This is a genomic window from Streptomyces sp. XD-27 (assembly GCF_030553055.1).
Classification (GTDB): Bacteria; Actinomycetota; Actinomycetes; order Streptomycetales; family Streptomycetaceae; genus Streptomyces.
The window spans coordinates 6,276,263-6,389,521 of record NZ_CP130713.1 but is presented as its reverse complement, the minus strand read 5'-3'; the positions used below and the strand labels follow the sequence as shown (position 1 = coordinate 6,389,521).

The following is a 113,259-nucleotide window of genomic DNA, read 5'->3' as shown; positions in this document are numbered from 1 at the left end:
GGCCGCTCGGCCGAGCTGACCACCGTCGCCCGCTTCGGCCCGTCCGGCAGATAGCCGAGCTGGTTGACCCGCACCGGGGTGGCCGCCGCCGGGTGGCCTCCACTGTGCGCGGCCGCCGCGGCGGGTGAGCCTGCCGCCGGCGTGGGAGTGGCCGCCAGCCCCGTGCAGAGGAGGACCGAGGACAGAAGCGCCGTCAGCGCTCTCTTCCGGGAGGGCGCTCTCTTCCAGGAGCGCCGGGGTGCCGTGAACGCGGGCATGGGAAACCTTTCGCCGCGAGGAAACGGGGTGCCGGCATACGGAATCTGAGAGCGCTCTCACCACCGAGAGAGTGACATGGGCCCATGAGGCGGTCAATGGTGCGGTGACAGAGGGGACTTGTGTGCGACCGCACGACTGAGCATCGAGCTCACGCCCACCACCGAGCACGGCACCAGCGCGGGCACCGGATTCCTGCCCGGCGGACTCCGTCGTATCCGCTCGCCGACGCGAGCTACTCGGGCGCGGCGGACAGCCGACTGGTCTCGGTGGCGTGGGAGCGGCCGCGGCGGGCGTCACGGGTACGGCTCGACATGACGAGCCGCCACCCGGGCGAGCCGAAGGGCGCCCTGCGCGTCAGCACGCTCGCCGTGCCACCGGGTGTCTCCGCTACGGCTGCGGCCCGCCCGGGAGCAAGGTGCCCGGTTCCGGGCGGGCCACCTCGACCGCCTCGGTCTTCACGCTGCGCCGCTGCCGCTTGGCCACCCAGTTGGCGAACCACGACAGCAGCATGCACATCCCGATGTAGATCGGCGAGATGACCAGGACGACCGGGATGAAGGGCAGGTCGTAGTCGAGGTTGCTGGCGATCAGCTTCCCGGCGTGCAGGAACTCCTCGTAGGTGATGAGGAAGCCGAGCGAGGTGTCCTTGAGCGTCACCACCAGCTGGCTGATGACCGCCGGCAGCATCGCCCGTACGCCCTGCGGCACCAGGATGTACGTCATCACCTGCGTCTTGCGCATGCCGAGCGAGTACGCGGCCTCCCGCTGCCCGCGCTCGACGGAGTTGACGCCCGCGCGGAACACCTCGGCGAGGACCGAGCCGTTGTAGAGGGTCAGTCCGGCGACCAGGGCGGGCAGCGGCTTCACCTCCAGCGCGACGAAGACGAAGAAGATCATCACCAGGACAGGCATCGCCCGGAAGAACTCCACCACCAGCGTCGAGACCCAGCGCACCACGCGGAAGTCGGACAGCCGTCCGGTGGCCAGCACGGCGCCCAGCGCGAGCGCCAGACCGGCGGCGATCGCAAAGGCCTTGAGCGTGTTGCCCAGCCCCTCCAGCAGCAGCTCCTGGATGCCCTCGTACTGGAAGGGCCGCCACTTGACGGCCTCGAACTGGTCGGTGTCGACCAGCCGGTAGACGATCCAGGCGACGAGCCCGATGATCGCCGCCGTCGATGCGAGGCCGTAGGCGAGGTGGCGGCGCCGGGTCCGGGGGCCGGGGATGTCGTACAGCGCGGTGGTGGTCATCGGGCGACTCCCCAGTACTTCTCCAGGAGGTTGAAGATCAGGCTGATGGTGAGGGTGACGATCAGATAGCCGGCGGCGATCCAGACGAAGGACCAGATGATGCTGTAGCCGAGCTCGTTGAGCGGCCGGTAGACGCCCAGCAGCTCGGTGACGCTGAAGGACCCGGCGATGGCGGAGTTCTTGGCCAGCGCGATCAGCGTCGAGCCGATGGGCGGGATGACGGAGCGGAACGCCTGCGGGAGGACGACCGTGCCGAGCGTCTGCTCGAAGGTCATCCCGAGGCTGCGGGCCGCCTCGCCCTGCCCGACCGGCACCGTGTTGATGCCGGAGCGCACCGCCTCGCAGATGAACGCGGAGGTGTAGCAGCCCAGCGCCAGCACGGCGAAGGTGGTGAAGGGCAGCTGGACGCCGAAGCGCGGCATGCCCAGCAGGACGGCGAAGAACAGCAGGGTGAGTGGGGTGTTGCGCAGTACGTTCACCCAGGTGGCGCCGATCACCCGCAGCGAGCCGACCGGCGCGACGCGGAAGGCGGCCATGAGGATGCCGAGGCCGAGCGCGAGCAGGGACGCGTAGCCTGTCAGCTCCACGGTGCCCAGCAGGCCGTCGCCGTAGAGCGACCAGTTCTCGGTGAGTACGTCCATGGCGGCGGTCTTCCTCCTCAGTCGGCCGGGTAGCGGTCGATGGGCGGCGGTTTCGGGGCGGGCACCCCGGACAGGCCGAGGGTGGCCTCGTACGCCCGCTTCCAGTCGCCGTTCTTCTCGTGGGCCGCGATGGCGTCGTCGAGGGCGAAGCGCAGCGCGTTGTCCCCCTTGGGGACGCCGATGCCGTACGGCTCCTCGGAGAACGGCCTGCCGACGATCTTGAGGTCTTCGGGGACCTTGGCCGCGTAGCCGAGGAGGATGGTGTCGTCCGTGGTGACGGCGGCCACCTGGAGGGTGAGGAGGTTGTCGACGCAGACCGAGTAGGTGTCGTACGCGACGGGGTCGGCGTCGGGGTAGTCGTTCTGGATGCGCTGCAGCGGCGTGGAGCCGGCGGCGGAGCAGACCTTCTTGCCGGCCAGATCGTCCGGTCCGTGGATGTTCTTCTCGTCCTTGCGCACCAGCAGGGACTGGCCCGCCAGATAGTAGGGCCCGGCGAAGCCGACCTGTCGTTTGCGCAGGTCGTTGATGGTGTAGGTGCCCACGTAGTAGTCGATCTGGCCGTTCTGCAGCGCGGTCTCGCGGTTGGCGGAGGCGATGGTGCGGAACCGGATGGTCTTCGGGTCGAAGCCGAGGGAGGCGGACATCATCCTGGCGATCTCGATGTCGAAGCCGGAGTAGCGGCCCGTGGCGGGGTCCTTCTCGCCCAGGTACGGCTGGTCCTCCTTGGCCCCGACGACCAGGTGGCCGCGGCTCTTGGCCTTGCGCCAGGTGCCGGATTCCGGCAGCCGGAAACCGGTGTCCACCTTGTAGACGGGCAGCTTGTCGATCTCCGGGCCCTTGACCGGCGGGCTGCCCTCTTTGCCGCAGGCGGCGGCGAGGAGGGCGAGGAGCAGGGCGGCGACCGTACGGCGGGTGCGTGCCGGGCGGCACGGCCTCAGCGGCCTGAGAGGTCTCATCGCTGTCACCGCCCGGTCAGTGCTTGAGGATCTTGGAGAGGAAGTCCTTGGCGCGTTCGCTGCGGGGCGCGGTGAAGAACTCCTCCGGGGTGCGGTCCTCCACGACGGCGCCGTCGGCCATGAACACGACCCGGTTCGCGGCGGACCGGGCGAAGCCCATCTCGTGGGTGACGACGACCATCGTCATCCCCTCCCGGGCCAGCTGCCGCATGACCTCCAGGACCTCGTTGATCATCTCCGGGTCGAGCGCGGACGTCGGCTCGTCGAAGAGCATCACCTTGGGCTTCATGGCCAGCGCGCGGGCGATCGCGACCCGCTGCTGCTGGCCGCCGGAGAGCTGGGCCGGGTACTTGGGCGCCTGGTCGGCGAGCCCGACGCGGTCCAGCAGCTCGCGGGAGTGCGCCTCGGCCTCCTCCCGCTTGCGCTTGCGGACCTTCATCTGGGCGAGGACCACGTTCTCCAGCACGGTCTTGTGCGCGAAGAGGTTGAAGGACTGGAAGACCATGCCGACGTCGGCACGGAGCCGCGCGAGCTCCTTGCCCTCCTCGGGCAGCGGCTTGCCGTCGACGGCGATGCTGCCGGACTGGATGGTCTCCAGCCGGTTGATCGCCCGGCACAGGGTCGACTTCCCCGAGCCCGAGGGGCCGATCACCACCACGACCTCGCCGCGGTCGACGGCGAGGTCGATGTCCCGCAGGACGTGCAGCCTGCCGAAGTACTTGTTGACGCCTCGCAGTTCGATCAACGGATCGACGGCCATACGCAGCCCTACCCACTCGTCGCTGTCTCGCGGCTCTCGCGGTCCCTCGCGGCTCTCTCGCGGTCAGCGCAAACTATCCGCAGCGAAGCGGGACTTTCCGGGCGACACGCATCCGGGCGCGGAGAACCACCACGACGGGCGGTCCGGCCCGGGGCGGCCGCGCGTCAGCCCTCGGCGACCTCCGCGTAGAGCTGGGACAGCTCGGGAACGCCGACGGCCGCCCACTGGAGGCCGGCCTCCACCACGTCGACCTCGCGCCCGGAGCCGAGCCGGACCACCGGCCGCTCGTCGGGCCACAGCTGCCAGCGGGCGCCGGGCACGGTGCGGACCACGACCGTGCCCAGGTACAGGCCCGCGTCGTTGCCCAGCCAGGTCAGCTCGTCGGGGTCGTCGGGGTGGTCGCGCCAGCGCGGCTGGAGCTGGTCCAGGGCTTCCAAGGAGGCCGGTGTGTCGTCGAGTTCCACACCGGCGGACGCGGCGCGGGCGCGCAGCAGTTCGCACTCCGACAGCAGCTGGGCCACGCCCTCCGGGTCGCTCTCCTGGGCCACCGCCAGCGCCGTGCCCCGCGCCGCACTGTGCCTCTTGCGCCAGTTGCCCAGGAAAGAGATGTTCATACGGTTCAGGGTCGCACCGCGGCGGCGTACATACCACAGGGCGCGCGGATTCCGGTCGCCGGGCCTGACGCCCGGTCCCCGGTCAGCTGAACTGCTCCGTCTCCAGAGCGAGGTCGACCACGACCGGGGCATGGTCCGAGGCGCCCTTGCCCTTGCGCTCCTCGCGGTCCACGTACGCGTCGGTGACGGCCTTGGCGAACGGGGCGTTGCCGTAGACCAGGTCGATGCGCATGCCCCGGTTCTTGGGGAAGCACAGCTGGCGGTAGTCCCAGTAGGTGAAGGGGTGGTCGTACTTCAGCGGGCGCGGCACCACGTCGGAGAGCCCGGCCTCGCGCAGCCCGGCCAGAGCCTCGCGCTCCAGGTCGGTCACGTGCGTGGAGCCCTCGAAGAAGGCACGGTCCCACACGTCCTCGTCCGCGGGCGCCACGTTGTAGTCGCCGAGGACGGCGAACGGGCGCTCTCCGGCCGCGTCCTCGGCGACCGCCGACCTCAGCGCCTGGAACCAGTCCAGCTTGTACGCGTAGTGCGGGTGGCCGATCTCGCGGCCGTTGGGCACGTACACCGACCAGACGCGGGCCGGGCCGCAGGTGGCGCTGATGGCGCGCGGCTCCTGCACGCCCTCGTAGGCGGGGCCGCCGGGCAGGCCGGTCACCACGTCCTCCAGGCCGACCTTGGAGATCACCGCGACCCCGTTCCACCGGCCGTCGGCGTTGACCGCCGCCTCGTACCCCAGGGCGCGCAGCGGCTCGTAGGGGAAGGCGTCGTCGCCGCACTTGGTCTCCTGTATGCACAGGACGTCCGTGCCGGTGGTCTCCAGCCAGGCCAGCAGCCGGGGCAGCCGGGCGGTGATCGAGTTGACGTTCCACGTGGCGATGCGCATGCCGTCAAACCTACAGGCCGGGTCTGACAGTCACAGAGTGACGCTGTCGCCGGGGGCCAGGCGGGTGTGCTCGGCGCCGGCGATGCCGGGGCCCTCGGGGCCCAGCATCCGGCCGTAGACCTGGTGCGCGATGTCCGTGAGCAGCGCGTCGTGGATGTCGTAGGCGCGGCGCGGGCGGACCTCGCGGATGTAGTCGACGACCTCCGACAGCTTGCTCCACGGGGCCTGTACGGGCAGCAGCAGGGTCTCCACCGGCCGGTCGGGCACGGTGAGGGCGTCGCCGGGGTGGAAGACCGAGCCGTCCACCACGTAGCCGACGTTGGTGATCCGCGGGATGTCGGGGTGGATGACCGCGTGCAGCTCGCCGTGGACCTCGATGTCGAAGCCCGCGGCGGTGAAGGCGTCGCCGTGGCCGACGGTGTGCACCCGGCCGGGGAAGGCGGCGGAGATCCGCTCGGCGACGCCGGCCAGGGTCCAGATCTCGGCCGCCGGGTTGGCCTCCATGGCCGCGCGCAGCCGTCCCTCGTCGAAGTGGTCGAGGTGCTCGTGGGTGACCAGGATCGCGTCGGCGCCGACGGCGGCGTCGGCCTCGGTGAACGCGCCCGGGTCGATGACGAGCACCTGCCCGTCCCGTTCGAGCCGGACGCAGGCGTGGCCCTTCTTGGTGAGCTTCATGATCCCATCCTGCCCTGCCGCGGCCCGGTACAGGGGCGCTCAGCCGGGTGGCGGTGGCACCCCGGCTCACTCCTCCGGGCAGGTCTCCTCCCGGATGATCCGCTGGGCCACGGCGAAGGCGGAGTTCGCGGCCGGCACCCCGCAGTAGACGCCCGTGTGCAGCAGCACCTCCTTGATCTCGGCGGGGGTGAGTCCGTTGCGCAGCGCGGCGCGGGTGTGGAAGGCCAGTTCGTCGAAGTGGCCGCGGGCGGCGAGGGCGGTGAGCGTGATGACGCTGCGGGTCCGCCGGTCGAGGCCGGGCCGGGACCACACCTCGCCCCAGGCGTAGCGGGTGACGAAGTCCTGGAAGTCCTCGGTGAAGTCGTCGGTGTTCGCGGCGGCCCGGTCCACGTGGGCGTCGCCGAGCACCTCGCGGCGGACCTTGATGCCGTGGTCGTACGCGTCGGCGCGGGCGTCGGCGACCGGGTCCGGCCGGGTGGCGGCGGGCTCGGCGGCCGGAGCAGCCGGAGCGGTGGGGGCGGCGGGCGGCGCGGGCGCGAGCTGCGGCTTGACGGGGGGCGCGGGGATGGCCGTCATCCCCGTCGTGTGGTCCGGGTTCTGCCAGGAGCCGGAGAAGTGCCGGACGAGCAGGTCGGTGACGGCGGCAGGCTGCTCGATCGGGGCGAGGTGGGAGGCGCCGGGGACCAGGGCGAGGCGGGCGTCCGGTATCCCGGCCACCAGGGTCCGGGCGTCGGCGGCGGGGGTGACCTGGTCGTCGGCGCCGACGAGGACCAGCGTCGGGACGCCGACGCTGCCGAGTCCGGCGCGGATGTCGAAGGCGGCCAGGGCCTCGCAGGCGGCGATGTAGCAGCCGGGGTCGGTGGTGCGCACCATCTGGACGGACCAGTCGACGATGGCGGGCTGGGCGGCGGAGAAGGCGGGGGTGAACCAGCGCTCGGGGGTGGTGCGGGCGATCGGGTCCAGTCCGTTGGTGCGGACGACGACACCGCGCTGCCGCCAGGCGTCGGCGGTCCCGTGGCGCGCGGAGGCGGAGACCAGGGCGAGGGAGCCGAGCCGGTGCGGGTGGCGCAGCGCGAGGTCGGCGCCGATGGCGGCGCCGAGCGAGCAGCCCGCGTAGCCGAAGCGGTCCACGCCGAGCTCGTCGAGGGTGGCCAGCAGCCGGTCGGCGAGCTCGGAGACGGCGGTGGCGGGGTGGGCGGGCGAGCCGCCGTGGCCGGGCAGGTCGAAGCGGATGACGCGCCAGTGCCGGGACAGCTCGGGGATCTGCCGGTCCCACATGTGCCAGGTGGTGCCCAGGGACGGGCCGAGGATGAGGGCGGGCCCGTCCTCGGGGCCGTCAGTCCGGTACTGCAGGGTCTTCGTCTCGCTCACGCCGTTCACGCCATCCGCAGGGTCTTCGTCATGCTCACGCCGCTCACGCTATCCGCTGCCGCCCGGCACCCCGATCAGGGGGTGATGGTGGAGACGATGTACACCATGCGGTGGCGGGCGTCGACCCATTGGACGGCGACGTCCACCGTGGGCTCCGGGTCCTTCTGGTCGACGGTGAGGCCGGACCAGCCCTCGCCGCGGTCCAGGCGCCACCCCGCGGCCTTCTCCTCGGCCTCGTTGACGGGGACCTTGCCGTCGACCAGCGCCCGCGAGTCGGTGTGCAGGGTGTCCTTCAGGTACCGGTCGACGCCCTCGGGGGAGGTGAGGAACTGGACGTACATGGTGCTGGTCTTCCAGCTGTTGGTCTCGTAGTACGCCACTTCCCGCGACCACGGCGGGATCCACACGTCGTAGATGCGCCGCTGAACCTTGCTCGGCCAGTCCTCGGTCAGGCCGGTGGCGGAGGCGTTCTCCTGCTTCTCCTCGCCGCTGTCCCGGCTCTGGAGCGCGGAGATGACGAGGTAGCCCGCCGGGATGGTGATCAGCAGGAAGACGACGATCGCGGTGAGCCAGGGGTGCCGACGGCCGGGGCGGTCCCCTGGCGCCGCGCCGGCGCGGCCGGGCTGCTGGGCCTGGCCGGGCTCCTCCGGCCGCTCGGGGTCGGAGGACCGCTCGTGGTCGTTGGCGCCACTCATCCGCGGCCCGCCTGTGCGTAGCGCTCGTACCGCTCGACGCGGCGCCGGGTGGCGCGCCGGAAGCGGCGGGCGACGAGCCGGGCGAGGTCGGCGGCGCCGACCATGCCGGCCTCCGGGCCGAGCTGGGCCTTGACGATGCGGGCCTCGGGCCGGTAGCCGCGGCCGGTGAGGGTGCGCCGGAAGGCGTTGCGGGCGGGGCCGATCAGCAGGTCGTCGGCGGCGCTGACGCCGCCGCCGATGACGAAGCAGGACGGGTCGAGGGCGGCGGCGAGGTTGGCGATGCCGACGCCGAGCCACTCGCCGATGTCCTGGAGGAGCTCGACGCACATGGCGTCGCCCTCGCGGGCCAGCTCGGTGATGAGCGGGCCGGTGATGTCCGGGATGTGGCCGCCGACGCGGTCGATGATGCCGTACGCGACGGGCGACTCGGCGGCGGCCAGCTCGCGGGCCTCGCGGACCAGGGCGTTGCCGGAGCTGTACTGCTCCCAGCAGCCGCGGTTGCCGCACGGGCAGCGGTGGCCGCCGGGGACGACCTGCATGTGGCCGAACTCGCCGGCGACGCCGTACTTGCCGCGCTTGACCTGGCCGTCCTCCAGGATGGCGCCGCCGATGCCGGTGCCGAGGGTGATCATGACGAGGTGGTCCTCGCCGCGTCCGGCGCCGAACCGCCACTCCGCCCAGGCGGCGGTGTTGGCGTCGTTGTCGACCATGACCGGGACGGCGAGGCGCTGGGCGATCCGGTCCCGCAGCGGTTCGTTGCGCCAGGACAGGTGCGGCGCGAACAGGATGCGGTTGCGGTCGGCGTCGACCCAGCCGGCCGCGCCGATGCCGACGGCATGCACGTCGTGCCGGTCGGACAGGTCCAGCACCAGGTCGACGATGACGTCCTCGACGACCTTGGGGCTCTTGGACTTGTCGGGGGTCTCGGTGCGGACCTTCTCCAGGATGTTGCCGTCGGCGTCGACGACGCCGGCGGCGACCTTGGTGCCGCCGATGTCGATGCCGACGGTCGGCACCCGGGGGGCGGTCAGGTGGGAGCGCCGCTCGCGGGTGCCGACGGTGCGCAGCACGGTGGCCCGGGCCGAGCCCCGGTGCACGCGTTCGCGATACATGCTCATCGGCTGCACCCCTTCGCGGGGGCGGTGTCTGGGTCGCGTTCGCTGCGGGTGCGTGCTCGCAAGAGTCGTCGTCCCTGCGGAGGTCTCGGGAGGCCGGAGCCTCTGGTCACGGTTGGCTGCGGGCGCGGCCCGCCGTGGCCGATTGTGCCTCACCGGCGGTACGCGGCGCATAACGGCCCCGGCGGGGGCGCGGTCCCCCGGCGGGGCTCGGACCCCGGCAGTGCCTCAGCCCCTGCCGGGGTGCGTCATTCCCAGACGGGGTGCGTCACTTCCTCACGGGGGGCGTCACTCCCTGACGGGGGGCGTCACTCCTTGACGGGGACGTCGGCCTTGGCGGCCGGGCTGCCCGACAGGTCGGGGGCGGGCGTGCGGGCCAGCTCGTGGCTGAGCTGCTCCAGCTCGCTGCCGCCCGCCATCTGGCGGGTCAGTTCCTCCAGGGCGATCTCCGACTTCGCGTGGCTGCCGGCCATGGTGCCGCGCTTGAGCAGGACGAAGCGGTCGCCGACCAGGTAGGCGTGGTGCGGGTTGTGGGTGATCAGGACGACGCCCAGGCCCGCGTCGCGGGCGGCGGCGACGTACTTGAGCACCACACCGGACTGCTTGACGCCCAGCGCGGCGGTCGGCTCGTCCAGGACCAGCACCTTGGCGCCGAAGTAGACGGCGCGGGCGATGGCCACGCACTGCCGCTCGCCGCCGGACAGGGTGCCGATCGGCTGGTCGACGTCGCGCAGGTCGATGCCCATGCGCAGCAGCTCGCTGCGCGTGGTCTCGCGCATCCGCGCCACGTCGAGCCGCTTGAAGGGCCCGCGGCCCTTGGTGGGCTCGGAGCCGAGGAAGAAGTTGCGCCACACCGGCATCAGCGGGACGACGGCGAGGTCCTGGTAGACGGTGGCGATCCCGCGGTCCAGGGCCTCGCGGGGCGAGCCGAGCCGGGCCTCCTCGCCCTCGACGGTGAAGGTGCCCGCGTCGTGCCGGTGCAGCCCGGCGATGATCTTGATGAGGGTGGACTTGCCGGCGCCGTTGTCGCCGAGCACGCAGGTGATCTCCCCGGCGTGCACCTCGAGGGAGACGTCCTGGAGCGCCTTGACGTTGCCGTAGGTCTTGCTGACCTCGGCCAGCTCGACCAGCGGGGTCCGTTCGGCGGTCACCTGCTCTGTGGTCTCGTGCTCCGCGGTCTCGTGCTCTGTGCTCACGTGCTCTGTGCTCACTTGCCGGCCTCCGACCGCTTGCGGACCCATGCGTTCAGCAGCACCGCGAACAGCAGCATCGCCCCGAGGAACAGCTTGAACCAGTCCGCGCTCCACTGGGCGTACACGATGCCCTTGTTCGTCATGCCGAAGATGAACGCCCCGACGGCGGCGCCGACGGCCGAGCCGTACCCGCCGGTCATCAGACAGCCGCCGATGACGGCCGCGATGATGTACAGGAACTCGTTGCCGACGCCCTCGCTGGACTGCACCACGTCGTACGACATCAGCAGGTGCATCCCGGAGATCCACGCGCCGAACGCCACCGCCATGTACAGGCCGATCTTGGTGCGGTTGACCGGGACACCGACCGCGCGGGCCGCGTCCGCGCCGCCGCCCGCCGCGAAGATCCAGTTGCCCATCCGGGTGCGCAGCAGGACCCAGGTGGCCACCGCGACCAGGCCGAACCACCACAGGATGGTGACGTTGAGGTCGACGTCGCCGATCGTCAGGTGCGAGGCGAAGACCTTGCGGGCGGAGGGGAAGCCCTCCATGTCGCCGATGGTCTTGGTGGAGACGGTGCCGCTGATCAGCTTGGTGAAGCCGAGGTTGGCACCGGTCAGCATCAGGAAGGTGCCCAGCGTGATGATGAAGCTGGGCAGCTTGGTGCGGGTGAGCAGGAAGCCGTTGAAGAAGCCGATGGCGAGGGTGGCCACGAGGGACACCCCGACACCGACCCAGACGTTGGCCGTCATCTGGTACGAGAACATCGACGCGATCAGCGCGGACGAGGCGACCATGACGCCCGCCGACAGGTCGAACTCGCCGCCGATCATCAGCAACGCCACCGGCACCGCCATGATGCCGATGGTCGAGGACGCGTACAGCACCGTGCTGAAGCTGGACCACTGCAGGAACGTCTCGGCAACGATGGAGAAGAAGACGAAGACGGCGCCGGCGCCGACGACGGCGCCCAGCTCCGGACGGCCGAGCAGCCGGCGGACCGCCGACCGGGGCGCCAGCCGCTCATCCTCGGTCTTCTCCGGGGCCGCGGACGGGGCGGTCGCGGCGCTCATCGGGTGCCCCGCTTGGTGTAGGCGGCGAGGTCGGCGGCGTCGTCCTTGGTGATGATCTGCGGTCCGGTGAGCACCGGGCGGCCGCCGCCGAGGACGTCGGCGTTGTAGCGGTACAGCCACAGCAGGTCGACGGCCTCGTAGCCCTGGAGGTACGGCTGCTGGTCGACGGCGAAGCCGAGCGAGCCGTCCTGGAGGGAGGAGGCGACCTTGGCGTTGAGGTCGAAGGTGTCGATCTCCGCGTCGCTGCCCGCCTGGTCGGCGGCCTTGGCGGCGGTGTCGGCGAAGGGCGCGCCGAGGGTGACGACGGCGTCGATGTCCTTGTCGGCCTGGAGCTTGGCCTCGATGGAGGACTGGACGTCGGGCATGTTGGTGCCTTCGACGTAGAGCTTCTCCAGCTTGCCGGTGAAGGTCTTCTCGGTGCCGTCGCAGCGCTGCTCGTGGCCGACGTTGCCCTGCTCGTGCAGGACGCACAGGGCCTTCTTCTTGCCCCGCTTGTTGAGCTCCTCGCCGACCGCCTCGCCCGCGATGGACTCGTCCTGGCCGATGTGGGCGAGGGCGCCGAACTCCTTGGACTGGTCGGACCCGGAGTTGACCGTGATCACGGGGATGCCCGCCTTGCGGGCCTTCTTGAGCACGTCCTTCATGGCCTCGGGCTTGGCGAGCGAGACGATCAGCCCGTCGACGTGCTGGTCAATGTAGGACTGCACGAGCTGGGCCTGCTGCTGGCCCTCCTCGTGGTGGCCGTAGACGAACTTGATGTTGTCCTTGCGGGCCGCTTCCTCGGCGCCGTTCTGGACGATGTCCCAGAAGGTGTCGCCGTCACCGGAGTGCGTGACCATGGCGACGGTCCAGCGGGGGGTGGAGACCGCCGCCTTGCCGTTGGCCTCGGCCGCCCGCTCCTCCGCGCGCTTGCCGCCGGTGCTGCTGCACCCCGCCAGGGCGGTCGCGCCGAGCACCGCTGCCATCACGGCGGTTATCGCTCGTACACCTGTCCGAAGCTTTGCCACGAAGTCTCGCCCTTCTCAGTGATCACCAGGGTGCGGTCGGTGCCGACGAGCGGCACACGGCGCCCAAGTATCCGTCACCGCGTCCGGCGACGCCCAGCGGGTCCCCTGGCAGGTACCGGACAGGCGGGATCCGGGCGGCCTCAGGGCCGTACGAGCGGCTTCAGGAGCGTACGGGCGGCTTCGCGAGCGTACGGGCGGCCTCAGGGTCGTACGAGCAGCTGGAACTCGAAGGCGTAGCGCGAGGCGCGGTAGATGTGCGAGCCGAACTCGACGGCCCGCCCGGTGTCGTCGAAGGTCGTCCGCTCCATGGTCAGCAGCGGCGCGCCCGCCGGCTCGCCGAGCCGCTCGCCCTCCTCGGCGGTCGCGGCGCGCGCCCCGACGGTCTGCCGGGCGCTGTGCAGGGTGATCCCGGCCGCGCGCATCAGCCGGTACAGGCCGGTCTCCTCCAGGGCCGGGCCGTCCAGCTTGAGCAACCCGGCCGGCAGGTGGTTCCGCAGATGGGCCACGGGCTCCCCGTGGGCGAGCCGCAGCCGCTCGATGAGGACGACCTCGGCCCCCTCGGCGACGCCGAGCGCGGCGGCGACCTCGGCGGAGGCGGGCTCGGTGGTGTTGGTCAGGACGCGGGTGGCAGGGCGCTGACCTGCGGATTCGAGGTCGTCGTAGAGGCTGCTGAGCTCCAGCGGGCGCTTGACCTGGCTGTGCACCACCTGCGTACCGACGCCTCGGCGGCGCACCAGCAGGCCCTTGTCGACGAGCGTCTGGATCGCCTGGCGGACGGTGGGGCGGGACAGCCCGAGCCGTCCGGCCAGCTCGATCTCGTTCCCGAGCAGGCTGCCGGGGGCCAGCCGCCCCTGCTCGATCGCCGCCTCGAGCTGCTGGGAGAGCTGGAAGTAGAGCGGAACGGGGCTGCTGCGGTCCACGCTGAACTGGACCGGTTCCGGTGCCGCCGGTGAGTCGGTTCCCTGCGTTGCTGCCACGGAGGTGAGCGTAACCGGCCGCGTACATGACGCAAAGCCGTGACGTCAGGTTGTCCTGACAACATACGCGGGTTCAGCGCCACGGGCGGGCCCGCGGGGGCGGATCACCTACGGGTCACCGACGGGGCACTGACGGGTCACTTCATCCACTCGTCCTGGTATTTGGCATACGTGCCGTCATGGGTGGCGAGGTGCACCCACTGGTCGACGTAAGCCCTGAACTCCTCGTCGCCGCGCGGCAGGGCGTAGGCCTTCTCCGAGAAGGTGAACGGCCGGTCCGGGTGGACCGCGCACAGCTCCGGGTGGATCTTGGACTGGTAGCGGGTCTCGCCGGCGTCCGTCATCATCACGTCGGCGCGGCCCGCGATGATCTCCTCGAAGATCGTGGTGTTGTCGGGGTGGACGGTCAGGGTGGCCCGCTTGATGTGGGCACGGGCGAACTGCTCGTTGGTGCCGCCGGGATTGACGACCACCCGCACGCCCGGCCGGTCGATCTGCTCCAGCGTGCGGTACTTCTCCTGGTCCTCGCACCGGACGATCGGCGTCTTGCCGTCGGTGAGGTAGGGCTCGCTGAAGTACGCCTTGCGGGCCCGCGGCAGGGTCACCGACACCCCACCCATGGCGATGTCGCACCGGCCCGCGGCGAGGTCGTCCACCAGCTTCGCCCAGGTGGTGGCCGTGAACGCGGGCCTGGCGTCCAGGCTCTTCGCCAGGTCGGCCGCCATGTCGATGTCGATGCCGCGGTACCTGCCGGTCGCGGGGTCGCGATGGGTGAAGGGCCGGTAGTCCCCGGTGGTGCACACCCGCAGCACACCGCGCGCGGGCACCGCGTCCAGCAGCGTGGCGTCCTTCTTGTGCGCCGCGGTACGGGGCGCTCCGGCGCCGGACGCCAGGGCCGAGCCGGCGGCGGTCGCGGCGAGCACGGCGGCGAGGGCGGACAGCGTGACGGCACGTTTCACGGCATCTCCTTGGCTGGCGGACGGAGCCCGGCGACACGGCCGCAGGACTGCGGCCGCTGCCGGGCGGAGGCAGCGGCCGCAGTGTAGGGGGGTGGCGGCCCGTCAGCAGCGGTCCGCTCCAGGGCAGTCCGCTTCATGGCAGTCCGTTCGGTGGCGATCCGTCAGCAGGAGCGGTCGACCAGGTCGAAGGTCCTGTAGTGGTCGGCGGTGTAGTAGTCCTCGTTCGTACGCTCACCGGTGACGATCCGGCGGGCGCCGCGGTTGTCGGAGCCGGGCGTGATCACGGTGTACTCGTGGTAGTAGCCGCTGCTCTGTGACGCGAGGACGCCCTCCCGGTTCTGGAAGACCGTCCCGTCCTGCGGGTACGGGAACGGACCGCCGGACGCGATCAGGTCGAGGGTGTCGTGGGCCTGGGACGGCAGGTCGGAGTAGCAGATGTCGCCGACGGCCTTGGCCTGGAACGGCGCGGCGACCGTGGCGGTCGTCTGCCACGCGGCCTGCTGCGGCCCGGGGGTTGCCGCGACGGCGGGTCCGGCGAGGAGCAGGGTCGAGGCGAGGGCACCGAGGGCGCCGATACGGGCGATCCGTGGGGGGATTCTCATGCCCACCAGCATGACGCGCGTAGACGGTGACATGTCAACGCCAAGGGGGCATTGTTTCCCGGGAGTTCACAAGATCCGACCGATCACGTCCACGAAGTGACGGAGTGTTTACCGCTCGTTGACCGCGCGGGCCTCGCGTGCGGCGTGGGTGGGGGCGTTCGTCGCCGCCCATGGCGGGCGGAGGTGTTCGTGCCCGCCGGCGCGCGCCTGCGGCGCGGTGCTCCGGTATCCCGAAACTCCATGGGTATTCCGGAGCCCGCGCCGCGGCCGAACTGACGGGCGCCACCGCGAAGGCAGGCCGCCGACCTGGCGTGGGAGCGGTCGGCGGCCCTTCCGTCAGCCGTTCTGGGGGGGGCGGGGCCTTGTCGGCCGTCAGCCGGTTCCGCGCGGTCCTCGGGAGAGGCCGGGCTTTACGGTCCGTCAGCCGCCGAGTTCCCGGTGGCGGGCGGCGAGATGTGCCGCGCCGTCGGGGGTCAGGGCGCCGTGCAGCCGCAGCCGGGAGATGCCGCCGTCCGGGAAGATGTCGATCCGCACGTGCGTGCCGACGGCGGGCGAGGCGAGGACGAAGCGGTGGTTGGTGTCCGGCTGGAGGCGGGTGCGGGGCAGGACCTCGGCCCACTCGCCGCCGTCGCCGTCGCGGACGGACAGCGCCGCCCAGCCCGCCGCGTTGCCCTTGAGGTAGGCGGTGTCGATCTCGACGGCGTGGATCTCGGATCGCGCGGCCAGCCGGTAGCGGATCCAGTCGTTGCCCTTGTCGCGGCGCCGCCGGGTCTCCCAGCCGTCGTCCATCTTCCGGGAGCGGCCCGGCTGGATGGTGTTGGTGGCCGGCGAGTAGAAGAGGTTGGAGGCGTCCTCGACCTGGCCGCCGTTCTCCAGGGCGGCCACGTCGAAGGTGCCGAGGGCGGCGAGCCACGCCGGGTCCGGTGCGACCTCCCCGTACACCCGCAGCCGGGCGACACCGCCGTCGGGGTGCTGGTTGAGCCGCAGGTGGGTGAAGCGCTGCTCGGCGTCGACGGCGAAGCCGTTGGCCGCGTGGCCGCCGACCGCCGTGCGCGGCACCAGCGTCGTCCACTTCACGTCCGGGGCCAGCAGTTCCTCCGGGGACGGCGAGCCGGGGACGGAGGCGGCCTCGACGCTGATCGCCTGCGGGTAGTTGCCGCGGAAGTGGGCGGTGTCCACCACGATGCCGCGGATGACGCCGGGCGCGCCGAGGCGGACCAGTGCCCAGTCGTGGTCCTCGTCGGTGGGGTGCGGGTGGTCGGCGTCGGCGCCGCGCCGCCGCCGGGTCTCCCAACCGTCCATGATCTTGCCCTTGTGCCCGAAGGACTCCGGGTCGAAGTGGGCGGGCTCGGGCAGCAGGAGGTTCTCCCGCTGGGCGAAGAACTCGTCGTTGGCGGCGATGACGCCCGCGCCGAGTCGGCGGTCGGCGAGGTCCACGAGGTGGGCGAAGGGGAAGTCGGCGGTGCGGTAGTCGGCGTACGGGTCGCCCCCGCCGTACGGGTTGGCGTCTCCGGTGAAGGAAGGTATCGCGGCGGTCATGCCTGGGGCTGCCTTTCGAGGAGTCGGCCGGTGGGTTCGGTGGTGACGCCGTGATCGGCGATCTTGCGGCCGCGCAGCCAGGTGGACCGTACGACTCCGTACAGGGTCTTCCCGGCGTACGCGGTGACGGGGTTGCGGTGCAGAAGCGTTTCGGCGTCCACGGTGAAGGTCTCGTCGGGCGCGAGGACGGCGAAGTCGGCGTCCCGGCCGGCCTCGATCGCGCCCTTGGCGCCCAGGCCGACGAGGTCGGCCGGGGCGGTCGCCATCCAGCGGACCACGTCCTCCAGGGAGCGGCCGCGCCGCCGGGCCTCGGTCCATACGGCGGGCAGGCCGAGCTGGAGGGAGGCGATGCCACCCCACGCCTGGCCGAAGTCGCCGACCTTGAGGTCCGCGGTGCACGGGGAGTGGTCGGAGACGACGCAGTCGATGGTGCCGTCGGCCAGGCCCGCCCACAGGGCGTCCTGGTTGGCGGCCTCCCGGATGGGCGGGCAGCACTTGAACTCGGTGGCGCCGTCGGGCACTTCCTCGGCGGTCAGGGTCAGGAAGTGCGGGCAGGTCTCGACGGTGACGCGGACGCCCTCGCGGCGGGCGTCGGCGATCAGCGGCAGGGCGTCGCCGGAGGACAGGTGCAACACGTGTACGCGCGCGTCCAGTTTGCGGGCCAGGTCGATCAGTCCGGCGATGGCCCGGTCCTCGGCGGCGCGCGGGCGGGAGGCGAGGAAGTCGGCGTAGCGCGGACCCTGGGGCTCCGGGGCGCCACCGATGAGCTGCGGGTCCTCGGCGTGCACGATGAGCAGCCCGCCGAAGCCGGCGATCTCGGCGAGGGCGGCCTCCAGCTCGGGCGGGCCCAGCGGCGGGAACTCGTCGACGCCGGAGTGGAGCAGGAAGCACTTGAAGCCGAAGACCCCGGCGTCGTGCAGCGGGCGCAGGTCGGGGACGTTGCCGGGGACGGCGCCGCCCCAGAAGCCGACGTCGATGTGGGCCTGGGCGCGGGCGACGGCCCGCTTGACCTCCAGCCCGTCGAGGGTGGTGGTCGGCGGGATGCTGTTGAGCGGCATGTCGATCAGCGTGGTGACGCCGCCCGCGGCGGCCGCGCGGGTGGCGGAGGCGAATCCCTCCCACTCGGTGCGCCCAGGGTCGTTGACGTGGACGTGGGTGTCGACGAGGCCGGGGAGGAGGACGTCGTCGCCGAGGTCCTCGGTCCGGGCCCCGGCGGGGATCTCGGCGTCGTACGGCAGGACAGCGGTGATCTTCCCGTCGGCGACGGCGACGGCAGCGGCGCGCGTGCCTTCCGGGGTCATGACGCGCGTCGAGCGCAGCACCAGCTCCACGTCGGACACCTATCCCTCCCAATAAAGTTACCGCCATGTTTCCGCATTGCGGAATTCAACGTTCTGTTGAGAGTTTTCCCTCCGGCTCGCCACGGAGTCAAGACCCGCCCACCCACCGATGGGGCGCGGCGCCGCCAATCCGGCCGCGACTCGGAGGATTCCACAAAATGGAAGAGCCTTTCCGCGAAGTAGAATGTGGTTCCGTCCACTGGTGCGGCCGACCACCCCGTGCCCGGCCGGGCGAGCTCCGCCGCAAACAGCCCGTGACCGGCGATAACCGCACGCCCAAGGCGCTGTGGAGATCGCCGGGGGCGGGTAGGCTGCCCGTTGCCGGTCGGCACCGCGGCGCCCGTCACCGCGCGACGATCGACCCCACCCGTCCCGAAAGGAACGCGACGTGCCGCCGTCCGCCGAGCCCAAGACCGCCAGCAACAGCTCTGGCGGCGTCCAGTCCCTTGAGCGCGCCTTCGACCTGCTGGAGCGGATGGCCGACGCCGGGGGCGAGGTCGGGCTGAGCGAGCTGTCCGGCAGCAGCGGACTGCCCCTGCCCACCATCCACCGGCTGATGCGGACGCTGGTGGCCTGCGGGTACGTACGCCAGCAGCCGAACCGGCGCTACGCGCTGGGCCCGCGGCTGATCCGGCTCGGCGAGAGCGCGTCCCGGCTGCTGGGCACCTGGGCCCGCCCCTACCTGGCGCAGTTGGTGGAGGAGACCGGCGAGACGGCGAACATGGCGCTGCTCGACGGCGACGAGGTGGTCTACGTGGCGCAGGTGCCCTCGCGCCACTCGATGCGGATGTTCACCGAGGTGGGGCGGCGGGTGCTGCCGCACTCGACGGGCGTGGGCAAGGCGCTGCTCGCGCACACCCCGCCCGAGGAGGTACGGGCCCTGCTCGCCCGCACCGGGATGCCCGCCGCGACACAGAAGACCATCACCTCGCCGGACGACTTCCTCGCCGCGCTGGAGCAGGTGCGCGAGGCGGGGTACGCGGTCGACGACAACGAGCAGGAGATGGGCGTGCGCTGTCTGGCGGTCTCCGTGCCCGACTCCCCCACGGCGGCGGCCATCTCGATCTCCGGCCCGGCCGGGCGGGTGACGGAGGAGGCCACGGAGGAGATCGTGCCGATCCTCAAGGCGGTCGCGGCCCAGCTGTCGGTGGCGCTCACCGACACGAACGGGAACGCGTAACGGGCACGCGCGGGAGCGCGTAACCGACGGCCGCGCGCCCGGGTCCGCGGCTGCGCACCGGGGCGGCCGTCGCGGCCCGGAGCGCGGGCCCGTGCCGTGCCGGGTGACCTGCCGCGACCCTGGTCAGCCCCGCTCCGTATCGGCACGCGTCAGCCCGTTCGGTACCGGCACGAGTCGACCCAGCTCCGTACCGACACGCGTCGGCCCACTCCGCACCGACACGCGTCGGCCCGCTCCGCACCGGCCGCCGCCGGTCCAGCCCCGTGCCCGGTCAGCCCCGTTCCGTACCGGCCCGGGAGCGCGGTACGTCGCCGAACAGGTCGACCGCCGTCCGCACCGCGCTCAGCGCGGGGGCCAGCGCGCTGACCGAGCCGAGCGCGCCCGCGACCAGCAGCAGCGAGCGGAAGAGCCGGGACAGCTCGGGCGGCGCGCCCGCGCGCGCCATGGCGTCCAGCGCCGCCAGCTCGTCCTCGGCTATGTCCCGGTCCGGCAAGTCCGCCCGGTACGCGGCGAGTTCGCGGCGCAGCCGGGTCACCGCCCGCAGCAGCTCCGCCGTTCTCGGGTCCTCACCGGTGCCGACCACCCGCATGTGCTCCACGACTGCGGCGCCCTTCATGGCCGGAGCGCCGGACAGCCGCCCACGCCCCGCACGATTGTCGGACAACACTCGCCTCTCCCCCTCGCGCGCCGTCGCGCGAGACACATCGCCCACACCGGCCGCGCCCGTCCGCGGATGACCGAACGCGCGTGGCCCGGATCAGTTAACGCCACTCTCCGCACAGCGCGCCACACGGAGGGCGAAATTCAGGTCCCCGATTTCTTCCGGCTTCCCTCGGAACGGGCTGGTTCGGGCGCGGCTCGGACGGATGCGGTATGCAGAGGCCATGACGCGTACGAAAGGTGACGCCGCCTCACACGAGGCGGCAGGCGCGGGCCCCGTGGCCGGGCTGCTGCTGGCGGCGGGCGGCGGGCGGCGGTTGGGCGGGCGGCCCAAGGCGCTGCTGCCGTACCGGGGTCGGCCGCTGGTGGAGCGGGCCGTCGCGGCGCTGCGTGCGGGCGGCTGCGGGCCGGTCCAGGTCGTGCTGGGCGCGGCCGCCGAGGAGGTGCGGCGGCGGGCCGAACTGTCCGGCTGCCTGCTGGCGGAGAACCCCGACTGGGCGTCGGGCATGGGTTCCTCGCTGCGCACCGGGCTGGCGGCGCTGGCCGGGACCGAGGCGTCGGCGGCGCTGGTGATGCTCGTGGACCAGCCGCGGATCGGCCCGGAGGTGGTGGCCCGGCTGGTGGCCGCCCACCGCTCGGGGGCGGCCCTGGTGGCGGCGACGTATGGCGGGGAGCGCGGCCATCCGGTGCTCTTCGCGCGCGAGCACTGGGCGGGGGTCGCGGCGGCGGCCGCCGGGGACCGCGGCGCCCGCGACTTCCTGCGCGCGCACGAGGCGGAACTCACCCGCGTCGAGTGCGGGGACATCGCCGCGCCCGACGACATCGACACACCCGAGGACCTCGCACTCCTGGATTGAATCCTCCCCTCTCTGACGGGAGGGGATTCCTGGCTCAGGCAGCCGCCTGGGGCAGCGCCCCAGGCGGTCTTACGCCCTCAGCACCAGCCGGGTTGAGACCAGCCCGGATGAGCATCACACGTGCGGAGTTCTTGTCCCTGGGGGACACGGTTCCGCATGCGGTGCAGGTGTAGGTGCGCTCTCCTAGCGGTAGTGCGTGCTTGGCTCTCGCTCCGCAGTGTCCGCAGTCCATCGTGGTGTGCGCGGGGTGTACCAGGCGCACGGTGCGTCCGTGCTTGCGGCCCATCTCGATCAGGGCCTGTTTGGTGGCGCCGATGGCGGCGTCGGCAGCCTTTCGGGCCATGGTGGTCCTGGCGAGGAACTTCGGCTTGAAGTCCTCGACGGCCAGCACGTCATGGTCGGTCACAACCTTCTTGGCCCATTTACGGCCGGCGTCCTGGCGCTGGCATGCGACCTTCTTGTGCAGCTTGGCGCGCAGTCGCTTCGCTTCGCGGTAGCCCTTCGATCCAGCCTGCCCCTTCTTCGGCTTGCGGCGAGCCATCATCCGGTCGTACCAGGTCAGCTTCGCCTTGGCCCTCGCGTGCGAGATCCGCATACCCGCGCCCCTGTCCCGCCGTGATCACCTCAATCGGCGAACGCGGGCACACACGTTCGCCTTTGCCCGGCCCCGCCGGGCCGGGTGAATCTGTGTGAACGAGGTGGCACTCTGAGCCACCTCGCGGGGCGCCCCGGCGAGAAAAAATCTCTCGACATCAACAAACCATTGAACTTCCACCATGAGGAAATTATTCTCCACTGGTCAGAAGCGCTTTGAGCATCGCCGAACCGTCCGATGCCGTCGGCCGCCGCGCCTGATGAGCTGCGGCACCCCGTGCCATCGCAAAAGGAGTGACAGCCCATGTCCGCACCAGCGCCGTCCCAGCCGGCCATCGTCGACGCAAGCCCCCTGGCACGTCAGGGCGAGGTGCTGACCGGCGAGGCCCTCGCCTTCCTCGCCGAACTCCACCACCGCTTCACCCCGCGCCGCGACGAGTTGCTGGCCCGCCGCGCCGAGCGCCGCGCCGAGATCGCCCGCACGAGCACGCTGGACTTCCTGCCGGAGACCGCGCACATCCGCGAGGACGAGACCTGGCGGGTCGCCCCGGCCCCGCCCGCGCTGAACGACCGCCGGGTGGAGATCACCGGCCCGACGGACCGCAAGATGACCATCAACGCACTCAACTCGGGCGCACGGGTCTGGCTCGCCGACTTCGAGGACGCCTCCGCCCCACCTGGGAGAACGTCATCCTCGGCCAGCTCAACCTGATCGACGCCTACGAGCGCCGGATCGACTTCACCAGCCCCGAGGGGAAGACCTACGCGCTGCGGCCCGCCGACGAGTTGGCGACCGTCGTCATGCGGCCGCGCGGCTGGCACCTGGACGAGCGCCACCTCCAGGTCGACGGGCGGGCCCTGCCCGGCGCCCTCGTCGACTTCGGGCTGTACTTCTTCCACAACGCCCAGCGCCTGATCGACCTGGGCAAGGGCCCGTACTTCTACCTGCCCAAGACCGAGTCGCACCTCGAGGCGCGGCTGTGGAACGACATCTTCGTCTTCGCCCAGACGTACGTGGGCATCCCGCAAGGGACCGTCCGCGCCACCGTCCTGATCGAGACCATCACCGCCGCGTACGAGATGGAGGAGATCCTCTACGAGCTGCGCGACCACGCCGCCGGGCTCAACGCGGGCCGCTGGGACTACCTGTTCTCGATCGTGAAGAACTTCCGCGACGGCGGGCCGAAGTTCGTCCTCCCCGACCGCAACGCGGTGACGATGACGGCCCCGTTCATGCGCGCGTACACCGAACTCCTGGTGCGCACCTGCCACAAGCGCGGGGCCCACGCCATCGGCGGCATGGCGGCCTTCATCCCCTCCCGCAAGGACCCCGAGGTCAACAAGGTGGCGTATCAGAAGGTCCGCGCCGACAAGGACCGGGAGGCCGCAGACGGCTTCGACGGCTCCTGGGTGGCGCACCCCGACCTGGTGCCGATCGCCCTGGCCTCCTTCGACGCGGTGCTGGGCGACCGCCCGAACCAGAAGGACCGCCTGCGGGAGGACGTCCACGTCACCGGCGCCGAGCTGATCGACATCGCCTCGCTGGAGGCCGCGCCGACGTACGAGGGGCTGCGCAACGCCGTCCAGGTCGGCATCCGCTACATCGAGGCGTGGCTGCGCGGGCTCGGCGCGGTCGCCATCTTCAACCTGATGGAGGACGCCGCCACCGCCGAGATCTCCCGCTCGCAGATCTGGCAGTGGATCAACGCGGGCGTCGAGTTCGAGCACGACGGCCGGACCGTGCGCGCCACGGCGGAACTGGCCCGCGAGGTGGCGGCCACGGAACTGGCCGCCATCCGCGAGGAGATCGGCGAGGAGGCGTTCGCCGCGGGCCGCTGGCAGCAGGCGCACGACCTGCTGCTGAAGGTGGCGCTGGACGAGGACTACGCGGACTTCCTGACCTTGCCCGCGTACGAGCTGCTGGGCTGAACCGCTTCCTCCACTGCCGGGCGGGCCGACTCCTGCGGCCCGCCCGGCGTCTTTCGTCCCACGTGGTTGAAGGCCAGGTTCAGCGCGACAGCGACCAGGCAGCCCGTGCTGATGCCCGAGTCCAGCACGACCAGCAGGTCGTCGGGGAAGGCGTGGTAGAAGTCCGGTGCGGCGATGGGGATCAGCCCGATACCCAGCGCCGCGGCCACGATCAGCGCGTTGTCGCCCTTCTCCAGCGCCGCGCCGGCCAGGGTCTGGACCCCGCTGGCGGCCACCGAGCCGAAGAGGACGATGCCCGCGCCGCCGAGCACCGGCAGCGGCACCAGGGAGATCACCGAGGCGGCGACCGGGCACAGGCCGAGCACGACGAGGATCGCGCCGCCGGTCGCCACGACGAAGCGGCTGCGTACCTTCGTCATCGCGACCAGGCCGATGTTCTGGGCGAAGGCGCTGGTGGCGAAGCCGTTGAACAGCGGACTCACGGCGGTGCCCAGGGTGTCCGCGCGCAGGCCGCCCTCCAGGGTCCGCTCGTCCGCCGGCCGGTCGACGATCTGGCCCAGCGCGAGCATGTCCGCCGTCGATTCGGTCATGCAGACCAGCATCACCACGCACATCGAGACGATCGCCGCGATGTCGAACTGCGGGGCGCCGAAGTGGAAGGGCGTCGGGAAGCCGACGATGTCGGCGTCGCGGATCGCGTCGGTGTGGGTGACCCCGAAGGGTATGGCGATCAGCGTGCCGCCGATGAGGCCGAGCAGGATCGCGATCTGCTGGAGGAAGCCGCGCAGCACCCGGCGCAGGACGAGGACGAGGAGGAGGGTGGCGGCGGCCAGGCCGAGGAGTTTCGGGTCTCCGTAGTCGTCGGCGTGCCGGTCGCCGCCCTGGGCCCAGTTGAAGGCCACGGGCAGCAGGGAGATGCCGATGAGGGTGATGACGGTGCCGGTGACCAGCGGCGGGAAGAAGCGCACCAGCCGACAGAAGTAGGGCGCGAGGAGAAAGCCGAGGACTCCGGCGACGATCGTGGCACCGAAGATGACGGGCAGGGCGTCGTGCGGCCCGGCGCCGTTGCCGATGGCGATCATCGGGGTCACGCCCGCGAAGGAGACGCCGTTGACGAACGGCAACCGGGCGCCGACCCGCCAGAACCCGAGGGTCTGGAGGAGGGTGGCGATGCCCGCCGTGAACAGGCTGGCCCCCATGAGGAAGGTGGTCTCGGTGGGCGAGAGCCCGACCGCCGGGCCGATGATCATGGGCGGGGCCACCACGCCCGCGTACATCGCGGCCACGTGCTGCAGCCCGCTGGTGAACATCTTGAAGGGGGAAGAGTCTGATCGACCGGATGCACGCCGATCCTCCTGTCGGGTAACACGCCACGGCGGACGCGGGTTTCAGGGAGGTGCTGTGGGGGGTGTGCTGGTGGTGCTCAGACGCGTGCGGGTGCGCGTACGGGGAGCGCACGGCTACGGGTACGGGTGCGCGTACGGCAGAAGGGAGCCCGGTGGGGCTCCCTTCGGAAGACTTCCACCGCGCCCGGGGACGTGGGTTACGGGCCCCCGCCCCCGGGCGCGGCGCTCGTGGCCGAAGAGGTCCACGAGCCCGGCCGGGAGCCGTCCCTCCCGGCCGAGTTCCTGTGGTGTTGTGCTGTGCCGCTGATGTTGTGCTGTGCGGCGGTGTGCGCCGTGGCGCGGGGGTCAGCCCGCGGCGGCGGCGATGCGGGCGAGGCGCCGGGCCTCCTCCCGCGTGCTGCGGGCGATGGCGTCCTCGTCGGCGGTGGTGAGGCGGCCCGCCTCGACGACGGGCCTGCCGTTGACGAGGGAGAGGGTCACCGGGGCGGCCGCGCCGAAGACCAGTGCCGCCACCGGGTCGGCGATCGACGCGTGGCCGATGCCGTCGAGCTTCCACAGCACCAGGTCGGCGAGCTTGCCGGCCTCCAGTGAGCCGATCTGGTCCGCGCGGCCGAGCACCTGGGCGCCGCCGTAGGTGCCCAGACGCAGCGCCTGGCGGGCGTTCAGCGCCTGCTCCCGGTGGCCGCCGAGGCGGTTGATGAGCAGCGCGTTGCGCAGTTCGGTGTGCAGTTCGCCGGACTCGTTGGAGGCGGTGCCGTCCACGCCGAGGCCTACGGGGACGCCCGCGGCGAGCATGTCGGGGACGCGGGCGATGCCGGCGGCCAGCCGGGCGTTGGAGGAGGGGCAGTGGGCGACGCCGGTCCTGGTACGGGCGAAGGCGGCGATGTCGGAGTCGGTCATGTGGACGCAGTGCGCCATCCACACGTCCTCGCCGAGCCAGCCGGTGGACTCGAAGTAGTCGGTGGGGCCCATGCCGAACAGCTCGTGGCAGAACTTCTCCTCCTCCACGGTCTCCGAGCCGTGGGTGTGGAGCCGTACGCCCTTGGCGCGGGCCAGTTCGGCGCCCTGGCGCATCAGCTCGGTGGAGACGGAGAACGGCGAGCAGGGTGCCACCGCGATCTGCGTCATGGCGTCGAACGAGGCGTCGTGGTGCCGGTCGATGGTCTCCTCGGTGGCGGCCAGCGCCCCGTCGAGGGTCTCGACGGCGAAGTCCGGCGGCAGCCCGCCGTCGGACTCGCCGCGGTCCATGGAGCCGCGGGCCAGGGTGAACCGGACCCCCATGTCGGCGGCGGCGCGGACGATGGTGCCGGACAGGTCGCCGGAGCCGCGCGGGAAGACGTAGTGGTGGTCCATGGCGGTGGTCACGCCGCCGCGGGCCATCATGGCCAGCGAGCCCTGGGCGGCCGCGTGCACCATCTGCTCGTCGATGCGGGCCCAGGTCGGGTAGAGCGCGACCAGCCAGTTGAAGAGGTTGCAGTCCTGGGCCAGGCCCCGGGTGATCCACTGGTAGAAGTGGTGATGGGTGTTGACCAGGCCGGGGGTGGCCAGGTGGCCGGTGCCGTCGATCCGGCGGACCACGTTCTCCAGCCGGCCGGGGGCCGCGCCCGCCCCCACGGATTCGATGCGGTTGTCGGCGATCACGACGTGGCCGGAGGCGTACTCGGTGTCGTGCGCGTCCACGGTCGCGATGGCGCAGTTCTCGATGACGATGCGCGAAGCTGCCATGGGGGTTCCTCGTTCTTCCCTGTGGAATGCGCGGGCCCGGGGGTCGAGCGGGGTGACGACCGGGCCCGCGGTACTGCTCAGTGTGCGCAGATGCCCCCGCTCTCCCCTGGGAGCGACGCCGGCGCGCGCGTCGGGGGATGGCCCTGCAGGACAGCCGCCCTACAGGTTGGTCAGGTCGACCGGGATCTGCGGCTCGACGCCGTCCCGCAGGATGGTGGCCTCGATGAGGCCGTACGGGCGGTCGGCGGCGAAGTAGACCTCATTGTCGTTCTTCAGGCCGAACGGTTCGAGATCGACCAGGAAGTGGTGCTTGTTCGGCAGCGAGAAGCGGATCTCGTCGATCTCGCTGCGGCTGTTGATGACCCGTGCGCCCATTTGGTACAGGGTCTGCTGGAGCGAGAGGGAGTAGCTCTCCGCGAAGGCCTGGAGCATGTGCTTCTTGGCCTGGGCGTAGGACTTGTCCCAGTTCGGCATGCGCTCCTCGTCAGTGGACCAGCCGTAGCGCCACTGGGACGACACCTGGGTGGCGAGGATGCGGTCGTACGCCTCCTGGAGCGTCGTGTACTTGTCCTTGATGTAGCCCCAGAACTCCGAGTTGGTGGAGTTCATCACCACCAGGTCCTTCAGCCCGGATATCACCTGCCAGCGCTCGCCGTCGAAGGTGATCTGGGTGGTGCGGGTCTCCTGGCCCTTGCGGACGAAGGAGTGCTTGACCTCGTCGGCGCCGATGAAGCGGGAGTTGCCGTCGGAGGTCTCGATGCGCTCCCAGGCGTACTCCTCGATCCGGATCCGGGCGCGGTGGATCGGCTCCTGGCTGGTCACGAAATGCCGGGCCAGGTGGATGCCGAACTGCTCGGCCGACTCGATGCCGTGCTCCTTGGCGAACGCGTACACCGTGTTCTTGGTGGTGTCGGTCGGCAGGACGCTGGCGTTGGAGCCGGAGAGGTGGACCTCGTCCATGTCGCCGGAGAGCGCGACGGAGACGTTGAGGTCCTTGATGTGGTGCGTGGCGCCGTCCCGCGTGATCTTGACGACGCGGTTCTCTGCTTTGCCGTACTGGTTCTGGCCGAGAATCGTGGGCATTGTCTGCTAGCTCCCTCGGTAAACGGAGTAGCCGAACGGGTTGAGCAGCAGCGGTACGTGGTAGTGCTCTCCGGGCGTGACGGCGAAGGTGATCGCCACCTCGGGGAAGAACGCGCCGCTGTCCCGATTCGCGGGGGCGTCCTGCTGCGCATCGGCTTGCTTCTTCTCGAAGTACGGCTCGACGGCGAAGTCGAGCCGCACGTGGGTCGTCCCCTCCGGCAGGGCCGGAAGGTCCTTGCACCGGCCGTCCGCGTCGGTCGCGGAGCCACCGAGCGGCTGCCAGTCCGCCTCGCGGCCCGCGCGGGCGGAGAGCCGCACGGCGACGCCCTCGGCGGGGCGGCCGGCACTGGTGTCCAGGATGTGGGTGGAGACGGAGGCGGTGGTGTCCGTGCTCATGCGCTCTCTCCCTCTACGAGCCGGGTCAGCCGGATGCGGTTGATCTTCCCCAGTTCGGTGCGGACGATCTCGCGCTCGGTGTTCGGGTCGTTGCCGATCCGCTCCTTGAGGGCGGCGAGCATCTGGTCGCCGGTGCGGCCGGTGGCGCAGATCAGGAAGACGTGGCCGTGCCGGTCCTGGTACGCGAGGTTGAGTTCGAGCAGTTCCTCGCGCACGGACTCCTGTACCCCGCTCTGCTCCCGCGCCGAGGTCGGGTCGCCCGGCTTGGGGCGCCCGATGGGCGGGTGGCCCGCCATCGCCTCGGCGAGGTCGGCGGGGGTGAGGGCCGCCATGGCGGCGTCACTCGCGGCGTAGAGGGCCTCCGCGTCGGCGTACGGGCGGCCGCCCGCCACCGCCGCGCTCCACGACCGGCTGGCGCACACCTCGCGCAGCAGCTCGGCCGCCTGCGGCTCGTCGCTTGAGTTGAGCCGGGTGAGGCCCGGCGTCGCGCTGGAAGTCACACCGGCAAGCTAGGAGCCGCCGGTACAACCCGTCAACACTTTGTTGAAAACTTCTGGTAACAGACGTTGCCGCGAGGTTACCCGCCGGTCGCGCCATTACTCGCCGTTACGCGCCGGGCTCGCCGTCACTCCCCGGCCTTCGCCGCACTCTCCCGGTTCAGGTAGTTGTAAACCGTGAAGCGGCTGACGCCGAGCGCGGCGGCCACGGTCTCCACGCCGTGTCGCACCGAGAACGCGCCGCGCTGCTCCAGGATGCGCACGACCGACTGCTTGGTCTTGCGGTCCAGCTCCGCCAGCGGCATGCCGTGGCGGCGCTGGAGCTCGGCGAGGATGTGGTCCAGCGAGTCGGACAGGTGCGGCAGCCGGACGGCCACCAGCTCCCGACCCTCCCAGGAGAGCACGACGTCGTCGCCCTCGGCGCGGTCCGGCGCGACCATCTCGCCGCCCATGGCGTCGACGAGCGGCTTGACCGCGGCCACGAACGGGTGGTCGGCGGCGACGGACGGGTGGTCGGCGGAATCGATCACGCCTCGCCCTCCCCTACCACGTTGACCTGCAACGACACCCGGGTGGCACCGGCGGCCAGGGACTTGCGCAGCAGTTCGTCCACGGCGCTGAGCACCTGTTCCGCCCGGCCCTCGGCGGTGTTGCCGAAGGGACCCACGTCGACGGCGTCCAGCTGGGCGGACTGCAGCACCTCGCGGGCCGCCACCGCGTGCGGCGGCGCCTCGTCGAGGTCGAACGGCTCGGTCGTGAACTCCACCTTCAATCTCACCCGGCCAACCTACTGCGCCCGGCCGCGGATCCGGCAGCCCCACTTGACAGCCCGCCGAAGTCCGCTGCACTCTTCCGTCAGACAGAAACCAACTTCCGCGATACGGAAGGAGCGCAGCGCCAGTGGGATTCCAGGACCAGCGCTTCGATGTGAACCTCTCGATCCTCTTCACGGAGCTTCCGCTGCTGGAGCGCCCGGCGGCCGCCGCCGCGGCGGGCTTCCGCGCGGTGGAGCTGTGGTGGCCCTGGGTCGACTCGCCCACGCCTCCGCAGGCCGAACTCGACGCCCTTGCCGTGGCGTTGGACGCCGCCGGGACGCAGCTCGTGGGCCTGAACTTCTACGCCGGGCAGCTCCCGGGCCCCGACCGCGGCGCCCTGTCCCTCCCCGGTGAGGAGTCGGACCGCTTCCGCGCCAACATCGACGTGGCGGCCGACTTCGCCCGGTCGGTGGGGTGCACCGCGCTGAACGCGCTCTACGGCAACCGGATCGCGGGCGTCGACCCGCAGATCCAGGACAGCCTCGCGCTGGAGAACCTGGTCCTGGCGGCCCGCGCCGCCGACCGGGTGGGCGCGACGCTGCTGATCGAGGCGCTGAACGCGCCGGAGTCCCCGCTCTACCCGCTGGTGAGCGCACCCGCCGCCATCGAGGTCGTGGACAAGGTCAACGCCGCCACCGGCCTCGGCAACGCCAGGTTCCTGATGGACCTGTACCACCTGTCGATGAACGGCGAGAACCTGCCCGAGGTCATCGACGCCCACGCCGCCAAGACCGGCCACGTACAGATCGCGGACAACCCCGGCCGCGGCGCCCCCGGCACCGGCTCCCTGCCGCTGGAGGAGCTGCTCGACCAGCTCCGCAAGGCGGGCTACGACGGCTGGGTGGGCCTGGAGTACAAGGCGGGCGACCGCCCGAGCGCCGACTCCTTCGGCTGGCTGCCGGCCTGACCCCCGCGCCGCGCGCCGCCGTTTTCGTACCGAAGCTTTGAAAGAGGCACCCTCATGAGCAATCTGCCCCACATCGCCTGGATCGGTCTCGGGATCATGGGCTCCCCCATGTCCGAGAACCTGATCAAGGCGGGCTACTCCGTCACCGGCTACACCCTCGAGCAGGACAAGCTCGACCGGCTCGCCGCCGCCGGCGGCACCGCCGCCGGCTCGATCGCCGAGGCCGTCCGGGACGCCGACGTCATCATCACCATGGTCCCGGCCTCCCCGCAGGTCGAGGCCATCGCCTACGGCGAGGACGGCATCCTGGCCAACGCCAGGCGCGGCGCCCTCCTGATCGACATGTCCTCCATCACCCCGCAGACCTCGGTCGACCTGGCCGCGGCCGCGGCCGAGAAGGGCGTGCGGGTGCTGGACGCCCCGGTCTCCGGCGGCGAGGCGGGCGCGATCGAGGCCGTGCTGTCCATCATGGTCGGCGGCACCCAGGACGACTTCGACGCGGCCAAGCCGATCCTCGACGTGCTCGGCAAGACCATCGTGCTGTGCGGCCCGCACGGCTCCGGCCAGACGGTGAAGGCCGCCAACCAGCTGATCGTCGCGGTCAACATCCAGGCGTGCGCCGAGGCCGTGGTCTTCCTGGAGAAGTCCGGCGTGGACCTGGCCGCCGCCCTCGACGTCCTGGGCGGCGGGCTGGCCGGCTCCACCGTCCTGGCCCGCAAGACGGGCAACTTCCTGAACCGGGACTTCAAGCCCGGCTTCCGGATCGACCTGCACCACAAGGACATGGGCATCGTCACCGACGCCGCCCGGAACGTCGGCGCCGCCCTGCCGGTCGGCGCCGTGGTCGCGAACCTGGTCGCCTCGCTGCGCGCCCAGGGCGACGGCGGCCTGGACCACTCCGCGCTGCTGCGCGGCGTCGAGCGGCTCTCGGGCCAGAAGGTCGAGGGCTGAGCCATGGCTCTGCGCAAGATGCCCGCCATGGAGGCGGTCGTCCACGTCCTGAGGTCCGAGGGTGTCGACATCGCGTACGGCTGCCCCGGCGCCGCGATCCTCCCGCTGTACAAGGCGATGGAGACGGTCGGCGGCATCGACCACCTGACGGTCCGCCACGAGGAGGGCGCCACCCACATGGCGGACGGGTGGGCCCGTACGACCGGCAAGGTGGGCGTGGCCATCGGCACCTCGGGGCCGGCCGGCACCAACATGATCACCGGTCTGTACACCACCATCGCGGACTCGATCCCGATCATCTGCATCACCGGCCAGGCCGCCTCCACCAAGCTGCACCAGGAGGCGTTCCAGGCGGTCGACATCGTCGACATCGCCAAGCCGGTGACGAAGTGGGCGGTGCAGATCAAGGAGGCCGCACAGGCCCCGTGGATCTTCCGCGAGGCGTTCCGGATCGCCCGCTCCGGCCGTCCGGGTCCGGTCCTGATCGACATCCCGGTCGACGTCGCCCAGCGCGAGATCTGGTACGACCCGGAGATCGACGCCCCGCTGGCCGTCGAGGCGGTCAAGCCGCACCTGCCGCGCGTCGAGGCCGCCCTCGACCTGCTGCTGGCGGCCGAGAAGCCGCTGATCCTGGCGGGCGGCGGCGTGATCATCGCCGAGGCCGCAGACGAGGTGCGCGAGCTGGCGGAGCTGCTGCGGATACCGGTCCAGGTGACCTTGATGGGCAAGGGCGCCATCGATGAGGACCACGCGCTGTACTCCGGCATGACGGGGGTGCAGACCTCGCAGCGGTACGGCAACCAGTCGTTCCTGGAGTCCGACACCGTGCTGGCGGTCGGCGCCCGCTTCGGCGACCGCCACACCGGGCAGCTGGACACCTACCGGGGGACGCGGAAGTTCATCCACGTCGACATCGAGGCCACCCAGCTCGGCAAGGTCTTCGAGCCGGACCTGGGCATCGTCTCGGACGCCAGGCTGTTCCTGCGCGCGCTGATCGACGCCGCCAAGGCGAGGAAGCTGACGCGTACGGACGGCGCGTGGGTGGCCCGGGTCCAGGAGCTGCGGCAGACCCTGACCCGGCGCGAGGACTTCGACGACGTCCCGATCAAGGCCCCGAGGGCCTACAAGGAGATCAACGAGGTCTTCGACGAGGACACCTACTTCGTCACCGCGATCGGCCTGTACCAGATCTGGGGCGGCCAGCACCAGAAGGCGTACAAGCCGCGCCACTACCAGATCTGCGGCCAGGCGGGCCCGCTCGGCTGGGAGATCCCGGCGGCGATCGGCGTGAAGAAGGCCCTGGAGAACGAGGGCAAGGACAACGAGGTCGTCGGCATCGTCGGTGACTACGGCTTCCAGTACATGGTCGAGGAGCTCGCGGTCGCGGCCCAGTACAACGTCCCGTACGTCATCATCATGCTGAACAACGAGTACCTGGGCCTGATCCGCCAGGCGTCGATCCCGTTCGACATGAACTACCAGGTCGACATCCACTACGACGAGTACGGCTCCGACAACGTCAAGATCATGGAGGCGTACGGCTGCTCCGGCACCCGGGTCTACGACCCGAAGGACATCCGGTCCAGCCTGGAGTGGGCCCGCAAGGAGGCGCAGACCACGCGGCGCCCGGTGCTCGTGGAGATCATGATCGAGCGCGAGGCCAACACGCCGCACGGCCCGGCCATCGACGCCGTCAAGGAGTTCGAGCCGCTCCCCGGGGCCTGACCGCCCCCTGAGGGCCGCCCTCGACGGCGGGCCCTCCCCCGAGTTCCGCCCGGCGGCGCTGACCTGTCCCGTCGCGCCCAAAGTGCCGCCGGGCGGCACCCTCGACCATTGACATTTTGTTGAAGTAATCCCTAGTGTCCGCGATACGGAAACGCGCTACCGCAGGGCAGTAGTCACGGAAGGTCCGCCATGCCAAAGCACACGCTGACAACTGAGTCGGGCGCCCCCGTCGCCGACAATCAGAACTCCGCCACCGCCGGCCTCGGCGGCCCGCTCCTCCTCCAGGACCAGCACCTTCTGGAGAAGCTCGCCCGCTTCAACCGCGAGCGCATCCCGGAGCGCGTCGTGCACGCCCGCGGCTCCGGCGCGTACGGCCACTTCGAGGTGACCGACGACGTCACCGACGTCACCCGCGCCGCCTTCCTCGGCACCGTCGGCAAGCGCACCGAGGTGTTCCTGCGCTTCTCCACCGTCGCGGACAACCTCGGCGGCGCCGACGCCGTACGCGACCCGCGCGGCTTCGCGGTCAAGTTCTACACCGAAGAGGGCAACTACGACCTCGTCGGCAACAACACCCCGGTCTTCTTCATCAAGGACCCGATCAAGTTCCCGGACTTCATCCACTCCCAGAAGCGCGACCCGTTCACGGGCGTGCAGGAGCCGGACAACGTCTGGGACTTCTGGGCCCACGCCCCGGAGGCCACCCACCAGATCACCTGGCTCTTCGGCGACCGCGGCATACCGGCCTCGTACCGGCACATGAACGGCTACGGCTCGCACACCTACCAGTGGACGAACGCCGAGGGTGAGGCCTTCTTCGTCAAGTACCACTTCAAGACCAACCAGGGCATCCGCTGCCTGTCCGCCGAGCAGGCCGCCGAGACGGTCGGCCGGGACGCCAACAGCCACCAGCGGGACCTCGTCCAGTCCATCGAGCGCGGGGTGTACCCGTCGTGGACGGTGTACGTGCAGGTGATGCCCGCGGCCGAGGCGGCGGACTACCGCTTCAACCCGTTCGACCTCACCAAGGTGTGGCCGCACGCGGACTACCCGCTGCGCCGGGTCGGCCGCCTGGTCCTGGACCGCAACCCGGACAACGTCTTCGCCGAGGTCGAGCAGGCCGCGTTCTCGCCGAACAACTTCGTGCCCGGCATCGGCCCCTCCCCCGACAAGATGCTCCAGGGCCGCCTCTTCGCCTACGCCGACGCGCACCGCTACCGCCTGGGCGTCAACCACACCCAGCTGCCGGTCAACGCGCCCAAGGCGACCACCGCCGACAACTACGGCCGGGACGGCTTCATGGCGACCAACGGCCAGGGCCGCCACGCCAAGAACTACGAGCCCAACTCCTACGACGGCCCCGCCCAGACGGACCAGCCGCTGTCCGCCCCGCTCGCCGTCTCCGGCTGGACCGGCACCCACGCCGCACCCGCCCACACCAAGGACGACGACTTCTTCCAGGCGGGCGAGCTGTACCGGCTGATGTCGGAAGAGGAGAAGCAGCGCCTGGTCGCCAACATCGCGGGCAGCCTCTCCCAGGTCACCCGGGACGACGTGATCGAGAAGAACCTCGCCCACTTCCACGCCGCCGACGCCGACTACGGCAAGCGCGTGGACGCCGCCGTCCGCGAACTCCGCGAGGACTGACGCCACAAGACGAGGACTCACACCACCAGCCAGGGACCGGCTCCCTCACCGGTCCCGCTCAAGATCCGTCCGGCGGCGCGAACGTCCTGTCGCACGCAGCCTCGCGCCGTCGGACGGCTACCACGGCCGCTCCGCACCGCTTCACGCAGCGCCACCCTGCCGCCACGGATTGGGACGAACCCCCTTCCGTGGCGTCGTGCATCCGGGAGCATGGGAAGCACCTTCCCCGTCCATGGAGCCGTCCTGGAGCCGCAGATGACAGACAGTGTGCCGGTGCGCTGCCCCCGGTGCCGCCGCGAGCAGTCGTTCACGCCGCCCACGTTCCCGTGCGCGTGCGGCGCCCCGCTGACCCTGCCCGTCCTGCGCGACGGCGCGCCCGAGGTCGTGGACCACCGCACCTGGGACAACTGCTGGGTAACCGTCCGCTGCACCGGCTGCGGACGGCGGGACGACTGGCCCCAACCCGAGGTGGGCTGCCCCTGCGGCACGGTCGTCCGGGTGCCGGTGGCTCCCGCCCCCGAGCCCGCGTCCGACGAGGACCCGGCAGGCGCGGGAGGCGGGCTCCCGGCGGCGGGGCCGGCGGCCGGCACCGGCGTGCTGCGCCCCGCCTTCCGCCCGGTGACGATCCGTACGGCACGGGACGCGGTCACGGGCGCCGCGCTCTATCTGCGCTGGCTCGGCTTCGACGGTGCGCGCCGGACCGCGGACCACGCGGCCACCGGCGTCGATCTGCGCGGTCCCGGGCTGGTCGCCCGGGTCGACCCGACGACCCGCCCCACGGCGGTCCGCGCGATCGAGTGCCTGTGGCTGAACGGGCTCAACGACTCCGCCGTCGCGGTGTTCTTCTCCCTGGCGGGCTACGCGAAGGACGCCCGCGACCGCGCCGACCAGTTGCTGGTGCCGCTGTTCGTCATGGACCTCACCGGGACGCCGCAGCCGGTCAACGACCCGGCGGACGACCTGATCCGCAACGGCCCGCCGGAGCTCTGAGCCCAGGGCGCCGCGCTCGTCCGTGTGGATCTCGGCGGTCAGGCGTTGCGATCATGACGGCTCGCGGGTTCTGTGGGAGCAGTGCCGCCCATCCGCGCCGTCCCGGAGGCCGCCATGGCTGCTCGCTGGTATGTGACGGTGCCGACCGCGCTCGTCGCCGCCCTCGCGCTGCTGCTGACCGGCTGCGGCGACGGCGGCGGTGGCGGGACCCCGCGCTCCCCCGGCGGCACCACCAGCCCGGCGCCGCCGTCCCCGCCGGGCGGCGACGAGACGGTCGAGGACGACATCGACGCGGCGGTACGGGCGACCGACGGCTTCTGGTCGGCCCACTGGACCGAGCTGTTCACCGGCGGGTACCGCTCGCCCCAGGTGTCGGGCGCGTACGACGGCGCCGCCCCGGACGTCCCCCTGTGCGGCGACGAGCCGCTGCCCGACGACAACGCCGTCTACTGCCCCGCCGGGGACTACGTCGCCTGGGACCTGGACCTGATGCGGCAGGGGCACCGGATGGGCGACGCATGGGTCTATCTGGTGATCGCCCACGAGTGGGGGCACGCCATCCAGAGCCGACTCAACGAGGAACTGGTCAGCCTGGCGGGCGAGTTGCAGGCGGACTGCCTGGCGGGGGCGGCGCTCTTCGGGGCCGCGCGGGACGGCACCCTCCGCATCGAGGAGGGCGACACGCGGGAGCTGGCGCAGGCGCTGGCCGCGCTGGCGGACGCGACGCCGTGGACCGACACCACGGACCACGGAGACGCGTCCGAGCGCATCGCGTCGTTCAGCCGGGGCGCGGAGTCGGGCGTGCGGGCCTGCCTCCCGGACGTCGTCCGCTGACGGCGGCGGGTCACGGCTCCCGGGAGCCGCGGCACCCGCTTCCGCCGGCACGGCCAGCTCGTCGTTCACGAGCGCTCCTTCATGCCTTTCCGTTGATGGTGATGTTCTGGGTGCCGTTCTGCGTCGCGTAGACGACACCGTTCCCCGAGGCTTTGTTGACCATCTTCGAGTGCCCCGGGGCTCGTTGGCCGGGATCGCCGCCGGGTGCGGGCGCCGGCGGAACCGCCGCGTATCCCGTCAGGTGGAGCCAGGCGTCCGCGGTGTATTCCTTCTCGGTGACGGTGATTTTGCGAAAGGTGTCCGGATCGATTCCGGGATAACCGTGTCGAACCGTCTCGTCGTAGAAGTGCCGCGAGACGAGGAGCGCGGCGGGCACGGTCTCCGGAGCCGCCGCCAGGGCGTCGCGCAGCGGAGCCGCGTCGAGGAGCCGGGCGAGGACCTCGAGCGGCCGGCCGGTGAACTCGCCGCCCGGGCCGAGGCAGACGTCGCCCGCGTGCAGGGCGATCCGGACGCGGATCCGGGTCGCCGGCCCCGCGTTGCGGTTGTGGGCGCGGAGGCGGACCTCGAGCTCGTGTACCAGCGGGTGGATCAGCCGGGTCTTGCGCACTCCGGCCGGCGCGGCCACCCGTATGCCGTCGCCCAGACTGTCGCGCAGGCATGCCTCCCAGTCGATCCCGCTCTCTTCGAACGACTCGCGCAGCGCCGCCGAAAGGACGCCGCGGATCTGCTGGAACGCGACGTTGCCGCGTCCCGCGGAATGCTCGATGTCGACGGCCAACAAGGCCCGGTATTCCAACTCTTGTCCCATACGGTCCTCCTGGTGCGGTGGCCGGACTCGTATTCCCCTATCCGTCGGTGACGGTCACGGCAAGGGCTCCTCGCGCCCGAATTCCCATGTCACCCCGATTGAAGGCTGGAGATCCCGTCGCAATACTGGATCCGGCCGCGGGGCCATCTCGTAGACGGGGGACTCGGGATGACGGGTGGAAGAGATCCGGACCGGGGCGCGGCCGGGCAGCGGCCCCGCGAGGGGTGGAGCTGGCCGCGGTCGAGCCTGCTGGGCGGGGTCGCCCCGGCCGCGCGCGACCGGCTGCTGGCCCTGGGCGCCCAGGCGCGGTACCCGGCCGACCGCGTGCTCATACGGGAGTCCGAGCGGACGACCTTCGTCCTGATCCTGCTGGACGGAGTGGTCAAGGCGACGGGTCGCACCGACGACGGCCGGGACGCCCTGCTGGCGGTCCGGATGGGCGGGGACCTGGTCGGCGAACTCGCCGCCGTGGACGGCCGGCCCCGGTCGGCGACGGTCGCCACCTGCGGGCCCGTCGTCGCCCGGGTCGTCACGCGCGGCGACTTCCTGGACTGCATGCGGCGCGACCCCGCGATCGCGCACGCGGTCAACGCGTCCATCGTGTCCAAACTCCGCGTCGCGAACGCCCATCGCATCGACTTCACCGGATGCGACGCCGCCACCCGGCTGGCCCGGGTGCTGCACCAGATCGCGATGACGTACGGGGAGCGGGCCGGCGAGGGAGCGGTGATCCACTGGCCGATCACGCAGCCGGAGTTGGCCGCGCTGTCCGGCGCGGCGGAGCCGACCGTGCACAAGGCGCTGCGCAGGCTCCGGCAGACGGGCGTGGTCTCCACGGGCTACCGCAGCATCAGGGTGGACGACCTCGCCCTGTTGAGCAGCATCGCCTTCGCCTAGCGAGGAAGTCGCCCGGCGAGGAAGTCCTTCGCCCAGCGAGGAAGTGAGCGGAAAACAGTCGTGTGACGGTATTGCCGCCAGTGGCGGTCATTAGCGTGGCGCTGGGCCGCCAGGGGGCGGTCACCTGCTCCGCGACGGGGAGAGTGGTGTGGCGATGGAAGACGCGGACGATGCAGTCGGAGCGGCGAACGGCCCCGACGGGGAGGCTCCGGACGGGAGCGCGCGAACCGTGCACCGGATAGACGTCGGCGGGAACGCGGCGGGGCCCGTGATCGCGGGCGATCACAATGTGGTGGTCGACGCGCAGCACGGTTCCACCGTGACCCTGCTGGTGGGCGGGGAGCGCCCCCGGCCGGAGCGCCGGGGGCGGGTCGAGCTGCTGCCGCGGCGGGAGCGCGACCCGCTGGGCCGGGACGCCGAGGCCGCGGCGCTGGCCGACGCCGTCCGGGCGGGCGGCCCGGTCCAGCTGTGGGGCCCGCCGGGGGTCGGCAAGAGCACGCTCCTGCGATACGTGGCGCGGCGCCTGGAACCGGGGCCGGACGGCGTGGTGTTCCTGAGCGCGGCCCACCGGGACGTCGGGGACCTGGCCCAGGAGGTGTTCGAAGCCTGCTACGAGGCCGCGGGGTACGCCCCGTCGGGCGCCGAGCTGCGGCGACTCATGACCGGAGTGCGGGTCGTCGTGTACGTCGACAACGCCGACCTGTCCCTGGAGCAGTTGCGGGAGCTCATGGACGCGGCCCCGGACGCGACGTTCGTCTTCGCCGGCCACGACCGATCGCTGTTCGGCGACGGCACGGTGCTGGAGGTGCAGGGGCTGGACCGCGCGGCGGGTCGGGAGCTGCTCGCCCGGGAGCTGCACCGGCCCCTACCCGAGAGCGAACGCGCCGGTGCCGACGAGCTGTGGCAGGCCGCGGCCGGTCGGCCCCTGCTGCTGCTCCGCGCGGCAGGGCTGGCCCGGTCCGACGCGTCCGGCGCGGTGGCGCTGCCGCGCCCCGGCGCGATCGCGGACCTGCTCCCCCTGCTGTTCGACCAGCTCGACGCGGCGGCGATGGGCGCCCTGCGGCTGCTGGCGACGCTGGGCGACGCCGAGTTGGCCCCGGCGCACATCGGCACCCTGGCCGACGTGACGGACCCGGCCGCGGTCTGCGGCCGCCTGGTCGACCTCGGCCTGGCCCTGGCCGCGGAGCACGGGTACCGCTGCGCGCCGGACGTCGTTCCCGCGCTGCGGCAGCGGCGCACCGCCCCCTTCCCCGCCGACCGGCTGTGCGAGTACCTCGCCCGATGGGCGGCCGAGCCGGCGACGACACCGGCCGAGGTCGCCGCCCACGGCCGGGCGCTGGAGATGGCGGCCCGGCTGGCCGAGCTGGCCGGACGGCCGGACCTCGCGGTGATGGTCGCCCGGGCCGTGTCGCCCACGTTGGCCCGCTCGCTGCGGTTCGGTGTGTGGGGCCGACTGCTCGGCCGCGGCTGGGTCGCCGCCCGACAGGCGGGCGACAGGAACGCCATGGCCTACTTCACCCACGAGGAGGGCATCCGGAGCCTGCTGACCGGCCGGCGTGTGGTCTCCGCGGTGCTCCTGGCCGAGGCGGTGGTGCTGTGGCGGCAGCTGGGTGACGGCCACGGCGCCGACGCCGCGCTCAATGCCCAGCAGTACACGCCGCCGCCGTCACCGGCCCCGTCTCCGTCACCGTCACCGTCACCGTCACCATCGCCGTCGCCGTCACCGGATGCGGCCGGGCCGCCCGACGTATCCGGCGACGGCGTCGCCCCGCAGAGCACACCACCCGACGCGGCGACGGACCATATGGCCGAGCTCGGGAACGATCCGACCGGGCAGAGCCTGGCGGGGCCCGACCCGACGGGCACCCTGGCCGGACCCGACCCCACGGGCACGCTGGCCGGGCCCGATCCGACGGGGCAGAGTCTGGCCGGGCCCGATCCGACGGGGCAGAGTCTGGCCGGGCCGGATCCGACGGGGCAGACCCTGGCCGGACCCGACCCCACGGGCCAGACTCTCGCCGGACCCGACCCGACGGGCCAGGCCCTCGCCGGACCGGACCCCACGGGCACGCTGGCGGGACCCGACCCGACAGGCACGCTGGCGGGGCCCGATCCAACAGGCGCGCTGTCGGGGCACGGTGACCTGTCGCATCTGTTGCGCGTGGGAGACGCGGGCGGTACCGCGGCCAGCGCGGCCGCGGCACCGGCGGGCGCCACCGCCGCCTCGGGTGCCGCGAGCGCCGGGGCCGCGTCGGCCGCGACGGCCGCCGCGGGCGCCTCCGCGCTCAGCTCGGCTCTCGCCGTGATCGCCGTCGTCACAGCCGTCGTCATCGGCGGCATCGCCGTCAAGGAGCATCAGGAGTCGAACGATCAGCCGTCGGCCTCATCCGCGAGCACCGACCTCGCGGGCGTATGGAGTACCAGCACGGGCTCGGTCAGGATCGTCTCGTCGGGACCCGGCTCGTACACCGCGGAGAACCCGGGATGCAATCCCTCCACCGTCCAACTCACCGGCAGTAACGGCAATTACCGCGGCAGGCTGCCGATCTGGGAGGACTTTCCCGACTCGTGCACAACACTGCGCGCATACGGCACGATCACGATCGACGTCGCACCCGACGGAGCCACCGCCCAGGTCGAGGAGACCGGACCGTCGGACGGTTCGGTGGAGTGCGAAGGCTGCGGGTCGGAGACGTGGACCCGGGAATCCTCCTGATAGAAGCGACCTCACCCAAGGAGCTCCCTCATGGCACCCGCATCAGGCGACCAGTACACGATCCGCATCGGCGGCGACGCGTCCGGCCCCGTCGTGGCCGGGCGCGGCAACCGCGTCGACGTGCGCCAGACCCCGCCCGGCACCCCATCCGGCGCCCCATCCGGCGCCGAGCCCGAGAGCACACCGGGGGACGAGAGCCAGGCCCCCGGCCCGGTCCAGACCAACACCGCGAACGACCACGGCAGCGTCTTCACCGTCATGAACGGGGAGATGCACATCCACCACGGCGAAGGCTCCGAGGAATAACCCGGCATGGCCGGTATGGGGGTGCGGCCGCTCGGCGGCGACGATCCGCGGCGGCTGGGCGCCTACCGGTTGGTGGGGCGGCTCGGCTCCGGGGGTATGGGGCGGATCTATCTGGCGCGTTCCGCGGCGGACGGTTCGCTCGTCGCGGTCAAGACCCTGCTCGCCGAGGGCGCGGTCAGCGACACCGATCGGCGGCGGTTCGCGCGCGAGGTGGCGCTGGCCCGGCGGGTCGACAGCGCGTACACGGCCCGGGTGCGGGACGCCGACCCGGACGCCGAGCGGCCCTGGATGGCGATCGACTACATACCGGCGCCCGCGCTGTCCGAACTCGTCCGGAGCGCGGGCCGGCTGCCCGGTTCGGCGGTGCGCTGGATCGCGGCGGGCACCGCGCAGGCCCTGGTGGCCCTGCACGCGCAGGGCATCGTCCACCGGGACGTCAAACCCCAGAACATCCTGCTGCCCCTGGCCGGGCCACGCCTCATCGACTTCGGTATCTCGCACGCCTTCGACATCACGCGGACGTCGCTGACGCTGGGCACCATCGCGTTCACGTCGCCGGAGCAGGCGCGCGCCGAACCGTCCACGACGGCGTCCGACGTGTACTCGCTGGGCGCGACGCTCTTCCACCTCGCCGTCGGCCGCCCGCCCTACCCCGACACGGACGACACGATCCGGCTGCTGACCCTCGTACAGCGCGGCGAACTCGACCTGACGGGGCTGCCCAAGGAGCTGTCCCCGCTGGTCCGCCCGTGCCTGGCCGCCGATCCCGGCGGGCGGCCCGGCCCCGCCGACATCCTGCGGGGCTTCCTGGAGGAGCTCGACCGGACGGGCACGTCGAAGCGCGGCGAGCGCTGGCTGCCGCCGCGGTGGACGGCGCTGATCCAGGAGTACGAGGCCCAAGGGCGGGCGCTGAACGAGGACGGGGGCGCGGAGGCCGCCACGCTCGACGCGCGGACGCGGCCGGTACCGCCGCCGGGGCCCACACGTGTCGACACCCGGGAGCGGGCCGCGCGCCGGGAGCGGGAGCGGATGGCCCGCGCCCTGCGGGAGCGCGACGCCCGGGACCGCAGGGCGGAAGCGGCCCGGCAGCGCAGGGAGGAGGAGGCCCGTAGGCGGGCGCGCGCCAGGTCGCAGGGGAACGCACGGCAGGCGCGGCCCTCAGCCCGGACCGGCGCCCCAGCTCCGTCCCGCCCGTCGTCTGCGTCCGGGCAGCCATCCGGGGCCCGGCGGTCGTCCGCGTCCGGGCGGTCATCCGGGGCCCGGCCGTCGTCCACCCCGCGGACCGCCAACTCCTCGGCCGGCGGCTTCTCCTGGCTCGTGTTCGCGCTCGTCGCGGTCGCGGTCTTCATCTGGCAGCCCTGGAAGGACGACACCACCTCCGGATCGACGGGCGGGACCACGGCGAGCAGTTCGTCGGGCGGCGGGACCGGCTCCCTGCCCACACGCGACACGTATCCGAGCAGCGGCTCGGACGACAGCACGAGCGGGGGCGGTTCGAGCAGCGGCTCAGACAGCGGTTCGAGCGGGAGCGCGAGCCACGCCGACGACGAGACCGAGTCGCCGACCACGCCACCGGCCCCCGACCCCACCGAGGAGGCGTTCGAAGCCGTCTCGACCGGCGACTGCCTCCCGGTCCACGACACCGGCTTCGGCGGCGAGCGCACCGTCAAGTGGAGCGCCGAGCTGCCGCCGGACCCGGTGTCGTGCGGCAGCGGGCGGGCGCTGGTCCGCGTCACCGGGACCACCGGCGCCCAGTGCCCCAGCGGTGTGGGCAAGGCGTCCTGGAGCTACCGGGCCGTCAGCACCGGTGAGGTCAGGAGCCTGTGCCTCTCCCGCGTCTTCCACACGAGCTACTGCCTGCTCGGGCGGCAGTCGGGCGACCGGATCTCGGTGGGGCCGATGACGGCCGTGGACTGCAGCAGGAGTCAGAGGGTACCCGTCCCGTACAACCAGATCATGCACATCACCGGGGTCTACCGGGCCCCGGCGGGCGCCAACGCGAGCCACTGCGTACGCGGGCAGGGCGACCGGACACGGTACTGGGCGTGGACGGTGGACGACGGCAGCACCCTGCTGTGCACGACGATCCTCCAGGGCGGCTGACCGTCGTCACGCCGGCCCCAGTGCCCGCGCGCCCTCCTCCCGCAGTTCGACCTTGCGCACCTTGCCGCTCACCGTCATCGGGAACTCGGTCATGATGCGCAGATAGCGCGGCACCTTGTAGTGCGCGAGGCGGCCGCGGCAGAACCGGGCGAGTTCGTCGCGGGTGAGGGGCTGGGCCGGGTCGCGGAGGATGACGCAGGCCAGCACCTCCTCGCCGTACTTCTCGTCCGGGACGCCCACCACCTGCACATCGGCGATCTTGGGGTGGGTGTACAGGAACTCCTCTATCTCGCGCGGATAGACGTTCTCGCCGCCCCTGATGATCACGTCCTTGATCCGGCCGACGATCCGGACGTATCCGTCCTCGTCCATGACGGCGAGGTCGCCGGTGTGCATCCACCGGGCGGCGTCGATCGCCTCGGCGGTGCGGTCCGGCTGGTCCCAGTAGCCGAGCATCACCGAGTAGCCGCGGGTGCGCAGTTCGCCGCTGGTGCCGCGCGGCACGGTCACGCCGGTGACCGGGTCCACGACCTTGACCTCGATGTGCGGCAGGACGCGACCGACGGTCCCGGTGCGGCGTTCGAGGTCGTCGTCCCGGCGGGTCTGGGTGGACACCGGCGAGGTCTCGGTCATGCCGTAGCAGATGGACACCTCGGCCATGTGCATCTCGGCGACGACCCGCTTCATCACCTCCACCGGGCACGGCGATCCGGCCATGATGCCGGTGCGCAGCGAGGTGAGGTCGTGGGCGGCGAAGTCCGGCAGGTCGAGTTCGGCGATGAACATCGTGGGGACGCCGTACAGCGAGGTGCACCGCTCGCGTTCGACGGCGCGGAGGGTGGCGGCCGGGTCGAAGGAGGGGCCCGGGATGACGACGCAGGCGCCGTGGCTGGTGGCGGCGAGGTTGCCCATCACCATGCCGAAGCAGTGGTAGAAGGGCACCGGCACGCAGACCCGGTCGGACTCGGTGTAGCCGAGCGTCTCCCCCACGAAGTAGCCGTTGTTGAGGATGTTGTGGTGGGAGAGGGTGGCGCCCTTGGGGAAGCCGGTGGTGCCCGAGGTGTACTGGATGTTGACCGGGTCGTCGCAGCTCAGGCCGGCCTCGCGAGCCGCGAGCCGGTCCTGGGGCACCTCGACGCCCGCGGCGACGAGCAGGTCCCAGGTCGGGTCGTCGATGTAGACGACGTCGCGCAGGTCGGGGCAGTCGCCGCGGACCTGTTCCACCATCCGCCGGTAGTCGCTGGTCTTGTGCTCGGTGGAGGCGACGAGCAGGCGGATCCCGGCCTGCTTGAGCACGTACGCCAGCTCGTGGACGCGGTAGGCGGGATTGATGGTGACCATGACGGCGCCGATCCGCGCCGTCGCGTACTGGGTCAGCACCCACTCGGGGCAGTTGACGGCCCATATGCCGACGCGGTCGCCCTTGCCGATGCCCTTGGCCAGCAGCCCGAGCGCCACCGCCTCGACGGCCTGGCCGAACTCGGCGTACGTCCAGCGGCGGCCGCCGGGGACGTCCACCAGCGCGTCGCGGTCGCCGAACCGCTCGACGGTGCGGGCCAGGTTGCCGCCGATGGTGTCGCCGAGGAGCGGTACGTCGCCGGTGCCGCTCGCGTACGACGGCTGCTGCTGCCCCGGGGCGAGGGCGGTGGCGGTGGTCATACGGTCTCCTCGTGGTACTCGGCGCCGTCGCCGCGCGCGGTGCGCTCCCGCAGTTCGATGCGGCGGATCTTGCCGGACACGGTCTTGGGCAGCTCGGCGAACTCCAGGCGGCGGACGCGCTTGTACGGGGCAAGGACGGCCCGGGAGTGGGCGAAGAGGGCTCTGGCGGTCTCCGGGCCCGGCTCCCATCCTGCGGCCAGGACGACGTACGCCTTGGGGACGGCGAGCCGGAGCGGGTCGGGCGCGGGCACGACGGCGGCCTCGGCGACCGCCTCGTGCTCCAGCAGCGCGCTCTCCAGCTCGAACGGGGAGATCTTGTAGTCGGACGCCTTGAACACGTCGTCGGAGCGGCCGATGTAGGTGATGTGGCCGTCCTCGTCCCGTGCGCCGATGTCGCCGGTGCGGTAGTACCCGTCCGCCATCGCCTCGGCGGTGCGCTCCTCATCGCCCTCGTAGCCGGTCATCAGGCCGACGGGCCGGGTGGACAGGTCCAGGCAGATCTCGCCCTCGTCGGCGGGCTTGCCCGTCACGGGGTCCAGCAGGGCGACGGTGAAACCGGGGGTGGGGCGGCCCATGGAGCCGGTCTTGAGCGGCTGGCCGGGGGTGTTGGCGACCTGGACGGCGGTCTCGGTCTGGCCGAAGCCGTCCCGGATGGTGACGCCCCAGGCGCGCCGGACGGTCTCGATGACCTCGGGGTTGAGCGGCTCGCCGGCGGCGACGGCCTCCCGGGGCGGGGTGCGCAGCAGGCCCAGGTCGGCCTGGATGAGCATGCGCCAGACGGTGGGCGGGGCGCAGAAGGTGGTGACACCCGCCCGGTCCATCTCGGCCATGAGGCGGGCCGCGTCGAAGCGGGTGTAGTTGCAGACGAAGACGGTGGCCTCGGCGTTCCAGGGCGCGAACAGGTTGGACCAGGCGTGCTTGGCCCAGCCGGGCGAGGAGATGTTGAGGTGGACGTCGCCCGGTTTCAGTCCGATCCAGTACATCGTGGCCAGGTGGCCGACGGGGTACGAAGTGTGGGTGTGCTGGACGAGTTTGGGCTGGGCGGTGGTGCCGGAGGTGAAGTAGAGCATCAGGGGGTCGGTGGCACGGGTCGGCCCGTCGGGCGCGAAGTCGGCGGGGGCGTTGTAGACGTCGTCGTAATCCAGCCAGCCGGCGACCGCCTCGCCGACGGCGATCCGGGTGTAGTCGCCCGGCACGTCGGCGAACTTGCCCGTGTCCGCGGACCGTACGATCACATGCCGGGCCCTGCCGCGGTGGATCCGGTCGGCGAGGTCGAGCGGCCCCAGCAGCGGGGTGGCGGGGATGACGACGGCGCGCAGCTTCATCGCGGCGAGCGCGACCTCCCACAGCTCCCGCTGGTTGCCGAGCATGACGACGATCCGGTCGCCGGCCCGTACGCCCTGCTGCCTCAGCCAGTTGGCCGCCTGGTCGGAGCGCACGGACAGCTCGCCGTACGACAGCCGGGTCTCGCGCCCGTCCTCCTCGACGATGTGGAGGGCGGTGCGGGCGTTGCCGTGGGCGATGGCGTCGAACCAGTCCAGGGCCCAGTTGAACGTCTCCGGGCGCGGCCAGCTGAATCCCTCGTACGCCGCCGCGTAGTCCTCGCGGTGCCGGAGCAGGAAGTCCCGGGCCGCGCGGAAGGCGCCGGTCGGATTCGTTGCTTCCACGTGTCCTCCTCATTGCCGTGCCGCTCGATAGCATCGTGGCCGGGTGATCTGAGTCTCACCACCCCCGGACGGGGGTGGCGGCGTGTCGGGAGGTGGCCGTGGCGGAGCCGGACAGGGCCGTCGAGTTGCGGGCGGCGCTCTCACGGATGCGGCGCGGCGGCGGGCTGCCCGTCGCGTTCGGCGGACTGTTCGCCGGGGGGCGGCAGTTCCGTATCACCGAACTGAGCGGTACGGAGACGCTGGCGCTCCAGGGGTTCGCGGTCTCCCCGGGGAACGGGCTGGGCGGCAAGTGCGTGACGATGGCCCGCCCGATGTCGGTGGCGGACTACCGGACGTCACGGGCCATCAGCCATGAGTACGACGCGGCGGTGGCGGTGGAAGGGCTGCGGTCGGTGCTGGCGGTCCCGGTGGTGGTGCGCCGCCGGGTGCGCGGGGTGCTGTACGGCGCGCTGCGGCAGCCGGCGGCGCTGGGCGACCGGTCGCTGACGGCGGCGGTGGAGGCCGCGCGGGAGCTGGAGCAGTCGCTCGCGGTGTACGACGAGGCGGAGCGGTTGCTGGCGGTGGCGCGGCGGCCGGTGGAATGGCGGGCGGAAGGTTTGGGCCCCGCGGCTTGGGAGGAGGTGCGCGCGGCGCACGCGGACCTGCGGGCGCTGGCGCAGCGGGTGCCGGACGCGCTGCTGCGGGAGGAGATACTGGCGGCGTGCGGGCGGCTGGCCAGGGCGCGGGAGTCGGTCGGGCGGGAGTCGGGGGCGCGGGGGTCCGGGGTGCGGGGGTCCGGGGTGCGGGAGTCCGGGGTGCGGGAGTCGGTTGCGCGGGAGTCGGGGGCGGGGCGGGCGGTGGAGCTGTCGCCGCGCGAGGTGGACGTCCTGGCGTGCGTGGCCTCGGGGGCGACGAACGCGGCGGCGGCGGAGCGGCTGGGGCTGCGGCCGGAGACGGTGAAGAGCTATCTGCGGTCCGCGATGCGGAAGCTGGGGGCGCGTACGCGGTTGCAGGCGGTGGTCGAGGCGCGGCGGGCGGGGCTGCTGCCGTAGCGCCGTTGTCGGGTGCCGGCGGCTGGGGCCTCCGGGACGGGTCCTGGAGCGTCTATTTACGGCGCGTACGCGGAGCGGTCGGCTTCTGGGCGATTACGCCACAAATACACGTGGCCTCCAGGACCCGCCCCTGCGGCCCCGCCACCTCCCGTCGTCGGCCGCGGGCCCGTGTCCGCCGCGGCTTCCCTGGGTGGGCTGGTGTCCCTCGTGGTCGGTTGCCGTCCGCGTCCGTCGCGGGTTGCGGTCCGCGTCCGTCGATGGTGCCGTTCGGGTCTGGTGCTTCTCGTGATCGGTCCCACCACGTGGGCACCGCCTCGGGTACGCGGCAGGGCGCTGCCGTCGCCCGCTGTGCGGTCGGGGCGCGGCTCGCCCGTCATGCCGCCCGCCCGAGGGCCCGGCTCACGCCGGCAGGAAGCGCACGTCATGGGCGGTGGCCTCCGGTGCGGTCATCGCCAGGACGGCCGCCGCCTCCGGTTCCAGCGCGGCCCGCTCCGCCGGGGTCAGCCGGGTGAACGGCTCGAGCACCAGCGCGGCGGTTCCTCCGGCCTGCTCCAGCCGCCACACGCCGCGGACGAATCCGTCCACCAGGAAAGCGCTGTAGGCCTGGTTCCCCTGCCAGATCCTGGGGCGGTGCGCGTCGCTGATCACCCGGCTCCGGTCGGCGTGCGACAGCAGGAGGTTGTCGTACTCCGGCAGGAAGCGCGGCGGGGCGGGGGTGTCCGGGGCGGGGCGGGGCGCGTCCGGGAGGTCGAAGAGCTCCACGCCCCGCTCGTCGCGGAACGTCCGCAGCCGCGCCCGCAGCCCGTCCATCACCTCGCGCAGCCGGGTCAGCCCGCACCAGGTCTGCATGTCCTTGGCCGAGGCCGGGCCGAACGCCGCCAGATAGCGCAGCAGGGTGCCGGGCAGGTCCGGGGCGGGGTCGAGCGCCGCGCCCAGCCAGTGCTCCGCCGTCGTATGCGCGACGGGCCCGCTGCGGCCCCACAGGCCGCGCGGCGTGACCTGCACCAGCGGCAGCACGGTCCGGGCGGCCATGGCCAGGTCCTGGCCGTCGCGGTCGGGCCAGTGGGCGCGCAGCTGCTCGCCGAGCGCCTTGAAGGTCAGCGGCCGCTCCTCGACGAGCTCGCGCGCGAGGGCGGCGAGACGCTCCAGGTCCACGCCGCCGAGCCGCTTGCCGTGGTTCCCCTGGAAGACGCGGTCGTGCACCGGCTGGACGAGGGGCCGCAGCGCCAGGCAGTCGGCGGCGCTCACCAGGTGGATCGTCGAGCGCATGAGCGCGATGCGCACGACCCGCCGGTCGTCGAGCAGCCCGGACAGTTCCTCGGGCCGGAAGTCCGCGAGCCGCGCGGCCAGCGCGTGGTACGGCGGCCTGACGGCCTGCGCCTGGAGGCCGACGAGATGCTCCACCGCGTCGAGGGCCGTCATCCGGGCGCGGCGCAGGAGGAGCTGCCGCTCCAGGGTGGCGCGGTTGAGGTCGCGGCGGGTCAGCACCGTCCCGGTCGTTGTCATGAGATCCACGGTAGGGGGCGACGCGGACAGGTTCGGTCCGCAAATCCGGTCTGGCCGACCGGGTCAAATCGGACGTATATCCTGCTCGGGGTTGCGTCGGCCCTGGACAGCGGCGTGGGCCACGTGGCGATGCGTACGGCGAGGAGGTGTGAGTCCGTGACAAGCGGTGAGCAGAAGAAGCACTACTCCTGGCTGCGCCCGGCAGGCGGCCGGGCGAACGGCGGTGCCTCGCCGCCGCCTGCCGCGGGGCCGCACGCGCCGGCCGCGCCCGCGCCGGGCTCCCTCGGCACTCCCCCGGCGCGCACCGTCGTCGAGGCGGCGGTCTACCGCGACGGGCACCGTGTCGCCACCCCCGGCACGCTCGCGGCCACCTACCGGCGGCTGCGCGAGGAGGCCGACGGCAGCATGGCGTGGATCGGCCTGCACCGGCCCAGCGAGGCCGAACTGGTCTCGCTCGCCGAGGAGTTCGACCTGCACAAGCTGGCCATCGAGGACGCGATGGAGGCGCATCAGCGGCCCAAGCTGGAGCGCTACGGCGACACCCTCTTCGTCGTCCTGCGCGCCGCCCGCTACCTCGACGCGCCGGAAGAGGTGGAGTTCGACGAACTGCACCTCTTCGTCGGCCCCGACTTCGTCATCACCGTGCGGCACGGCATGGCGCCCGACCTGTCGGCGGTACGCCGCCGGATGGAGGCCGCCCCCGAGCTGCTGGCCCTGGGCCCGGAGGCCGTGCTGTACGCGATCCTCGACGCGGTCGTGGACGGCTACGGGCCCGTGGTCGCGGGTGTGCAGAACGACATCGACGAGATCGAGACCGAGGTCTTCCGGGGCGACCCCGAGGTCTCCCGCCGTATCTACGAACTCGCCCGCGAGATGGTCGAGTTCCAGCGCGCGACCCGCCCCCTGGTCGTCATGCTGCACGCGCTGATGGCCGGTTTCGACAAGTACGGCACCGACGAGGAGCTCCAGCGCTACCTGCGCGACGTCGCCGACCACGTCACGTCCACCAGCGAACGGGTGGACGGCTTCCGCTCGGCCCTCTCCGACATCCTCGCGGTCAACGCGACGCTGGTCACCCAGCAGCAGAACGCGGAGATGCGGGCGCTGGCCGAGGCGGGGTTCGAGCAGAACGAGGAAATCAAGAAGATCTCTGCCTGGGCCGCAATTCTCTTTGCACCCACACTTGTTGGAACCATCTACGGCATGAACTTCGAGTCCATGCCTGAGCTGAGTTGGAGCTTCGGATACCCCTTCGCGGTCGGCCTGATGGGGGTTGTTTGCGTCAGTTTGTACGTGATTTTCAAGCGGCGGGATTGGCTTTAGCGGTCGATCGACCCCGCTTACGCGGCGCGCATGGTTTGCTTCCGCACCTCCCGCACACGCGCCCATTTGAGGCTCTGGGGAGCCCCTGGGGAGAAGTGATGAGAGGGATCTCGTCTACCTGCCTCCGGCGAGGCCCTGACCAGGACTTTTCTCCTCCTGCAGCCGCTGGGGAGAATCCGGGGAGAATCGGCTGACGATCCGGGTCCTGCGTCTGCGGCTTCGGCGCTGTCCCGCTTCCTGGTCAACGTCTCACCGTAGCCCTTGCTGCACCCGCAACGGATCACAGACAGTGACGTTAGCTTCTGAACGGCGCACACGCCCTCCCGCTCTGTGCGGACTCCCAATAGGTCGCCGACGTCAGTATGCGCAGGATCGGCCCGTCACCCGCATACGGCCGACAGCCCGTGCCTCCTACTCAGGGCAAGAGCAGGCTGCGGCAGCCGGCGCACCGCCGGGGTCCACCCCTGCTCAATCCGGGCGCGGGCCCGCGCATCATGGCCCGCACCGCTTCTGCGGACGCCATAATGGAGGCATGTCCTCCAGCCCGCAGCACACCGCACCCGCGCCGAGGGACCTCTCGGGCGCGGACGCCGAGGACCTCGCGCTGTACCGGGAGAAGTTCCGGCGCCGTTTGCCGGAGTCGCTGGACGAGCTGCATGGGCCGACGCACGGAGTCGTAGAGCTGCCGCTGCACCTGGCCTGGTCCGGGATGACCTCGTACGACCTGGGCAAACCTCGCCAGCGCATGGGCCTGTACCGCACCGTCCTGCACGAGGGCCTGCACGACGACCTCCCCCGGTACCTCAACCAGGGTCTGCTCCTCCAGCTGTGGCCCGTGCTGCGCACCCTAGTCGGTCGCACCGTGCGCACCGTATGGGAGGACGCCTTCCCCCAGCTCGCCTCCCGCGCCCGGGCAGCCGCGTGACGGACATGCCGGAGCTGCACACGCGACTCCTGGCGGATGTGCTTGCCCTTGGCTCGCCGTATCCCTTGGTCCTCACCGGTGGGTATGCCGTGAGGGCGCACCGCCTCGTGAACCGTCCCAGCCAGGACCTCGATGTCGCCACCGAGAACCCGGCGCCCATGGCCGACATCGCGGCCTCACTCTGTAGCGGCCTCGAGACTCGGGGCTGGAAAGTGCAGGCGCTGGAGACAGCCCCGCTGTCCGCTCGCTTCACCGTGACTGACCCAGTCACCGGGGACGACTGTGAAGTCGACATCCTCAAGGAGATCTTCTGGCGGCCCGTCGTCCAAAGCCCATACGGGCCTGTCCTCGCAGAGGAGGACGTGATCGGGACCAAGGTCCGCGCCCTTGCCGACCGCGGAGCGCCCCGCGACCTGATCGACGCGTTCGCTGCCTCCCGCCGCTGGACAAACTCCGAGCTCGAGGAGTTCGGCCGCCGCCACGCCCGCGGCCGCTTCGAGCGCGAGGACCTCCAGGCGAACCTCACCGGCGCCGAGTGGACCGATGACGAAGCCTTCGCCGCCTACGGCCTCGACGATGCCACCATCACCGCTCTCCGCATCTGGGCCGTGAAGTGGGCCGACGACCTCGCGGCCCGCCTACTCGAAGAATCCGATGCCCAGGACATCGACTGATCGCACGGCGTCATGATCACGGTACCGACCGTTTCGCGGTGAGGACTGCGGCGGTGGCCTTCGGTATCGGCGCGCTGCTTGGACAGGTGGGTGCTGCGCTGTCGGCTTGTGGCCCGGGTGGTCACGTGCCGAGACGGGCTGACCAGGCCGGGCAGACTTCCTCCACACCTACCACCAGCGCTGCCACACCGCGCTCGACGGACACCCGCCAATCAGCCGTGTCAACAACGCTACGGCTTAATACACCTAGCGCACGCGGTCTTCGCCAGCGGCCAGCGGGCGGGCGCGTTCGCGCAGGTCAGAACCACCTCATCCCCTCCCACCAAGTGCCCTCTAAGCATTTAGCCGCCGATTCCGTTTCCTGCCGAGGGCAGTCCCTGGAAGACCCTCCTTGGGGAGGGTCGTTGGGTCACCGAAGGTCGATGGTCCGTAAGGCAGGAGGGAGCTCAGCACGGTACGGGATCAGGCCGAGACGGCGCTGTTTGACGGTCGCGGCCACTGTGATGTGGGCCTGCGTCGGCACACCGGCTGGGGTCCGGATGATCAGGGCGAGTGATTCGTCGCCAACCAGGGGCGTGTCCGGGGTGGCGGTAGACCTCCACTCGGGCTCGCTGTCGCGTTCACCCATGCCGACCACGAACAGTTCCTCGCGTCCGCCCTGGTGCGGCGTGAACTCGACACCTGCGTCGACGAGCATGAGATTGGCGGTCAGCATCAGCGAGCCGGAGGGCACGACGGGGACGGCCCGCTTCTTCGGAGAGATGGACCACGCGATGGGCTGCCGTTCGGCCGGCTGGCCCGGAGCCTCCAGTCGGACGCCGACGCCCGCGTCCGTAAACGGAGCTCCCTCCGACGAGGGGCGGAAGGAACAGACGAGGCTAAGGAGCAGGTAGTCGTACTGGGCGGACTGCGACTCCAGGAAATCCCCCGCATCGCCGTCGCCTTCGGCAGCCTGCATGCCGGTGAGCGGGCGCACGACCGGTGCGCTCAGCGAGATCCGCCCCGTCAGCGGGGGCTGAGGCGTCGGTGCCTGCAGGAAGAGGGTCAGAACGAGCGTGAGGTCGTAGGAGGTTGCTACCTTTGCGGTCAGCCGGTCGAGAGAGGTCATTCGGTGGCTTCCGTAGAGGTTGTACAGCTTCCAGTCCACGGTCTCGTCCGGAACCTGGCGCAGGAACACGGACGCGGGGATCAGCGCGGTCGCAGCACGTTCGGCCTCTGGCCCCTCGGAGTCCTCTGCGCACCCCAGGCCGGCGTCGAGGGCTGCGAGAGCGAAGTCGGACTGTCGGCACAGGGCGAAGCCGAAGGCCGCGGACGCGAAAGACGCCGCGGCGGTGTCCAACTGCCGTTGTGCCTGGGCATGCACTCCCATGTCGTGTGCCAGTACGGCATCGCGGTAGGCGAACGCATCGACGTGGCGCTGGAAGAGGGTGGGTGACACCTTCCGCGCCTCGTCGACGAGTTCGCGTCCAGCCTCGCCCTCCTGCTCCGGATCCGCGTGTGCCGCGAGGTGAGGGAGCGTCGCCGCTCGTTGCTCGGCGGGCCACGCGCCTGCCTCCGCGGAGGAGCGCACTTGGTCGACGAGCAGGCCCACGGGCATCGGCTCCGGTGTGCAGATCAGATGGTCTTCGGCGAGGCAGTGCACCTCGCTCGACCAGCGGAGCCGACGGGGGGAGTCCATGGACAGATACGGCAGGTCACGGTCGGCCGCCGTGAGCAGACGGGCCTGGAGATCGAGGCGATGGGCTTCCATGGCCAGGGTGAGCGCCTCTGCAAAGACGCATGACGCCTCATGGAGCCCTTGCCGTTGCCTGATCGCGGAGAGGGGTACGGGCAGCATGGCAGCAAGGTCGTCGGGCAGGGCCAGTTCGCCGCACCGGTACAGAATCCGTAAGAGGTAGAGATGGGCCAACGGCTCGCGACGCGGATCGATGACGTCGAACGCCTCCCGGGCGGCGAAGAGAATCTCCCGGTCGTACGACTCGTTCCGCAGCCCGGCAAGGAATGAGAGTGCCTCGGCCAGGGCCTTGAGCACCCGCCCCCGTTCGTGTCCCGCCGCCAAGCCCGCGGATTCCCGGAGGTATGCGACGGCGGCCACGGCCGCGTCCGGAGGCGGAGGCCTGTCCGGGACCGCGGTGTGGGCGGGATCGTCCGGGTGGAGGGACTGCTGTCGCCTGCGACGCTCCTCCCGGATGCTCAGCGCACTGGTGAAGTCCAACCCTGCCGATTCGCCGAAGCACGGGCTGAGATGCAGCAGTCCGGCAGCGAAGAGGGTCCGAGCGAGTTCGCTGGTGTCCGCTGCCTCGGAGGCCGCGCGCAGTGCGTCGATCTGGGCGCGCACAGCGTCATGGGCACGTTGGAACAGCTGTCCGTCGGGGCGCTCGACCAAACTCAGCCGCACGGCCTCGACATAGGCGTCGGCCGCCCACCACCAGGGACTCCCGATCCCCCTCCCCCAACGGACGGATGCGGCCTCCAGCACGAGGGTGAGCACAGGTACCGCGTCCCGCGGCGTTCCGGATTCGACAAGGCGCATGGCACCTGTCACGACGGAGGCGACAGCCTCCTGCGAGAGCGCGAAGGCCGGGTCGATGACCTGGTGGACGGCTTCGGCCTCCGACACGATCCGGGCTCTTTGTGCCCAGTAGTACGCGGCGACCGTGTGCAGGATCTCGCTGTCCACCTCCTGAAGTTCGTCCAGCTTTCACTCACCATCGTCATGACTTCCGAGGCGCGCGTGATCCCCGCCTCGTCGAGCACAGCCTCTGGAGCCTCCCCGTTGTGGAAGTCCCGGATTCTGCCGCCAAGTTCTCTGAGAAGTGCAGCCCGCAATCCCGTGACCTCCCAAGAGCTCAGGGTAGGCCAACAGCACTGGTCACGGCATGCAATCCGTTATCGCTCACTCCCACTCCTCCGACAAGAAGTGCACGACCCGCAGAAGCGCGCCTCGCCCGGACGACGTGCTACGTTGCGGGGCGCTCACACCCTTTGTGTCTCAGTCCTGCCTCGCGGGTCCAGGAGCTCGGCGTAGCTCGCAATGGAGACGACGAGTCCATTGGCGGTGCCAGGGCGTGATCGGGAACACGGACCGCCGACCAACGGAAATCGGCCTCCCCGCTGTCCTCTGCTTACGTCTCTGGCAGGGTCGGCTGCGACCACTGTGCCGGCGGCACCGGCCCTCCGCCCAGCAGGTCGCGCAGCACGACCGCGTTCTCCTCACCGAACGGCCGCAGAAGACGGAGAGCCGTCCCCAAGAGATCGGCGTAGACGAGCAACGCCCGAGCGCCGGGCGGGCCAGCCGTCTGTGTGGAGAAGTTACACCTCAAGGCGTACCCCCCGGGTGTCATAGCCAGAGCCTCGACGACTCCCTCCTCCTGCCCCAGCGCCGCGCTGATGCCGTCCAACTGCGGGTCGTTGGTGACATCTTCGCCAGGCGAGTCGTATCCGATACTCCGGTTCGGCGTCATCATGCGAATCGACGTGAGCGTGATGCCGTGTCTGTTCGCCCGCTCACGTACCTCCGCCAGCAACGGAACCTCGTGCTCCTCGGGGAACTCCAGATCCTTGCGGCTGCCGGCGATGTACGCGATGAAATCGGGCCCCTGCAAGGCCAGTCGTCCTCGGTCCACCATCCAGCGCCAACTGCCAACCGCGCCGGTGCCCGCGCTGCGCCCTTCGACGACCATGCAGACATGGGCCTTCCAGGCGCCGACGGCGCTACGCATGAGGTGTTGCAGATTCTCGGTGTCCGTGATGCCGCTGTCGAGCAGCGGCTTGATATCCACAAGCGGCTGGATACGCCGCCAGAAGTCTTCGTCGCCGATCTCCTCCGAGGACAACAGCAGGCTCAAAGAGGTGGCGTCGAGGGACGAGCGCAGCGGCACCTTGCCAGGGAAGTCCGTCATCGACCGGCCGCTGCCTTGCCACATCGCGGCCATGAAAGTGGAAAGCCGATGCGCCACGCCCGGGGTCGTGCGCCGGCCGAGCGTGGTCAGGGCGGCACGAGTCGGGGCCTCCCGGCCCTCGCGGGCCGCACCAACTCCCAGGTCCACCGAGGCGAGGAACTGCTCCACCTGGTCCTGTCCCATGATCCCGCGACCGCCTTCGACGATCGCGTCGGAAGCGAGTGCAACCGGCGAGCGGGTCGCCGAGTGGAGAGGCAGGGCCCCAAGTCCGAAGGGATCCAGAACGAGCGTCTGCCGCTCCCCCGCGATGTCGTCCAGTCGGGTCCACGAAGGGCCTTCCCCGACCTGCCCCAGCGGCACGACGAGCGGTTGCTGCTCTCGTTCGAGCAGCATCACGTCGTTGGCGAGGAGAACCGGATCGGAGGAAGCCCGAAGATAGACCCGCCGTTCAGCCGCCCGGCTGCCGTTCTTCCACGTCATCAGCAGGTCAGGAACGTAGGTGTGGTTGAAGAAGGTGGTCCGGACGATCTTGGCCGAGGGATGCACCGCAAGCAGCCGACGCTGCACCACGTCCTTCACCCGTTCGACCGCCTCGCGGGGGTCAGGGTGGTCGAGCGCGCGATCGATCTCGGGTGCGACGGGTGTCACCATGACGTCTTCCCCTGGCTGTTGTAGAAGCGGGCGACGACTCCACGCCAGTCGTCGAGTGGAACGAGCTTCTCCTGCTTCTCCGACATGACCACGATCCAGAGCCGCGCCGACAGCTCATCAACGATCTCGTCCTTGATCAGTTCCCGGGCTTCGTCGAGATCTTCCGTGCCCAAAGCGCGAACCGCCTCGGCGAGAACGGCTTCCCGGATAGTCTCCGGTGCTGTGAGCACGTCCCAATCGCGTGCACGGAACGGCGCCCAGCTGATCCACATGTAGTGATCGCCGAGCATGTAGTCCTTGCTGAGTGCGACGTAGCACTTGGCCAGAAAGCTCTTGTACTCCGTACCCTGATCACTTGAGTTCCGGCGCCACTTGACCTCGGCACAGAACATCTGGCCATCCCAGTCACCGCCACGCATGACCCCGCCGAGGTCATAAGAGAACTGCTTCTCATTACCGTGCGGCCAGTGGAGGGTGAGCTTCTTCGCCCAGGCACCGTCCGTGTTGGTGTACGACTGGGCCACGCGCATGGTGCCCTCGAGCCATCTCTTCGCCCGCTGGACGGTCTCTGCACCCACGAGGTGCGCTTCTTCACCCGGCACCGGGAAAGGGTGCCTCAGCTAAGTTTCCGCTTCAAGTGGTTGAAACCGGCCAGCCGCTAACTGGCCACCGACGGGCGGCCCTACGCGTACTGTGCGTAGCGGGTCCGTGTGTCCGAACATGCCTCTGACCGGCAACATCCGTACGCCACGAGGCCCTCGGCTGGGGAGAATCTGGGGAGAATAAAGCCGCTCTGGGGAGTGGCTGGGGAGGATCGACCGCGCAAAACGGCGTCATGATGAAAGCATCGGTAAGGCGCAAAGTCGCAGGCCAGCACGGCTCGCACAGCGATCCGCGCAGGTCAGCGCGTTGAGGGCGACAACTTCAAGAAGATCTCGTCGTGGGCGGCCATTCTGTTCGCGCCGACGCTGGTCGGGACGATCTACGGCATGAACTTCGACGCGATGCCGGAGCTGAACCTGATGGGCGTGGTGTGCGTGAGTCTGTACTTCATCTTCAAGCGGCGGGACTGGCTGTAGAGGCAATCCGGCCATCCGTGGGGCGAACGATGGCCGTAAACAGGGGAGTCAAGTGACCGTCTCCGGGGAGGATCTACGGGCCCTTTCACATGACTCAGGAGCATCACATGACACAGAGCACCGCCCGGCGCCGGCGTACCGCCATGCTCCTCGCCGCGGCCGCCTCCCTGGCCGTCGGTCTGGTCGCGTCGCCCGCGAACGCCGCGACGACCTGGGAATCGCTGCCGGTTCCCGCCACGTACGTGAACATGTCGCTGCTGCCTTTCGACAGCCAGAACGCCTACGCCACGACGATGAGCACGTGCGGGGAGATGTGCGGCCCCACCGCGCCGAAGCTGTGGCAGCGGTCCGGCAGCACCTGGAAGGCACTGAACCCGCCCTCCGACGCCGCGTTGGAAACGCTGGCCGGTACCGGACCCAACGACCTGTGGGCGATCGGCCGGAAGGACATCGGCGACAGGGTCTGGCACGTTCACCGCTACGACGGCACCAAGTGGTCGTCCGACCTCGCCCCCGACACCAAGCGCGTGGAGATTCTCGACGCCGAGGCGGTCAGCAGAACCAGCCTGTGGGGCGCGGGCAACACCCGGAACAGCAGATTCAACCCGACCGTCACCCACTGGGACGGCCAGGGGTGGAACACCAAGACGTACACCGACATACCCGGAAGCTTCGAGGCCGTGGACGTGCGGTCCGAGAACGACATCTGGGCCGTCGGTTATCGCTCCATGAGCGACGAGGTGGCCGACTACCAGCCGCTGGCCATGCACTACGACGGCACCGGGTGGAGCGAGGTGCGGCTTCCCGAAACGCCGGGCAAGATGAACATCCTGCGTAAGGTGCTCAACAACGGTCCGAACGACGTGTGGGTCGCCTCCGACGACCACGTGTGGCACTGGGACGGCGCGACCTGGACGAGCAGGGACCTCCCCACCTCCGGCCTCGTCACGTCGTTCGCCAACTACGGCGGTCAGATCTACGCCGGCGTACAGGTCGGCACGGTCGGCGACCCGAAGCTGCTGCGCTGGAGCGGCACTTCGTGGGTGGCCGACACCTCGCTCACCGACGGCACCAGGGTCACGCAGCTGGCCACGACCCCGGACGGCGCACTGTATGCCCTGTCCCAAGACGTCTGGTCCGAGAACTATCTCTCCCGCCTCGCCCCGCCGACCGCGGGCTGACCCGAAAGGCTTCACACGAGAGGAACCACCCATGAGCGACCTCCAACGGCCGGGCGCCGTTGGAGGCTTCGCCGGTCGCCGCTGCGGAATCCGACCGAAACGCCGCAACTCCGCCACGCCCATACGGAAGTATGAGCCGTATGACGATCGACCGTTCCGAACTCCTCGGCATCACGCGGCAAACCGCCGCCTCGCGGTTACCACGCACGGCCGAGCTCCCCGAGGCAGCTGTCCACAGGGCGGGGGTCGCCCAGTGATCTCAGTTGCGCTGTTCAACAACAAGGGCGGTGTCGGCAAGACGACGCTCGCCTACCACCTCGCTCACATGCTGCAGCGCCAGGGGCTCCGCGTCCTCGCCGTGGATCTCGACCCCCAGTCGAACCTCACCGCGGCGATCCTGGACGAGGAGGAGCTGGAAGAGCTTTGGGGCAAGGACTCCGAGCTGTTCGCGCAGGACGACCACCCGGAACAGCGCAAGCTGTTCCACCGTGCCGAAGGGCAGCGCACCGTCGCCGACGCTGTGCGGCCGATCCTGGAGGGCACCGGCGATATCGCCGCCGTCACCCCGGTGAACGTCACGGAGGGGCTCTGGTTACTCCCGGGGAACCTCGAGCTGAGCAAGTTCGAGGACAAGCTCTCCGCTGCCTGGCTCAACGGTTACGGCGGCGACCCGGCGGCGATCCGCACCACCACAGCCTTCCACCGCATCATCGACCATGCGGCCAAGGCCGTCGACGCCCAGCTCGTGCTCGTCGATGTCGGCCCGAACCTCGGCGCGATCAACCGCGCGGCTCTGATCGCCGCGGACACCGTGCTCATGCCCATGGCCGCGGATCTCTTCTCCCTCAAGGGTCTGCTCAACCTCGGTCCGACCCTGCGCGACTGGCGTGACCAGTGGCAGACCGTCGTGATGCCGAAGATCCCCGCCTCCATCTCGGCTCCGGCAGGGGCCATGCGGCCGCTGGGTTACGTGATCATGCAGCCGGGAGTGCGCCTCGACAGGCCGGTTCGCGCATACGAGCGCTGGCTCGCCCGGATTCCCTGGGTGTACGGCACCGCGATTCTGGGCCATCCGACCTGGTCCGCCGACGATCGCACCTACGAGATCACCACCTTGCGGAACTACCGCAGTCTGATGCCGCTCGCCCACGACGCCCGCAAGCCGATGTTCGATCTCAAGGCGTCCGACGGAGCGCTCGGAGGCCATCAGAAGAACGTGATGACCTGCTACCAGGAGTTCCACGCGCTCGCTCGTGCTCTGACCGAGCGGCTCGAGGTCGCATAGTCGGAGCCGTAAGGGACCCGCCGTCAGCCGCCCTGGGAGGTGCCCAGTCGGCCGGCGTTCTTCCTGAGGCCGTCGAGGACCAGCCCCAGCAGGGGGTGGTGCTCGCTGCCGCGGCGGACGGCGGTGAAGACCCGGCGGGTCGGGGGGCGGCCGGTGAGGGGCGGACCGTGGCGGCGGCCAGGTCGATGGAGTGCAGGGCGGAGCGGGGGACCAGGGCCACGCCCGCGTCGGCGGCGACGAGGGCGCACACGGCGCGGAAGTCGTCGGACAGGCATTCCACGCGCGGCTGGAAGCCGGCGTCCTCGCAGGCGCGCAGGACGACGTCGTGCACCGGGTTGCCCGGCCAGGGGGTGATCCACGGGTCGGTGGACAGGTCGGCCAGGGGGACGGTCGGGTGGTGGGCCAGGGGGTGGCCGGGCGGCAGTACGGCGTCGAAGGGCTCGGCGTACAGCGGCTCGCGCAGGATCGCCTCCTCGTCCGCGCCCAGGGTGTCCCGGTGCGCCACCGCGACCGCGACGTCGACGTCTCCGTCGAGGAGCAGCCGCAGGCTGGCGCGGCCCTCGGCGTCCTTGACCTGTACCCGCACCTGGGGGGCCGACGAGCGCATCGCCACCACGGCGGGGGTGACCACCTCGGTGATGGCGGTCGAGAAGGCCGCGACGGTCACCACGCCCGCCAGCCCGGCCGACACGGCGGCCATGTCGGCCTCCGCGCGCTCCAGCTGCGTGGCAACCTGCTGGGCGTGCCGGGCGAGTACGGCGCCGGTGGCCGTGAGCCGCACCGAGCGGCCGCGCCGTTCCAGCAGGGCGTGGCCCACCTCCGTCTCCAGAGCGGCCAGCTGCTGGGAGACTGCGGACGGGGAGAGGTAGAGCGCCTGGGCCGCCGCGGTCACCGTGCCGTGGTCGGCGAGGGCCCGCAGGACCCTGAGCCTGCGTGGGTCGATCACCCGGCCAGTCTCTCATGCTGTGAAGTGGAGCTTCACAAGCAGTCGTGGAAATTACCGATGGACTGAAACGCGGTCGCCCAGCACAGTGGTCGCCCATGAGGGCACTGGTAAAAACCGCCGCCGGTCCTGGCCTGGAGCTGACCGACGTCACCGCACCGCAAGCAGGCACCGGGCAGGTGCTGATCCGGGTGCTGCGCACCGGGATCTGCGGGACGGATCTGCACATCGACAGCTGGGACGACTGGGCCGCCCGCACCGTGCGCGCACCGCTGGTGCTGGGCCACGAGTTCGTCGGCGAGGTCGTGGAGACCGGCCCCGGTGTCCAGGACGTCACGGTCGGCGACCTGGTCAGCGGCGAGGGCCACCTGGTGTGCGGCAAGTGCCGCAACTGCATGGCGGGCCGCCGCCACCTGTGCATCCGTACGATCGGCCTGGGCGTGCACACCGACGGCGCGTTCGCCGAGTACGTCGTGCTGCCCGAGTCCAACGTGTGGGTGCACCGGCACCCGATCGACCTCGACGTCGCCGCGATCTTCGACCCGTTCGGCAACGCCGTGCACACCGCCCTGTCCTTCCCGGTGCTGGGCGAGGACGTGCTGATCACCGGGGCCGGGCCGATCGGCATGATGGCCGCCGCGGTGGCCGGGCACGCCGGCGCCCGCAGCGTCGTCGTCACCGACGTCAGCCCCTACCGGCTGGAGCTGGCCCGCAAGATGGGCGCCACCCTCGCCGTGGATGTCAGCCAGGACGCCATCGCCGACGTCATGCCCGGCCTGCGGATGAGCGAGGGCTTCGACGTCGGCATGGAGATGTCGGGCCGCGCCGACGCCCTCCAGGACATGATCGCCCACATGAGCCCGGGCGGCCGGATCGCCATCCTGGGCCTGCCGACCGGCGAGGTCGCCCTCGACATGGCGGCCATCGTGACCCGCATGCTGACGCTGCGCGGCATCTACGGCCGGGAGATGTACGAGACCTGGTACGCGATGTCCGTCCTGCTCCAGAACGGCCTGGACATCAGCCCCGTCATCACGCACCGCTTCGGCTACGAGCAGCATGCCGAGGCGTTCGCGGCCGCCCGCTCCGGGCGGTGCGGCAAGGTCGTCATCGACTGGACCCGGCCCACGCTCGCCGCCGGGGCCTCCTGACCGCCCTGGTCCACCGGTTCATCCACCATCGCCCCGACGAGGAGTAACCCCGTGTTCGACAGCATGCGCGAGGACCTGCGCACCCAGCTCGACGAGATCCGCGAGGCCGGGCTGTACAAGTCCGAGCGAGTGATCTCCAGCCCGCAGTCGTCGGGCATCCGGGTCGGCGACGGGCAGGTCGTCAACTTCTGCTCCAACAACTACCTCGACCTGGCCGACCACCCCGACGTCATCGCCGCCGCCAAGCAGGCGCTCGACGACTGGGGCTTCGGCATGGCGTCGGTCCGCTTCATCTGCGGCACGCAGGAGCCGCACAAGGAGCTGGAGGCCCGGCTGTCGGACTTCCTCGGCACCGAGGACACCATCCTGTACAGCTCCTGCTTCGACGCCAACGGCGGCGTCTTCGAGACCCTGCTGTCGGCCGCCGACGCCGTCATCTCCGACGAGCTGAACCACGCCAGCATCATCGACGGCATCCGGCTGTCGAAGGCCGCCCGCTTCCGCTACCGCAACCGGGACATGGCCGACCTGGAGCGCTGCCTGAAGGAGGCGGCGGACGCCCGGCACAAGCTGATCGTCACCGACGGCGTGTTCTCCATGGACGGCTACATCGCGCCGCTGGACGAGATCTGCGACCTCGCCGACCGCTACGGCGCCCTCGTCATGGTGGACGACTCACACGCGGTGGGCTTCACGGGCGACGGCGGCCGCGGCACGCCCGCGCTCTTCGGCGTCACCGACCGGGTGGACATCGTCACCGGCACCCTCGGCAAGGCGCTCGGCGGCGCCAGCGGCGGCTACGTCTCCGCCCGCGCCGAGATCGTCGAGCTGCTCCGCCAGCGCTCCCGCCCGTACCTGTTCTCCAACTCGCTGGCCCCCGCCATCGTCGGCGCCTCGCTGCGCATCCTCGACCTGCTCGCGGAGTCCGACGAGCGCCGCGCCAGGCTGGCGGAGAACACCGCCCTGTTCCGCCGCGGCATGGAGGACGCGGGCTTCGACGTCCTGCCCGGGGAGCACCCCATCACCCCGGTGATGATCGGCGACGCCGCCCTCGCCGCCCGGATGGCCGCCGCCCTGCTGGAGCGCGGCATCTACGTGATCGCCTTCTCGTACCCGGTCGTCCCCCAGGGCAAGGCCCGGATCCGGGTCCAGCTGTCCGCCGCGCACTCCACGGAGGACGTGCTGCGCGCGGTCGCGGCGTTCCGGGAGGTACGGGACGAACTGGCCGGCTGAGCCCGGCCGGACGCCGCACCGAGTCGGCCGATCCCGGCCGGACGCCACACCGAGCAGGCCAGGGCCAGGGCCGGGATCACGCCGGGATCAGACCGGCGCGCTCCAGGATGACCCTGGCCTCCTCGGTGTGGCCGCCGCGGGCGACGACGTCGTAGCGGGACGCGACCAGGCTGCGGGTGGAGGAGAAGTCCCGGTGGCCACCGGTCGCCGCGTGGGTGACGTAGCCGAAGACCGCCCCCCAGAACGCGCCGATCAGCAGGCCGCCCAGGATCAGCCCGAGCCAGGCGGGCCCGGTGGTGAACAGTCCCACCAGCAGGCCGATGAAGAGCCCGAACCAGGCGCCGCTGGCCGCTCCGGCCGCCGCGGCCCGCCCCTTGGTGAGCCGCCCGGTCACATGCTCGACCAGGCGCAGGTCGGATCCGACGATATCGATGTGCTCGACGGGGAACCCCTCGTCGGAGAGCCGGTCGACCGCCTCCTGGGCCTCTTCGTAGGTCGCGTAGTGGGCGACGGTGTTCCACGCCGTGGTGATCGGGTTGAACCCGCCCGCGTCTGCGGTGGAGGACATGTCCGGACCCCTTTCGCGTCGCTGGAGCGCCGGGTAGCCGGGCGAAGCCGTACCGAAACATCGAGGCACGGGCGCGGTGACGTCGGCTATCGGTCGTGGAGCAGCTCGGGCCGGGTGACGGGGACGACGGTGAGAAGGCCATCCAGCCCCTTGTAGTCGTCCGGGTTGGTGGTGAAGAGGGGCAACTCCTCTGCGATGGCGACAGAGGCGATCATCAGGTCGGCCACCCGGCGGCGAGGCGTGCGGCCCGAGCTGATCACGGCCGCACAGACTCTGCCATACAGGCGGGCCGCCTCCGAGCCGAAGGGGATGGGATCGAACTCGTTCTCGGCACGCTGGAGGACATCCATGCGCCGCGCTCGTTCCATGTGCTCGTCGTAGTCGTCCTGCTCGCCGTTGCGGCGTACCTGGTGGGGTCCTGCGGAGAGTTCGGCCAGTGTGATGGCGCAGATGGCCATCTCCGCGGGCAGCTCCTCAGGGTCCACCCACTTGCGCAGGATCACGATGTTCGTGTCGAGCAGACCCTGTTCGTACTCAACGGGCATAGGGGTCGTCCGGCTCCTGCTCTACGGCGGCGTCCTGATCTGCCCGGAAGGCGGCCGGGGAGATGTCGGGGGCGGTGCGGGACATGGCGGCGAACTCTGCGCGCGGGACGAAGCGACGGCGGCGGCGCAGTGGAACCAGCTCGCCGATCTCGTGGCCGTCCCGGGTGACGGTGAAACTCTGGCCGCTCTGGACGGCGTCCATGATCTCTTTGGACTTGGTACGCAGGTCGCGTTGGGTGATTTCGGGCTGCGCTGCCATACCGTCCACCATATCCACTGGTGCCATCGTGTGCTACCTAGTAGCACACGTCCGGTCCGCGCTGGGAGATGCGTGAGCGGGGTGGGTGGCGGTGACGGGTCGGGTACGGGTTCGGGGCCCGGGGGCCTGGGAACCGGGTGCGGTGCCGGGCCCGGCAGTGGCTGCGGCTCCGGCACCGGGCCGGGCGGCGGCGGAGTGGGCACCGGGCCGGGTGAAGGCGGTGGCGTGGGCACCGGGCGAGGCGGCGGCTGTGGTTCGGGGCCGGGCGGGGGCACCGGCTCGGGGCGGGGCGGGGGCTCCGGGCCCGGCACCGGGTGCGGCTCGGGACGCGGCGGAGGCGGGGGCTCCGGCTCGGGGCTGGGCGGCGGCTCCGGCTCGGGGCCGGGTGGCCGCTCCGGCTCCGGCACCGGGTGGGGGCGCGGCTCGGGACGCTTGCCCGGCTCGGCCGGAGGCTGCGGCTCGGACGGCGCGCCCGGCTCGACCGGAGGCTGGGGTTCCCGGTCCGGAGCGGGTTCGGGCGGCGGCGAGGCCGCGGCCCGCGGCCCTGCGTCGGACCGGCAGGGCTGCCAGGTCTGCCGGGTCATCGGGACCTCCAGGCGTGCGCAAGCGGCCCAGCCGCGGGGTGCCGCTCACGGCTCCGTCCACGGCCGGGGCGTCCTCGAGTACCCGCGCTCGCCCTCGTCATACGTTCGTCCGCCGTCGGGCTCCAGAGGAGTCGCGGGCAGCAGTCCGCGCCCGTAGGCGTCGGCGATGCGCACCCAGTCGGGGAGGCTGCCCGGGGCGGCCAGCCGCACGAGTTCCAGCGCCTGCGTGGGGAACCACTTCCCCGCCTTGGGGTCCACCATGATCCGCTCCGGGTCCTGCGGTCCGTGGGTGCCCCGCAGGCACAGTCCGTCCGACTCGCCCGGCGTCTTCACCCACAGCTTCGCGTCGTGCAGCGGATCGCCGGTACGGGTCGTCGGCTGGGCGCCCAGGCCCCGCCCCGGCGGGTTGCACCAGTCCTGCGCGTCCCGGTAGGCGTCGGCGGGCGCCCAGGGGCCCCGGCCGTTGCGGCTGGTGTCGGTGACGAAGTGCTTCATCCGGGCCGGGTCGACCGCCCCGACGTGTCCGTCGAGCCACTTCTGGGCCCGGTTGCGCGGCCAATCCTGCGTCGGGCAGGCGGCGGGGTCCCCGCCCTTGGCGGCGTAGGCCAGGCAGGAGGAGATGAGCCTGCCGTACCAGGCGTTGGCGCTGTCCGTCTGATACGCCGAAACGTTGATGAAGAAGCCGGTGGCACGGGCGACGCCCGCGGCGATCAGCCGGGACGCGATCTTGGGGGCGGGGTGCCAGGCGGAGTGCCCGGCGTCGAGGTAGACGCGGGTGCGCGGTAGTGCGGCGAGCGCGTCGACGGCGTAGTTGATCTCGGCGTACCGGGCGGCGGTCCGCGAGTTCTTCGCCCGCGCCGCCTTCTCGGCCCGCGCCGCCTTCCTCGCCTTGGCGGCCTTCTCGGCCCGCGCCGCCCTGTCGGCCCTGGCGGCCTCCTCGGCCCGCGCCGCCCTCTTGGCCCCGCCGGCCTTCCTGGCCCTGTCGGCCTCCGCCGACGCGGGACCGTCCGACAGCGGATCGGACCCGACGGCGTCCGGCGCGGGGCTCGTCGACGAGGCCCCGGGCAGGGCGGCGTCCGCCGGGCCCGGCGTCGGCTCGCCGGTTGTGGCGGCGTCCGGCACGGCCGAGTCCGATGCGGGCGAGTCCGATGCGGGCGAGTCCGATGCGGGCGAGTCCGATGCGGGCGAGTCCGACATGGAGGAATCCGGCGCGGGGGCGCCCGGTGCGGAGGCATCCGGCGCGGAAGCGCCCGGCACGGGGGCGCCCGGCACGGGGGCGCCCGGCACGGGGGCGCCCGGCACGGGGGCGCCCGGCACGGGGGCGCCCGGCACGGAGGTGCCCGGCGCGGCCTCGGCCCCGGCCGGTGCGCTCGACGGCATCGGGCCCGTGGCGGACCCCACTCCCCGCGTGGACCCGCCCCCCACAGCCCCGCCCGGCACAGCCCCGTCCCGCGCGTACTCCCCCGTCACGCCCCTGTCCCGTACGGCCCCATCCGTACCCGGGCCGCCGAGGCGACTCGGGCCACCGGGCGAGGACACCCCGCGGCGGGCCGAGGACATCCCGCGGCGGCCCACCGCGCCCCCTTCCGGCGGCTCGCCCGCCGCCGCACCCGCGGCGCCGTAGGGAGCGGCGGCATCGGCCCCGGCGGCGCCCCCCTCGTCGAGGGCATCCGCCCCTGCGGCATCGGCCGCGTCCGCGGCGCCCGCCTCGTCGGCGACCTCGGCAGCCTCGCGATCGGCACGCGCGTCGGCCGCGTCGGCCTCGGCCGCCATCTCCGCGTCGACCGCCGCGTCCACCGCCGCCTCCAGCGACCTGTCCTCGGCCTCGGACACGACGAACGCGTCCATCCCCGCACGCTCTTCCGCGTCGCCCGACGGGCAGTCCTTCGGCAGCAGCGCCAGCGAGTCCGGCTCCAGGATGACCATCGCCGCGCGGTCCCCGATGCCGCGGGCCACCGCGTCCACCCACGCCTGGTACTCCCGGGTGTTCCCCGCGCCGCCGCCCGAGTAGCTGCCGCAGTCGCGGCCGGGGACGTTGTACAGGGCGAGGACCGGCACCGCCCCCTGACGGGCCGCCAGGGACGTGGTCATGCGGACCTGGCGCTCCACGATCTCGGGGGGATCGTCGCCGTACCAGACCGCGTGCGGGGTACGGACCATGCCCAGGATCCCCGCGGCGTCGCGGTAGGCGCCGCGCCGGACGAGGGCCAGCAGGTGCTCGTACGCCTGCTCGCTGGCGGGTGGGGTGTACAGCCGGTCGCCGAGCCGCGGTGGCGCTTCGAGGCGGGTGGCGGCGCCGCTGAGCAGGGGTACGGCCGCCGTCGCCGCGGCGGCCATCAGCGCGGTGAGGTGTCGTGGTCTGCTGCGCATCAGTCCATTGAGCACGCGACCACGCCCCGTCCCGCAAGGGGCGTGTGCTCCGGATGGCGGATCCCTCGCCGCCGGAGGGTCAGGCGACGGAGTCGAACCGCCCCTGCCCGGCGAGCGGTTCGCCGTCGTGGTGGATCGGGGTGTGCGCACCCGTGAGGGGCACGCCGCTGCCGCCGCGCCGGTTCGCCACGATCTCCGCGGCGATGGACAGTGCGGTCTCCTCCGGCGTACGGGCGCCGAGGTCGAGGCCGATCGGGGAGCGCAGCCGGGCCAGTTCGAGTTCGCTGACGCCGACGTCGCGCAGTCGGCCGAGGCGGTCGAGGTGGGTGCGGCGGGAGCCCATGGCGCCGACGTAGGCGACGGGGAGCCGCAGGGCCCGCTGGAGCAGCGGGATGTCGAACTTGGCGTCGTGGGTGAGGACGCACAGCACGGTCCTGGCGTCCACCTCGGTCGCGTCGAGGTAGCGGTGCGGCCAGTCCACGACGACCTCGTCGGCCTCCGGGAAGCGCCCGGCGGTGGCGAAGACGGGGCGGGCGTCGCACACGGTCACGTGGTAGCCGAGGAACTTGCCCACGCGCACCAGCGCGGCGGCGAAGTCGATGGCCCCGAAGACGATCATGCGGGGCGGCGGCACGCTGGACTCCACGAGCAGTTCCAGCGACTCGCCGCAGAGGCTGCCGTCCGCGCCGACGGCGACGGTGCCGGTGCGGCCGGAGTCGAGCATGGCGCGGGCGACACCCGCGACCGTGCGGTCCAGCCCGGCGGTGCCCCGGGCCGGGACGTCCTGGACGGGAGCGTCCTGGGCGGGCGCCCCGCCGAGCGTGCCCTCGTGCGTGCCGTCCGGGTGGACCAGCAGCGTCCTGCCGAGCAGGGCGTCCGGTCCCCGGGTGATCCGCGCGAGGGCCGCCGCCCGCCCACGGGCGGCGGCGGCCAGCGCGGTGGCGCAGACGGTACGGGCCGGATCGCCGACCCGTACCGGGGTGACGAGGATGTCGATGACCCCGCCGCAGGTCAGGCCCACGGCGAAGGCGTCCTCGTCGGAGTAGCCGAAGCTCTCCCGCACGGTCGCGCCGGTCTGCAGAGCCTGTTGGCACAGGTCGTAGACCGCGCCTTCCACGCACCCGCCGGACACGCTGCCGATCGCGGCGCCCTCGGTGTCGACGGCCAGCGCGGCGCCCGGCTGCCGGGGCGCGCTGCCGCCGACCGCCACCACGGTGGCGACGGCGAAGTCGCGCCCCTCCTCGCACCAGCGGTGCAGTTCGGCAGCGATGTCCAGCATCGGTGATCAGATCCTTTCGCTGATTCTCAGCTGACCCTCAGCCGGGCTCAGGCACCCAGCCAGTGCTCGATGGGGTCGAGGCCGAAGTAGACGAGGAAGACCAGGCTCAGCACCCACATGAAGACGCCGGGCTCGCGGTACTTGCCCTGCGCGGCCTTGATGGCGGTGTACGCGATCACGCCCGCGCCGACGCCGGCGGTGATGTTGTACGTGAACGGCATCAGCGCCACGGTCAGGAAGACCGGGATCGACACGGACTTGTCGCTCCAGTCGATGTGGGCCGCGGCGCTCATCATCATCGAGCCGATCACGACCAGGGCGGCCGCGGCCACCTGGGCCGGGACCAACTGGGTGACCGGGGTGAAGAACAGGCAGGCGGCGAAGAAGAGGCCGGTCACCACCGACGACAGGCCCGTTCGGGCGCCCTCGCCGACGCCGGTCGCCGACTCGATGAAGACGGTCTGGCCGGAGGAGCCGGTCGCACCGCCGATCGCGCCGCCCGCGCCGTCGATGAACAGCGCCTTGGACAGGCCCGGCATCCGGCCCTTGCTGTCGGCGAGCTTCGCCTCCGTGCCCACGCCGATGATCGTGGCCATGGCGTCGAAGAATCCGGCCAGGACGAGCGTGAACACGATCATGCCGACGCCGATCGTCCCCAGCTTGTCCCAGCCGCCGAACTCGACGTCGCCGAAGAGGCCGAAGTCGGGGGCGGCGAAGGCGCTGCCGTGCAGTTCGGGGGTGGCGCCGCCCCAGTCCTTGTCCGTCAGGCCGCCGATCTTGGTGACCGCGATGGACAGGACCGTACCGGCGACGATGCCGAAGAGGATCGCCCCGGGCACCTTGCGGGCCTGGAGCATGAAGATGAGCAGCAGGGTGACGGCGAAGAAGAAGACCGGCCAGCCGACGAGCTCGCCCGTGCCGGTGCCGAGCTGGAGCGGCGCGCCCGCGCCGCGGCCCACGAACCCGGCCTTGACCAGGCCGATCAGGGCGACGAACATGCCGATGCCCATGGTGATGGCGTGCTTGAGCGGCAGCGGGATGGCGTTCATGATCATCTCGCGGAGGCCGGTGACCACCAGCAGCATGATGATGACGCCGTAGATGACGCACATGCCCATGGCCTGCGGCCACGTCATGTTCGGGACCACCTGGCTGACCATGGCCGCCGAGACGTTGAGGCCGGCGGCGAGCGCGAGCGGGACCTTGCCGATGAACCCCATCAGCAGGGTGCACAGGGCCGCCGCGAAGGCCGTCGCCGTCACCAGTCCCGCGTGGTCGAGCGTGGTCTTGTTGACATCCTCGGCGGTGCCGAGGATCAGGGGGTTGAGCAGGAGGATGTAACACATCGCCATGAAGGTGGTGATGCCGCCGCGCACCTCGTTCGCGACGCTGGATCCTCTGTCGGATATGTGGAAGTACCGGTCGAGCCATGACCGCCCGGCCGAGGGGCGGGAGCCCGTGGCTGCGTCCTCCGGGGACGTCCTGGGCTCAACTGCTTGCTGGGTCATGCGGTGCCACTCCCAAGGTTCATAGGGGCACCCGTGCAGTCGCGCGGGATTTGGGATCGTGCGTCGGCATCGCGACCCGGGGGACGGCCCGGAGCGCTGTGTCGTGCGGGGGGTGGCCCTGCCGTACAGGGCTCCTGTGGGGGTTGTGGGGTGCGGCCCTGCCGGACGGCAGGGCCGCGGTGGGGGGTTCCTCCAGTCGGAGGGGCTACGTGCCGGTGAGGTGCTCGGGTCGTACCGGTACGCGGTTCAGGGCCAGGCCGGTGGCCTGGCGGATGGCGGCCACCACCGCGGGGGTGGAGGACAGGGTGGGGGCCTCGCCGATGCCGCGCAGGCCGTAGGGCGCGTGGTCGTCGGCGAGTTCGAGGTAGTCGACCGGGATGGTCGGCGTGTCGAGGATCGTCGGGATCAGGTAGTCGGTGAAGGAGGGGTTGCGGACCTTGGCGGTCTTGGCGTCGACGACGATCTCCTCCATGACCGCCAGGCCCAGGCCCTGGGTCGTACCGCCCTGGATCTGGCCGACGACGGACAGCGGGTTGAGCGCCTTGCCGACGTCCTGGGCGCAGGCCAGCTCGATGACCTTGACCAGGCCGAGCTCGGTGTCGACCTCGACGACGGCGCGGTGGGCGGCGAAGGAGTACTGGACGTGGCCGAAGCCCTGTCCGGTGCGCAGGTCGAACGCCTCGGTGGGGCGGTGCCGCCACTCCAGCTCGATGTCGACCGCCTCGCCCTCCAGGACGTCCACCAGGTCGGCGAGGACCTCGCCGCCGTCGGTGACGACCTTGCCGCCCTCCAGCAGCAGCTCGGCGGTGGCCCACGCCGGGTGGTACGTGCCGAACCTGGCCCGCCCGATCTCCAGCACCTTTTCGCGGACGGCCTCGCAGGTGTTCCTCACCGCGCCGCCGGTGACGTAGGTCTGGCGGGAGGCGGAGGTGGAGCCGGCCGAGCCGACCTGGGTGTCGGCCGGGTGGATGGTCACCTGGGTGACGCCGAGCTCGGTCCGGGCGATCTGGGCGTGCACGGTGACGCCGCCCTGGCCGACCTCGGCCATCGCGGTGTGCACGATGGCGACGGGCTCGCCTCCGATGACCTCCAGCCGCACCCGCGCGGTGGAGTAGTCGTCGAAGCCCTCGGAGAAGCCGACGTTCTTGATGCCGACCGCGTAGCCGACGCCGCGGACGACGCCTTCGCCGTGGGTGGTGTTGGACAGCCCGCCCGGCAGCGCGCGGACGTCGACGGCCTCGCCGGCGGACTCCCACTGCTTCTCGGGAGGCAGCGGCATGGCCTTGACCCGGCGCAGCAGTTCGGCGACCGGCGCGGGCGAGTCGACCTCCTGCCCGGTCGGCATGATCGTGCCCTGGGACATGGCGTTGAGCTGCCGGAACTCGACCGGGTCCATGCCCAGCTCGGCGGCGAGCCTGTCCATCTGGGCCTCGTAGGCGAAGCACGCCTGCACCGCGCCGAAGCCGCGCATGGCGCCGCAGGGCGGGTTGTTGGTGTAGAGCGCGACGGCCTCGATGTCGACGTCGTCGATGACGTACGGGCCGACCGACAGCGAGGAGGCGTTGCCGACGACGGCCGGGGACGCGGAGGCGTAGGCGCCGCCGTCCAGCACGATCCGGCACTTCATGTGCGTGATCTTGCCGTCGCGGGTGGCCCCGTGCTCGTACCAGAGCTTGGCCGGGTGCCGGTGGACGTGCCCGAAGAAGGACTCGAACCGGTTGTAGACCATCTTCACCGGCTTGCCGGTGCGCAGCGCGAGCAGGCACGCGTGGATCTGCATCGACAGGTCCTCGCGGCCGCCGAAGGCGCCGCCGACGCCGGAGAGCGTCATGCGGACCTTGTCCTCGGGCAGACCGAGGACGGGGGCGATCTGCCGCAGGTCCGAGTGGAGCCACTGGGTGGCGACGTACAGGTCGACGCCGCCGTCCTCGGCGGGTACGGCGAGACCGGACTCGGGTCCGAGGAACGCCTGGTCCTGCATGCCGACCACGTACTCGCCGGAGACGATCACGTCCGCGCGCTTGCGGGCCTCGTCGGCGTCGCCGCGGACGATCGGCTGGCGGTGGACGATGTTGGGGTGCGGCACGTGGCCGATGTGGTGGTCGTCCCGGCCCTCGTGGATGAGCGGGGCGCCCTGGGCGGTCGCGGACGCCTCGTCGGTGACGACGGGCAGCTCGACGTAGTCGACCTTGATCTTCGCCGCCGCGCGGCGGGCGGTCTCGGGGTGGTCGGCGGCGACCAGCGCGACGGGCTCGCCGTGGTGGCGGACCCGGCCGTGCGCGAGCACCGGGGTGTCCTGGATCTCCAGGCCGTAGTTCTTGACGTCGGTCGGCAGGTCGTCGTAGGTGAGGACGGCGTGGACGCCGGGCTGCTTGAGCGCCTCGGAGACGTCGATGGAGCGGATCTCGGCGTGCGCGTGCGGGCTGCGGAGCGTCTGGCCCCACAGCATGTCCTCGTGCCACAGGTCGGAGGAGTAGGCGAACTCTCCGGTGACCTTCAGGGTGCCGTCGGGGCGCAGCGTGGACTCGCCGATGCCGCCCGTGGTCTGGCTGCCCTGGGAGAGGTTCGTCGGAGTACGGGTCACGTCCGCCATGGTCAGAGCGCCTCTCCGGAGCGGGCGGCCGCGAGGCGGACCGCGTCGAGGATCTTCTCGTAGCCGGTGCAGCGGCACAGGTTGCCCGAGAGCGCCTCGCGGATGTCGGCGTCGGACGGCTCGGCGTTGCGCTCCAGCAGTTCGTCGGCGGCCACCAGCAGGCCGGGGGTGCAGAAGCCGCACTGGACGGCGCCGGCGTCGATGAACGCCTGCTGGATCGGGGAGAGGTCCCCGGTCTCCGACGGCTTGGCCTGCCAGCGCTGGGCCTGGTCCGGGCTCGTACCGCCGCAGGCGCCGGTGGCGCAACCGCCCTCGGCGCGCGCCTGCGCGTAGTCGGCGAGCCCCTCGACGGTGACGACCTCGCGGCCCTCGACCTGGCCGGCGGCGACCAGGCAGGCGCACACCGGGACGCCGTCCAGGCGCACCGTACAGGACCCGCATTCGCCCTGTTCACAGGCGTTTTTGGAGCCCGGGAGGCCCATGCGCTCACGCAGGACGTACAGCAGGCTCTCGCCTTCCCATACGTCGTCGGCGGTCTGCTCGCGTCCGTTGACGGTGAAGTTCACGCGCATTGTGCGTCTCCCTTGCTGCTGCCGCCGCGGTAGGCCTCCCAGGCCCAGCCGAGGGTGCGGCGGGCCATGATGCCGACCGCGTGGCGGCGGTACTTGGCGCTGCCGCGCACGTCGTCGATGGGGTTGCAGGCGCCGGAGCACAGCTCGGCGAACTGCTTGGCGATCGACGGGGTGATGGTCTTGCCGCTGTCCCAGAAGCCGCCGTCGGCGAGGGCGGCGTTGAGGAAGGACTCCGCCTCGCGGGCCCGTACGGGGGTGGGCGCGGCCGAGCCGATACCGGTCTTGACGGTGCGGGTCTCGGGGTGCAGGGCGAGCCCGAAGGCGCACACGGCGATCACCATGGCGTTGCGGGTGCCGACCTTCGAGAACTGCTGCGGGCCGTCGGAGCTCTTGATGTGGATCGCCCGGATGAGCTCGTCGGGCTCCAGCGCGTTGCGCTTCACGCCGGTGTAGAACTCCTCGACGGGGATCAGGCGGGTGCCGCGTACGGACTCCGCCTCGACCTCGGCGCCGGCCGACAGCAGCGCGGGGTGCGAGTCGCCGGCCGGGGAGGCGGCGCCGAGGTTCCCGCCCACGCTGCCGCGGTTGCGGATCTGCGGGGAGCCGACGGTGTGGGCCGCGAGGGCCAGGCCCGGCAGCTGCGGGCGCAGGTGGTCCATGATCCGGGTGTACGGCACCGAGGCGCCCAGCCGGACCGTGCCGCCGTCCGAGCTGACCTCCCACTCGCTCAGCTCACCGATGCGGTTCAGGTCGAGCAGGTACTCGGGCCGCCGGTGGTCGAAGTTGATCTCGACCATGACGTCGGTGCCGCCCGCGATGGGCACAGCGGTGGGGTGCTCGGCCTTCGCGGCGAGCGCCTCCTCCCAGCTGGCGGGGCGCAGGAAGTCCATGATTGTTCTCTTCTCGACTGTGGGCGGGGGAGGTGAGGAGATACCTGGGGGGTGGAGGGGTCCTGTCTGTTCCTGATTTCGTAGTCCGGAAGTCATTTCCCGGACACCGATGCACGCGGCCTGTCGCCAGTAGACCGACGCGTCCCCCGCCCGGTGCAGTCACGGAAACCATGAAGCGGTTGGCTGGCCAGGGTGCAGGTCTTGTAGATTCGAACGAAAGACGAGGTTCCGATACCTCGCTGTATTCCACTGGCAACATCACGACAGATCGGCTGGCGACTGACATGCGGTTGCGCGCACTGCTGGAGACCGAAGCTCTGGGCCTGCGCCTGCTGGGAGGCGAGGAGGAGCTGGACCGCACGGTACGCGGCGTGATGACGACGGACCTGCGCGACCCGAGCCGGTACCTGTCGGGCGGCGAGCTGGTGCTCACCGGCCTGGCGTGGCGGCATGAGCCCGCCGACTCCGAGCGGTTCGTCCGGATCCTGGCGGCGGCCGGGGTGGCGGGGCTCGCGGCGGGCGAGGCGGAGCTGGGCGACGTCCCCGACGACCTGGTGCAGGCGTGCGCGCGGCACCGGCTGCCGCTGTTCTCCGTGGTCGAGGACGTGTCGTTCGCGTCCATCACCGAGCACGTGGTGCGGCAGGTCTCCGGTGAGCGCGCCGGGGATCTGGCGGCCGTGGTGGACCGGCACCGGCGGCTGATGACGTCCGGCCCGGCGGGCGGCGGTCCCGAGGTGATCCTGGACCTGCTCGGCTCGGACCTGGATCTGCGGGCCTGGGTCCTGTCGCCCACCGGCCGCCAGGTGGCCGGATCCGGCCCCTCGGAGGCCGGCCCGGATGCGGGCGCGGGCGTGGAGGCCGGCGCGGGCGCGGAGCGGGCGGCGGCGCCGCTGCCCCCGCGGTCTGCGCGCAGCTGGCGGGCGAGCATCTGGCGGCGGTGCGCAGCGGGCGGCGGGCCCCGTACCGGGTCGCCGTGCCGGGCAGCGGCACGTACTCCCTGTTCCCGATCCGCAGCGGCGGCCGCGCGGGCGGTCGCGACGTACGCGAGACGGTGCTGTCGGACTGGCTGCTCGCGGTCGACGCGGACGCCGGGGACTGGGCGGAGGAGCGGCTGGACCTGCTGCACGGGGTGACCCAGCTGATCGCGGTCGAGCGCGACCGGCGGGAGGCGGCCCGCACCGTGCGCCGCCGGCTGGCCCAGGAGGTCCTGGAGCTGGTGCAGGCGGGCGCGCCGCCCGCGGAGATCGCGGCCCGGCTGCGGGTCGCGGCGCCGGTACTGCTGCCGGGCCTGGGCACGGCCCCGCACTGGCAGGTCGTGGTGGCGCGGGTGGAGTGGGGGCTGCCCGGCGAGGACGACGTGCGGGACAGCGCGGTGCCCGGCGGCCCGGTGGCCCAGTCGCTGCTGGAGGAGATGCTGGTCGACCCCGAGGCGACGGGGCCCGAGCCCTCGGACCGGATCGCGGTGGCGCACACCGGTGACGAGGCGGTCGCGCTCGTCCCGCTCCCCGCGGCCGCCGAGGAGGAGGCCGTCACCGGACTGCACGCCGACCGGCTGCTGGCCGCCGTGCGCGAGCCGCTCTCCCGCGGCCTGGACGGCGACGGCCGGCTCACCCTGGGCGTCAGCGCCACCGTCCACTCGGCGGAGGGGCTGCGCGGGGCGCTGGAAGAGGCCCGGCACGCCCGCCGGGTGGCGGCGGCCCGGCCCGGCCGGGTCTGCGCGGCCGGGCACCAGGAACTGGCCTCCCACGTCCTGCTGCTGCCGTTCGTCCCCGACGACGTACGGCGGGCGTTCACCGCGCGGCTGCTGGACCCGCTGCGCGACTACGACCGCAGGCACCGGGCGGAGCTGATCCCGACGCTGGAGGCGTTCCTGGCCTGCGACGGCTCCTGGACGCGCTGTGCGACCCAGCTGCATCTGCACGTCAACACCCTCCGCTACCGGGTGGGCCGGATCGAGCAGCTGACGGGCCGTGATCTGTCGCGGCTGGAAGACAAGTTGGACTTCTTCCTGGCGCTGCGGATGAGCTGACGGAGCCGGCCCCGGCGCCGTGCGGCTCGTTTTCCAGCCGCACGACGCCTGAGGTTTGTGAATTGATTCACACCGACCCCTTGGCCGCTCGTGGGGATCCGTGCTGAGATGCGGGCACGGCTCCGGCTCGACGACGCGCTTGGGGAGGCAATGTGGCGGATACCGCCATGTCACGGTCTGGATCGTCGGATGCGCAGCCGGGCCGGGGGGACGACCCTCTCGATACGGCGGTGTGGCGGCTGCGCTCGCGGGGGTGCTGGAACGACGCCGCGGCGCTGCTCGCCCCGCACGCCGCGGCGGACCCGGCCGCCGCGCTCAAACGCACCGCCCTGCTCACCGAGCAGTGCGTGTTCACCGCCAAAGGGTGGCGCGAGGCCGAGGACGCGCTGCGGGCGGCGGAGGCGCTGGCGCTGAGCGACGAGGAACGCGGCGCCGCGGCCTGCGAGCGCGGCCAACTGGCGTACGCTTCCACGCTGTTCGGGGTGCGGGACCGGGCCGACGAGGCGCGGGCCGCGCTGGGCCGGGCGGCGGCCCTGCTCGCGCCCGGCTCCCCGGTGCGACCGCTGCTGGACTTCCGGCGCGGCCTGATCGCCCAGCATCTGGCGCAGAACCCGACGGGCGCGCAGGCGGCGTTCCAGCGCGCGCACGCCGGGGCCGCCGCGCACGGCGACCAGTTGCTGCGCTCGTTCACCTGGCGGCACCTGGCCGCCATGGCGGAGCAGAACGGCGACCTGCCCGAGGCGCGGCGCGGCTTCAGCGAATCCCTGCGGATCCGGGAGGAGTTGGGCTTCCTCGTCGGCATCGCCCCGGCGCTGGCCGCACTCGCCGAGGTCCGTCCTGAGCCGGAGGCGAGCCGGCTGCGCGCGGAGGCGGGCCGGCTGGTGCGGCTGCTGGGGGGCGTACCGTCCTGGCTGGCGGGCCAGTTAGGAGCGGCGTCGGACACCCCGAACGACGAACGCCCGACCTAGCCCGCATACGGTGGCGGGGGCGCCTGGCGGCGGGCTTCTCCCCTACCCGTCCCTTCCCGAGACCGGGGCTCCGCCCCAGACCCCGGTCCTCAAGCGCCGGACGGGCCGGCAAAGCCGGCCCGTCCGGCGCTTGAGGACAAAACGTTCCCGGCGGCTCAGGCCGCGGCGCCCGCGAAGTGCCGGCGCACCAGCGGCTCGACCAGGGCCAGTTCGCCGGCCTCGAGCGCGTCGAGCAGGGCGACGTGCTCGGCCGCGTCCGCGACGAGGTCGGCGGTCCGGACCGTCTGCCCGTGGACCAGCGGCCACTGGGCCCGCCGGTGCAGGTCGTCGGCGACGATGACGAGCTGCTGGTTTCCGGCCATTCCCAGCACCGCCTGATGGAAGGCGCGGTCCGCCTCCAGATACGCCGCCCGGTCCCCCTTCGCCGCGGCGGCGGCCGTGGCCTCGGCGAAGGGCCGCAGGCCGCTCCACCGCTCGGGCGCGACCGTCTCGGCCAGGGTGAGCATCACCGGCACTTCCAGCAGGGCACGCACCTCGGCGAGCTCGGCGAGTTCGCGGGCGCTGCGCTGCGCGACGCGGAAGCCCCGGTTCGGGACGACCTCGACGGCGCCCTCGACGGCGAGCTGCTGCATCGCCTCCCGTACGGGCGTCGCGGAGACCCCGAAGCACTCGGCGAGGGCGGGCGCGGAGTAGACCTCGCCGGGCGCCAGCTCACCGGCGGCCAGGGCGGCGCGCAGGGCGTCCAGGACCTGGCGGCGTACGGAGTGCCGCTGCGGCGGCACGCGCGGCGCCGCCGCCGCGTCGGTGATCGACTGCTCCATCCGGGTCCTCCTGACGTCCTTGTGCACCATAAGCGGACGTCGCGCGAGGTCAAACCTCGATCATCGTGGGTAAGGTAAGGCTAACCTGATGCAACTCGCGATTCGGTGGTCTCCTCCATGGCCGTGCCCGCCTCCCGCCCGTCCGACACCTCGATGCCCGCCGCCCCCGCCGCCCCCGGCACGTCCGCCGTCCACCAGGCGTACGCGCGGCTCGCCGAGGTCTTCCCCGGCCTGACGGTCACCGAGGAGCCGCCGCGGCACGGGGACGGCTGGGTGGCGGCCGCCGACCTGGCCGCCGGCGGCGCGGCCGTCGAGGCGTTCCTGGACTGGGACGACGCCCAGGTGCTCCGGGACTACGGGCAGCGCGGCCGGCCCGACGTGGTGGCCGGCTTCGGCCTGCACCGCTACGCCTGGCCCGCCTGCCTGCTGGTGACGGTGCCCTGGTTCCTGCTGCGCCGCGTGCCGCGCGTCCCGGTGGAAGGGGTCTCCCTCCACCGCACCCAGGGCCGGATGACCGTCCTGGTCGAGGAGTTCGCGTGCCTGCCGGACGATCCCGCGGCGGGGCTGCCCGGGGCGCGGGTCGTCGCCGACGAGGAGGCCCTGCGGGCCGCGGTGCGCTCGGCGGTGGCCGAGCATCTGGGGCCGGTACTGGCGGGCTTCCGGCCGCGGATGCGGCGCGGCGGCCGGGCGCTGTGGGGCATGGCGTCGGACGAGATCGCCGAGGGGCTCTGGCGCATCGCCCGACTGCTGGGCGAGGAGCGGCGGGCGGTGGCCGAGCTGACCGAGCTGCTGCCGGGGCCCGTCGGCCCGTACCCCACCGGTGCGTCCTTCCGCGAACTGGCCGTACCGCGCGGGGAGTCGGTGCCGACCCGGGACCGGGCGAGCTGCTGCCTGTTCTACACACTGCGGCCGCGGGACACCTGTGCGACCTGCCCGCGCACCTGCGACGCGGACCGCGTCGAGCGCTTGATCGCAAGCTGATCGCCTGGATTCCACCGCATCGGATTCCATGAATAGAATGCAACTCGCTTGCATCAGGCGAGCGTTCGAACCGTATCGCACCTATCCGCGTGTCCCCGACGTTCGTTGGCGTTTTCTTGCCCGGAAATCCCCTGAGGCAAGGCCCGTCTCCGCCAAGATGTCGCGCGAGTAGGCCGTACCGCGGCCAGAACACCTTACGGAAGCGAGGCAAGGGGCCGGATGAGACTGACCGACATATGGGCACTGCCCGCCGCCGTGGCGCTCGTCGGAGTCGTGGCGGCCGTGGCGGTGATGACTCGCGGCCGCACGAAGGCCAAGGGGAAGGCGGACGCGACCACCGACTCCTGGGAGCGCAGCGAAGAGCGCCGGCGGCGCAAGGAGGCCGTCTACGGAGCGGCCTCGTACGTCCTGCTGTTCTGCTGCGCCGCGGTCGCCGCCGCCCTCTCCTTCCACGGCCTGGTCGGCTTCGGGCGGCAGAACCTCAACCTCTCGGGCGGCTGGGAGTACCTGGTCCCGTTCGGGCTCGACGGCGCGGCCATGTTCTGCTCGGTGCTGGCGGTGCGCGAGGCGAGCCACGGTGACGCGGCGCTCGGTTCCCGGCTGCTGGTGTGGCTGTTCGCCGGCGCCGCCGCCTGGTTCAACTGGGTGCACGCCCCGCGCGGCATGGGCCACGCCGGCGCTCCGCAGTTCTTCGCGGGCATGTCGCTCTCCGCGGCCATCCTCTTCGACCGCGCGCTGAAGCAGACCCGCCGCGCGGCACTGCGCGAGCAGGGGCTCGTGCCGCGCCCGCTGCCCCAGATCCGCATGGTCCGGTGGCTGCGCGCGCCGCGGGAGACCTTCGCCGCCTGGTCGCTGATGCTGCTGGAGGGCGTACGGACCCTGGACGAGGCCGTCGAGGAAGTGCGCGAGGACCGGCGGCAGCAGGAGCTGAACCGGCACCGCAGGCGCGACCAGGAGAAGCTGGACCGGGCCCGGATCAAGGCGTACAACCGCCAGCACCGGGTGTGGGGACGCCGCGGCGGGCGCCAGGTGGATGTCGCGGGCCCGCCCGCGCAACCCGCCCAGCTCGGCTCGGACCCTGCTATAGCAGAGCCAGGACAGCTTCCCGCGCCCTCCTCCCTTCCGGCCCTCGGGTCCGGGAGCGGATCGGAGACCGGCACCGGCACCAGCACGGCGGACAGCTCGGCTGACGTCCTCAGCGTCTTCGACAAGAACCGGCCGCGCACCGTGGACCTCACCGCCGAGGACGACACCCTGACGATTCCGCGCCTGGACTCCCTGGAGGCGAAACTGGCGCAGATCGAGCGGCAGTTCGGCTGAGTGGCGCTTCCCGCTCAGACGGCCGCTCCGTCCAGCTCGAACCACACCGCCTTGCCGACGCCGTGGGTGCGCACTCCCCACGCGTCGGCGAGTGCGTGGACCAGCAGCAGCCCGCGCCCCGACGTGGCCTCGTCCGATCCGTCGGACAGGTCGCGCGGCGTCGGCGGCCGGGCCACGAAGTCCCGTACCTCGACGCGCAGTCGGCTGCGTATCCAGGGCCCCGCCCCGCTGTCGAAGGTGGCGCTGACCACCGCTCCCCGGTCGGTGTGCACCAGCGCGTTGGTGACCAGCTCGCTCAGCAGCAGCTCCGCCACGTCGGCCTTGCCCGGTCCACCCCAGCACCGCAGCACCGCGCGCAGCTCCCGGCGGGCCTGAGCCACCGCGCTCAGCTCGGCGCGGGCTAATCGCAACGTCAGCCCCCGCTCCCCCTCACCAGCCGTCATCTCCACGTCCGCATCCGGCCATCTGGTGTCCGTGCCGCCCCGCTGTGCAGGCTGACGCTTCATTCCTTCCCCGCCCCGACCGTTCGTCCCGACTGCTCGTCGGCTGTCCGGCATGCCTTGCCCTCGAACGCGCACACGGGATGCATTCCCCGCGTGTAGACGCCCACACGCGCCCACTGGTGATCAGCGGGTGACGTGCGACGCAACCACGCGTGGCGACCACGCGTCCACGGGTCCGCGGACCACGCGGTCACGCCTCCCATACCGCGGCCGCCGTCCGGTCGTCGGCGTATCCCGTCACCCGCAGCTGGGTGTCGGCCAGGAACGCGGCCAAGCCCGGCGGCTCGGCCACCGCCCAGCGCTCCCGCAGCCGTTCGGCCAGCGCGGGCTCGTCCCGCAGGGGGTCGGCGAGGCCGGCACTGCACAGCAGAAGGGTGTCGCCCGGCCGGCCGACAGAGGCGCGGAAACGGAAGGAGGCCGCGTGGGGGTGGGGGGCGGGGTCGGCGCCGGTCGGGCCCGTACCGCCGGGAGCGTCCGGGCCGCTCTCGGCGTCCGATCCGTTCGCGGAACCGGTGTCGCCCGTGGCCGGGTCGCGGCCGACCACCGTGCCGCCGACGGTGTCCGTCTCGTGGGCCGTTGGCTCCAGGTCCTGCCATACGCCGTCGCGCAGCCGGAACAGCCCGCCGTCCCCGACGCCGAAGAACACCCGGGTACGGCACGCGGGGTCGCCCGGCAGCAGCAGGCAGCGCAGCGAGGCGGTGTACTCGGCCGGGTCCAGGTGGAGTTCGCAGGCGCGTGCCCGGAGCCGGCCGAGGCTGCGGGCGGTGAGCCGGTGCAGCCCGGACTTGAGCGCGGCGCGCCGTCCGCCGTGGATGTCCGCCGCCAGCCGGGCGTGGCTGCGGCCGACCGCCGCGCCTATCCCCTCGCACACCTCGCGGGCCGCCCGGTGCGCCCCGTCGACCGCGCGCGGCCCCGTGGCCACCGCCACCAGCACCAGCGCCTGCCGCCCCGCCCCGAACCGCGCCGTCAGCAGCGCGTCGCGCCGGGGCTGTCCGCGATAGCGGGCGGAGTCGCCGCGCAGGGAGGCGGCGCGTAGGGTGAGCGCTCCGTGGCGCGCCCCGTCCAGCACCGTGTCGGGTACGAGATCGGCCAGGTCGGCGGGGTCGGCGAGCGGTAACGCGGTCGGCTCGGGGTCGTAGGTGGGCGGTCGGCTCCCGACGAAGCCGACGTGCCGGGCGACCTCCGTCCCGGCCTCTCCTCCGGCCTCCGCTCCGGTTTCGGTCACGGTGTCCGGCCCGGGAACGGCCGCCGGCGCGGTCTCCAGCGCCACCGTGCCGACAGACGCCGCGCGGCCCGGCGGCGAGCCGACCGCGAGGGATGCCGTGGCGAAGCGGTCATCGAGTGAGTCCCCTGCCGTGGCCGGTCCCGTGTCGCCTGAGTCCGCGTCGTACAACTCGCGCCACCAGTCGTCTTCGTGGCCGCGCCTCTCCCCCTGCTGGCTCATGCCCACATTGTCCACAGCCCGGGACATACGGGAAGAGCGAACGGCGGAAGCCACCCTCCTGCGCGACACGCGCGCGGGTGCGAGGATGATGCGCCTACAGGTGGGGAGGGGTGTCACGTGCTCGGCGCCATTGGTCTGGACGACTGGCAGGAGGCGGCGTACCGCGCGCTGATCGCGCTCGGGTCCGCCGGGGTCGACGAGCTCGCGGACCGGCTCGGCCTCGCGACGGACGAGACCCTGCTCACCCTGCGCCACCTGGAGCGGCAGGGGCTCGCGGCCCGGTCCCCGGGCCATCCGGGGCAGTGGGTGGCGGCGCCGCCCGGCGTCGCGTTGGGCGCGCTGGTGAGCCGGCGCCGCGACGAGCTGGACCGGGCGGAGCTGGCGGCGGCGCTGCTGGACAGGGCGTATCGCGCGGAGGGCGCCGCGGTGCACGGCGCGCTGGAGGTGGTGACGGGCGAGGAGCCGGTCGCCCGCCGCTTCGCGCAGTTGCGGAGCGGCGCCGCCGAGGAGGTCTGCGCGCTGGTCGCGGGCCGTGCCGCGGAGCCGCTGCCGCCCGCCGCGCCCGCGGTCGCGCACCGGGTCGTCATCGAGCGCGCGGCGCTGTACGGGCCGTCCGTGCCCGGTGGCCGAAGGCCGGAACACCAGCGCGTGGAACACTCCGGGCCGGTACGGGGCTGCGCCGGGGGCGAGGGGGAACGGCCGGAGTTCGGCGCCGTACCCGGACATCCGCCGGGCCCCGCGCTGCGCGTGGCGGACCGGGTGCCCACGGATCTGGTGATCGCCGACCGTACGCTCGCGATCGTGCCACTGACCGCCGGGACCATCGGGGCCACCGGGACCATCGGCGCCGCCGGGGCAGGCGGGACCGCCGAACCGGCCGCGCTCGTGGTGCACGCCAGCGGGCTGCTGGACGCGCTGGTGGCCCTCTTCGAGGGCGTGTGGCGGGCGGCGCTCCCGCTGCACCTGGGCACCGGCACGGGCGAGCCGCGCGACCACCGGGAGCGGAACGGCGGGCCGCACGATCCGCGGGACGAGGACGGGGACGGCGACGGGCCGGACCGGACGGACCTGGAGATCCTCTCGCTGCTGCTGGCCGGGCTGACCGACGCCAGTACCGCCCGCCAGCTCGACTTGGGGCTGCGGACCGTGCAGCGGCGGGTGAAGCGGCTGATGGACCTGGTCGGGGTGACGACCCGGCTGCAACTGGGCTGGCACGCGTACGAGCGCGGCTGGGTGGCGAGGTCGGCGGACGGCGCGCCGTTGCCCGCGGCCGGGAACGCGGACGCGCTTCCCGCCTGAGGCGGCAGACGGCGGCGGAAGGCGGCGGACGGCGGCGTCCTGCGACGTGGACGGCGTTCGGGCGCGTCCGGAAGCGCACGCCGACGCCTTCCGGCAGGCTGGGGCCATGGGGACGTGGCAGCTGGTCCTGTGCGGCCTGGTCATGCTGCTCGGACTGATCGGCGTGGTCGTGCCCGGCCTCCCGGGGCCACCCATCGTCTGGGCGGGCGTGCTGTGGTGGTCGATGTCCGAGACGACCGTCCTGTCCTGGGGTGTGCTCGCCGGCGCGACGGCCGTCCTGCTGCTGAACCAGGTGGTCAAGTGGCTGCTGCCCGCCCGCCGGATGCGCGTCGCCGGGGTCACCCGGCGGACGTTCCTGCTGGCGGGTGCCGCCGGCATCGCGGGGTTCTTCGTCGTGCCGGTGCTCGGCGCCCCGCTGGGGTTCGTCGCCGGGATCTACGGGGCCGAGCGGCGGCGGCTGGGCGCGCACGGCGAGGCGTGGGTCTCGACGCGGATCGTGATGCGGGCGATCGGCACCAGCGTGCTGATCGAGCTGTGCGCGTGTCTGCTGGTGACGGGCGCGTGGGTGGCCGCCGTGGTGGCCGGCTGACCCACTCGGCCCGGCCGCGCACCGCCTCGGCCCGGCCACGCGCCCCCTCCGCCCGACCGCGACGCCTCGGCCCGACCACGCTCCGCCTCGGCCCGGCTGCACGCCGCCCGGCACCGCCCTGCGGCGTTCAGTCGAAGCGGATGTGCTTGGCGCTCACCCACTGGCGGCGCAGGTAGTGGGTGACGCGGCTGTCGGACGACGGCCTCAGGCCCACGCCCGCCTCCCGTGCGATCCGGTCGGCGACGTCCGGCACGGTCAGCCCGTCGGTGGGCACATGCCGCTCGAACTCCGGCCGCCGCAGCGCCTCCAGGCACCGGTCGATCTGCCGGACCGCCCAGCTGTCGCCGCGTATCAGGGGCATGACGCGCCCGCGCAGCCTGCGCCGTACGGTCTCCGGGCGCGCGAGCAGCGCGAAGTGCCGTACGTCGTGCCCGGACGCGCGCAGGGCGCCCACCATCTCCTCGTGGTACGCGGGGTCGACGACGGTCATCGGGACGATGACGGTGCCGTCGAACCCGCGCGCCACGGAGTCGAGCATCTCGCGCACGCCGCGCCGCCACAGCCCCAGGTCCTGGAAGTCGCCGCGCATCGGCTCGGGGAGCATGCGGTGCAGCGCGAAGCCCAGGTGCTCGGGGTCGCAGACGAAGCTGCCCGGCAGGCGCCGGTGCAGTTCGTACGCCACCTGCGTCTTGCCGACGCCGAACGGACCGTTGATCCACAGCAGCATGGCGCCAGCCTACGGCCGCGGGGCGGGGGTGCCGCCCCGCGGCCGGGCGGCCGGCCCTACGGCTTGCGCACCGACCGGCCCTTGCGTTCCAGCATGTGCCGGCCGAGCGCCTGCTTCTGCTTCCAGTCGCGCCGCATCTCGGCCCGCAGCCGGGCGTCGGTGCGGGCCGCGAGCCGGGCGTTCTCGCGCAGCAGCTTGCGGTAGCTCTCCAGCCTGCGCTCGGGCAGCGCGCCCGCGTCGATGGCGGCGAGCACCGCGCAGCCCGGCTCGCTGTGGTGGCCGCAGTCGGCGAATCGGCAGTCCTCGGCGAGCGTCTCGATCTCCGAGAACGTCCGCCCCACACCGTCTTCGGCGTCCCACAGCCCGACCCCGCGCAGGCCGGGGGTGTCGATGAGGACCCCGCCCCACGGCAGCGGCAGCAGGTCGCGGGTGGTGGTGGTGTGGCGGCCCTTGCCGTCGCTGTCCCGGATCGCCTGGACGTCCTGGACATCCTCGCCGGCCAGGGCGTTGGCGAGGGTGGACTTGCCCGCGCCGGACTGGCCGAGGAGTACGGAGGTGCCGGAGGCGAGGACGGCGGCGAGCGCGTCGACGCCCTCGCCGGTCGCGCCGCTCACGGGGAGCACCTGCACGCCCGGCGCCGCCGTCTCGACATCCGAGACGAGGTGAGACAGCGTGCCCGGGTCCGGCACCAGGTCGGCCTTGGTGAGGACGACCAGCGGCTGGGCGCCGCTCTCCCAGGCGAGCGCGAGGAAGCGCTCGACGCGGCCGAGGTCGAGCTCCGCCGCCAGCGAGACCGCGATGACGGCCTGGTCGACGTTGGCGGCCAGGACCTGCCCCTCGGACCGCTTGGAGGACGTGGACCGTACGAACGCGGAACGGCGCGGCAGCAGGGCCTGTACGTAGCCGCGGTCGAGGTCGACGGCGGCCCAGTCGCCGGTGCACATGATGGTCAGCGGGTCGCCGGTGGCGACCGGCGCGGCGTCGGCCTGCGCGGTGCGCACGCCGTCCCTGTCGGGGACGACGACGTCGCAGCGGCCGCGGTCCACCCGCACGATGCGGGCGGGCGACAGGCCTTGGGCCGCGTACGGGGTGAAGGCTTCCGCGAACCCCTCGTCCCAGCCGTAGCGGGCGGAGAGAGGGTGTGCGGAGGTGAGGTGGGACAACGGGATGAGACCCTTCGGGAGGGTGGTCCCGGCGAGACGTCAGGCCGGGGCCACAGAGGTGAGGAATGGTGGCTGGAGGTCGTGGGCAGCGCCCACCGCTTCGACAGTCGTCACGGTCCTCACCTCCCTGTTGTCCCATGGTCGTTGGCGACGGCGTGGGGCCGTCGCTCACCCGGTCACCCTAGCCCGGGGGCTCGGCGCCCCGTCAACCGGTTTTCCGCGGCGGCGCGCCCTCCTCGTCGCGCCGCGTGTGCAGCCGTGCGCGGACGTCCTCCGGCGGCAGGAACTGGGCCCAGCGCTCGGGGAACTCCGACGGCGGCGGGACGTCCGGCCAGTCGTCCGGCGCCTCGCCGTCGTCCCCGTAGCCGCCGTAACCGCCGTCACCGTCGTCGTCGCCGTCGCTCCCCTCCCCCGCGTGACGCATGTACTCCGCCGCCTTGCGGGCCGCCGCCTCGCGCGCCTCGGCCTGTATCCGCCGCGCGTGCTCGGCGCGGGCCGCGGCGATGGCCACCGACGGCCACACCCGGTCGATGGCCGCGTTGACGGCGGCGCCGACCAGCACCGCGAAGGCGGAGATCCCGATCCACAGCAGGACGGCGACGGGGGCGGCCAGCGAGCCGTAGATCGTGGGCCCCTCGATGGTGTGGGTGAGGTAGATGCGCAGCAGGAAGCTGCCGAGCACCCACATCGTGAGCGCGATCAGCGCGCCCGGGATGTCCTCCCGCCACGGCGACCGCACCGGCACGGACACGTGGTAGAGCGTGGTGAGGAAGGCGATGGACAGCAGTATCACCACGGGCCAGTACAGGAGGCGGACCAGCGTCCCGCTCCAGGGCACGATGCCCACCACGGCGTCGGGTCCGACCACCATCAGCGGCAGCGCGACGGCCCCCACGATCAAGGCGACGAGGTAGAGCAGGAAGGCCAGCAGCCGGGTCCTGACGATGCCGCGGTGCCCTTCGAGCCCGTACATCACGGTGATGGTGTCGACGAAGACGTTGACGGCGCGCGACCCGGACCACAGGGCGATGGCGAAGCCGAGCGAGATGACGTCGGGGCGGCCGCCCTCGATGACGTCGTCCAGCAGCGGCCGGGCGATCTCCCGCACGCCCCTCTCCGACAGCACGGTCCCCGACGCGTCGAGGATGTGGTCCCTGATGGTGGCGACGGTGTGGGTGTCGGTCCAGGCGTCGATGTAGCCGAGCAGCCCGATCAGGCCGAGCAGCAGCGGTGGCAGCGACAACAGGGTGAAGAAGGCGGCTTCCGCGGCGAGCCCGGTGACCCGGTACTCGACGCAGGCGTTGACGGTGTCTTTCAGCAGCAGCCAGGCCGTCTTGCGTTTGGACACGTTGCGGGTGAGAGCGCGGGCCCTGTGGAGCCGCCCCGGGGGCTGCTCCGCGGGCGGTTCCGCTGGTTCTTCTGCAGGCTGCACCTTATAACCGTATCCGCGGCGAAGAGTGATGCCGCGCCGACTCGGCACCACCCTCCGCTCGCGGGCTCCACTGTCCGATCCGGGCGCCCCCGTCCGCAAACGTTGCGCCGCGTTGCAACCGATCTTCACGTTGGTACGGCACGGCACACCCCGGCGACGGCACCATGAGAGCGTGAACCCCACGCATACGGACCGGGTCATACCGCTCGCCGCGCACACGCGCCCGGTGATCGCCGAGTCGTGGTCGCGGTCGCTGGACCACGGCATCGACCCCGACGGCGGCCGGTCCGCCCGGCCGCTGTCCGCCGACCGGGTCGCGCACCGGCGGCACGGTTCCCCGCTGGCGGAGCTGATGCCGCACCTGCGGGAGGGGCTGCGGCCGCTCACCGACGACGAGCGGCACGTCATGGTGGTCACCGACGTCCAGGGCTGCGTGCTGTGGCAGGAGGGCAGCCGGGCGGTGCGGCGCAGCGCGGAGCGGCTGGACCTGGCCGAGGGCGCGTTCTGGGCCGAGGAGTCGACCGGGACCAACGGCATCGGTACGTCGCTGGTGACCCGCCGCCCGTTGCAGGTGCTGGCCGACGAGCACTTCGTGCACGCGCTGCGCACCCTGGCGTGCGCGGCGGCCCCGCTGCACGACCCGCGGGACGGCAGGCTGCTGGGGGTGGTGAACGTGACCGGCCCGGCGGGCATCGCGCACCCGTCGACGCTGGCGCTGGTGGCGGCCGTGGCGCGGGTCGCCGAGGGGGAGCTGCGGGCGCGGCACTGGGCCTCGATCGAGCGGCTGCGGACCGTGGCGGCGCCGGTACTCGCCCGGCTGGCGGGCACGGCGCTGGCGGTGGACGCCGCGGGGTGGCCGGTGGCGGTGACCGGCATGGCACCCCCGAGCGGGTGGCGCTGCCGAAGAACGCGCAGGCCGGGCCGGTCTGGCTGCCGACGCTGGGCGCGTGCTCGCTGGAGCCGCTGCCCGGCGGCTGGCTGGTGCGGGTCGGCGGGACGGAGCCGGCGGCGGCGCCGAGCCGGGTGGTGCTGGACGTGCGGGGGCGGCGGGCGTGGACGGTGACCGTCTCGGGGGCCGCGGGCAGCTGGTCGCATGAGCTGAGCCCGCGCCACACCGAGCTGCTGCTGGTCCTCGCGTTGCACCGGGAGGGGCGCGGGGCGGCGCAACTGGCGTCCGATCTGTTCGGGGATTCCTCACGGACTGTCACGGTACGGGCGGAGATGTCCCGGTTGCGGCGTACGGTGGGCGGGGTGCTGGCGCATCGCCCGTACCGCTTCGCCGACAGCGTGGAGGTGGAGGTGCTGCGCCCGGCGCGACCCGCCGACCTGCTGCCCGGGTCCACGGCGCCCGCGGTGCTGGCCGCGCGCTGGACGTGATTGGCCGAAGAGCATGGACATGATTAGCTGAGGGCCATGAACGAGCACGCCCCTGCCGGCACGGTCACGACCTGGTACCTGGAGCAGACCGCGCCGGAGGACCTGCGTCCCGCGGCGGAGCCCCCGGCGTCGGCGGGCGTGCGGATCGTCCGGGCCGAGGTGCCGAGCCCCGAGTTCAGCCGCTTTCTGTACACGGCGGTGGGCGGGGACATCGCGTGGACGGACCGGCTGCCGTGGCCGCGGGAGCGGTGGCGCGAGTTCCTGGAGCGGCCGGGCGTCGAGACGTGGGTGGCGTACGAGCGCGGCACGCCCGCCGGGTACATCGAATTCGAGGCCCAGGGCGCGGGGGTGGTGGAGATCGCCTACTTCGGGCTGCTCCCGGACTTCCGGGGCCGCGGGATCGGCGGTCACCTGCTGAGCTACGGCATCGCCAGGGCGTGGGACCTGGCGGAGCGCCGGCCGGACCTGCCGGCCACCACGCGGGTCTGGCTGCACACCTGCAGCCTGGACGGGCCGCACGCGATGGCCAATTACGAGCGCCGGGGCTTCCGGTTGTACGACACGAAGGTGGAGCCCGCCGCAGGGGCGTGACCAAGACCGTCATCTCACTATCCAGTACAGTCACGTCCACATATTGGATAGTGGTGGACGCTCCCGAGACAGCCGTGCCACGCTTTCGGTCATGTCCGGAGCTGGAATTGACTTGGTGAGTCGGCGACACGTCGACCTCTGCCGCATGTCCAGCGCCATGTGTCCGGCGGGCTGACGACCCAGCGCCGCCGCACTTCTGCCGACTTCTCTCTCGTCTCTCCGTACCTGCACTGCCGCGCCCGCTGCGCGAATGCACTGGTCAGAGCCGCTCTCCGCAGTCCCGAAGGACGTACCTGCCATGGCTGACACCCCGACGCCCCCTACCGCCGCACCCCGCCGCAAGGCGAGCCGCCACCGCGGCGAGGGGCAGTGGGCCGCGGGTCACTTCACGCCCCTCAACGGCAACGAGCAGTTCAAGAAGGACGACGACGGTCTCAATGTGCGGACACGTATTGAGACGATCTACGCGCACCGTGGCTTCGACTCCATCGACGGCGCCGACCTGCGCGGCCGGATGCGCTGGTGGGGGCTGTACACGCAGCGCAAGCCCGGCATCGACGGCGGCAAGACGGCGATCCTGGAGCCGGAGGAGCTGGATGACGCGTTCTTCATGCTCCGGGTCCGGATCGACGGCGGCCGGCTGACCACCGAGCAGCTGCGCGTCATCGGCGAGATCTCCCAGGAGTTCGCCCGCGGGACCGCCGACATCACCGACCGGCAGAACATCCAGTACCACTGGATCCGGATCGAGGACGTACCCGAGATCTGGCGCAGGCTGGAGGCCGTCGGGCTGTCCACCACCGAGGCGTGCGGCGACACCCCCCGCGTGATCCTGGGCTCTCCGGTCGCCGGTATCGCCGAGGACGAGATCATCGACGGCACCCCGGCGATCGACGAGATCCACCGCCGGATCGTGGGAAACCCCGCCTTCTCCAACCTGCCCCGCAAGTTCAAGTCCGCGGTCTCCGGCTCGCCGCTGCTGGACGTGGCGCACGAGATCAACGACGTCGCGTTCGTCGGCGTCGAACACCCCGAGCACGGCCCCGGCTTCGACGTGTGGGTGGGCGGCGGGCTGTCGACCAACCCCAAGATCGGGGTGCGGCTGGGCACGTGGGTGCCGCTGGACGAGGTGCCCGACGTCTACGAGGGCGTCATCTCCGTCTTCCGCGACTACGGCTACCGGCGGCTGCGCACCCGGGCGCGGCTGAAGTTCCTGGTCGCCGACTGGGGCGCTGCGCGGTTCCGCCAGGTCCTGGAGGAGGAGTACCTGGGGCGGAGGCTCGTCGACGGCCCGCCGCCCGCCCAGCCCGTGGAGCGCTGGCGCGACCACGTCGGCGTGCACCGCCAGAAGGACGGCCGGTTCTACGTCGGGTTCGCCCCGCGGGTCGGCCGGGTGGACGGCGCCCTCCTCACCAAGATCGCCGAACTCGCGGAGGAGCACGGCTCCGGACGGCTGCGGACCACCGCCGAGCAGAAGATGATCGTGCTCGATGTGGCGCGGGAGCAGGTCGAGTCGCTGGTGGCCGGCCTCGAGTCGCTGGACCTGCGGGTCGGTCCCTCGCCGTTCCGGCGCGGCACGATGGCCTGCACCGGCATCGAGTTCTGCAAGCTGGCGATCGTGGAGACCAAGGCCCGCGGCGCCTCGCTCATCGACGAACTGGAGCGGCGGCTGCCGGACTTCGACGAGCCGATCACCATCAACATCAACGGCTGCCCGAACGCCTGCGCCCGTATCCAGGTCGCGGACATCGGTCTCAAGGGGCAGCTGGTCCTGGACGCCGACGGCAACCAGGTGGAGGGCTTCCAGGTGCACCTGGGCGGCGCGCTGGGCCTGGAGGCCGGGTTCGGCCGCAAGGTCCGCGGCCTGAAGGTCACCTCGGCCGAACTGCCCGACTACGTCGAGCGGGTGCTCACCCGGTTCGCCGAACAGCGCGCCGAGGGCGAGCGGTTCGCGACGTGGGTGGCGCGCGCCGCGGAGGAGGACCTGTCATGAGTGAGCGAGCCGCTCCCTTCTACTGCCCGTACTGCGCGGACGAGGACCTGCGGCCCTCCACCGAGGGCCACGGGGCGTGGGAATGCGCGTCCTGCAACCGCGCGTTCCGTCTGTCGTTCCTCGGGCTGCTGGCCAAGGGCCTGCGGCGCGATCCTCACGAAGGGGCCACCGCGATATGACGGACCTGCACGCGACGGAGCTACAGGCACTGGCCGAGCGCGCGGGCCGGGAGCTGGAGGACGCCCCGGCCCTGGAGATCCTGCGCTGGGCGGCCGACACCTTCGGGTCGCGCTTCTGCGTGACCTCCTCCATGGAGGACGCGGTGGTCGCGCACCTGGCCTCCCGCGCCCTGCCGGGGGTGGACGTGGTCTTCCTCGACACCGGCTACCACTTCCCCGAGACCATCGGCACGCGGGACGCGGTGGCCGCGGTCATGGACGTCAACGTGATCACTCTCACTCCCCGCCAGTCCGTCGCGGAGCAGGACGCCGCGTACGGCCCCCGGTTGCACGACCGCGATCCCGATCTGTGCTGCTCCTTGCGCAAGGTGCGACCCCTCGAAGCGGGACTGGCCGGATACGACGCCTGGGCCACCGGGCTGCGCCGCGACGAATCGCCGACGCGGGCGTCAACTCCCGTCGTCGGATGGGATGCCCATCGGGCCAAGGTGAAGATCTCTCCCATCGCCCGCTGGACGCAGGCCGATGTGGACGGGTACGTCGCCGACCACGGTGTGCTCACCAACCCGCTGTTGACGGACGGCTATGCCTCGGTCGGCTGCGCACCCTGCACCCGCCGGGTGCTGGAGGGCGAGGACGCGCGCGCCGGCCGCTGGGCGGGCCTCGGCAAGACCGAATGCGGGCTGCACACATGACCGGAACGCAACGATCCGAGTCGGTGACGGCAGCCCCTGACATCGCTCTGGGGCAGGCAGGGGTTGCCTCGGACAACCATTCCCCTGGTAAGACACACGGGGGACCTGGGGCCGTACCCCGGGGAGAGACGGCGGGAGAACTCACGTGACGGGCGCCACGATCTGGCTCACCGGCCTGCCCAGCGCGGGCAAGACCACCATCGCGTATGCGCTGGCCGAGCGGCTGCGCGGCGAGGGCCACCGGGTCGAGGTGCTGGACGGCGACGAGATCCGCGAGTTCCTCTCCGCGGGGCTGGGGTTCAGCCGCGCGGACCGGCACACCAACGTGCAGCGGATCGGCTTCGTCGCCGAGCTGCTGGCCAGCAACGGTGTGAAGGCGCTGGTGCCGGTCATCGCGCCGTACGCGGACAGCCGCGAGGCGGTGCGGGGGCGCCACCAGAGCGAGGGCACGCCCTATCTGGAGGTGCACGTCGCCACGCCGGTCGAGGTGTGCTCGGTGCGGGACGTGAAGGGGCTGTACGCCAAGCAGGCGGCGGGCGAGATCTCCGGGCTCACCGGGGTCGACGACCCCTACGAGCAGCCGGAGGCGCCCGACCTGCGGATCGAGTCCCAGCACCAGTCGGTGGCGGAGTCCGCCGCGGCGCTGCACGCGCTGCTCGTGGAAAGGGGTCTGGCGTGAGCGACGCGCACACCGACAACGCGCACATCGACAACGCGCACACCGACAATCCGTACGCGCTGTCCCACCTCGACGCGCTGGAAGCCGAGGCGGTGCACATCTTCCGCGAGGTGGCGGGGGAGTTCGAGCGGCCGGTGATCCTGTTCTCCGGCGGCAAGGACTCCATCGTCATGCTGCATCTGGCACTCAAGGCGTTCACGCCCGCGCCGGTGCCGTTCTCGCTGCTGCACGTGGACACCGGGCACAACTTCCCCGAGGTCATCGCCTACCGGGACCGCACGGTCGCCGAGCACGGGCTGCGGCTCCACGTCGCGTCCGTACAGGAGTTCATCGACGCGGGGACGCTGCGCGAGCGCCCGGACGGCACCCGCAACCCGCTGCAGACCGTGCCGCTGCTGCACGCCATCGAGTCCCACCGCTTCGACGCGGTCTTCGGCGGCGGGCGGCGGGACGAGGAGAAGGCCCGCGCCAAGGAGCGGGTGTTCAGCCTCCGTGACGAGTTCGGCGGCTGGGACCCGCGCCGCCAGCGCCCCGAGCTGTGGCAGCTGTACAACGGCCGGCACTCCCCCGGCGAGCACGTGCGCGTCTTCCCGCTGTCCAACTGGACCGAGCTGGACGTGTGGCAGTACATCGCCCGCGAGAAGATCGACCTGCCGGCGATCTATTACGCACACGAGCGCGAGGTGTTCTCGCGGAACGGCATGTGGCTGGCGCCCGGCGAGTGGGGCGGCCCGAAGGACGGCGAGGCCGTGCAGACCCGGCTGGTGCGCTACCGCACGGTCGGCGACATGTCCTGCACCGGAGCGGTCGACTCCGACGCGGTGACCATCGAGCAGGTCATCGAGGAGATCGCCGCGTCCCGGCTGACCGAGCGGGGCGCCACCCGGGCCGACGACAAGCTGTCGGAGGCCGCGATGGAGGACCGCAAGCGCGAGGGGTACTTCTGATCATGACCACTACTGCCCAGACAGCGGCCACCTCGCTGCTGCGCTTCGCCACCGCCGGATCGGTCGACGACGGCAAGTCCACGCTGGTGGGCCGGCTGCTGCACGACTCCAAGTCGGTCCTGGCCGACCAGTTGGAGGCCGTCGAGCACGCCTCGCGCAGCCGCGGCGCGACCGCCCCGGACCTGGCGCTGCTGACCGACGGGCTGCGGGCCGAGCGCGAGCAGGGCATCACCATCGATGTCGCCTACCGCTACTTCGCCACGCCCCGGCGGCGGTTCATCCTCGCCGACACCCCCGGCCATGTGCAGTACACCCGCAACATGGTCACCGGCGCCTCCACCGCCGAGCTGGCCGTGGTGCTGGTCGACGCGCGCAACGGCGTGGTGGAGCAGACCCGGCGCCACGCGGCCGTCGCGGCCCTGCTGCGGGTGCCCCACGTCGTCCTCGCCGTCAACAAGATGGACCTGGTGGACTACGCGGAGCCGGTGTTCGCCGCCATCGCCGAGGAGTTCACCACGTACGCCGCCTCCCTCGGCGTACCTGAGATCACGGCGATCCCGATTTCCGCGCTGGCCGGGGACAACGTGGTGACCCCGTCGGCGAACATGGACTGGTACGGCGGGCCGACGGTGCTGGAGCACCTGGAGACCGTGCCGGTGGGCACCGACCCGTCGGCGGACCCGGCCCGCTTCCCGGTCCAGTACGTCATCCGCCCGCAGACCGCCGAGCACCCCGACTACCGCGGCTACGCGGGCCAGATCGCCGCCGGCGTGCTGCGCGTGGGCGAGCCGGTGACCGTGCTGCCCTCGGGCCGTACGAGCACGATCGCCGGGATCGACGCGCTCGGCGAGGCCGTGGACGTGGCGTGGGCGCCGCAGTCGGTGACGCTGCGGCTCGCCGACGATGTGGACGTCTCACGCGGCGACCTGATCGCGCCGAGCGCCGCCGCCCCCGCCACCACCCGGGACGTGGAGGCGACGGTGTGCCATCTGCACGACCGTCCGCTGCGGGTCGGCGAGCGGGTGCTGCTCAAGCACACCACCCGTACGGTCAAGGCGATCGTGAAGGACATCCCGTCCCGGCTGACCCTGGACGACCTCTCCCAGCACCCGGCCCCCGGCGAGCTGTCCGCCAACGACATCGGCCGGGTGGTGGTGCGCACCGCCGAGCCGCTCGCGCTCGACGGTTACGCCGACTCCCGCCGCACCGGTTCCTTCCTGCTGATCGACCCGGCCGACGGGACGACCCTGACGGCCGGCATGGCGGGCGCGTCCTTCGCCTCCGCCGCCGCGCCCGCCCCCGCCGACGACGACGGCTGGGACTTCTGATCATGATCACTGACGTCTACGCGACCTTCGCCAAGGAGGGCGGCCGGATCGGCAGCGGCGCCCTGGGCAGCGGCGAGGGCGGAGTCAGCCGATGTGCGGGCTGACGCGCTCCGTGCCATCCGCTCAGCCGTCCGTTGAGCTCCGCCCACCGCCGTACGCCGAACTGCCGGGCGTCCCCTGACGTACCCCCGGCCCGCCGAGAGGACCCTCCCCGTGTCCGCTGTCCGCACCGCTCAGCCCAGATCGCCCCGTCGGCGCCTGTTCGCGGCCGCCGCCGTCCTCCCGCTGCTGATCGGCACGCTCGGCGCCTGCGGCTACGGCTCGGAGAAGAAGGACGACAAGACCGTGCCGGCCGCCAAGGGCGCGAAGATCGGCGGTCTGGACCAGGTGAGGATCGGGTACTTCGCCAACCTCACCCACGCCACCGCGCTGGTCGGCCTCCAGAACGGCCTGATCCAGAAGGAGCTGGGCGGCACCCAGATCAAGCCGTACGTCTTCAACGCGGGCCCCTCCGAGATCGAGGCGCTCAACGCCGGTTCCCTCGACATCGGCTGGATCGGCCCGTCCCCGGCCATCAACGGCTACGCGAAGTCGCACGGCAAGAACCTGAAGATCATCGCGGGTTCGGCGTCCGGCGGCGTGAAGCTCGTCGTCAACCCCAAGAAGATCAAGACCCTTGACGACCTCAAGGGCAAGAAGATCGCCACGCCGCAGCTCGGCAACACCCAGGACGTGGCGTTCCTCAACTGGATCTCGGAGCGCGGCTGGGACGTCGACGCGCAGAGCGGCAAGGGCGACGTCTCCGTGGTCCGTACGGACAACAAGGTGACCCCGGACGCCTACAAGTCCGGCTCCATCGACGGCGCGTGGGTGCCGGAGCCGACCGCCTCCAAGCTGGTCGCCGAGGGCGGCAAGGTGCTGCTGGACGAGTCCACGCTGTGGCCGGACAGGAAGTTCGTGATCACCAACGTGATCGTCAAGCAGTCGTTCCTGGAGAAGCACCCCGACGTGGTCGAGGCCGTGCTGCGCGGTTCGGTGAGGACCAACCAGTGGATCAAGGACAACCCGGACCAGGCGAAGGCCGCGGCCAACGAGGCGCTGGAGACCGAGACCGGCAAGGCGCTGCCGGCCGAGGTGATCGACCCGGCGTGGCGCAGCATCGAGGTCATCGACGACCCGCTCGCCAGGACCCTGAGCACCGAGGCCGACCACGCGGTGCGGGCGGGCCTGCTGGAGGAGCCCGACCTCAAGGGCATCTACGACCTGCGGCCGCTGAACAAGGTCCTCAAGGGCGAGGGCAGGCCGACCGTCTCCGCCGCCGGTCTCGGTGAGCAGTAGTTCCGTCCGAACTCCCGCGTACGTACCAGGAGGTGACCTGATGGCCACGGCTCTGACCACCGAGAAGACCGACGCGCCGGACACCGCGGCGGCGACCGCGCCCGCAGCCGTCCGGATCGGCCATGTGCACAAGGTGTTCGGCCGGCCCGGAACCGCCGCGCAGCCCGTCCTCGAGGACATCAACCTCGAGGTGCGGCCCGGCGAGTTCGTGTGCCTGCTCGGGGCGTCGGGCTGCGGCAAGTCGACCCTGCTGAACCTGGTCGCGGGACTGGACCGGCCGACCGCCGGGGAGATCGAGGTCCCCGGCGGCCGCCCGGCCCTGATGTTCCAGGAGCACGCGCTGTTCCCCTGGCTCACCGCGGGCCGGAACATCGAACTGGCGCTGCGGCTGCGCGGGGTGCCGCGCGCCGCGCGCCGCCCCGAGGCGGAGCGGCTGCTGGAGCTGGTGCGGCTGGGCGGCGCGTACGGCAAGCGCGTGCACGAGCTGTCCGGCGGCATGCGGCAGCGGGTCGCCCTGGCCCGCGCGCTCGCGCAGGACTCCGACGTGCTGCTGATGGACGAGCCGTTCGCGGCCCTGGACGCCATCACCCGCGACGTCCTGCACGAGGAGCTCACCCGGATCTGGAGCGAGACGGGCGTGTCGATCGTGTTCGTCACGCACAACGTCCGGGAGGCGGTCCGGCTCGCCCAGCGCGTGGTGCTGCTCTCCTCCCGCCCGGGGCGGGTCGTCCGTGAGTGGCGGGTCGACATCCCGCAGCCGCGCCGTATCGAGGACGCGGCCGTCGCGGACCTGTCCGTCGAGATCACCGAACAACTGCGTGGGGAGATCCGCCGCCATGGCCAGCGCTGAGACCACCGGCGAGACGCCGCGGGAGACCGCCCCGGTGGCGACCGCCGCCCTGGAGAAGCCGGACGGGGCCGCCCGGGCCGGTGATTCCGCGGGCGGCGACCTCGCGGGCCTGGAGGCGGGCCTCGACGCGCTGGAGACGGTCCAGGTCCGCCGTACGCCCGTGACCCAGGTCCTCGTTCAGAAGGTGCTGCCGCCCATCGTGGCCGTCGCGCTGGTGCTGGCCGTCTGGAAGGGCCTGGTCTGGGCGAAGGTCACCGACGACTACAAGCTGCCGGACCCGTCGAAGGTCTGGGACGCGCTGCACCTGCTGTGGGTGCGGGGCGAGTTGCTGGACATCGTGTGGACCAGCGTCTCGCGCGGTCTGTTCGGCTTCCTCATCGCGCTGGCCATCGGCACCCCGCTGGGGCTGATCGTGGCGCGGGTGACGTTCGTCCGGGCCGCCATCGGGCCGATCCTGTCCGGGCTGCAGTCGCTGCCGTCGGTCGCCTGGGTGGCGCCCGCCGTGATGTGGGTGGGCCTCAACGACCAGATGATGTACACCGTCATCCTGCTCGGCGCGGTCCCCTCCATCGCCAACGGGCTGGTCGCCGGCATCGACCAGGTGCCGCCGCTGTTCCTGCGCGCCGGGCGGACCCTCGGCGCCCGGGGCCTGACCAGCGCCCGGCACGTCCTGCTGCCCGCCGCGCTGCCGGGCTATGTCGCAGGGCTGAAGCAGGGCTGGGCGTTCTCCTGGCGGTCCCTGATGGCCGCCGAGATCATCGCCAAGTCGCCCGATCTGGGGCTGGGGCTGGGGCAGTACCTGGAGAACCAGCGCAACAACTCCGACATGGCGGGCGTGCTGCTCGGCATCATCCTCATCCTGTTCGTCGGCGTCGCCATCGAGCTGCTGGTGTTCGCGCCCATCGAGCGCCGGGTGCTGCGCAGCCGCGGACTGCTGGCCGCCGCGCGGTAGGGCCCGGCTGATCCCATGACCGCTCCTGTCCTGCTCGTCATCGCCCACGGCAGCCGCGATCCGCGGCACGCGGCGACCGTCACCGCGCTCACCGCGCGGGTGCGGTCGCTGCGGCCGGGGCTGCGCGTGGAGACGGCGTTCCTGGACTTCAACGCGCCGAGCGTGCCCCAGGTCCTGTCGCGGCTGGCGGCGGACGGGGCGCGGGAGGTGGTGGCGCTGCCGCTGCTGCTCACCCGCGCCTTCCACGCGAAGGCCGACATCCCCGCGGTGCTGCGGGAGGCCGCGGCGCGGCACCCGTGGCTGTCCGTGCGGCGGGCCGAGGTCCTCGGGCCTTCGCCGCTGCTGACCGCCGCCCTCGAGCGGCGGCTGGCCGAGGCCGGACTGGATCCGTCCGATCCGGCCGAACGTGGCTCGACCGGGGTCGTCCTGGCCTCGGCGGGCTCCACCGACCCGGAGGCGATCGCAGTGATCGCAGAAATCGCGCGGGAGTGGCGGCACACCGGTTGGTGCGCCGTGCGGCCTGCGTTCGCCTCCGCTGTGTCCGCCGCGGGCTATCCCCGTACTGAGGACGCGGTACGGGCGCTGCGCGCCGAGGGCGTGCGGCGGGTCGCCGTCGCGCCGTACGTCATCGCGCCGGGCCGGCTGCCGGACCGGATCGCCGAGGGGGCGCGGGCGGCGGGCGCCGACGTCACGGCCGATGTCCTGGGCCCCTGCCCGGAGCTGGCCCGGCTGCTGCTGCGGCGCTACGACGGAGCCGCGGCCCGCCCGCGTGCGGCGCTGACGGCCTGAGCCGCGGCGCCGACGGCGGGTGCGCCGGGGCGCGTCAGCTGAAGTCCAAGCCCCCGGTACGGGTCCGCTTGAGCTCGAAGAACTTCGGGTAGCCCGCGAGCAACCGCGCGCCCTCGAAGATCCGCAGCGCGTCCTCACCGCGCGGGATCGCGCTGAGGACCGGGCCGAAGAACGCGACCCCGTCGATGTGCAGGGTGGGGGTGCCGACGTCCTCGCCGACCGGGTCCATGCCCTCGTGGTGGCTCTTGCGCAGTTCCTCGTCGTACTCGGTCGACGAGGCGGCGGCGGCCAGTTCGGCGGGCAGGCCGACCTCGGCGAGGGCCTCCCGCAGCACCGCTTCGGTGTCCTTGTTCCCCTGGTCGTGGATGCGGGTGCCGAGCGCGGTGTAGAGGTCGCGCAGGACCTCCTCGCCGTGGTGCCGCGCGGCCGCTATGCAGACGCGTACCGGCCCCCAGCCCTTGTCCAGCAGCTGCTTGTAGCGCTCGGGGAGGTCCTCGCGGCCCTCGTTGAGTACGGACAGGCTCATCACGCGGAAGCGCAGGGAGAGTTCGCGCTGCCGCTCGACCTCCATGATCCAGCGGGAGGTGATCCAGGCGAAGGGGCAGACGGGGTCGAAGTAGAAGTCGACCTTGGGTGCGGTGGTGCTCTGCGTTGTCATGACGGTGAGCGTAGTCGGCTACTGGTCCTGGGAAACGGGCCATTGGCGATGGGGTTCCGTGGGCCACCTGCCGCAACGGGCCGGCCGACCGCCGCGCCCCGTCAGGGTGGGGTGCGACGGCCGGCCGGATGCTCGATACCGCGAGGCAGGGCTCAGCCGATGTACTCGGCTTGCCTGACTACTCGACTTACTCGACGACCTTGAGCAGCTTGTTGGGCGTGCCCTCGCTCGGGTTGGTGATCTTGTCCGGGGTGGCGCCCTCGGTCAGCGCGGTCGCGACCTGCTCAGGGGTGGCGTCCTGGTGGTTGCCGAGGTACACGGCGGCGGCGCCCACGACGTGCGGGGTGGCCATCGACGTACCCGAGATGGTGTTGGTGGCGTCGTCGCTCTCGTTCCAGGCGGAGGTGATGTCCGAGCCCGGGGCGTAGATGTCGACGACCTCGCCGTAGTTGGAGAAGTCCGACTGCTCGTCGTCCTTGGTGCTGGAGGCGACGGTGATGGCCTCCTTGACCCGGGCCGGGGAGCCCTGGCCGGCGTCGGTGGACTCGTTGCCCGCGGCGACGCCGAAGGTGACGCCGGAGGCGATGGCCTTCTGCACGGCCGCGTCCAGGGCCTCGTCGGCGCCGCCGCCGAGGCTCATGTTGGCGACGGAGGGGCCCTGGTGGTTCTGGGTGACCCAGTCGATGCCCGCGACGACCTGCTCGGTGGTGCCGGAGCCCTGGTCGTCCAGGACGCGGACGGCGACGATCTTCGCCTTCTTGGCGACACCGTGCTCGGCACCGGCGATGGTGCCCGCCACGTGGGTGCCGTGGCCGTTGCCGTCGTCGGCGTTGTCGTCGTTGTCGATGGCGTCGAAGCCGGAGGTGGCGCGGCCTTCGAAGTCCTTGTGCGTGACGCGCACACCGGTGTCGATGACGTACGCCGTGACGCCCTCACCCGCGGTGTCGGGGTAGGTGTACTTGCTGTCGCCGGCGGTGTCCGCCTGGTCGATGCGGTCCAGGCCCCACGACGGCGGGTTCTCCTGGGTGGCGTCGATGGTGAACTTGTGGTTCTGGACGACCTTCTCCACGGCCGGGTCGGCCGCGAGGCGCTTGGCCTCGGTCTCGCTCAGACCGCTGGCGGAGAAGCCGTTGACCGCCGAGTCGTAGGTCCGCTTGACCTCGCCGCCGTACTCCTCGGCCAGGTCCTCGCCCTCGGACGCGGCCTTGATGGTCTTGCCGCCCTTGAGCATGACGATGTAGCTGCCGTCGATGGCGTCCTTGGACTCGGTGCCGTAGACCTTGCCTTCGGCCGGGGTCGAGGCGCCGGCCGGGAGGGCTATGAAGGCGCCGCCGGCGACGGCGGCAGCGGCGGTGATCGCGAGGGCCAGCTTGCGCTTGGTGACGCGCTTGTGAGTTGCCATTACGAGGGTTCCTCCTCGTGAGGTTGTGGGGGGACGGAAGTTGTTTTTTCCGCAACTTCCCCCGGAGACAGGAGAATCCGCTCCGGGCTGCTCGAAACCCTGACCGATTGTCGGGCTCAATTCAAGATTCATCCCCGGCGCGACATACACATGTGACATACCCAACGGCTCCGCATGCGCCAAACCCCCTTCGAACAGCGGCAACCCGGAAAAGCGCGCTGTTCCCGGTGTTCCGGGTCATGTCCCTTTACGTGTAAGGGGCCCCCTTCCGTGGGGGTGGGGCTAGCACCCCTACGCAGGGTGGAGCTTCCTCGACCTCGGTTCACCAGCCAGCAGGATGGGACGCCGTGATCAGCCGCCGTAGCGTCGAAGTACGGCGGCGACACCGGGTCGCGGCAGGGAATGAGGGGGACGTCGTGGCGGACACGGGCCACTTGGAACGACCACAGGGGCTCGCGGCCCGCATGGGGGGCTGGAGCGCGCGGCACCGCTGGACGGCGGTCGGGGGCTGGGTGCTGTTCGTGGTTCTGGCGCTGGCCGTCGGCGCGATGACCGGCCGCGTCGGCACGACGGAGGGCGAGAACCAGCCCGGCGAGGCGGGGCGGGTCTCGAAGATCCTCGATGAGGCGGGCATCGAGAGCCCCGCCGGAGAGACCGTTCTGATCCAGACGAAGGAGCGCGGCGGTCCGACTGCCGACGACCCGGAGTTCCGCAAGGCGGTCCAGGCCGTGGTGGACGCCGTCCGCGGCACCGGCCAGGTCACCGCCGTGCAGTCGCCGTACGCGTCCAAGGCGATATCCGGCGACCGGCGTTCGGCGCTGGTCCAGTTCGAGATGCGCGGCGATCCGGACAAGGCGACGGACCACATCGCGCCTGTGCTGGACGCGGTGGAGAAGGTCAAGGACGGCTATGGGCAGGTGCGGGTCGAGCAGTTCGGCGACGCGAGCGGCGAGAAGGCCTTCGAGGACGCGTTCGGCGACGACTTCCAGCAGGCGGAGTACTCGGCGCTGCCCGTCGCCCTCGGCATCCTGCTGATCGCCTTCGGCGCGCTGGTCGCCGCCCTGCTGCCGGTCGTGCTCGCCATGACCGCGTTCCTGGCCACCACCGGCCTGGTGGCGGTGGTCAGCCACCTGGTGCACATGGGTGACAACGCCAACTCCGTGATGTTGCTGGTGGGTCTGGCGGTCGGTGTCGACTACTGCCTGTTCTACCTGCGACGCGAGCGGGAGGAGCGGGAGAAGGGGCGCGACGCCCAGACGGCGCTGCGGATCGCCGCCGCCACCTCCGGCCACGCCGTCCTCGTCTCCGGCTTCACCGTCATCGTCGCGATGGCCGGGATGCTCTTCACCGGTGTCGCGGACTTCAAGGCGATGGGCTTGGCCACCCTGATGGTGGTCGCGGTCGCGGTCATCGGCTCCCTCACGGTGCTGCCCGCGCTGCTGTCGCTGCTCGGCGAGCGCGTGGAGAAGGGCCGGGTGCCCTTCCTGGGCCGCCTCAAGCAGGGCCGCGGCCGGCACGGCGGCAGCGGCGAGAGCCGCTTCTGGCACGCGGTGCTCGGCCGGGTGCTGCGGCGGCCGAAGCTCTCGGTCGGCATCGCGGGCGGCGCGCTGATCCTGCTCGCGCTGCCCGCGGTCGGGATGAAGACCGCCAACCTCGCGCTCGACCAGGAATTCGACAGCTCCATGCCGGTCGTCGCGGCCTACGAGCACATGAACGAGGCCTTCCCCGGCGGCCCCGACCCCGCCAAGGTCATCGTCAAGGCAGACGACATCAACGCCGCGCCGGTGCGCGCCGCCATCGCCGACTTCCGTCAGCAGGCCGTCCGCGAGGGCGCGTCCACGGGGCCGGTCAAGGTGACCGTGCACGCCAAGCAGAACGTGGCCGAGATCGAGGTCCCGCTGGCCGGCGGCGCGGACAAGGACAAAGCCGAGAAGAGCCTGAACATCCTCCGCGACGAGGTGCGTCCGGCGACCCTGGGCAAGGTCGACGGGGTGTCCGCCCCGATCGGCGGATCCACCGCCTCGTCCAAGGACTTCAGCGACAAGATCGGATCCGCCGTGGTCCCGGTCTTCGCCTTCGTCGTGGTCTTCGCCTTCCTGCTGATGCTGATGTCGTTCCGCTCGCTGACGATCGCCGTGACCGCGATCGTGCTCAACCTGCTGTCGGTGGGCGCCGCCTACGGCATCCTCACCGCCGTCTTCCAGCACGGCTGGGGCGCGGGGCTGGTCGGCGCGGAGGGGGTCGGCGCGGTGGTGGCCTGGCTGCCGCTGTTCCTCTTCGTGATCCTGTTCGGCCTGAGCATGGACTACCACGTCTTCGTGGTCTCCCGGATCCGCGAGGCGCGGATGGCCGGACGCACCACCAGGGACGCGGTGGTCCACGGCGTCGTGACCACCGCGGGCGTGGTCACCAGCGCGGCGGTCATCATGGTCGCGGTCTTCGCGATCTTCGGCACGCTGTCCATGCAGAGCATGAAGCAGATGGGCGTCGGGCTGGCGGCCGCGGTGCTGATCGACGCGACCGTGATCCGCGGAGTGCTCCTCCCGGCGGTCATGGCGCTGCTGGGCGAGCGCAACTGGTACCTGCCGACCTGGCTGCGGTGGCTGCCCGACCTGTCGCACGACGAGTCGGCGCTCACCGCGGGAGCGGTCGGCACCCCGGCCCAGGCTCCGGGGGCGTATGGCCCGGCCGGGCATGAGGGGTACGAGCCGCAGCACGCGCGGCTGTAGGGAGGCTGGAAGAAATCCCGTTGCGGCCCGCTGGAGCGGGCCCCTAGGGTCAACTGGTCGCGCGGCCTTCCCGCCGCGCGACCAGTTCGCGTATCCGCACAGCCCGGGAGGAGTTCACCGATGGGCGGCAGTCCCGGCATCGGCGTGTTCACCCGTGTCGACACCCGTGGCCTCGCCCGGGCGGCCTGTGCGCACGCCTTCACTCCACTCACCCGCCGCCCGCGGCGCGGCCCGGTGCCCTGGCACCGGGCTGGACGCGTCGAACGCCCTTAGAGCGGCCCGTACTCGACCGAGTCTCCGGCGCGCCTCCCCCGCGTTTCCGTCTTCGCTGCCGCGCGATCCGATCCGCCGACTGCTGACCGTTCGCTTGCGCATGCCCTGTGCCAGGGCCCCCGCCAGTCCAGGAATCACTCGTTCCGGACGGGCGGCAGGGCCCGATCCGCGCTGCCGCCCGCCCGGTTTCCGAAAGGACGCCGGCTGTGGCCCGCACCCCGAAACACCACCCGTCCCCCGCCCATGCCCCGCGCCGTTCCGAGCGCGACCAGGCGCGGCGCACGCTCTCCCAGAACTTCCTCACCGACCGCGCCGCCCTCCGCGGCGTGCTGCGGGCGGCCGACCCGGACCCCGCCGGTCTGCTGGTCGAGGTCGGCCCCGGCAAGGGCGCGCTCACCGAGGTGCTCGCGCCGCGCTGCCGCGCGCTGATCGCGTACGAGATCGACCGGCACCTCATCGGCGGGCTGCGCGACCGGCTCGGGGCGTACCCGCATGTCCGCGTGGTGCACCAGGACTTCCTGACCGCCCGGCCGCCGCACGGCCCGTTCGCGGTGGTGGCCAACGTTCCCTACGCCCGTACCGCCGAGATCGTCCGCTGGTGCCTGCGGGCGCCCCGGCTGACCTCCGCGACCTTGCTGACGCAGTGGGAGTACGCGGCGAAGCGCACCGGCGGCTTCGGGCGGTGGAGCCTGCTGACCGTGCTGACCTGGCCGGAGGTGGAGTGGCGGCTGTGCGGGCGCGTGCCGCGCACGGCCTTCCGGCCCGTACCCCGGGTCGACGGCGGCGTCCTGCGTCTGGACCGGCGGCCGGCGCCGCTGCTGGCGGACGCGGCCGAACGGGCGGCGTACGGACGGATGGTGGAGCTCGGCTTCTCCGGAGTCGGCGGCTCGCTGTTCGCGTCCCTGCGCCGTGACTGGCCGCAGCGGCGGCTCGCCGCGGCCTTCGGCCGAGCGGGGCTGCGGCGGGACACGGTCGTCGCCCATGCGACCCCGGACCAGTGGCTGACGGTGTTCCGAACGCTCGCGTAGGGCTGCGGCCCCCGGTGCGGGGCGAGGCCGCTGCGGGTGCCGGTCACGCCCGCCGGCGGTGGGTCCTACCGCTGGTACCGGGCCAGCACCAGGTTCCCGTCCCGCACCAGCTTCCGCCGCAGCGCGCCCCCGCCGATCGCCCCGCTGTAGTACTCCTGGAACGCCGGGGTCGCGATCTTGTCCTTCCACTCCGGGTAGCCGCGTACGGACTGGGCGGGCGCGGGGCGCAGATGGCGGGCGAGCGCGGTGCCGGTGGCCCACCCGTGGCGCTTCGTACGCAACGCGGGATCGGCCAGCGCCGCACGGCCGGTGGGGAGCATCCAGTCGCCGAGAGCGAGCCGCACCATGTTGCGCGGCCGCAGGAGGAAGTCGAGGAACGCCACCGCCTCCTCCTTGAACGGGCAGTCCTCGGCGATGGACAGGGTCTGCGGGCTCACGCCCTGCCGCTGGTCCCTGCCGGGGCCGGCGGGCGCGGGCAGCACGGTCCACGCGAAGTCCTCGGGCGCCTGCTGGAGGATCTGCTGGCGGAAGGAGAAGCCGAGCGGCACCATCGCGTATCTGCCGCCGAAGAAGCCGGGCAGGGTGTCCGAGCCGCCCATGCCGAGCGTGCTCCGGGCCGCGGTGCGGGCGGTGTTGACCTGGTCGTGGATCACCCGCGGCACCTCCTGGTCCGGGGCGTCGAACCGGACCTCCGCCTTGCCGTCCGCGCCCCGGTGGAAGACCTGGCCGCCGGTGGACAGCGAGAGGTTGAGCGTGGCGGAGACCGGCTCCTTCAACGGCCAGGCCACGCCGTACCGCCCGTCGCCCGTGAGGCGCTCCGCCGCCGCCTCGAACTCGGTCCAGCTCCACGGCGCTTCGGCTGTCGGCAGCCGGAGCCGGGCCCGCTCCAGCAGCGTGCGATTGGCCATGATCACGCGCGGCTCCTGGAGGAACGGCACACCGAAGACCCCGTCGCCGAAGGTGGTGGTCTGCCAGCTGTGGTCCGGGATGTCGTCCTTGAGCGGCCGGGGCAGCAGTCCGGACAGGTCGGCGAGGAACCCGCCGTACGCGAAGTCCGCGAGGTCGTCGGAGGCGTCGTGGATGATGTCCGGCGCCTCGCCGCCCTCGAAGGAGGTGAGCAGCTGGTCGTGCACGCCGTCCCAGGCGCCCTGCACGTACTCGACCCGGATCTTCGGGTGGGCGGCGTTCCACTCCTTCACCAGCCGTCTGTTCACGGCGATCGACTCCTGCTGCCAGGCCAGCGACTGGAAGCGCAGGGTCACCGAGCCGTCGGCGGCGCGCCGCCTGGGCGCGGAGCAGCCGGGCAGGGCGGCGGCGACGGACGCGGCCAGCGCACCGGCCAGGAGGGAGCGGCGGGGCACCGGCGCCATCAGTTCTTCACCGCCCCGGCCAGCATCCCGCCGGTGATCCGCCGTTGGATGACGGAGAACAGCACCAGGGACGGAAGGGTCGCCAGCAGGGACGCGGCCGCCAGCGGTCCGAGGTCGGCGACCCCCTCGTCGCCGAGGAAGTGGGTGAGGACGACCGGCATCGTCTGCTTCTCCGGGGACTTGAGCAGGACGAGCGCGAAGAAGAACTCGTTCCAGGCGGTGATGAACGCGAACAGCGCGGTGGCGACGATGCCCGGCGCGAGCAGCGGCGCGATGACGGACACCAGCGTGCGCAGCCGCCCGGCGCCGTCCACGGCGGCGGCCTCCTCCAACTCGGCCGGCACGGCCCGTACGTACCCCGTGAGCATCCACAGGGCGAACGGCAGCGACCACGTCACGTAGACCAGCACCAGTCCGGGCACCGAGTTGATCAGGTGCAGGCGCTTGAGGACCAGGAACAGCGGGATGATCACCAGGACGAACGGGAACGCCTGGCTCACCACGACCCAGCCGGTGGCCGCCCGCGTCAGCAGGGAGCGGCGGCGGGCCATCACGTACGCCATGGGGGTGGCCAGGACGACGGCGATGAGCGCCGCGCCGCCCGCCGCGAGCAGGCTGTTGGCCGCGGCCCGCAGCAGCGGCTGCTCGTCGAACGCCTGCCGGAAGTTGTCCCAGGTGGGGTGTTCCGGCAGCCAGGTCGGGTGCAAAGTGGCCAGTTCGCGGGGCGGCTTGAAGGCGGTGGAGAGCAGCCACAGCAGCGGGAAGGCGAGGAAGACGAGATAGCACAGCAGCGCCAGGTACTGGCCGGCACGCCCGGCCCGCCGCCTCGCCGTGGATCTCCTGTTCGCCGTGGGTCTCATGCGTCGTCCCCCTTCAGTCGGCCGACGAGGAAGACGGCGAGCAGGAGCGAGACGACCGCGACCATGACGCAGCCCATCGCCGCCGCGTAGCCGAACTGCCCGTAGCGGAACGCCTCCTCGTACGCGAACAGCATCGGCAGCCGGGTGCGCCCGCCGGGCCCTCCGTTGGTGAGCACGTACACCAGGGCGAAGGCGTTGACGTTCCAGATGAAGCCGAGCGCGCTGATCGCCAGCGCGACCGGCCGGATGGCCGGCCAGGTGACCGTGCGGAACCGGCGCCAGGGGCCCGCGCCGTCCATCTCGGCGGCCTCGTGCAGCTCGCGCGGGACGTTCTGGAGCCCGGCGAGCAGGGCCACCGTGGTCTGCGGCATCCCGGCCCAGATGCCGACGACGATGACGGCGGGCAGCGCGGTGCCGAGGCTGCCGAGCCAGTCCCGCTCGGTGCCCAGCGCCTCGTTGAGGATTCCCGCGTCGGGGTGGTAGACCAGCCGCCACATGATGCCGACGACGACCTCGGGCATGGCCCACGGGACGATCGCCAGCACCCGCGCCGCCCAGCGGAACCGCAGATCCTGGTTGAGCAGCAGCGCCAGCCCCAGGGAGAGGAGGAACTGCGGGACGGTCACGCCCACGGCCCACAGCAGGCCGATCCGGAACGACTCCCAGAAGAGGGTGTCGTGGCGCAGGTCCTGGAAGTTGAGCGTGCCGATCCACTGGGTGGGCTCGGTACGGCCGGACTGGGCGTCGGTGAAGGCCAGCGCGATGCCGTAGAGCAGCGGGCCGACACTGAGCACCAGGATCGGGATCAGCGCGGGCAGCACCAGGAACCAGGCGCCGGCTTCTGAGCGCCGCGCGGCAGCCGGTGGTGCTGTGGCGGGAGAACGCGGCATGGCGGAGGGCTCCTCACAGGCGCGCGACGGGGCCGGGCGCCCGGTGCGGAGGCCCCCGTCATCGTGCTGACGACGCGTGGAGCCGTCAAGCGCCGCGGGGGTGGCGCGCGGTGCGACACTTGGCTTGATCTACGCAGGCCCGTTCGACGCGGACCTGTTCGATACGGCGGGGCGAAAGCGGGACAAAGATGGCGGAACCGGCATTCACGGAGGAGCGGGCGCGCGCCGTGCTCGGGGCGGCGGTGCCGGATCTGCGGTACGAGGGCGTGACGGCGCGGCTGCTGGCCCTCGGGGAGAACGCCGTCTTCGCCGTCGACCGCCGGGACCGGCCGAACCTGGTGGTCCGGATCAGCCGCGACGCGGACGATGCGGCCTGGGACCGGGTGGGGCGGGAGCTGCGGGTCGCCGAGTGGCTCGCGGCGGAGGGGCTGCCCACGGTACGGCGGTCCCTGTACAGCGCCGATCAGCCGCTGCCGTTCTACGGCCACCTCGTCACGTACTGGGAGCAGTTGCCGCCGCCGGTGCGCCCCGCCGGGCCGCGCGAGCTGGCCGCACTCCTCCAGATGGTGCACGCGCTACCCGCGCCGCCCTTCGCTCTGCCCCGCCGCGATCTGCTGGGCGGGGTGGAGCGCTGGCTGCGGCGGGCCGGGGACGCCATCGACCCGGCCGACGCGGCGTATCTGCGTGCGCGCCGTGACGACTTCGCCGCCGCGGCGGCCGAGCTGACCGGTTGCCTTCCGCCGGGGCCGATCCACGGTGACGCGCTGCCGCGCAACGTGCACGCCGGGCCCGACGGCCCGGTGCTGGTGGACCTGGAGACGTTCTCCTCGGACCTGCGCGAGCACGATCTGGTGGTGATGGCCCTGTCGCTGGACCGGTACGGGCTGGACCGCGCGGCGTACGACGACTTCACGGCCGCCTACGGCTGGGACGTGCGCGAGTGGGACGGTTGCGCGGTGCTGCGGGGCGCACGGGAGACGGCGAGCTGCGCCTGGGTCGCCCAGCACGCGCCCGGCAACCCGGCGGCGCTCGCGGAGTTCCGCCGCCGGGTCGCGTCGCTACGCGAGGGAGATCCGACGGTGCGCTGGTACCCGTTCTGACACCGGCGCACCGCCGACACGGTCATTCGGGGTCGCCACTCCCGTACGGACGGGTGATGATCTCCAGGTAGTGACCGTCGGGATCGAGGAAGTACACCCCGCGCCCGCCGTCGTTGTGGTTGATCTCGCCCTCCCTGCGCCGGGCAGGGTCGGCCCAGTACGTGAGACCGGCCTCCTGGACGCGCCCGAAGATGGCGTCGAACTCCTCCTCGGAGACCAGGAACGCGTAGTGCTGTGGCGCGATCTCGGCGCCCTCGGGGACGTTGGCGAAGTCCAGCGTGACCCCGTTGGCGGTGGTGACGGGAACGAAGGGGCCTGCCGGCTCCCCCACCTCCAGCCCGAAGATCGTGCCGAAGAACTCGGCGGAGACCTGCTTGTCGCGGGCCCCGACGATGGTGTGGTTCAACTCGACTGACATGAGTGGAATGCCTCCATAGGCATCTCCTGGCACCTCGTGCGCCTCACCCGGACGGTGACGACGTTCGATGCCGTTTCCGACCCTAACCGACGATCACCGGTTCACGCAGGGGCCATTTTCCGTCGATGATCGCTTCCGGCGTGCCCCGGCCACGCAGCCACCGCTGGAAGTCCGCGGCCCACTCCGCGTACCACTCGACCTGTTTGCGGTGCAGGTCCCAGGAGGTCAGCGCGGCCACCTGGGCATGGGTCTCCGCGACCGCCGCGGCCACCCGCACCGCCGCCAGCGCGTCCGCTCCCGCGTCGTGCGCGCCGGTCAGCACCACGCCGTAGACCTCGCAGACCGCCTCCAGGGTGCGCTTGCCCTTGCGGTACTTCTCCACGGCGCGGTCGATGGTCAGCGGGTCGATCACCGGGCCCGTCGGGGCGCCGTCCAGCCGCTCGCCGAGCGGCGGCAACCCGTGCCGCCGGAGCTCGGCGGCGAGCAGGCTCAGGTCGAAGGCCGCGTTGTACGCCACGACCGGCACCCCGGCCCGCCAGTGCGCCACAAGGGTGTCGGCCACCTCGTCGGCGACCTCGCGGGCGGGGCGGCCACGGGCGGCGCGCTCGCTGGTGATGCCGTGGACGGCGACGGCGTCGTCCGGAATGGGCACCCCGGGGTCGGCGAGCCACTCGCGCCGCCCGATCCGCTCCCCGTCCTTCACCTCGACGACCGCCGCCGTGACGATCCGCGCCTCGTTCGGGTCGGTGCCCGTGGTCTCCAGATCGAAGCCGATCAGCAACTCCCGGTGCCAGCCCATCGTGGCCCTCCTTCGCTTACTTCCCCCGGTTGCGCTTCACCCTCCCACGCGGCACTGACAACCGGCCGTCCGCTCCGGCGGGCCCCGCGCCCCGCGGCCGGGTTACGCGGCCACCCGCACCTCGCCGCGCATCACACTGGCCCGCTTCGCGTACGCCTCCAGGTCGATGGACTTGGGCGGGGCCGACACCATCTCGCGGTCGGTCAGGATGACCGCGGCGAGCGTGGTCGAGTCCGCCCAGACACAGGCGGGGAACGCCATCTTCTGCCCGGCCTGCGTCTTGACCAGCACCTCGCACGTCACCGGCTCGCTCGAGCCCTCGGGGGTGATCTCCCGCCGGGGCTGCCCGACCGAGGCGCCGTCGGCCTTCTCCATCCCGTTGATGAAGTCCGTGATGGCCTGGTCCGGGTCGTCGATGCGTCCGGTGTAGCCGGTGTAGACGATCTGGCTCGTGGCGGCCCGGTACTGGCCCGCGGTGGCCTTCAGGTCGTGCGTGTTGATGCCGTCGTTGGGGACCTGCGAGTCGAACTGCTTGCTCATGTCGTTGTAGAGGGTGTACTTCCCGCTCTCCAACGTCTTCGGGACGATGAGCTTGTACGCGCCGCCCGTGCCGGTGCCGCCGCTCTCCGAGGGCGACGGCGACGCGCTGGGGCTCGTGCTCTCCCCCGGCGAGGTGCTGGCGCTGGTGGTCGGCTTGTCGGCCCGCTTCTTCTTGCCGTCGTCGTCCTTGCTCACGAAGAAGATCGCCCCGGCCAGCACGGCACCGACCGCCACGAGGGAGCCGATGATGATCGCGAGCTTCTTCTTGGAGTTGTCCGGCCCCTGCGGCGGCATGGGCGGCTGGGGCGCACCCCAGCCGTCGCCGCCGTACGGATGCGGGGCCGGGCCCTGCGGCGGGAGTCCCTGCGGGCCTCCGTACGGCGCCTGCTGCGGGTAGCCCTGCGGTGGCGTCTGCGGGGGGATGCCGTACGGCTGGTTCGGCTGCCCGCCCTGCGGCGGGCCGAATCCGGGCTGGGGCGGCGGAGGCACACTCATGACCCAGACTCTTTCACATATAAACGGACCGCCTGCCGTCTCCCCCATCCCTGTTCATCGGGGCTGCCGCCGCCTGTCATCGAACCCCTGCGCGGTCCGCGAGATCAGCTCCATCGACCGCTGCGGCGACAGAGCCGAGGCGCGCAGCTGGTCGAAGGCCGCTTGGTGCGCTTCGACGGCGCCCTTCTCCTCCAGGTACAAGGAAGCGCCGAGGTAGTCCACGTTCACGACGTCGAGGTCCATCGGGTCGGGGTAGGAGCAGATGCTGAACGCCCCCTCGACGCCCGCGTGCCAGCCCTGGGCGAAGGGGATCACCTGGATCGTCAGCTCCGGCGGGCCGCTGACCTCGATCAGCTTCCGGAGCTGTGCGGCCATCACGGACGGCCCGCCGATCTCACGCCGTAGCGCGGCCTCGTCCAGGACGCAGACGTAGTCCGGCGCCGAGCCGCCGCCGAATATCCCCTGGCGCGCCATGCGCACCGCGACGTACGACTCACGCTCCGGCCGCGCGGCCGCCGTCTCCCGGCGGCGGATGAGTTCCGTCGCGTACTCCGGCGTCTGGAGAAGGCCCGGCACCAGCGTGTTCTGGTACTCCAGAATGCGCACGGCGTCCGCCTCGATGCTCAGGCGCTCCTGGAACTCCGGCCCCAGGATGTCCCCGTACCGCTGCCACCAGCCCTTCCGGCGGCCCTCCCGCGCCAGCGCGGTCAACGCCGCGCGCAGCCTGGTGCCCTCCGCCTGGTAAAGGTCGAGCAGCGCTTCCATCTCCAGCTTGCGGACGCCCAGGCGGCCGTTCTCGATGCGGGAGATCTTCCCCTTGTCGCAGCCGATGCGCTCGGCCGCGTCGTCCATCCGCACCCCCGCGGCCTCGCGGAGCCGCTTGAGTTCCGCACCGAGCCTGCGCCGTCGCACGGTCGGCCGCAAATGGGACTGCGCCTGCATACCGTCCCTCCCTCTCCGGTCAAGGACAGCGTGCCGAGCCGACACTCCTCATATCACCACACGACCATCCATTCACTCGATCGAGTGGTCGAATACAAGGTTGCACAAGGCCCTCGCGCCACGCGCGGTCAGGACACCGGCCTGGAGTCCGCCCAGACGCTCTCGAACTCCTCCCGGTAGATCTCGAAGAGGCCGCCCTCGCCCGCGCCCTGGTCCGCCCGCACCACCTCGCGGTCGCGACCGCCGCCGCGCAGCACCAGGACCGGGGCCTCCATGCCGCGGGCCTTGCGCAGGTACGTCTGGACGACGGCGAGGCCGTCCGTGCCGTCGCCGTTGACCAGGTAGGCCGTGAAGCGGGGGGTCTCGTCGAAGACGTGGATCTCGAAGGCGCCGGGGTCGCGCAGCCGGGAGCGCACGCGCCGCATGTGGAGGATGTTCATCTCCACCCCGCGGCTCAGCTCGCCCTTCTTCAGACCGAGTTCGCGCTCGCGGCGGCGTACCGCGCTGCTGGCGG

At 72.1% G+C, this 113,259-nt stretch carries 99 protein-coding genes and 8 pseudogenes (2 of these 107 only partly in view); 45 read left to right on the top strand and 62 right to left on the bottom strand.

Translation table 11 applies throughout. From position 1 onward, the window contains the following. The 19 genes from Q3Y56_RS27845 to allB all read right to left on the bottom strand — a co-directional run. Nucleotides 1–257, bottom strand: partial view of a glycoside hydrolase family 9 protein gene (locus Q3Y56_RS27845; RefSeq protein WP_304464545.1) — the beginning only. It extends 1,642 nt beyond the left edge of the window; the window shows 257 of its 1,899 coding nt (coding positions 1–257); the start codon lies at nt 255–257; its stop codon lies beyond the left edge, outside the window. A gap of 388 nt (nt 258–645) precedes the next feature. Next, nucleotides 646–1,506 (bottom strand): amino acid ABC transporter permease, encoded by an 861-nt coding sequence (locus tag Q3Y56_RS27840; RefSeq protein ID WP_304464544.1) that lies wholly within the window; start codon nt 1,504–1,506, stop codon nt 646–648. Next, nucleotides 1,503–2,147, bottom strand: a complete 645-nt coding sequence (locus Q3Y56_RS27835) for an amino acid ABC transporter permease (RefSeq protein ID WP_304464543.1) — start codon at nt 2,145–2,147, stop codon at nt 1,503–1,505. The genes Q3Y56_RS27840 and Q3Y56_RS27835 overlap by 4 nt, the downstream gene beginning before the upstream one ends. A 17-nt stretch (nt 2,148–2,164) precedes the next feature. Next, complete coding sequence (locus tag Q3Y56_RS27830; RefSeq protein ID WP_304464542.1) at nt 2,165–3,103, bottom strand: glutamate ABC transporter substrate-binding protein; 939 nt, start codon at nt 3,101–3,103, stop codon at nt 2,165–2,167. A 16-nt stretch (nt 3,104–3,119) separates the two neighbouring features. Then, nucleotides 3,120–3,863 (bottom strand): amino acid ABC transporter ATP-binding protein, encoded by a 744-nt coding sequence (locus Q3Y56_RS27825; protein WP_304464541.1) that lies wholly within the window; start codon nt 3,861–3,863, stop codon nt 3,120–3,122. Nucleotides 3,864–4,027: 164 nt separating this feature from the next. After that, nucleotides 4,028–4,477 carry a DUF6278 family protein gene (locus Q3Y56_RS27820; RefSeq protein ID WP_304464540.1) on the bottom strand — a complete coding sequence of 150 codons (450 nt, stop codon included), beginning with the start codon at nt 4,475–4,477 and terminating at the stop codon, nt 4,028–4,030. An 82-nt stretch (nt 4,478–4,559) separates the two neighbouring features. Beyond that, entirely contained in the window at nt 4,560–5,357 is a 798-nt protein-coding gene (locus Q3Y56_RS27815) for an exodeoxyribonuclease III (protein WP_304464539.1), read from the bottom strand. Nucleotides 5,358–5,387: 30 nt separating this feature from the next. Continuing rightward, nucleotides 5,388–6,032, bottom strand: a complete 645-nt coding sequence (locus Q3Y56_RS27810; RefSeq protein WP_304464538.1) for an MBL fold metallo-hydrolase — start codon at nt 6,030–6,032, stop codon at nt 5,388–5,390. Between the two features lie 66 nt (nt 6,033–6,098). Next, nucleotides 6,099–7,403, bottom strand: coding sequence for a 4-carboxymuconolactone decarboxylase (pcaC, locus tag Q3Y56_RS27805; protein WP_304464537.1), 1,305 nt, complete (start codon nt 7,401–7,403; stop codon nt 6,099–6,101). 74 nt (nt 7,404–7,477) lie between these two features. Next, on the bottom strand, nt 7,478–8,098 hold the full coding sequence (locus Q3Y56_RS27800) for a sugar kinase (protein WP_304464536.1): 621 nt from the start codon (nt 8,096–8,098) through the stop codon (nt 7,478–7,480). Beyond that, entirely contained in the window at nt 8,095–9,216 is a 1,122-nt protein-coding gene (locus tag Q3Y56_RS27795) for an ROK family glucokinase (protein ID WP_304464535.1), read from the bottom strand. Before Q3Y56_RS27795 ends, Q3Y56_RS27800 begins: the two co-directional genes overlap by 4 nt. A 305-nt stretch (nt 9,217–9,521) precedes the next feature. Further along, on the bottom strand, nt 9,522–10,454 hold the full coding sequence (locus Q3Y56_RS27790; RefSeq protein ID WP_304464534.1) for an ATP-binding cassette domain-containing protein: 933 nt from the start codon (nt 10,452–10,454) through the stop codon (nt 9,522–9,524). Further along, nucleotides 10,421–11,479: an ABC transporter permease gene (locus tag Q3Y56_RS27785; RefSeq protein ID WP_304464533.1), complete on the bottom strand. Its 1,059-nt coding sequence runs from the start codon at nt 11,477–11,479 to the stop codon at nt 10,421–10,423. The genes Q3Y56_RS27790 and Q3Y56_RS27785 overlap by 34 nt, the downstream gene beginning before the upstream one ends. Beyond that, nucleotides 11,476–12,444 carry a sugar ABC transporter substrate-binding protein gene (locus Q3Y56_RS27780; RefSeq protein WP_304464532.1) on the bottom strand — a complete coding sequence of 323 codons (969 nt, stop codon included), beginning with the start codon at nt 12,442–12,444 and terminating at the stop codon, nt 11,476–11,478. The genes Q3Y56_RS27785 and Q3Y56_RS27780 overlap by 4 nt, the downstream gene beginning before the upstream one ends. A gap of 242 nt (nt 12,445–12,686) precedes the next feature. Continuing rightward, on the bottom strand, nt 12,687–13,406 hold the full coding sequence (locus tag Q3Y56_RS27775; protein ID WP_304465829.1) for a GntR family transcriptional regulator: 720 nt from the start codon (nt 13,404–13,406) through the stop codon (nt 12,687–12,689). Nucleotides 13,407–13,600: 194 nt separating this feature from the next. Beyond that, entirely contained in the window at nt 13,601–14,422 is an 822-nt protein-coding gene (locus Q3Y56_RS27770) for a transporter substrate-binding domain-containing protein (protein WP_304464531.1), read from the bottom strand. A 161-nt stretch (nt 14,423–14,583) separates the two neighbouring features. Beyond that, nucleotides 14,584–15,024 carry a ribonuclease gene (locus Q3Y56_RS27765; RefSeq protein WP_304464530.1) on the bottom strand — a complete coding sequence of 147 codons (441 nt, stop codon included), beginning with the start codon at nt 15,022–15,024 and terminating at the stop codon, nt 14,584–14,586. Between the two features lie 420 nt (nt 15,025–15,444). Further along, nucleotides 15,445–16,563, bottom strand: a complete 1,119-nt coding sequence (gene alc, locus Q3Y56_RS27760; RefSeq protein WP_304464529.1) for an allantoicase — start codon at nt 16,561–16,563, stop codon at nt 15,445–15,447. Next, a complete protein-coding gene (allB, locus tag Q3Y56_RS27755; RefSeq protein ID WP_304464528.1) occupies nt 16,560–17,903 on the bottom strand; it encodes an allantoinase AllB in 1,344 nt (447 codons plus the stop codon). The genes alc and allB overlap by 4 nt, the downstream gene beginning before the upstream one ends. 388 nt (nt 17,904–18,291) lie before the next feature. Between allB and Q3Y56_RS27750 the strand changes: the two genes are divergently transcribed. Beyond that, entirely contained in the window at nt 18,292–19,083 is a 792-nt protein-coding gene (locus Q3Y56_RS27750; RefSeq protein WP_304464527.1) for an IclR family transcriptional regulator, read from the top strand. 271 nt (nt 19,084–19,354) lie between these two features. Here the strand turns inward: Q3Y56_RS27750 and Q3Y56_RS27745 are convergent, their stop codons facing one another. Then, complete coding sequence (locus tag Q3Y56_RS27745) at nt 19,355–19,699, bottom strand: DUF5955 family protein (RefSeq protein ID WP_304464526.1); 345 nt, start codon at nt 19,697–19,699, stop codon at nt 19,355–19,357. 268 nt (nt 19,700–19,967) lie between these two features. Between Q3Y56_RS27745 and Q3Y56_RS27740 the strand changes: the two genes are divergently transcribed. Next, on the top strand, nt 19,968–20,600 hold the full coding sequence (locus Q3Y56_RS27740) for a nucleotidyltransferase family protein (protein WP_304464525.1): 633 nt from the start codon (nt 19,968–19,970) through the stop codon (nt 20,598–20,600). A 34-nt stretch (nt 20,601–20,634) separates the two neighbouring features. On the opposite strand, the pseudogene Q3Y56_RS27735 reads toward Q3Y56_RS27740, so the two are convergent. After that, nucleotides 20,635–21,177, bottom strand: a pseudogene (locus Q3Y56_RS27735) (RNA-guided endonuclease InsQ/TnpB family protein); the annotation flags it as partial. 321 nt (nt 21,178–21,498) lie between these two features. On the opposite strand from Q3Y56_RS27735, the pseudogene aceB reads away from it, so the two are divergent. Then, nucleotides 21,499–23,123, top strand: a pseudogene (gene aceB / locus Q3Y56_RS27730) (malate synthase A). Here aceB and Q3Y56_RS27725 read toward each other — a convergent pair. From Q3Y56_RS27725 to Q3Y56_RS27695, 7 genes and pseudogenes are all read right to left on the bottom strand, one after another. Continuing rightward, nucleotides 23,078–24,492 (bottom strand): annotated as a pseudogene (locus tag Q3Y56_RS27725) (nucleobase:cation symporter-2 family protein). The pseudogenes aceB and Q3Y56_RS27725 overlap by 46 nt on opposite strands. 322 nt (nt 24,493–24,814) lie before the next feature. Beyond that, entirely contained in the window at nt 24,815–26,194 is a 1,380-nt protein-coding gene (locus Q3Y56_RS27720) for an 8-oxoguanine deaminase (RefSeq protein ID WP_304464524.1), read from the bottom strand. 159 nt (nt 26,195–26,353) lie between these two features. Continuing rightward, complete coding sequence (gene pucL / locus Q3Y56_RS27715; RefSeq protein WP_304464523.1) at nt 26,354–27,277, bottom strand: factor-independent urate hydroxylase; 924 nt, start codon at nt 27,275–27,277, stop codon at nt 26,354–26,356. A gap of 6 nt (nt 27,278–27,283) precedes the next feature. Then, a complete protein-coding gene (uraH, locus tag Q3Y56_RS27710; RefSeq protein WP_304464522.1) occupies nt 27,284–27,673 on the bottom strand; it encodes a hydroxyisourate hydrolase in 390 nt (129 codons plus the stop codon). Further along, complete coding sequence (gene uraD, locus Q3Y56_RS27705) at nt 27,670–28,173, bottom strand: 2-oxo-4-hydroxy-4-carboxy-5-ureidoimidazoline decarboxylase (RefSeq protein ID WP_304464521.1); 504 nt, start codon at nt 28,171–28,173, stop codon at nt 27,670–27,672. Before uraD ends, uraH begins: the two co-directional genes overlap by 4 nt. A gap of 125 nt (nt 28,174–28,298) precedes the next feature. Then, the gene (locus Q3Y56_RS27700) at nt 28,299–28,700 is read right to left on the bottom strand and encodes a helix-turn-helix domain-containing protein (RefSeq protein ID WP_304464520.1); all 402 of its coding nucleotides are present in this window, start codon (nt 28,698–28,700) and stop codon (nt 28,299–28,301) included. Then, a complete protein-coding gene (locus Q3Y56_RS27695; protein WP_304464519.1) occupies nt 28,697–28,948 on the bottom strand; it encodes a hypothetical protein in 252 nt (83 codons plus the stop codon). Before Q3Y56_RS27695 ends, Q3Y56_RS27700 begins: the two co-directional genes overlap by 4 nt. 122 nt (nt 28,949–29,070) lie before the next feature. Between Q3Y56_RS27695 and Q3Y56_RS27690 the strand changes: the two genes are divergently transcribed. The 6 genes from Q3Y56_RS27690 to Q3Y56_RS27665 all read left to right on the top strand — a co-directional run bounded on the left by Q3Y56_RS27690 (nt 29,071) and on the right by Q3Y56_RS27665 (nt 36,039). Further along, nucleotides 29,071–29,892 carry a TIM barrel protein gene (locus tag Q3Y56_RS27690; RefSeq protein ID WP_304464518.1) on the top strand — a complete coding sequence of 274 codons (822 nt, stop codon included), beginning with the start codon at nt 29,071–29,073 and terminating at the stop codon, nt 29,890–29,892. A 54-nt stretch (nt 29,893–29,946) separates the two neighbouring features. Beyond that, a complete protein-coding gene (locus Q3Y56_RS27685) occupies nt 29,947–30,843 on the top strand; it encodes a 2-hydroxy-3-oxopropionate reductase (protein ID WP_304464517.1) in 897 nt (298 codons plus the stop codon). Between the two features lie 3 nt (nt 30,844–30,846). Further along, nucleotides 30,847–32,568, top strand: coding sequence for a glyoxylate carboligase (gene gcl / locus Q3Y56_RS27680; protein ID WP_304464516.1), 1,722 nt, complete (start codon nt 30,847–30,849; stop codon nt 32,566–32,568). Between the two features lie 189 nt (nt 32,569–32,757). Further along, nucleotides 32,758–34,215: a catalase gene (locus Q3Y56_RS27675; RefSeq protein WP_304464515.1), complete on the top strand. Its 1,458-nt coding sequence runs from the start codon at nt 32,758–32,760 to the stop codon at nt 34,213–34,215. Between the two features lie 255 nt (nt 34,216–34,470). Further along, on the top strand, nt 34,471–35,205 hold the full coding sequence (locus Q3Y56_RS27670) for a hypothetical protein (RefSeq protein WP_304464514.1): 735 nt from the start codon (nt 34,471–34,473) through the stop codon (nt 35,203–35,205). A 114-nt stretch (nt 35,206–35,319) separates the two neighbouring features. Continuing rightward, nucleotides 35,320–36,039 carry a neutral zinc metallopeptidase gene (locus Q3Y56_RS27665; RefSeq protein ID WP_304464513.1) on the top strand — a complete coding sequence of 240 codons (720 nt, stop codon included), beginning with the start codon at nt 35,320–35,322 and terminating at the stop codon, nt 36,037–36,039. Between the two features lie 79 nt (nt 36,040–36,118). Here Q3Y56_RS27665 and Q3Y56_RS27660 read toward each other — a convergent pair whose 3' ends face one another. Further along, entirely contained in the window at nt 36,119–36,847 is a 729-nt protein-coding gene (locus tag Q3Y56_RS27660; protein ID WP_304464512.1) for a hypothetical protein, read from the bottom strand. A gap of 168 nt (nt 36,848–37,015) precedes the next feature. Here Q3Y56_RS27660 and Q3Y56_RS27655 point away from each other — a divergent pair, with 168 nt between their 5' ends. From Q3Y56_RS27655 to Q3Y56_RS27640, 4 genes are all read left to right on the top strand, one after another. Further along, complete coding sequence (locus Q3Y56_RS27655; protein ID WP_304464511.1) at nt 37,016–37,744, top strand: Crp/Fnr family transcriptional regulator; 729 nt, start codon at nt 37,016–37,018, stop codon at nt 37,742–37,744. A 229-nt stretch (nt 37,745–37,973) separates the two neighbouring features. After that, nucleotides 37,974–40,460, top strand: a complete 2,487-nt coding sequence (locus Q3Y56_RS27650; RefSeq protein WP_304464510.1) for an AAA family ATPase — start codon at nt 37,974–37,976, stop codon at nt 40,458–40,460. A gap of 30 nt (nt 40,461–40,490) precedes the next feature. Beyond that, nucleotides 40,491–40,766 carry a hypothetical protein gene (locus tag Q3Y56_RS27645; RefSeq protein ID WP_304464509.1) on the top strand — a complete coding sequence of 92 codons (276 nt, stop codon included), beginning with the start codon at nt 40,491–40,493 and terminating at the stop codon, nt 40,764–40,766. 6 nt (nt 40,767–40,772) lie between these two features. After that, entirely contained in the window at nt 40,773–42,869 is a 2,097-nt protein-coding gene (locus Q3Y56_RS27640; RefSeq protein WP_304464508.1) for a serine/threonine-protein kinase, read from the top strand. Nucleotides 42,870–42,875: 6 nt separating this feature from the next. On the opposite strand, the gene Q3Y56_RS27635 is transcribed toward Q3Y56_RS27640, so the two are convergent. Continuing rightward, on the bottom strand, nt 42,876–44,528 hold the full coding sequence (locus tag Q3Y56_RS27635) for an AMP-binding protein (protein WP_304464507.1): 1,653 nt from the start codon (nt 44,526–44,528) through the stop codon (nt 42,876–42,878). After that, entirely contained in the window at nt 44,525–46,195 is a 1,671-nt protein-coding gene (locus tag Q3Y56_RS27630; RefSeq protein WP_304464506.1) for an AMP-binding protein, read from the bottom strand. Before Q3Y56_RS27630 ends, Q3Y56_RS27635 begins: the two co-directional genes overlap by 4 nt. A gap of 146 nt (nt 46,196–46,341) precedes the next feature. Here Q3Y56_RS27630 and Q3Y56_RS27625 point away from each other — a divergent pair, with 146 nt between their 5' ends. Continuing rightward, nucleotides 46,342–47,226, top strand: a complete 885-nt coding sequence (locus Q3Y56_RS27625; protein WP_369696868.1) for a response regulator transcription factor — start codon at nt 46,342–46,344, stop codon at nt 47,224–47,226. 399 nt (nt 47,227–47,625) lie between these two features. On the opposite strand, the gene Q3Y56_RS27620 is transcribed toward Q3Y56_RS27625, so the two are convergent. After that, nucleotides 47,626–48,732, bottom strand: a complete 1,107-nt coding sequence (locus Q3Y56_RS27620) for a winged helix DNA-binding domain-containing protein (protein ID WP_304464504.1) — start codon at nt 48,730–48,732, stop codon at nt 47,626–47,628. 156 nt (nt 48,733–48,888) lie between these two features. Here Q3Y56_RS27620 and Q3Y56_RS27615 point away from each other — a divergent pair, with 156 nt between their 5' ends. From Q3Y56_RS27615 to Q3Y56_RS27605, 3 genes are all read left to right on the top strand, one after another. After that, nucleotides 48,889–50,055 carry a magnesium and cobalt transport protein CorA gene (locus tag Q3Y56_RS27615; protein ID WP_304464503.1) on the top strand — a complete coding sequence of 389 codons (1,167 nt, stop codon included), beginning with the start codon at nt 48,889–48,891 and terminating at the stop codon, nt 50,053–50,055. Between the two features lie 532 nt (nt 50,056–50,587). Further along, nucleotides 50,588–50,980, top strand: coding sequence for a hypothetical protein (locus Q3Y56_RS27610; RefSeq protein ID WP_304464502.1), 393 nt, complete (start codon nt 50,588–50,590; stop codon nt 50,978–50,980). 5 nt (nt 50,981–50,985) lie between these two features. Continuing rightward, entirely contained in the window at nt 50,986–51,654 is a 669-nt protein-coding gene (locus Q3Y56_RS27605) for a nucleotidyl transferase AbiEii/AbiGii toxin family protein (protein WP_304464501.1), read from the top strand. A gap of 409 nt (nt 51,655–52,063) precedes the next feature. Here the strand turns inward: Q3Y56_RS27605 and Q3Y56_RS27600 are convergent, their stop codons facing one another. The 3 genes from Q3Y56_RS27600 to Q3Y56_RS27590 all read right to left on the bottom strand — a co-directional run bounded on the left by Q3Y56_RS27600 (nt 52,064) and on the right by Q3Y56_RS27590 (nt 56,785). Next, the gene (locus tag Q3Y56_RS27600; RefSeq protein WP_304464500.1) at nt 52,064–54,274 is read right to left on the bottom strand and encodes a hypothetical protein; all 2,211 of its coding nucleotides are present in this window, start codon (nt 54,272–54,274) and stop codon (nt 52,064–52,066) included. 505 nt (nt 54,275–54,779) lie between these two features. After that, nucleotides 54,780–56,207 carry a hypothetical protein gene (locus tag Q3Y56_RS27595; RefSeq protein WP_304464499.1) on the bottom strand — a complete coding sequence of 476 codons (1,428 nt, stop codon included), beginning with the start codon at nt 56,205–56,207 and terminating at the stop codon, nt 54,780–54,782. Then, nucleotides 56,201–56,785: a hypothetical protein gene (locus Q3Y56_RS27590; protein ID WP_304464498.1), complete on the bottom strand. Its 585-nt coding sequence runs from the start codon at nt 56,783–56,785 to the stop codon at nt 56,201–56,203. Before Q3Y56_RS27590 ends, Q3Y56_RS27595 begins: the two co-directional genes overlap by 7 nt. 348 nt (nt 56,786–57,133) lie before the next feature. On the opposite strand from Q3Y56_RS27590, the pseudogene Q3Y56_RS27585 reads away from it, so the two are divergent. The 3 genes and pseudogenes from Q3Y56_RS27585 to Q3Y56_RS27575 form a co-directional block, all read left to right on the top strand. Beyond that, a pseudogene (locus tag Q3Y56_RS27585) lies at nt 57,134–57,286 on the top strand (CorA family divalent cation transporter); the annotation flags it as partial. 107 nt (nt 57,287–57,393) lie between these two features. Beyond that, nucleotides 57,394–58,467 (top strand): hypothetical protein, encoded by a 1,074-nt coding sequence (locus Q3Y56_RS27580; protein ID WP_304464497.1) that lies wholly within the window; start codon nt 57,394–57,396, stop codon nt 58,465–58,467. A 253-nt stretch (nt 58,468–58,720) separates the two neighbouring features. Further along, on the top strand, nt 58,721–59,752 hold the full coding sequence (locus Q3Y56_RS27575; RefSeq protein ID WP_304464496.1) for a ParA family protein: 1,032 nt from the start codon (nt 58,721–58,723) through the stop codon (nt 59,750–59,752). Between the two features lie 23 nt (nt 59,753–59,775). On the opposite strand, the pseudogene Q3Y56_RS27570 reads toward Q3Y56_RS27575, so the two are convergent. Beyond that, nucleotides 59,776–60,698, bottom strand: a pseudogene (locus Q3Y56_RS27570) (LysR family transcriptional regulator). A gap of 95 nt (nt 60,699–60,793) precedes the next feature. Here Q3Y56_RS27570 and tdh point away from each other — a divergent pair. Together tdh and Q3Y56_RS27560 are read left to right on the top strand one after the other, a co-directional pair. After that, entirely contained in the window at nt 60,794–61,846 is a 1,053-nt protein-coding gene (gene tdh / locus Q3Y56_RS27565) for an L-threonine 3-dehydrogenase (RefSeq protein WP_304464495.1), read from the top strand. Between the two features lie 51 nt (nt 61,847–61,897). Further along, entirely contained in the window at nt 61,898–63,079 is a 1,182-nt protein-coding gene (locus tag Q3Y56_RS27560; RefSeq protein ID WP_304464494.1) for a glycine C-acetyltransferase, read from the top strand. 76 nt (nt 63,080–63,155) lie between these two features. Here the strand turns inward: Q3Y56_RS27560 and Q3Y56_RS27555 are convergent, their stop codons facing one another. From Q3Y56_RS27555 to Q3Y56_RS27510, 10 genes and pseudogenes are all read right to left on the bottom strand, one after another. Next, a complete protein-coding gene (locus Q3Y56_RS27555) occupies nt 63,156–63,647 on the bottom strand; it encodes a general stress protein (protein ID WP_304464493.1) in 492 nt (163 codons plus the stop codon). Nucleotides 63,648–63,733: 86 nt separating this feature from the next. Continuing rightward, entirely contained in the window at nt 63,734–64,192 is a 459-nt protein-coding gene (locus Q3Y56_RS27550; RefSeq protein ID WP_304464492.1) for a type II toxin-antitoxin system VapC family toxin, read from the bottom strand. Beyond that, nucleotides 64,182–64,451, bottom strand: a complete 270-nt coding sequence (locus Q3Y56_RS27545; RefSeq protein ID WP_304464491.1) for a type II toxin-antitoxin system prevent-host-death family antitoxin — start codon at nt 64,449–64,451, stop codon at nt 64,182–64,184. Before Q3Y56_RS27545 ends, Q3Y56_RS27550 begins: the two co-directional genes overlap by 11 nt. A gap of 788 nt (nt 64,452–65,239) precedes the next feature. Then, nucleotides 65,240–65,887 (bottom strand): annotated as a pseudogene (locus Q3Y56_RS27540) (glycoside hydrolase family 6 protein); the annotation flags it as partial. Between the two features lie 864 nt (nt 65,888–66,751). Continuing rightward, nucleotides 66,752–67,372 (bottom strand): annotated as a pseudogene (locus Q3Y56_RS33615) (glycoside hydrolase family 6 protein); the annotation flags it as partial. A gap of 112 nt (nt 67,373–67,484) precedes the next feature. Next, nucleotides 67,485–68,684, bottom strand: a complete 1,200-nt coding sequence (locus tag Q3Y56_RS27530) for an XdhC/CoxI family protein (RefSeq protein WP_304464490.1) — start codon at nt 68,682–68,684, stop codon at nt 67,485–67,487. Between the two features lie 47 nt (nt 68,685–68,731). Beyond that, nucleotides 68,732–70,192, bottom strand: a complete 1,461-nt coding sequence (locus tag Q3Y56_RS27525) for an NCS2 family permease (RefSeq protein WP_304464489.1) — start codon at nt 70,190–70,192, stop codon at nt 68,732–68,734. Between the two features lie 205 nt (nt 70,193–70,397). Next, nucleotides 70,398–72,785, bottom strand: coding sequence for a xanthine dehydrogenase subunit D (gene pucD / locus Q3Y56_RS27520; RefSeq protein ID WP_304464488.1), 2,388 nt, complete (start codon nt 72,783–72,785; stop codon nt 70,398–70,400). A gap of 2 nt (nt 72,786–72,787) precedes the next feature. After that, nucleotides 72,788–73,357 carry a (2Fe-2S)-binding protein gene (locus Q3Y56_RS27515; protein ID WP_304464487.1) on the bottom strand — a complete coding sequence of 190 codons (570 nt, stop codon included), beginning with the start codon at nt 73,355–73,357 and terminating at the stop codon, nt 72,788–72,790. Continuing rightward, on the bottom strand, nt 73,348–74,247 hold the full coding sequence (locus tag Q3Y56_RS27510) for a xanthine dehydrogenase family protein subunit M (RefSeq protein WP_304464486.1): 900 nt from the start codon (nt 74,245–74,247) through the stop codon (nt 73,348–73,350). The genes Q3Y56_RS27515 and Q3Y56_RS27510 overlap by 10 nt, the downstream gene beginning before the upstream one ends. A 284-nt stretch (nt 74,248–74,531) precedes the next feature. On the opposite strand from Q3Y56_RS27510, the pseudogene Q3Y56_RS27505 reads away from it, so the two are divergent. Both Q3Y56_RS27505 and Q3Y56_RS27500 read left to right on the top strand, forming a co-directional pair. Then, nucleotides 74,532–76,276: pseudogene (locus Q3Y56_RS27505) on the top strand (PucR family transcriptional regulator). A 167-nt stretch (nt 76,277–76,443) separates the two neighbouring features. Beyond that, the gene (locus tag Q3Y56_RS27500) at nt 76,444–77,244 is read left to right on the top strand and encodes a hypothetical protein (RefSeq protein WP_304464485.1); all 801 of its coding nucleotides are present in this window, start codon (nt 76,444–76,446) and stop codon (nt 77,242–77,244) included. Between the two features lie 155 nt (nt 77,245–77,399). On the opposite strand, the gene Q3Y56_RS27495 is transcribed toward Q3Y56_RS27500, so the two are convergent. Then, nucleotides 77,400–78,065 carry a GntR family transcriptional regulator gene (locus tag Q3Y56_RS27495; RefSeq protein ID WP_304464484.1) on the bottom strand — a complete coding sequence of 222 codons (666 nt, stop codon included), beginning with the start codon at nt 78,063–78,065 and terminating at the stop codon, nt 77,400–77,402. Nucleotides 78,066–78,218: 153 nt separating this feature from the next. On the opposite strand from Q3Y56_RS27495, the gene Q3Y56_RS27490 reads away from it, so the two are divergent. Then, nucleotides 78,219–79,046, top strand: coding sequence for a (2Fe-2S)-binding protein (locus tag Q3Y56_RS27490; RefSeq protein ID WP_304465828.1), 828 nt, complete (start codon nt 78,219–78,221; stop codon nt 79,044–79,046). A 219-nt stretch (nt 79,047–79,265) separates the two neighbouring features. After that, nucleotides 79,266–80,366, top strand: a complete 1,101-nt coding sequence (locus Q3Y56_RS27485; protein WP_304464483.1) for a DUF2637 domain-containing protein — start codon at nt 79,266–79,268, stop codon at nt 80,364–80,366. Between the two features lie 14 nt (nt 80,367–80,380). On the opposite strand, the gene Q3Y56_RS27480 is transcribed toward Q3Y56_RS27485, so the two are convergent. Together Q3Y56_RS27480 and Q3Y56_RS27475 are read right to left on the bottom strand one after the other, a co-directional pair. Next, nucleotides 80,381–80,809, bottom strand: coding sequence for an ATP-binding protein (locus Q3Y56_RS27480; RefSeq protein ID WP_304464482.1), 429 nt, complete (start codon nt 80,807–80,809; stop codon nt 80,381–80,383). 250 nt (nt 80,810–81,059) lie between these two features. Then, on the bottom strand, nt 81,060–82,313 hold the full coding sequence (locus Q3Y56_RS27475; protein WP_304464481.1) for a protein phosphatase 2C domain-containing protein: 1,254 nt from the start codon (nt 82,311–82,313) through the stop codon (nt 81,060–81,062). A 117-nt stretch (nt 82,314–82,430) separates the two neighbouring features. Between Q3Y56_RS27475 and Q3Y56_RS27470 the strand changes: the two genes are divergently transcribed. Together Q3Y56_RS27470 and Q3Y56_RS27465 are read left to right on the top strand one after the other, a co-directional pair. After that, the gene (locus Q3Y56_RS27470; protein WP_304464480.1) at nt 82,431–83,612 is read left to right on the top strand and encodes a LuxR family transcriptional regulator; all 1,182 of its coding nucleotides are present in this window, start codon (nt 82,431–82,433) and stop codon (nt 83,610–83,612) included. Nucleotides 83,613–83,718: 106 nt separating this feature from the next. Beyond that, nucleotides 83,719–84,201, top strand: coding sequence for a DUF456 domain-containing protein (locus Q3Y56_RS27465; RefSeq protein WP_304464479.1), 483 nt, complete (start codon nt 83,719–83,721; stop codon nt 84,199–84,201). Between the two features lie 127 nt (nt 84,202–84,328). On the opposite strand, the gene Q3Y56_RS27460 is transcribed toward Q3Y56_RS27465, so the two are convergent. The 3 genes from Q3Y56_RS27460 to Q3Y56_RS27450 all read right to left on the bottom strand — a co-directional run bounded on the left by Q3Y56_RS27460 (nt 84,329) and on the right by Q3Y56_RS27450 (nt 87,523). Next, nucleotides 84,329–84,928, bottom strand: a complete 600-nt coding sequence (locus tag Q3Y56_RS27460) for an AAA family ATPase (protein ID WP_304464478.1) — start codon at nt 84,926–84,928, stop codon at nt 84,329–84,331. 56 nt (nt 84,929–84,984) lie between these two features. Next, nucleotides 84,985–86,091: a ribosome small subunit-dependent GTPase A gene (rsgA, locus tag Q3Y56_RS27455; RefSeq protein WP_304464477.1), complete on the bottom strand. Its 1,107-nt coding sequence runs from the start codon at nt 86,089–86,091 to the stop codon at nt 84,985–84,987. 205 nt (nt 86,092–86,296) lie between these two features. After that, complete coding sequence (locus Q3Y56_RS27450) at nt 86,297–87,523, bottom strand: YihY/virulence factor BrkB family protein (RefSeq protein ID WP_304464476.1); 1,227 nt, start codon at nt 87,521–87,523, stop codon at nt 86,297–86,299. Between the two features lie 172 nt (nt 87,524–87,695). Between Q3Y56_RS27450 and Q3Y56_RS27445 the strand changes: the two genes are divergently transcribed. The 14 genes from Q3Y56_RS27445 to Q3Y56_RS27390 all read left to right on the top strand — a co-directional run bounded on the left by Q3Y56_RS27445 (nt 87,696) and on the right by Q3Y56_RS27390 (nt 99,241). Continuing rightward, complete coding sequence (locus tag Q3Y56_RS27445; protein ID WP_369696814.1) at nt 87,696–88,586, top strand: GAF domain-containing protein; 891 nt, start codon at nt 87,696–87,698, stop codon at nt 88,584–88,586. Then, entirely contained in the window at nt 88,583–88,900 is a 318-nt protein-coding gene (locus tag Q3Y56_RS33610; protein ID WP_369696813.1) for a helix-turn-helix domain-containing protein, read from the top strand. The genes Q3Y56_RS27445 and Q3Y56_RS33610 overlap by 4 nt, the downstream gene beginning before the upstream one ends. A 36-nt stretch (nt 88,901–88,936) precedes the next feature. Continuing rightward, nucleotides 88,937–89,491, top strand: a complete 555-nt coding sequence (locus Q3Y56_RS27440) for a GNAT family N-acetyltransferase (protein WP_304464475.1) — start codon at nt 88,937–88,939, stop codon at nt 89,489–89,491. A 91-nt stretch (nt 89,492–89,582) separates the two neighbouring features. Then, nucleotides 89,583–89,666, top strand: coding sequence for a putative leader peptide (locus Q3Y56_RS33605; protein WP_369696867.1), 84 nt, complete (start codon nt 89,583–89,585; stop codon nt 89,664–89,666). A 123-nt stretch (nt 89,667–89,789) separates the two neighbouring features. After that, nucleotides 89,790–91,484 carry a nitrite/sulfite reductase gene (locus tag Q3Y56_RS27435; RefSeq protein WP_304464474.1) on the top strand — a complete coding sequence of 565 codons (1,695 nt, stop codon included), beginning with the start codon at nt 89,790–89,792 and terminating at the stop codon, nt 91,482–91,484. Then, nucleotides 91,481–91,663 carry a hypothetical protein gene (locus tag Q3Y56_RS27430; protein ID WP_304464473.1) on the top strand — a complete coding sequence of 61 codons (183 nt, stop codon included), beginning with the start codon at nt 91,481–91,483 and terminating at the stop codon, nt 91,661–91,663. Before Q3Y56_RS27435 ends, Q3Y56_RS27430 begins: the two co-directional genes overlap by 4 nt. Continuing rightward, a complete protein-coding gene (locus Q3Y56_RS27425) occupies nt 91,660–92,358 on the top strand; it encodes a phosphoadenylyl-sulfate reductase (RefSeq protein ID WP_304464472.1) in 699 nt (232 codons plus the stop codon). Before Q3Y56_RS27430 ends, Q3Y56_RS27425 begins: the two co-directional genes overlap by 4 nt. 145 nt (nt 92,359–92,503) lie before the next feature. Further along, nucleotides 92,504–93,037 carry an adenylyl-sulfate kinase gene (cysC, locus tag Q3Y56_RS27420; protein WP_304464471.1) on the top strand — a complete coding sequence of 178 codons (534 nt, stop codon included), beginning with the start codon at nt 92,504–92,506 and terminating at the stop codon, nt 93,035–93,037. Further along, nucleotides 93,034–93,984: a sulfate adenylyltransferase subunit CysD gene (gene cysD, locus Q3Y56_RS27415; protein ID WP_304464470.1), complete on the top strand. Its 951-nt coding sequence runs from the start codon at nt 93,034–93,036 to the stop codon at nt 93,982–93,984. Before cysC ends, cysD begins: the two co-directional genes overlap by 4 nt. A 2-nt stretch (nt 93,985–93,986) precedes the next feature. Continuing rightward, on the top strand, nt 93,987–95,312 hold the full coding sequence (locus tag Q3Y56_RS27410) for a sulfate adenylyltransferase subunit 1 (protein WP_304464469.1): 1,326 nt from the start codon (nt 93,987–93,989) through the stop codon (nt 95,310–95,312). A gap of 213 nt (nt 95,313–95,525) precedes the next feature. Continuing rightward, on the top strand, nt 95,526–96,650 hold the full coding sequence (locus tag Q3Y56_RS27405; RefSeq protein WP_304464468.1) for an aliphatic sulfonate ABC transporter substrate-binding protein: 1,125 nt from the start codon (nt 95,526–95,528) through the stop codon (nt 96,648–96,650). 40 nt (nt 96,651–96,690) lie between these two features. Then, nucleotides 96,691–97,500 (top strand): ABC transporter ATP-binding protein, encoded by an 810-nt coding sequence (locus Q3Y56_RS27400; protein ID WP_304464467.1) that lies wholly within the window; start codon nt 96,691–96,693, stop codon nt 97,498–97,500. Continuing rightward, entirely contained in the window at nt 97,487–98,452 is a 966-nt protein-coding gene (locus Q3Y56_RS27395; RefSeq protein ID WP_304464466.1) for an ABC transporter permease, read from the top strand. Before Q3Y56_RS27400 ends, Q3Y56_RS27395 begins: the two co-directional genes overlap by 14 nt. 15 nt (nt 98,453–98,467) lie before the next feature. Further along, on the top strand, nt 98,468–99,241 hold the full coding sequence (locus Q3Y56_RS27390) for a sirohydrochlorin chelatase (RefSeq protein WP_304464465.1): 774 nt from the start codon (nt 98,468–98,470) through the stop codon (nt 99,239–99,241). A gap of 34 nt (nt 99,242–99,275) precedes the next feature. On the opposite strand, the gene Q3Y56_RS27385 is transcribed toward Q3Y56_RS27390, so the two are convergent. Both Q3Y56_RS27385 and Q3Y56_RS27380 read right to left on the bottom strand, forming a co-directional pair. Beyond that, the gene (locus Q3Y56_RS27385) at nt 99,276–99,899 is read right to left on the bottom strand and encodes a DsbA family protein (RefSeq protein ID WP_304464464.1); all 624 of its coding nucleotides are present in this window, start codon (nt 99,897–99,899) and stop codon (nt 99,276–99,278) included. Between the two features lie 187 nt (nt 99,900–100,086). After that, nucleotides 100,087–101,301: a S8 family peptidase gene (locus Q3Y56_RS27380; RefSeq protein ID WP_304464463.1), complete on the bottom strand. Its 1,215-nt coding sequence runs from the start codon at nt 101,299–101,301 to the stop codon at nt 100,087–100,089. A 464-nt stretch (nt 101,302–101,765) separates the two neighbouring features. Between Q3Y56_RS27380 and Q3Y56_RS27375 the strand changes: the two genes are divergently transcribed. Beyond that, nucleotides 101,766–104,030, top strand: coding sequence for an MMPL family transporter (locus Q3Y56_RS27375; RefSeq protein WP_304465827.1), 2,265 nt, complete (start codon nt 101,766–101,768; stop codon nt 104,028–104,030). A gap of 479 nt (nt 104,031–104,509) precedes the next feature. Further along, the gene (gene erm / locus Q3Y56_RS27370) at nt 104,510–105,331 is read left to right on the top strand and encodes an ErmE/ErmH/ErmO/ErmR family 23S rRNA (adenine(2058)-N(6))-methyltransferase (RefSeq protein WP_304464462.1); all 822 of its coding nucleotides are present in this window, start codon (nt 104,510–104,512) and stop codon (nt 105,329–105,331) included. Nucleotides 105,332–105,396: 65 nt separating this feature from the next. On the opposite strand, the gene Q3Y56_RS27365 is transcribed toward erm, so the two are convergent. Genes Q3Y56_RS27365 through Q3Y56_RS27355 form a run of 3 tightly spaced genes read right to left on the bottom strand, consistent with a single transcriptional unit; the run spans nt 105,397 to nt 108,451 of the window. Further along, nucleotides 105,397–106,692 carry an ABC transporter substrate-binding protein gene (locus Q3Y56_RS27365; RefSeq protein ID WP_304465826.1) on the bottom strand — a complete coding sequence of 432 codons (1,296 nt, stop codon included), beginning with the start codon at nt 106,690–106,692 and terminating at the stop codon, nt 105,397–105,399. 8 nt (nt 106,693–106,700) lie between these two features. Then, a complete protein-coding gene (locus Q3Y56_RS27360) occupies nt 106,701–107,561 on the bottom strand; it encodes a carbohydrate ABC transporter permease (protein WP_304464461.1) in 861 nt (286 codons plus the stop codon). After that, on the bottom strand, nt 107,558–108,451 hold the full coding sequence (locus Q3Y56_RS27355) for a carbohydrate ABC transporter permease (RefSeq protein ID WP_304464460.1): 894 nt from the start codon (nt 108,449–108,451) through the stop codon (nt 107,558–107,560). Before Q3Y56_RS27355 ends, Q3Y56_RS27360 begins: the two co-directional genes overlap by 4 nt. 188 nt (nt 108,452–108,639) lie before the next feature. Here Q3Y56_RS27355 and Q3Y56_RS27350 point away from each other — a divergent pair, with 188 nt between their 5' ends. Continuing rightward, entirely contained in the window at nt 108,640–109,551 is a 912-nt protein-coding gene (locus Q3Y56_RS27350; protein WP_304464459.1) for an aminoglycoside phosphotransferase family protein, read from the top strand. A gap of 22 nt (nt 109,552–109,573) precedes the next feature. On the opposite strand, the gene Q3Y56_RS27345 is transcribed toward Q3Y56_RS27350, so the two are convergent. The 5 genes from Q3Y56_RS27345 to Q3Y56_RS27325 all read right to left on the bottom strand — a co-directional run. Then, nucleotides 109,574–109,969 carry a VOC family protein gene (locus tag Q3Y56_RS27345; protein ID WP_304464458.1) on the bottom strand — a complete coding sequence of 132 codons (396 nt, stop codon included), beginning with the start codon at nt 109,967–109,969 and terminating at the stop codon, nt 109,574–109,576. 82 nt (nt 109,970–110,051) lie between these two features. Next, a complete protein-coding gene (locus Q3Y56_RS27340; RefSeq protein ID WP_304464457.1) occupies nt 110,052–110,768 on the bottom strand; it encodes a 3'-5' exonuclease in 717 nt (238 codons plus the stop codon). 102 nt (nt 110,769–110,870) lie between these two features. Beyond that, entirely contained in the window at nt 110,871–111,803 is a 933-nt protein-coding gene (locus Q3Y56_RS27335) for a hypothetical protein (RefSeq protein WP_304464456.1), read from the bottom strand. Between the two features lie 54 nt (nt 111,804–111,857). Next, complete coding sequence (locus Q3Y56_RS27330; protein ID WP_304464455.1) at nt 111,858–112,745, bottom strand: helix-turn-helix transcriptional regulator; 888 nt, start codon at nt 112,743–112,745, stop codon at nt 111,858–111,860. Between the two features lie 128 nt (nt 112,746–112,873). After that, a protein-coding gene (locus Q3Y56_RS27325) for an SAV2148 family HEPN domain-containing protein (protein ID WP_304464454.1) crosses the window boundary here: on the bottom strand, nt 112,874–113,259 show its final stretch. It continues 859 nt past the right edge of the window; 386 of the gene's 1,245 nt are visible here — the last part of the coding sequence; its start codon lies beyond the right edge, outside the window — the gene reads right to left on this strand; it ends in the stop codon at nt 112,874–112,876.

Coding starts and splice junctions, on each gene's coding strand:
- Q3Y56_RS27840 (WP_304464544.1), bottom strand. CDS start 1,506: ATGACCACCACCGCGCTGTACGACATCCCCGGCCCCCGGACCCGGCGC.
- Q3Y56_RS27835 (WP_304464543.1), bottom strand. CDS start 2,147: ATGGACGTACTCACCGAGAACTGGTCGCTCTACGGCGACGGCCTGCTG.
- Q3Y56_RS27830 (WP_304464542.1), bottom strand. CDS start 3,103: ATGAGACCTCTCAGGCCGCTGAGGCCGTGCCGCCCGGCACGCACCCGC.
- Q3Y56_RS27825 (WP_304464541.1), bottom strand. CDS start 3,863: ATGGCCGTCGATCCGTTGATCGAACTGCGAGGCGTCAACAAGTACTTC.
- Q3Y56_RS27820 (WP_304464540.1), bottom strand. CDS start 4,477: ATGAACATCTCTTTCCTGGGCAACTGGCGCAAGAGGCACAGTGCGGCG.
- Q3Y56_RS27815 (WP_304464539.1), bottom strand. CDS start 5,357: ATGCGCATCGCCACGTGGAACGTCAACTCGATCACCGCCCGGCTGCCC.
- Q3Y56_RS27810 (WP_304464538.1), bottom strand. CDS start 6,032: ATGAAGCTCACCAAGAAGGGCCACGCCTGCGTCCGGCTCGAACGGGAC.
- Q3Y56_RS27800 (WP_304464536.1), bottom strand. CDS start 8,098: ATGAGTGGCGCCAACGACCACGAGCGGTCCTCCGACCCCGAGCGGCCG.
- Q3Y56_RS27795 (WP_304464535.1), bottom strand. CDS start 9,216: ATGAGCATGTATCGCGAACGCGTGCACCGGGGCTCGGCCCGGGCCACC.
- Q3Y56_RS27790 (WP_304464534.1), bottom strand. CDS start 10,454: ATGGGTCCGCAAGCGGTCGGAGGCCGGCAAGTGAGCACAGAGCACGTG.
- Q3Y56_RS27785 (WP_304464533.1), bottom strand. CDS start 11,479: ATGAGCGCCGCGACCGCCCCGTCCGCGGCCCCGGAGAAGACCGAGGAT.
- Q3Y56_RS27780 (WP_304464532.1), bottom strand. CDS start 12,444: ATGGCAGCGGTGCTCGGCGCGACCGCCCTGGCGGGGTGCAGCAGCACC.
- Q3Y56_RS27765 (WP_304464530.1), bottom strand. CDS start 15,024: ATGAGAATCCCCCCACGGATCGCCCGTATCGGCGCCCTCGGTGCCCTC.
- alc (WP_304464529.1), bottom strand. CDS start 16,563: ATGACCGCCGCGATACCTTCCTTCACCGGAGACGCCAACCCGTACGGC.
- Q3Y56_RS27745 (WP_304464526.1), bottom strand. CDS start 19,699: ATGAAGGGCGCCGCAGTCGTGGAGCACATGCGGGTGGTCGGCACCGGT.
- Q3Y56_RS27740 (WP_304464525.1), top strand. CDS start 19,968: ATGACGCGTACGAAAGGTGACGCCGCCTCACACGAGGCGGCAGGCGCG.
- Q3Y56_RS27720 (WP_304464524.1), bottom strand. CDS start 26,194: ATGGCAGCTTCGCGCATCGTCATCGAGAACTGCGCCATCGCGACCGTG.
- pucL (WP_304464523.1), bottom strand. CDS start 27,277: ATGCCCACGATTCTCGGCCAGAACCAGTACGGCAAAGCAGAGAACCGC.
- uraH (WP_304464522.1), bottom strand. CDS start 27,673: ATGAGCACGGACACCACCGCCTCCGTCTCCACCCACATCCTGGACACC.
- Q3Y56_RS27685 (WP_304464517.1), top strand. CDS start 29,947: ATGAGCAATCTGCCCCACATCGCCTGGATCGGTCTCGGGATCATGGGC.
- gcl (WP_304464516.1), top strand. CDS start 30,847: ATGGCTCTGCGCAAGATGCCCGCCATGGAGGCGGTCGTCCACGTCCTG.
- Q3Y56_RS27675 (WP_304464515.1), top strand. CDS start 32,758: ATGCCAAAGCACACGCTGACAACTGAGTCGGGCGCCCCCGTCGCCGAC.
- Q3Y56_RS27670 (WP_304464514.1), top strand. CDS start 34,471: ATGACAGACAGTGTGCCGGTGCGCTGCCCCCGGTGCCGCCGCGAGCAG.
- Q3Y56_RS27665 (WP_304464513.1), top strand. CDS start 35,320: ATGGCTGCTCGCTGGTATGTGACGGTGCCGACCGCGCTCGTCGCCGCC.
- Q3Y56_RS27660 (WP_304464512.1), bottom strand. CDS start 36,847: ATGGGACAAGAGTTGGAATACCGGGCCTTGTTGGCCGTCGACATCGAG.
- Q3Y56_RS27655 (WP_304464511.1), top strand. CDS start 37,016: ATGACGGGTGGAAGAGATCCGGACCGGGGCGCGGCCGGGCAGCGGCCC.
- Q3Y56_RS27645 (WP_304464509.1), top strand. CDS start 40,491: ATGGCACCCGCATCAGGCGACCAGTACACGATCCGCATCGGCGGCGAC.
- Q3Y56_RS27640 (WP_304464508.1), top strand. CDS start 40,773: ATGGCCGGTATGGGGGTGCGGCCGCTCGGCGGCGACGATCCGCGGCGG.
- Q3Y56_RS27635 (WP_304464507.1), bottom strand. CDS start 44,528: ATGACCACCGCCACCGCCCTCGCCCCGGGGCAGCAGCAGCCGTCGTAC.
- Q3Y56_RS27625 (WP_369696868.1), top strand. CDS start 46,342: ATGCGGCGCGGCGGCGGGCTGCCCGTCGCGTTCGGCGGACTGTTCGCC.
- Q3Y56_RS27620 (WP_304464504.1), bottom strand. CDS start 48,732: ATGACAACGACCGGGACGGTGCTGACCCGCCGCGACCTCAACCGCGCC.
- Q3Y56_RS27610 (WP_304464502.1), top strand. CDS start 50,588: ATGTCCTCCAGCCCGCAGCACACCGCACCCGCGCCGAGGGACCTCTCG.
- Q3Y56_RS27605 (WP_304464501.1), top strand. CDS start 50,986: ATGCCGGAGCTGCACACGCGACTCCTGGCGGATGTGCTTGCCCTTGGC.
- Q3Y56_RS27595 (WP_304464499.1), bottom strand. CDS start 56,207: ATGGTGACACCCGTCGCACCCGAGATCGATCGCGCGCTCGACCACCCT.
- Q3Y56_RS27580 (WP_304464497.1), top strand. CDS start 57,394: ATGACACAGAGCACCGCCCGGCGCCGGCGTACCGCCATGCTCCTCGCC.
- tdh (WP_304464495.1), top strand. CDS start 60,794: ATGAGGGCACTGGTAAAAACCGCCGCCGGTCCTGGCCTGGAGCTGACC.
- Q3Y56_RS27555 (WP_304464493.1), bottom strand. CDS start 63,647: ATGTCCTCCACCGCAGACGCGGGCGGGTTCAACCCGATCACCACGGCG.
- Q3Y56_RS27550 (WP_304464492.1), bottom strand. CDS start 64,192: ATGCCCGTTGAGTACGAACAGGGTCTGCTCGACACGAACATCGTGATC.
- Q3Y56_RS27545 (WP_304464491.1), bottom strand. CDS start 64,451: ATGGCAGCGCAGCCCGAAATCACCCAACGCGACCTGCGTACCAAGTCC.
- Q3Y56_RS27530 (WP_304464490.1), bottom strand. CDS start 68,684: ATGCTGGACATCGCTGCCGAACTGCACCGCTGGTGCGAGGAGGGGCGC.
- Q3Y56_RS27525 (WP_304464489.1), bottom strand. CDS start 70,192: ATGACCCAGCAAGCAGTTGAGCCCAGGACGTCCCCGGAGGACGCAGCC.
- pucD (WP_304464488.1), bottom strand. CDS start 72,785: ATGGCGGACGTGACCCGTACTCCGACGAACCTCTCCCAGGGCAGCCAG.
- Q3Y56_RS27515 (WP_304464487.1), bottom strand. CDS start 73,357: ATGCGCGTGAACTTCACCGTCAACGGACGCGAGCAGACCGCCGACGAC.
- Q3Y56_RS27510 (WP_304464486.1), bottom strand. CDS start 74,247: ATGGACTTCCTGCGCCCCGCCAGCTGGGAGGAGGCGCTCGCCGCGAAG.
- Q3Y56_RS27500 (WP_304464485.1), top strand. CDS start 76,444: ATGTCACGGTCTGGATCGTCGGATGCGCAGCCGGGCCGGGGGGACGAC.
- Q3Y56_RS27495 (WP_304464484.1), bottom strand. CDS start 78,065: ATGGAGCAGTCGATCACCGACGCGGCGGCGGCGCCGCGCGTGCCGCCG.
- Q3Y56_RS27490 (WP_304465828.1), top strand. CDS start 78,219: ATGCCCGCCGCCCCCGCCGCCCCCGGCACGTCCGCCGTCCACCAGGCG.
- Q3Y56_RS27485 (WP_304464483.1), top strand. CDS start 79,266: ATGAGACTGACCGACATATGGGCACTGCCCGCCGCCGTGGCGCTCGTC.
- Q3Y56_RS27480 (WP_304464482.1), bottom strand. CDS start 80,809: ATGACGGCTGGTGAGGGGGAGCGGGGGCTGACGTTGCGATTAGCCCGC.
- Q3Y56_RS27475 (WP_304464481.1), bottom strand. CDS start 82,313: ATGAGCCAGCAGGGGGAGAGGCGCGGCCACGAAGACGACTGGTGGCGC.
- Q3Y56_RS27465 (WP_304464479.1), top strand. CDS start 83,719: ATGGGGACGTGGCAGCTGGTCCTGTGCGGCCTGGTCATGCTGCTCGGA.
- Q3Y56_RS27460 (WP_304464478.1), bottom strand. CDS start 84,928: ATGCTGCTGTGGATCAACGGTCCGTTCGGCGTCGGCAAGACGCAGGTG.
- Q3Y56_RS27440 (WP_304464475.1), top strand. CDS start 88,937: ATGAACGAGCACGCCCCTGCCGGCACGGTCACGACCTGGTACCTGGAG.
- Q3Y56_RS33605 (WP_369696867.1), top strand. CDS start 89,583: ATGTCCGGAGCTGGAATTGACTTGGTGAGTCGGCGACACGTCGACCTC.
- Q3Y56_RS27435 (WP_304464474.1), top strand. CDS start 89,790: ATGGCTGACACCCCGACGCCCCCTACCGCCGCACCCCGCCGCAAGGCG.
- Q3Y56_RS27430 (WP_304464473.1), top strand. CDS start 91,481: ATGAGTGAGCGAGCCGCTCCCTTCTACTGCCCGTACTGCGCGGACGAG.
- Q3Y56_RS27425 (WP_304464472.1), top strand. CDS start 91,660: ATGACGGACCTGCACGCGACGGAGCTACAGGCACTGGCCGAGCGCGCG.
- Q3Y56_RS27410 (WP_304464469.1), top strand. CDS start 93,987: ATGACCACTACTGCCCAGACAGCGGCCACCTCGCTGCTGCGCTTCGCC.
- Q3Y56_RS27400 (WP_304464467.1), top strand. CDS start 96,691: ATGGCCACGGCTCTGACCACCGAGAAGACCGACGCGCCGGACACCGCG.
- Q3Y56_RS27395 (WP_304464466.1), top strand. CDS start 97,487: ATGGCCAGCGCTGAGACCACCGGCGAGACGCCGCGGGAGACCGCCCCG.
- Q3Y56_RS27390 (WP_304464465.1), top strand. CDS start 98,468: ATGACCGCTCCTGTCCTGCTCGTCATCGCCCACGGCAGCCGCGATCCG.
- Q3Y56_RS27385 (WP_304464464.1), bottom strand. CDS start 99,899: ATGACAACGCAGAGCACCACCGCACCCAAGGTCGACTTCTACTTCGAC.
- Q3Y56_RS27380 (WP_304464463.1), bottom strand. CDS start 101,301: ATGGCAACTCACAAGCGCGTCACCAAGCGCAAGCTGGCCCTCGCGATC.
- Q3Y56_RS27375 (WP_304465827.1), top strand. CDS start 101,766: ATGGGGGGCTGGAGCGCGCGGCACCGCTGGACGGCGGTCGGGGGCTGG.
- Q3Y56_RS27360 (WP_304464461.1), bottom strand. CDS start 107,561: ATGAGACCCACGGCGAACAGGAGATCCACGGCGAGGCGGCGGGCCGGG.
- Q3Y56_RS27355 (WP_304464460.1), bottom strand. CDS start 108,451: ATGCCGCGTTCTCCCGCCACAGCACCACCGGCTGCCGCGCGGCGCTCA.
- Q3Y56_RS27350 (WP_304464459.1), top strand. CDS start 108,640: ATGGCGGAACCGGCATTCACGGAGGAGCGGGCGCGCGCCGTGCTCGGG.
- Q3Y56_RS27345 (WP_304464458.1), bottom strand. CDS start 109,969: ATGTCAGTCGAGTTGAACCACACCATCGTCGGGGCCCGCGACAAGCAG.
- Q3Y56_RS27340 (WP_304464457.1), bottom strand. CDS start 110,768: ATGGGCTGGCACCGGGAGTTGCTGATCGGCTTCGATCTGGAGACCACG.
- Q3Y56_RS27335 (WP_304464456.1), bottom strand. CDS start 111,803: ATGAGTGTGCCTCCGCCGCCCCAGCCCGGATTCGGCCCGCCGCAGGGC.
- Q3Y56_RS27330 (WP_304464455.1), bottom strand. CDS start 112,745: ATGCAGGCGCAGTCCCATTTGCGGCCGACCGTGCGACGGCGCAGGCTC.